The 114,719-nt window shown below is 35.6% G+C and carries 95 protein-coding genes, 2 tRNA genes and 1 riboswitch; of the genes, 66 read left to right on the forward strand and 31 right to left on the reverse strand.

Features of this window, described 5'->3' with window-relative positions:
• Positions 1-38: 38 nt before the first annotated feature.
• The 3 genes from ACFPVY_RS16175 to ACFPVY_RS16185 all read left to right on the forward strand — a co-directional run bounded on the left by ACFPVY_RS16175 (position 39) and on the right by ACFPVY_RS16185 (position 1,729).
• A complete protein-coding gene (locus ACFPVY_RS16175; protein WP_379793289.1) occupies positions 39-143 on the forward strand; it encodes a T9SS type B sorting domain-containing protein in 105 nt (34 codons plus the stop codon).
• Between the two features lie 5 nt (positions 144-148).
• A complete protein-coding gene (locus ACFPVY_RS16180) occupies positions 149-1,141 on the forward strand; it encodes a PorP/SprF family type IX secretion system membrane protein (RefSeq protein WP_379793187.1) in 993 nt (330 codons plus the stop codon).
• Between the two features lie 72 nt (positions 1,142-1,213).
• On the forward strand, positions 1,214-1,729 hold the full coding sequence (locus tag ACFPVY_RS16185; protein ID WP_379793188.1) for a gamma carbonic anhydrase family protein: 516 nt from the start codon (positions 1,214-1,216) through the stop codon (positions 1,727-1,729).
• Here ACFPVY_RS16185 and murI read toward each other — a convergent pair whose 3' ends face one another.
• The 8 genes from murI to ACFPVY_RS16225 all read right to left on the reverse strand — a co-directional run bounded on the left by murI (position 1,730) and on the right by ACFPVY_RS16225 (position 10,002).
• Complete coding sequence (murI, locus tag ACFPVY_RS16190) at positions 1,730-2,506, reverse strand: glutamate racemase (RefSeq protein WP_379793189.1); 777 nt, start codon at positions 2,504-2,506, stop codon at positions 1,730-1,732.
• 68 nt (positions 2,507-2,574) lie between these two features.
• A complete protein-coding gene (locus ACFPVY_RS16195) occupies positions 2,575-3,075 on the reverse strand; it encodes an OmpH/Skp family outer membrane protein (protein ID WP_379793290.1) in 501 nt (166 codons plus the stop codon).
• Positions 3,076-3,113: 38 nt separating this feature from the next.
• Positions 3,114-4,166, reverse strand: a complete 1,053-nt coding sequence (locus tag ACFPVY_RS16200) for an OmpH/Skp family outer membrane protein (protein ID WP_379793190.1) — start codon at positions 4,164-4,166, stop codon at positions 3,114-3,116.
• Positions 4,167-4,210: 44 nt separating this feature from the next.
• On the reverse strand, positions 4,211-6,856 hold the full coding sequence (bamA, locus tag ACFPVY_RS16205) for an outer membrane protein assembly factor BamA (protein ID WP_379793191.1): 2,646 nt from the start codon (positions 6,854-6,856) through the stop codon (positions 4,211-4,213).
• A complete protein-coding gene (locus ACFPVY_RS16210; protein WP_379793192.1) occupies positions 6,789-7,529 on the reverse strand; it encodes an isoprenyl transferase in 741 nt (246 codons plus the stop codon). The genes bamA and ACFPVY_RS16210 overlap by 68 nt, the downstream gene beginning before the upstream one ends.
• An 8-nt stretch (positions 7,530-7,537) precedes the next feature.
• Positions 7,538-8,221: a type IX secretion system protein PorG gene (porG, locus tag ACFPVY_RS16215; RefSeq protein ID WP_379793193.1), complete on the reverse strand. Its 684-nt coding sequence runs from the start codon at positions 8,219-8,221 to the stop codon at positions 7,538-7,540.
• Positions 8,222-8,376: 155 nt separating this feature from the next.
• The gene (locus tag ACFPVY_RS16220; RefSeq protein WP_379793194.1) at positions 8,377-9,261 is read right to left on the reverse strand and encodes an NAD kinase; all 885 of its coding nucleotides are present in this window, start codon (positions 9,259-9,261) and stop codon (positions 8,377-8,379) included.
• An 81-nt stretch (positions 9,262-9,342) separates the two neighbouring features.
• Positions 9,343-10,002, reverse strand: a complete 660-nt coding sequence (locus ACFPVY_RS16225) for a CBS domain-containing protein (protein WP_379793195.1) — start codon at positions 10,000-10,002, stop codon at positions 9,343-9,345.
• 105 nt (positions 10,003-10,107) lie between these two features.
• Here ACFPVY_RS16225 and ACFPVY_RS16230 point away from each other — a divergent pair, with 105 nt between their 5' ends.
• The 8 genes from ACFPVY_RS16230 (at position 10,108) to clpX (ending at position 16,344) form a co-directional block, all read left to right on the forward strand.
• Positions 10,108-10,821 carry a pyridoxine 5'-phosphate synthase gene (locus ACFPVY_RS16230; RefSeq protein ID WP_379793196.1) on the forward strand — a complete coding sequence of 238 codons (714 nt, stop codon included), beginning with the start codon at positions 10,108-10,110 and terminating at the stop codon, positions 10,819-10,821.
• A 34-nt stretch (positions 10,822-10,855) separates the two neighbouring features.
• Positions 10,856-11,617 carry an alpha/beta fold hydrolase gene (locus tag ACFPVY_RS16235; protein ID WP_379793197.1) on the forward strand — a complete coding sequence of 254 codons (762 nt, stop codon included), beginning with the start codon at positions 10,856-10,858 and terminating at the stop codon, positions 11,615-11,617.
• A gap of 29 nt (positions 11,618-11,646) precedes the next feature.
• Complete coding sequence (locus ACFPVY_RS16240; RefSeq protein WP_379793198.1) at positions 11,647-12,015, forward strand: phage holin family protein; 369 nt, start codon at positions 11,647-11,649, stop codon at positions 12,013-12,015.
• A gap of 123 nt (positions 12,016-12,138) precedes the next feature.
• Positions 12,139-13,461 carry a trigger factor gene (tig, locus tag ACFPVY_RS16245; RefSeq protein ID WP_379793200.1) on the forward strand — a complete coding sequence of 441 codons (1,323 nt, stop codon included), beginning with the start codon at positions 12,139-12,141 and terminating at the stop codon, positions 13,459-13,461.
• Positions 13,462-13,547: 86 nt separating this feature from the next.
• Entirely contained in the window at positions 13,548-13,787 is a 240-nt protein-coding gene (locus ACFPVY_RS16250) for a hypothetical protein (protein WP_379793201.1), read from the forward strand.
• Positions 13,757-14,104: a hypothetical protein gene (locus ACFPVY_RS16255; protein WP_379793202.1), complete on the forward strand. Its 348-nt coding sequence runs from the start codon at positions 13,757-13,759 to the stop codon at positions 14,102-14,104. The genes ACFPVY_RS16250 and ACFPVY_RS16255 overlap by 31 nt, the downstream gene beginning before the upstream one ends.
• 197 nt (positions 14,105-14,301) lie before the next feature.
• Entirely contained in the window at positions 14,302-14,961 is a 660-nt protein-coding gene (gene clpP, locus ACFPVY_RS16260; RefSeq protein ID WP_379793203.1) for an ATP-dependent Clp endopeptidase proteolytic subunit ClpP, read from the forward strand.
• Between the two features lie 150 nt (positions 14,962-15,111).
• Positions 15,112-16,344, forward strand: coding sequence for an ATP-dependent Clp protease ATP-binding subunit ClpX (gene clpX / locus ACFPVY_RS16265; RefSeq protein WP_379793205.1), 1,233 nt, complete (start codon positions 15,112-15,114; stop codon positions 16,342-16,344).
• Positions 16,345-16,574: 230 nt separating this feature from the next.
• Here clpX and ACFPVY_RS16270 read toward each other — a convergent pair whose 3' ends face one another.
• Both ACFPVY_RS16270 and ACFPVY_RS16275 read right to left on the reverse strand, forming a co-directional pair.
• The gene (locus ACFPVY_RS16270) at positions 16,575-19,034 is read right to left on the reverse strand and encodes a TonB-dependent receptor domain-containing protein (protein WP_379793207.1); all 2,460 of its coding nucleotides are present in this window, start codon (positions 19,032-19,034) and stop codon (positions 16,575-16,577) included.
• A 381-nt stretch (positions 19,035-19,415) separates the two neighbouring features.
• Positions 19,416-20,945: a GH3 auxin-responsive promoter family protein gene (locus tag ACFPVY_RS16275; protein ID WP_379793208.1), complete on the reverse strand. Its 1,530-nt coding sequence runs from the start codon at positions 20,943-20,945 to the stop codon at positions 19,416-19,418.
• A gap of 139 nt (positions 20,946-21,084) precedes the next feature.
• Between ACFPVY_RS16275 and ACFPVY_RS16280 the strand changes: the two genes are divergently transcribed.
• Positions 21,085-21,882: a DUF2797 domain-containing protein gene (locus ACFPVY_RS16280; protein WP_379793209.1), complete on the forward strand. Its 798-nt coding sequence runs from the start codon at positions 21,085-21,087 to the stop codon at positions 21,880-21,882.
• 63 nt (positions 21,883-21,945) lie between these two features.
• On the opposite strand, the gene ACFPVY_RS16285 is transcribed toward ACFPVY_RS16280, so the two are convergent.
• Both ACFPVY_RS16285 and sppA read right to left on the reverse strand, forming a co-directional pair.
• Entirely contained in the window at positions 21,946-24,531 is a 2,586-nt protein-coding gene (locus tag ACFPVY_RS16285; RefSeq protein WP_379793210.1) for an AsmA-like C-terminal region-containing protein, read from the reverse strand.
• A gap of 183 nt (positions 24,532-24,714) precedes the next feature.
• Positions 24,715-26,481, reverse strand: a complete 1,767-nt coding sequence (gene sppA / locus ACFPVY_RS16290; RefSeq protein ID WP_379793211.1) for a signal peptide peptidase SppA — start codon at positions 26,479-26,481, stop codon at positions 24,715-24,717.
• A 260-nt stretch (positions 26,482-26,741) separates the two neighbouring features.
• Here sppA and folK point away from each other — a divergent pair, with 260 nt between their 5' ends.
• The gene (folK, locus tag ACFPVY_RS16295; RefSeq protein WP_379793212.1) at positions 26,742-27,881 is read left to right on the forward strand and encodes a 2-amino-4-hydroxy-6-hydroxymethyldihydropteridine diphosphokinase; all 1,140 of its coding nucleotides are present in this window, start codon (positions 26,742-26,744) and stop codon (positions 27,879-27,881) included.
• Here the strand turns inward: folK and ACFPVY_RS16300 are convergent.
• Positions 27,870-30,008: an Ig-like domain-containing protein gene (locus tag ACFPVY_RS16300; protein WP_379793213.1), complete on the reverse strand. Its 2,139-nt coding sequence runs from the start codon at positions 30,006-30,008 to the stop codon at positions 27,870-27,872. The two genes, folK and ACFPVY_RS16300, sit on opposite strands and share 12 nt — an antisense overlap.
• A 45-nt stretch (positions 30,009-30,053) precedes the next feature.
• Positions 30,054-30,584, reverse strand: a complete 531-nt coding sequence (locus tag ACFPVY_RS16305; RefSeq protein WP_379793214.1) for an RNA methyltransferase — start codon at positions 30,582-30,584, stop codon at positions 30,054-30,056.
• Between the two features lie 65 nt (positions 30,585-30,649).
• On the opposite strand from ACFPVY_RS16305, the gene mutS reads away from it, so the two are divergent.
• From mutS to ACFPVY_RS16325, 4 genes are all read left to right on the forward strand, one after another.
• Positions 30,650-33,256, forward strand: a complete 2,607-nt coding sequence (gene mutS / locus ACFPVY_RS16310) for a DNA mismatch repair protein MutS (protein ID WP_379793215.1) — start codon at positions 30,650-30,652, stop codon at positions 33,254-33,256.
• Between the two features lie 141 nt (positions 33,257-33,397).
• A tRNA-Gly gene (locus ACFPVY_RS16315) sits at positions 33,398-33,470 on the forward strand.
• Between the two features lie 31 nt (positions 33,471-33,501).
• Positions 33,502-33,587, forward strand: a tRNA-Leu gene (locus ACFPVY_RS16320).
• Between the two features lie 160 nt (positions 33,588-33,747).
• Positions 33,748-34,095, forward strand: coding sequence for a DUF1508 domain-containing protein (locus tag ACFPVY_RS16325; RefSeq protein WP_379793216.1), 348 nt, complete (start codon positions 33,748-33,750; stop codon positions 34,093-34,095).
• A 69-nt stretch (positions 34,096-34,164) separates the two neighbouring features.
• Here the strand turns inward: ACFPVY_RS16325 and ACFPVY_RS16330 are convergent, their stop codons facing one another.
• Complete coding sequence (locus ACFPVY_RS16330) at positions 34,165-34,398, reverse strand: hypothetical protein (RefSeq protein ID WP_379793217.1); 234 nt, start codon at positions 34,396-34,398, stop codon at positions 34,165-34,167.
• A gap of 253 nt (positions 34,399-34,651) precedes the next feature.
• On the reverse strand, positions 34,652-36,793 hold the full coding sequence (locus tag ACFPVY_RS16335; protein ID WP_379793218.1) for a S46 family peptidase: 2,142 nt from the start codon (positions 36,791-36,793) through the stop codon (positions 34,652-34,654).
• Between the two features lie 459 nt (positions 36,794-37,252).
• On the opposite strand from ACFPVY_RS16335, the gene ACFPVY_RS16340 reads away from it, so the two are divergent.
• The 5 genes from ACFPVY_RS16340 to ACFPVY_RS16360 all read left to right on the forward strand — a co-directional run bounded on the left by ACFPVY_RS16340 (position 37,253) and on the right by ACFPVY_RS16360 (position 41,714).
• Complete coding sequence (locus ACFPVY_RS16340; protein WP_379793219.1) at positions 37,253-37,936, forward strand: response regulator transcription factor; 684 nt, start codon at positions 37,253-37,255, stop codon at positions 37,934-37,936.
• Positions 37,933-39,306 (forward strand): HAMP domain-containing sensor histidine kinase, encoded by a 1,374-nt coding sequence (locus ACFPVY_RS16345; RefSeq protein ID WP_379793220.1) that lies wholly within the window; start codon positions 37,933-37,935, stop codon positions 39,304-39,306. Before ACFPVY_RS16340 ends, ACFPVY_RS16345 begins: the two co-directional genes overlap by 4 nt.
• Before the next feature lie 140 nt (positions 39,307-39,446).
• Positions 39,447-40,772 (forward strand): hypothetical protein, encoded by a 1,326-nt coding sequence (locus tag ACFPVY_RS16350; protein ID WP_379793221.1) that lies wholly within the window; start codon positions 39,447-39,449, stop codon positions 40,770-40,772.
• 10 nt (positions 40,773-40,782) lie between these two features.
• Positions 40,783-41,193 carry a Dabb family protein gene (locus ACFPVY_RS16355; protein WP_379793223.1) on the forward strand — a complete coding sequence of 137 codons (411 nt, stop codon included), beginning with the start codon at positions 40,783-40,785 and terminating at the stop codon, positions 41,191-41,193.
• Positions 41,194-41,222: 29 nt separating this feature from the next.
• The gene (locus ACFPVY_RS16360) at positions 41,223-41,714 is read left to right on the forward strand and encodes a cupin domain-containing protein (RefSeq protein ID WP_379793224.1); all 492 of its coding nucleotides are present in this window, start codon (positions 41,223-41,225) and stop codon (positions 41,712-41,714) included.
• A gap of 85 nt (positions 41,715-41,799) precedes the next feature.
• Here the strand turns inward: ACFPVY_RS16360 and ACFPVY_RS16365 are convergent, their stop codons facing one another.
• On the reverse strand, positions 41,800-42,582 hold the full coding sequence (locus ACFPVY_RS16365) for a hypothetical protein (protein ID WP_379793225.1): 783 nt from the start codon (positions 42,580-42,582) through the stop codon (positions 41,800-41,802).
• 209 nt (positions 42,583-42,791) lie between these two features.
• Here ACFPVY_RS16365 and ACFPVY_RS16370 point away from each other — a divergent pair, with 209 nt between their 5' ends.
• The 4 genes from ACFPVY_RS16370 (at position 42,792) to ACFPVY_RS16385 (ending at position 49,606) form a co-directional block, all read left to right on the forward strand.
• Complete coding sequence (locus tag ACFPVY_RS16370; RefSeq protein ID WP_379793226.1) at positions 42,792-43,775, forward strand: pyruvate dehydrogenase complex E1 component subunit beta; 984 nt, start codon at positions 42,792-42,794, stop codon at positions 43,773-43,775.
• Between the two features lie 151 nt (positions 43,776-43,926).
• Positions 43,927-46,413: a DUF5686 and carboxypeptidase-like regulatory domain-containing protein gene (locus tag ACFPVY_RS16375; protein ID WP_379793227.1), complete on the forward strand. Its 2,487-nt coding sequence runs from the start codon at positions 43,927-43,929 to the stop codon at positions 46,411-46,413.
• A 104-nt stretch (positions 46,414-46,517) separates the two neighbouring features.
• The gene (locus tag ACFPVY_RS16380) at positions 46,518-47,048 is read left to right on the forward strand and encodes an inorganic diphosphatase (RefSeq protein WP_379793228.1); all 531 of its coding nucleotides are present in this window, start codon (positions 46,518-46,520) and stop codon (positions 47,046-47,048) included.
• A gap of 113 nt (positions 47,049-47,161) precedes the next feature.
• Positions 47,162-49,606: a sodium-translocating pyrophosphatase gene (locus tag ACFPVY_RS16385; RefSeq protein ID WP_379793229.1), complete on the forward strand. Its 2,445-nt coding sequence runs from the start codon at positions 47,162-47,164 to the stop codon at positions 49,604-49,606.
• Positions 49,607-49,699: 93 nt separating this feature from the next.
• On the opposite strand, the gene ACFPVY_RS16390 is transcribed toward ACFPVY_RS16385, so the two are convergent.
• The gene (locus ACFPVY_RS16390) at positions 49,700-50,314 is read right to left on the reverse strand and encodes a deoxynucleoside kinase (RefSeq protein ID WP_379793230.1); all 615 of its coding nucleotides are present in this window, start codon (positions 50,312-50,314) and stop codon (positions 49,700-49,702) included.
• Entirely contained in the window at positions 50,314-51,105 is a 792-nt protein-coding gene (locus tag ACFPVY_RS16395; protein WP_379793231.1) for a hypothetical protein, read from the reverse strand. The genes ACFPVY_RS16390 and ACFPVY_RS16395 overlap by 1 nt, the downstream gene beginning before the upstream one ends.
• A 118-nt stretch (positions 51,106-51,223) precedes the next feature.
• On the opposite strand from ACFPVY_RS16395, the gene ACFPVY_RS16400 reads away from it, so the two are divergent.
• Positions 51,224-52,096, forward strand: coding sequence for a GLPGLI family protein (locus ACFPVY_RS16400; protein ID WP_379793232.1), 873 nt, complete (start codon positions 51,224-51,226; stop codon positions 52,094-52,096).
• Between the two features lie 3 nt (positions 52,097-52,099).
• On the opposite strand, the gene ACFPVY_RS16405 is transcribed toward ACFPVY_RS16400, so the two are convergent.
• The gene (locus ACFPVY_RS16405; protein ID WP_379793233.1) at positions 52,100-52,780 is read right to left on the reverse strand and encodes a response regulator transcription factor; all 681 of its coding nucleotides are present in this window, start codon (positions 52,778-52,780) and stop codon (positions 52,100-52,102) included.
• Entirely contained in the window at positions 52,773-54,212 is a 1,440-nt protein-coding gene (locus ACFPVY_RS16410; protein ID WP_379793234.1) for a sensor histidine kinase, read from the reverse strand. Before ACFPVY_RS16410 ends, ACFPVY_RS16405 begins: the two co-directional genes overlap by 8 nt.
• Before the next feature lie 232 nt (positions 54,213-54,444).
• Here ACFPVY_RS16410 and ACFPVY_RS16415 point away from each other — a divergent pair, with 232 nt between their 5' ends.
• The 4 genes from ACFPVY_RS16415 to ACFPVY_RS16430 all read left to right on the forward strand — a co-directional run bounded on the left by ACFPVY_RS16415 (position 54,445) and on the right by ACFPVY_RS16430 (position 61,467).
• Entirely contained in the window at positions 54,445-55,287 is an 843-nt protein-coding gene (locus ACFPVY_RS16415; RefSeq protein WP_379793236.1) for a GLPGLI family protein, read from the forward strand.
• 131 nt (positions 55,288-55,418) lie between these two features.
• Positions 55,419-56,258, forward strand: coding sequence for a GLPGLI family protein (locus tag ACFPVY_RS16420; RefSeq protein ID WP_379793237.1), 840 nt, complete (start codon positions 55,419-55,421; stop codon positions 56,256-56,258).
• Between the two features lie 44 nt (positions 56,259-56,302).
• Positions 56,303-59,023, forward strand: a complete 2,721-nt coding sequence (locus tag ACFPVY_RS16425) for a carboxypeptidase regulatory-like domain-containing protein (protein ID WP_379793238.1) — start codon at positions 56,303-56,305, stop codon at positions 59,021-59,023.
• A 137-nt stretch (positions 59,024-59,160) separates the two neighbouring features.
• Positions 59,161-61,467 (forward strand): tetratricopeptide repeat protein, encoded by a 2,307-nt coding sequence (locus ACFPVY_RS16430; protein ID WP_379793239.1) that lies wholly within the window; start codon positions 59,161-59,163, stop codon positions 61,465-61,467.
• 70 nt (positions 61,468-61,537) lie between these two features.
• Here the strand turns inward: ACFPVY_RS16430 and metK are convergent, their stop codons facing one another.
• Positions 61,538-62,788 carry a methionine adenosyltransferase gene (gene metK / locus ACFPVY_RS16435; protein WP_379793240.1) on the reverse strand — a complete coding sequence of 417 codons (1,251 nt, stop codon included), beginning with the start codon at positions 62,786-62,788 and terminating at the stop codon, positions 61,538-61,540.
• Between the two features lie 299 nt (positions 62,789-63,087).
• Between metK and ACFPVY_RS16440 the strand changes: the two genes are divergently transcribed.
• The 9 genes from ACFPVY_RS16440 to ACFPVY_RS16480 all read left to right on the forward strand — a co-directional run bounded on the left by ACFPVY_RS16440 (position 63,088) and on the right by ACFPVY_RS16480 (position 74,074).
• Positions 63,088-63,990, forward strand: a complete 903-nt coding sequence (locus ACFPVY_RS16440) for a T9SS type A sorting domain-containing protein (protein ID WP_379793241.1) — start codon at positions 63,088-63,090, stop codon at positions 63,988-63,990.
• Positions 63,991-64,575: 585 nt separating this feature from the next.
• Positions 64,576-64,998, forward strand: a complete 423-nt coding sequence (locus tag ACFPVY_RS16445) for an OsmC family protein (RefSeq protein WP_379793242.1) — start codon at positions 64,576-64,578, stop codon at positions 64,996-64,998.
• A 241-nt stretch (positions 64,999-65,239) separates the two neighbouring features.
• A complete protein-coding gene (locus tag ACFPVY_RS16450; RefSeq protein WP_379793243.1) occupies positions 65,240-65,767 on the forward strand; it encodes a hypothetical protein in 528 nt (175 codons plus the stop codon).
• Between the two features lie 77 nt (positions 65,768-65,844).
• Positions 65,845-65,947: riboswitch (SAM riboswitch) on the forward strand.
• Between the two features lie 209 nt (positions 65,948-66,156).
• Complete coding sequence (locus tag ACFPVY_RS16455; RefSeq protein WP_379793244.1) at positions 66,157-67,155, forward strand: homocysteine S-methyltransferase family protein; 999 nt, start codon at positions 66,157-66,159, stop codon at positions 67,153-67,155.
• A 26-nt stretch (positions 67,156-67,181) separates the two neighbouring features.
• Complete coding sequence (gene metH / locus ACFPVY_RS16460; RefSeq protein ID WP_379793245.1) at positions 67,182-69,866, forward strand: methionine synthase; 2,685 nt, start codon at positions 67,182-67,184, stop codon at positions 69,864-69,866.
• Positions 69,867-69,945: 79 nt separating this feature from the next.
• The gene (metF, locus tag ACFPVY_RS16465) at positions 69,946-70,902 is read left to right on the forward strand and encodes a methylenetetrahydrofolate reductase [NAD(P)H] (protein WP_379793246.1); all 957 of its coding nucleotides are present in this window, start codon (positions 69,946-69,948) and stop codon (positions 70,900-70,902) included.
• An 81-nt stretch (positions 70,903-70,983) separates the two neighbouring features.
• Positions 70,984-72,063: an acyloxyacyl hydrolase gene (locus ACFPVY_RS16470; RefSeq protein ID WP_379793247.1), complete on the forward strand. Its 1,080-nt coding sequence runs from the start codon at positions 70,984-70,986 to the stop codon at positions 72,061-72,063.
• 19 nt (positions 72,064-72,082) lie between these two features.
• Positions 72,083-73,168, forward strand: coding sequence for an acyloxyacyl hydrolase (locus ACFPVY_RS16475; protein WP_379793248.1), 1,086 nt, complete (start codon positions 72,083-72,085; stop codon positions 73,166-73,168).
• Positions 73,169-73,327: 159 nt separating this feature from the next.
• Positions 73,328-74,074, forward strand: a complete 747-nt coding sequence (locus tag ACFPVY_RS16480) for a head GIN domain-containing protein (protein ID WP_379793249.1) — start codon at positions 73,328-73,330, stop codon at positions 74,072-74,074.
• Positions 74,075-74,127: 53 nt separating this feature from the next.
• On the opposite strand, the gene gldA is transcribed toward ACFPVY_RS16480, so the two are convergent.
• A complete protein-coding gene (gene gldA, locus ACFPVY_RS16485) occupies positions 74,128-75,024 on the reverse strand; it encodes a gliding motility-associated ABC transporter ATP-binding subunit GldA (RefSeq protein WP_379793250.1) in 897 nt (298 codons plus the stop codon).
• Between the two features lie 314 nt (positions 75,025-75,338).
• On the opposite strand from gldA, the gene ACFPVY_RS16490 reads away from it, so the two are divergent.
• From ACFPVY_RS16490 to ACFPVY_RS16550, 13 genes are all read left to right on the forward strand, one after another.
• A complete protein-coding gene (locus ACFPVY_RS16490; protein ID WP_379793251.1) occupies positions 75,339-76,169 on the forward strand; it encodes a prephenate dehydratase in 831 nt (276 codons plus the stop codon).
• A 4-nt stretch (positions 76,170-76,173) separates the two neighbouring features.
• Positions 76,174-77,355 carry a pyridoxal phosphate-dependent aminotransferase gene (locus tag ACFPVY_RS16495; RefSeq protein ID WP_379793252.1) on the forward strand — a complete coding sequence of 394 codons (1,182 nt, stop codon included), beginning with the start codon at positions 76,174-76,176 and terminating at the stop codon, positions 77,353-77,355.
• A 147-nt stretch (positions 77,356-77,502) separates the two neighbouring features.
• Positions 77,503-78,585, forward strand: a complete 1,083-nt coding sequence (locus ACFPVY_RS16500) for a chorismate mutase (RefSeq protein WP_379793253.1) — start codon at positions 77,503-77,505, stop codon at positions 78,583-78,585.
• Between the two features lie 214 nt (positions 78,586-78,799).
• Positions 78,800-82,300 (forward strand): VIT domain-containing protein, encoded by a 3,501-nt coding sequence (locus ACFPVY_RS16505; protein WP_379793254.1) that lies wholly within the window; start codon positions 78,800-78,802, stop codon positions 82,298-82,300.
• A 127-nt stretch (positions 82,301-82,427) separates the two neighbouring features.
• Positions 82,428-83,411 carry a ribosome small subunit-dependent GTPase A gene (gene rsgA / locus ACFPVY_RS16510; RefSeq protein WP_379793256.1) on the forward strand — a complete coding sequence of 328 codons (984 nt, stop codon included), beginning with the start codon at positions 82,428-82,430 and terminating at the stop codon, positions 83,409-83,411.
• A gap of 74 nt (positions 83,412-83,485) precedes the next feature.
• Positions 83,486-83,938, forward strand: a complete 453-nt coding sequence (gene dtd / locus ACFPVY_RS16515; RefSeq protein ID WP_379793258.1) for a D-aminoacyl-tRNA deacylase — start codon at positions 83,486-83,488, stop codon at positions 83,936-83,938.
• A gap of 50 nt (positions 83,939-83,988) precedes the next feature.
• Positions 83,989-85,890 carry a DUF3857 domain-containing protein gene (locus ACFPVY_RS16520; RefSeq protein WP_379793259.1) on the forward strand — a complete coding sequence of 634 codons (1,902 nt, stop codon included), beginning with the start codon at positions 83,989-83,991 and terminating at the stop codon, positions 85,888-85,890.
• A gap of 3 nt (positions 85,891-85,893) precedes the next feature.
• On the forward strand, positions 85,894-87,834 hold the full coding sequence (locus tag ACFPVY_RS16525) for a DUF3857 domain-containing protein (protein WP_379793260.1): 1,941 nt from the start codon (positions 85,894-85,896) through the stop codon (positions 87,832-87,834).
• Between the two features lie 3 nt (positions 87,835-87,837).
• Positions 87,838-88,164: a nucleotide pyrophosphohydrolase gene (locus tag ACFPVY_RS16530; protein WP_296148595.1), complete on the forward strand. Its 327-nt coding sequence runs from the start codon at positions 87,838-87,840 to the stop codon at positions 88,162-88,164.
• Positions 88,165-88,214: 50 nt separating this feature from the next.
• Entirely contained in the window at positions 88,215-89,447 is a 1,233-nt protein-coding gene (aroA, locus tag ACFPVY_RS16535; RefSeq protein WP_379793261.1) for a 3-phosphoshikimate 1-carboxyvinyltransferase, read from the forward strand.
• 164 nt (positions 89,448-89,611) lie between these two features.
• A complete protein-coding gene (gene queA / locus ACFPVY_RS16540; RefSeq protein WP_379793262.1) occupies positions 89,612-90,661 on the forward strand; it encodes a tRNA preQ1(34) S-adenosylmethionine ribosyltransferase-isomerase QueA in 1,050 nt (349 codons plus the stop codon).
• A gap of 539 nt (positions 90,662-91,200) precedes the next feature.
• Positions 91,201-92,481 carry a kynureninase gene (gene kynU, locus ACFPVY_RS16545; RefSeq protein WP_379793263.1) on the forward strand — a complete coding sequence of 427 codons (1,281 nt, stop codon included), beginning with the start codon at positions 91,201-91,203 and terminating at the stop codon, positions 92,479-92,481.
• Positions 92,482-92,581: 100 nt separating this feature from the next.
• On the forward strand, positions 92,582-93,673 hold the full coding sequence (locus tag ACFPVY_RS16550) for an agmatinase family protein (protein ID WP_379793265.1): 1,092 nt from the start codon (positions 92,582-92,584) through the stop codon (positions 93,671-93,673).
• A 75-nt stretch (positions 93,674-93,748) separates the two neighbouring features.
• Here the strand turns inward: ACFPVY_RS16550 and ACFPVY_RS16555 are convergent, their stop codons facing one another.
• Positions 93,749-94,885: an aldo/keto reductase gene (locus ACFPVY_RS16555; RefSeq protein WP_379793266.1), complete on the reverse strand. Its 1,137-nt coding sequence runs from the start codon at positions 94,883-94,885 to the stop codon at positions 93,749-93,751.
• A 156-nt stretch (positions 94,886-95,041) separates the two neighbouring features.
• The gene (locus ACFPVY_RS16560; RefSeq protein ID WP_379793267.1) at positions 95,042-95,923 is read right to left on the reverse strand and encodes a T9SS type A sorting domain-containing protein; all 882 of its coding nucleotides are present in this window, start codon (positions 95,921-95,923) and stop codon (positions 95,042-95,044) included.
• Between the two features lie 281 nt (positions 95,924-96,204).
• Here ACFPVY_RS16560 and ACFPVY_RS16565 point away from each other — a divergent pair, with 281 nt between their 5' ends.
• Complete coding sequence (locus ACFPVY_RS16565) at positions 96,205-97,554, forward strand: FAD-dependent oxidoreductase (protein WP_379793268.1); 1,350 nt, start codon at positions 96,205-96,207, stop codon at positions 97,552-97,554.
• Between the two features lie 102 nt (positions 97,555-97,656).
• On the opposite strand, the gene ACFPVY_RS16570 is transcribed toward ACFPVY_RS16565, so the two are convergent.
• The 3 genes from ACFPVY_RS16570 to ACFPVY_RS16580 all read right to left on the reverse strand — a co-directional run bounded on the left by ACFPVY_RS16570 (position 97,657) and on the right by ACFPVY_RS16580 (position 100,995).
• Positions 97,657-98,919: an NAD(P)/FAD-dependent oxidoreductase gene (locus tag ACFPVY_RS16570; RefSeq protein WP_379793269.1), complete on the reverse strand. Its 1,263-nt coding sequence runs from the start codon at positions 98,917-98,919 to the stop codon at positions 97,657-97,659.
• Between the two features lie 105 nt (positions 98,920-99,024).
• Entirely contained in the window at positions 99,025-99,465 is a 441-nt protein-coding gene (locus ACFPVY_RS16575) for a hypothetical protein (RefSeq protein WP_379793270.1), read from the reverse strand.
• A 6-nt stretch (positions 99,466-99,471) separates the two neighbouring features.
• On the reverse strand, positions 99,472-100,995 hold the full coding sequence (locus ACFPVY_RS16580; protein WP_379793271.1) for a helicase HerA-like domain-containing protein: 1,524 nt from the start codon (positions 100,993-100,995) through the stop codon (positions 99,472-99,474).
• A gap of 436 nt (positions 100,996-101,431) precedes the next feature.
• Between ACFPVY_RS16580 and ACFPVY_RS16585 the strand changes: the two genes are divergently transcribed.
• The 9 genes from ACFPVY_RS16585 to ACFPVY_RS16625 all read left to right on the forward strand — a co-directional run bounded on the left by ACFPVY_RS16585 (position 101,432) and on the right by ACFPVY_RS16625 (position 110,110).
• On the forward strand, positions 101,432-102,262 hold the full coding sequence (locus ACFPVY_RS16585; RefSeq protein WP_379793272.1) for a MotA/TolQ/ExbB proton channel family protein: 831 nt from the start codon (positions 101,432-101,434) through the stop codon (positions 102,260-102,262).
• A gap of 80 nt (positions 102,263-102,342) precedes the next feature.
• Complete coding sequence (locus tag ACFPVY_RS16590; protein ID WP_379793273.1) at positions 102,343-102,957, forward strand: ExbD/TolR family protein; 615 nt, start codon at positions 102,343-102,345, stop codon at positions 102,955-102,957.
• Between the two features lie 21 nt (positions 102,958-102,978).
• Positions 102,979-103,554 carry an ExbD/TolR family protein gene (locus ACFPVY_RS16595; protein WP_379793274.1) on the forward strand — a complete coding sequence of 192 codons (576 nt, stop codon included), beginning with the start codon at positions 102,979-102,981 and terminating at the stop codon, positions 103,552-103,554.
• 30 nt (positions 103,555-103,584) lie between these two features.
• Positions 103,585-104,409, forward strand: coding sequence for an energy transducer TonB (locus ACFPVY_RS16600; protein ID WP_379793275.1), 825 nt, complete (start codon positions 103,585-103,587; stop codon positions 104,407-104,409).
• A 275-nt stretch (positions 104,410-104,684) separates the two neighbouring features.
• The gene (locus ACFPVY_RS16605; RefSeq protein ID WP_379793276.1) at positions 104,685-105,608 is read left to right on the forward strand and encodes a PstS family phosphate ABC transporter substrate-binding protein; all 924 of its coding nucleotides are present in this window, start codon (positions 104,685-104,687) and stop codon (positions 105,606-105,608) included.
• 25 nt (positions 105,609-105,633) lie between these two features.
• A complete protein-coding gene (locus tag ACFPVY_RS16610) occupies positions 105,634-107,343 on the forward strand; it encodes a tetratricopeptide repeat protein (RefSeq protein WP_379793278.1) in 1,710 nt (569 codons plus the stop codon).
• Positions 107,344-107,830: 487 nt separating this feature from the next.
• Complete coding sequence (locus tag ACFPVY_RS16615) at positions 107,831-108,463, forward strand: 7-carboxy-7-deazaguanine synthase QueE (protein ID WP_379793279.1); 633 nt, start codon at positions 107,831-107,833, stop codon at positions 108,461-108,463.
• A gap of 18 nt (positions 108,464-108,481) precedes the next feature.
• On the forward strand, positions 108,482-108,886 hold the full coding sequence (locus tag ACFPVY_RS16620) for a DUF2059 domain-containing protein (protein WP_379793280.1): 405 nt from the start codon (positions 108,482-108,484) through the stop codon (positions 108,884-108,886).
• A 66-nt stretch (positions 108,887-108,952) separates the two neighbouring features.
• Positions 108,953-110,110, forward strand: a complete 1,158-nt coding sequence (locus ACFPVY_RS16625; RefSeq protein WP_379793281.1) for an aminotransferase class V-fold PLP-dependent enzyme — start codon at positions 108,953-108,955, stop codon at positions 110,108-110,110.
• 1 nt (position 110,111) lies between these two features.
• On the opposite strand, the gene ACFPVY_RS16630 is transcribed toward ACFPVY_RS16625, so the two are convergent.
• A complete protein-coding gene (locus ACFPVY_RS16630; RefSeq protein ID WP_379793282.1) occupies positions 110,112-110,834 on the reverse strand; it encodes a class I SAM-dependent methyltransferase in 723 nt (240 codons plus the stop codon).
• A gap of 85 nt (positions 110,835-110,919) precedes the next feature.
• On the opposite strand from ACFPVY_RS16630, the gene ACFPVY_RS16635 reads away from it, so the two are divergent.
• Both ACFPVY_RS16635 and ACFPVY_RS16640 read left to right on the forward strand, forming a co-directional pair.
• The gene (locus ACFPVY_RS16635; protein WP_379793283.1) at positions 110,920-111,414 is read left to right on the forward strand and encodes a YkgJ family cysteine cluster protein; all 495 of its coding nucleotides are present in this window, start codon (positions 110,920-110,922) and stop codon (positions 111,412-111,414) included.
• A 28-nt stretch (positions 111,415-111,442) separates the two neighbouring features.
• Positions 111,443-111,682 (forward strand): hypothetical protein, encoded by a 240-nt coding sequence (locus ACFPVY_RS16640; protein ID WP_379793284.1) that lies wholly within the window; start codon positions 111,443-111,445, stop codon positions 111,680-111,682.
• A gap of 12 nt (positions 111,683-111,694) precedes the next feature.
• Here ACFPVY_RS16640 and ACFPVY_RS16645 read toward each other — a convergent pair whose 3' ends face one another.
• Together ACFPVY_RS16645 and ACFPVY_RS16650 are read right to left on the reverse strand one after the other, a co-directional pair.
• Positions 111,695-111,919 carry a hypothetical protein gene (locus ACFPVY_RS16645; RefSeq protein WP_379793286.1) on the reverse strand — a complete coding sequence of 75 codons (225 nt, stop codon included), beginning with the start codon at positions 111,917-111,919 and terminating at the stop codon, positions 111,695-111,697.
• 78 nt (positions 111,920-111,997) lie between these two features.
• A complete protein-coding gene (locus ACFPVY_RS16650; protein ID WP_379793287.1) occupies positions 111,998-113,224 on the reverse strand; it encodes an exo-beta-N-acetylmuramidase NamZ family protein in 1,227 nt (408 codons plus the stop codon).
• Positions 113,225-113,314: 90 nt separating this feature from the next.
• Here ACFPVY_RS16650 and ACFPVY_RS16655 point away from each other — a divergent pair, with 90 nt between their 5' ends.
• Positions 113,315-114,568 carry an ABC transporter permease gene (locus tag ACFPVY_RS16655; protein ID WP_379793288.1) on the forward strand — a complete coding sequence of 418 codons (1,254 nt, stop codon included), beginning with the start codon at positions 113,315-113,317 and terminating at the stop codon, positions 114,566-114,568.
• Positions 114,569-114,719: the final 151 nt, after the last annotated feature.

A 114,719-nucleotide genomic window follows, 5' to 3' on the forward strand; every position in this document is an offset into this window, starting at 1 on the left:
TGAGCCCTTCGATCGACAGCCAGGGCTGGGACGGAACGATGAACGGAAGCCCGCTTCCTTCGACCGACTACTGGTTCAGGGTGGAATTCAGTGAGCAGGGAGTGGCCAAAGAATTTAAAGCGCATTTTTCATTAAAAAGATAGACCCCATGAATTTTAAAAAGAGGTATTTAGCATTATTATTGTTTTTATCACAAGTTTCATTTTCACAAGAAGGAATAGCAGTATATTCAGATTATTTATCAGATAATTATTATTTAATTCATCCATCAATGGCCGGTGCAGCAAATTGCGCCAAATTAAGACTGACCGCTCGTCAACAATGGTTCGGTCAAGATGACGCTCCTGCATTGCAGACTTTGAGTTTCAACGGAAGAATTGGTGAGCAATCTGGTATGGGTGTTATTTTGTTTAATGATAAAAATGGTTATCATTCTCAGACTGGAGCAAAAATTACGTATGCTCACCATATTTTATTTTCTAGAGGAGAATATGATTTAAATCAATTGTCATTTGGTATGAGTGCAGGTCTAGTTCAAAGTAATTTGGATGAAAGAGCTTTTACAGAATTTGATCCAGTTGTCGTTGGAGGAATAACGCAAAAAGATTCTTATTTCAATGTTGACTTTGGAGCTTCTTACAATTATTTAGATTTTTATGCGCATTTTACTGTAAAGAACGCTGTATCTAATATCAGGAGAGAACTTTATACAGATTTTGAATCTGATAACTTAAGAAAATATTTATTCAGTGCTGGGTATGTATTTGGAGATGCTGATAGACTTCAAATTGAGCCTTCATTTTTGTTTCAATATGTTGACGAAACAAAAGAGAAAACAATAGACATCAACGCAAAGGTTTATAAAGAATTAGAGTTTGGTCGTTTATGGGGAGGTTTGTCTTATAGAAGAAGTTTTGATGGAGCGCAATACAATGGTAGTGGCGGTTTAGAAGATCAAAAATTGCAGTACATTACACCAATTGTTGGTTTGAACTATAAAAACTTTATGATTGCATACACCTATTCTCATTTAACAGGAGATGTAAAATTTGATACTGGCGGTTTCCACCAAATCACTTTGGGTCTAAATCTTTTCTGCAAGAGAGAAAAATGGGATTGTAATTGCCCTGCTGTTAATTAAATTTAAGTTGATATTAATTCATGTCCCGATAATTTTTATAAATTTATCGGGACTTTTTTTATAAAAAATAATATGCTAATAAAATCTGTAAACGGTAAAAGTCCGGTGATTCCTGAAGATTGTTATGTTGCTGAAAATGCAACAATTATTGGAGATGTAAGCCTTGGAAATTCATGCAGCGTTTGGTTTAATGCGGTTATTCGTGGCGATGTGCACTACATAAAAATTGGAGATAAAGTAAATATTCAAGACGGTGCCGTGATTCATTGTACTTATCAAAAGCATCCTACAATTATTGGAAATAATGTTTCAATTGGGCACAATGCAATTGTCCATGGATGTACTGTGCACGATAATGTTTTAATTGGAATGGGCGCTATCGTGATGGATAATTGTGTGATCGAAAGCAATTCAATTGTTGCTGCGGGCGCTGTAATTACTCAAAACACCGTTGTGGAGTCTGGAGCTATTTACGCAGGTGTTCCCGCAAAAAAAGTAAAAGACATAAATAAATCTGATTTTGCAGGAGAAATTGAGCGCATTTCAAATAATTATGTAATGTATTCCAGCTGGCTGAAGGAGGAGTAATCAAAAATCTTGCTCTATTACAGGATAGTTATAATCCAAAATATTTTCTAAAACTTTCGGATTTGAATTGGTATAAAAAAGATTTGTCTTTTTAGAGCCTGTATTGAATCCGATTTTTTCTTTTAGTATCTTTTGTGTTTGTTTTGCGACGGCTTCGCCAGAATCGATTATTTTGACGTTTTCGGGTAAGATTTTTTTTATCTGAGGAATTAAAAAAGGATAGTGGCTACAACCTAAAACCAAATAATCAATATTTGCGTCAATCATTGGTTGCAAATATTGCTTCAATAAAAGCGTCATCTCTTCAGAATACATTTCGCCATTTTCTATAAGTTTTACCAAATTAAAACCGACTTGCTCGATGATGGTTGTTTCTTGAAACCTTTCTACATTTTTATTAAAAAGTTCACTGTTTAAAGTGCCTTTTGTGGCTAAGATTCCAATGGTCTGCGTCTTTGAGTTGTTTGCCGCAGGCTTAATTGCCGGCTCAATTCCAATGAATGGCACATCAAATTTTTCTCTTAATTCTTTGATTGCATTAGTGGTTGCGGTATTGCATGCCACTACAATCATTTTTGCATTTTTATTTAAAAGAAATTCGGTGTTTTTTATGCTTAAAGCAATGATTTCTTCTTTTGATTTTTGACCGTAAGGCGCGTTTTTACTGTCGGCAAGGTAAATTGTATTTTCGTTTGGAAGTAAATTGTGGATTTCTTTCCAGATGGAAGTTCCACCGATTCCGGAGTCAAAAAGGCCGATTGGATTCAAATTTGTCATAGAAACAAATATAAAAAAAAACTGCTCAAAAAGATTGAGCAGTTTTTAAAAATTATTATTGAAATGGATTAAAATCCTAAATCTTTTTTAATGTCAGCAGTCAAGTTTGGACCGTCAGCAAGAAGTAATCCAGCAGAGTTTAATACATATTGGTATCCTTTTGCTTTTCCAACTTTAGCAATTGAAGCTTTTACTTTTTCTTCAATTGGTTTCAATAAATCAGATTCTTTTTGCTGCAATTCTTTTTGAGCATTTTCAGAATAATCTCTCATTCTTTTTTGCATGTCTTGAACTTCAACCGCTCTGTCTTGATTTACTTTATCACCTGCAGTAGCTTCTTCTTCGCCATATTTTTTCAATTTTGCAGCATACTCATTTGTTAATGTTTTGTATTCTGCAGCATACGTTTCTTGAAGTTTTGTTAATTGTTTGTTAGCTTCAATTACCGCTGGCATTTTTGTCATGATTTCAGCAACATCAACGTGAGCTGTTTTTGCTTGAGCATTCATTGTTTGGTTTGCACCGATAAATAACAATGCGGCGATTAATAAAGATTTCAATTGTTTCATCATTTTAAAGTATTAAATAATTAATTTAGTTTTTGTTTTTAATTTTCGCCTGCCGGAGGTGTTGTTGTAGCAGGATTATTTTTCTTTTCTTCTTTTTCCTTTTTTGCTGCTTCTCTTTCTTCAAGAATTCTTTTTCTTTTTTCTTCTAAAGCAGCTTTTCTCTCGTCCAATTTTTTCTGTCTTTCAATTGCGGCATTTTCTCTTGCTTGTTCAGCTGCAGCTTTCTTTTCCTCAATATTTGCCGCAGCATTTGAAGTTTTCTCCTCTGTTGAAGTTTTTATATCTTCTCCTTTTGCACCTTCTTTCGGTTCTGCCGTTTTTCCGTCTTTTGCAGCATTTCTTTTTGCTTCTCTTTCCTCTAACAGTTTGGCTCTTCTTTCTGCATATTCCTGTTTCTTAGCGTCGGCCGCCAATTTTCTTTCTTCGATTAATTTTTCTCTAGCCGTTTTCTTTTCTTCGTTCAGTTTTTGTCTTTCAGAAAGTTCTGGATTAGAGTCTATCAAATCTTGTTTTCTTTCTTGTTCAGCTTCTTCTTTTAACTGTTTGCTTGAAAGTTGTTCTCTTTTTTCAGCTCTCACGAGTTGTCTAACAACTTGATCACTAATGTTATGTTGTTGAGCGCTGAAAAGCATTGTCAAATCTGATGATTTATCAAATATAAAATCATACTTTTTTGCTGTTGCAATATCTTGAACGATTGTAAAAACTTGGTCTTGGATTGGTTTTACTAACACTGCTTTTTGTGTCATTAAATCTCCAGTTGAACCAAATCTTTTCTGTTGAAAATCTAAAAGATCTGTTTCTAAAAACGAAATTTCTTCTTCTCTTTCTTCGATTAATTCTTTGGTTAAAAGAACTCTCTCTGTTTTAAGATTTTCTTTTAACTTATTTATTTCATTTCTTTTTACTTCGGCATCTTGTTTCCATTTTTGTGCTTTTAGCTCAAGTTGATTATTTGCTTCAGCATAGTTTGGAACTTTCTCTAATATATATTCCATATCTATGTAGCCAATTCGAACGCCACGTGATTGCGCATTTAAAGCACCAGGAATTGTGGCTAATAAAAAAAGTATTAAAAAATGTTTTTTCATATCTTAAAAATGTATTAGAAAATATCGTGCCAAAATTATATTTTTTAAAACTGCTGTCCGATGATAAAGTGTGTTTGCCATCCAGATTTTTGAGTTTCTCCAGGAACAGGGTCAAATCCGTGACCAAAATCAATTCCTAATAAACCAAATGCAGGCATGAAAACTCTTAGACCAACACCGGCTGAACGTTGTAACTGAAACGGATTATAGTCTTTAAAATTGTCATAAGATGCACCACCTTCCACAAAAGTTAACGCATAAATTGACGCGGCACCTTTTAATGTAATTGGATATCTTAATTCTAAAGAGAATTTGTTATATACAGTTCCTCCATCGGCAGATGAAAGTGATTGATTTGGATAACCTCTTAACTGAATTACTTCTCTTCCGTCAAGTGAATAATTTGCTAAACCGTCTCCTCCAAGGAAAAATCTTTCGAATGGAACAAGTCCTCTTTCGTTATTATAAGCTCCTAAGAAACCAAATTCTCCCAATGAACGCAATACGAATTTACCATAAATTTTTGTATACCAGTCAGCTTTCAATTTAATTTTGTAATATTCAAGCCAATCAAATTTCTTTTGGTCAATTTTTGCTTGGTCAGGAACAGTTGCTCCATTGACGATTACCAGGTTTCCGTCAGCATCATATGTTTGGTAATCTGCTCTATTTTGAAGATTTCCATAGTCAGTTCCGTTGAAAAGTGAGTAAGGTAAAGTGAATTTTCCAGTAATACTAAATTCTGATCCAAATGTTGGGAAAATAGGGTTGATACCTTTACTGTTTCTGCTAAGTCCAACAGTATATGCCAAGTTTCGAGAGCTTCCATCTCCAAAGGTAAATAGACCTGTGTTATAATTGTTCAAGTCATAATATTGAAAACTTACTCCTTGTGACAACGTGAAATAATCATCTGGAACATTTAAACGTTTTGCAATACCAAAAGATAGCGAAGTAATATTAAAACTTCTGTCTCTGTCAACATTGTTTGATCCAGAATATAAGAATTGCTTACTGTGTGAAACAGATCCGGTGAACTGTACTGGTTTTCTTCCTCCAAGCCAAGGCTCAGAAAAAGATAAACTGTAAGTCTGAAAATAAGTACTTCCTTGTAATCTTAAAGATAATTTTTGACCATCACCCATTGGAAGTGGCGTATAAGCTTCTTTATTAAAGATGTTTTTGATCGAAAAGTTATTGAAAGATAGACCTAAAGTTCCGATGAAACCACCACCGCCATAACCTCCTTGAAGTTCAATTTGGCTTGATCCTTTTTCAACTACGCTGTAGGTAATGTCAACAGTTCCTGCTGATGGATCTGGATCTAATTTTGGTTCTAAAGCTTCTGGATCAAAGAATCCAAGTTGTCCTAATTCACGGATTGTTCTTACCAATTCTTCTTTGCTGTATTTTTGACCCGGACGCGTTCTTAATTCGCGATAAATAACTTTGTCATTTGTTTTGTCATTTCCAACAACATTAATTTTATTGAAATAAACCAACGGACCTTCTTGAACTCTGATCTCAAAGTCAATAGTGTCATTTACAGTTCTTACTTCAACAGCGTTGATGCTTGAAAACAAGTAACCATTATTTTGGTATTGGTTTGTGATATCGTCTCCGTCAGGTTTTGTTTTGTCGGCAATTCTTTTTTGCAATAAAACCCCATTATAAACATCTCCTCTTTTGATGCCTAAAATACTTTGAAGCCCTTGATCGCTATAAATTGAGTTTCCTAAAAACTTAATATTCCCAAAATAATATTTATTTCCTTCATCGATTTTTAAGTCAATTGCAACAGTATTTTTCTTTTTGTCAAAAGTCACAGAATCAGAAGTTACACGAGCATCGCGATATCCTTTTTCTTTATATTTTGAAACAATTGATGCTAAATCTTCTTTATATTTTTCATTGATAAATTTAGAACCTTTCCAAAAACGGCCAGGAACTTTTTTCTTCGTATTTTTCATAGCAGCACGAAGCTTTCCGTCAGAAAATTTCTCGTTGCCGCTAAATGTAATTCTGCTGACTTTAACTTTGTCTCCCTTATCAATATTAACAACCATTTTCACTTCGTTTCCGGCTGTAGTATCTGGAATGGTGTTTATCGAAACTTTTGTGTTGTAAAAACCGTCTTTTTTATATTTATTTTCAATATAATTTTTGGTAGTTGTGAGTAGGTTTTCATTGACAATTTTACCTTTTGTAAGGCTGTTATCTTTGATTAATCCTTCAATCTTTGACTTTTTTACACCTTGAATTTTTACCTCGCTTAACTTTGGTAATTCACTAATTTGCATATCAATATAGATACTGTCACCTTCAATTCGATTAACGTAAGTGTCAATTTCATTGAAAAGACCAAGTTTCCAAAGTTTTTTGATAGCTGTACTTAATTGTTCACCGGGAACAACGATTTTTTGTCCTTTTTCAAGACCTGCAAACGTAACGACGGTTTGCTCATTGTAGCTGATTTTTCCGATGACTTTTACATCGGCTAAAATGTATTCTCTTCCTTGATCAAATGGTAATCTGTCTTCTTCCTGAGCCTTTGCTTGAAAAATATTTCCTAAAACTAATACAGTTAAGAATAGCTTAATGCTTTTATCTAACATTAAAAATTTATTTAATTTGTTCACTTGTTTTTCCAAATCTACGTTCTCGTTTTTGATAGCTGATGATGGCCTCATATAAATCTTTTTCTCTAAAGTCAGGCCACAATACATCTGTGAAGTACAATTCTGCGTAAGCTATCTGCCAAAGTAAGAAATTGCTGATTCTGTGTTCGCCACTGGTTCTTATTAATAAATCTACGTCTGGTAAATTTTGCGTGTAAAGATGCTGATTAATAATTGATTCGTCAATAGCGCTTTCTGAAATTATATTATTTTTAACTTTAAGGCTGATTTGCTTGATAGCAGACACGATTTCTTCCCTTGAACCATAGCTTAATGCAAGAGTTAAGGTCATTCTGTCGTTGTCTTTTGTTTGAGAAATAACTTGGGATAATTCTTTTTGTGCTGAACTCGGAAGCTTTTCAAAATTGCCAATCGTGCTCAGTTTTATATTGTTATTCATTAATGTTTTCAACTCATTTTTTAAAGATTTGATGAGTAATTTCATTAATGTATCTACTTCCAGTTTCGGGCGATTCCAGTTTTCAGTAGAAAAAGTGTATAATGTAAGATTTTCAATACCCAATTTTGCACAGGTTTCCACAGTTTCGCGAACTGCTTTTGTACCACTTTCGTGGCCAAGAGCTCTCAACAAACCTTTTTGTTTTGCCCAACGGCCGTTTCCGTCCATAATAATGGCCAGATGTTTTGGGAGGTTATCTTTGTTTATAGTTTCTAGTAAGTTCATTTAATATTTTATTCGGCACAATAACAAGGCTTGTTTCCAAAGGTGTACGTGAGCGTCAACCCTGTAAAAACATACCAATCGTTGCTATTTAAATTTCCAAACCTAAGTTCTTCAAAGTTATTATTCTTCGGATTGCTTCCGTCAAAATTATCTGTAAAAGTATATCTTGCTCCAGATTCAAGTCCCAAAATCCAATGGTCAGCAATCCTGGCTTTTACGCCCACAACCATCGGAATTGCAAATCCCATTTCCTTATAATCTTCCTGATAATGATTTCCTGTGTGAAATAATTCAGTATATTGAAAAACGCTCAATCCAGAATATACATAAGGAGTGACCAAAAATCCAGATTCGTGCAAATTAAAGTCAAAAAAATTGAATTCAAGGCCTAAAGATAATTCTTTTAAGTCATTTTCAAAGTTTAAGCCTCTTTGGTTTCTGCCAGAAACATCAGAATCTTTGTCGTCAGACGTTATTTTTCCTTGCGTGTATGAAACTCTCCAAGAATGTCTTGGGCTTTTATTCCATTTATATAAAATTCCGAAAGCGCCTTCATTTGGATTCACATAATTTGTAGGCCCAACGTCGCCGATGTAATTATTTCCTCCGGCAAAAATACCAATTTCGTGAATTTGGGCGTTTGAAAACGCAAAACTAAAAAGGCAGAAAAAGGTGATTACGATTCGATTCATTCTTACAAAAAATAAAGGGTGCAAATATAACAATTATGAACACTTATCAACTGTCTTATAATTAAATATGTGTAATTATAAACAATTGACGCGTTAATTCGATTTAAAGTAAACGAAACTATAGTGTTGATAGTATATTAAGGAAGGCGATTTCTTTAATTTCTCTTGTCTTCGCCCCAAAGAAGTTTGGTTCTTAAAGTCTTTAAAAAGCTTTTTCCGGGAAGTTCGACCATATTAATTTTGAAAGGTGTTTTTTTTAAAGTCAAAACCGTGTCATTATCAATCGAAGCAATTCTGGAATCAAGCGAAACCAAATATTGTTCTTCTCGTCCCGAAACTTTTAATTTGATTTCCACATTGTCAGGAATCACCAAAGGCCTGGCATTCAAATTATGCGGAGCGATTGGCGTAATGACAAAACTTTCTACGTCTGGAGTTAAAATCGGGCCACCGCAACTTAAAGAATATCCGGTGGAACCTGTTGGCGTGGAAATTATCAATCCGTCTGCCCAATACGAATTTAAATATTCGTCATTTAAATAGGTTTCAATGGTAATCATCGAAGTGGTATCTTTTCGGCTCACTGAAATTTCGTTCATCGCAAAATTCAAGCTTTCAATTTCTGGAATATTCGGAGAACTTTCCAAACTAATCAAAGCTCTTGGTGAAACGATATAATTTTTATCAATGACAAATTGCATTAATTCATCAATATTTTCTTTTTGAACCGTAGCTAAAAATCCTAATCTTCCGGCATTGATTCCTAAAATTGGAATTCCAGAATTTCTGACCAATGTCGCCGCGCGCAAAATTGTTCCGTCGCCACCAATGCTGACCAAAATATCGACGTCATTTGGCAAATCATTAAAATCGTGAAAAGTAACATATTCCTTTGTGATGATTTTCTTTTCATAAAGCATCGCCAAAAAATCATCCTGAATCACCAGTTCTACATTGTTCTTATTGAAGAAAACAAAAATATCTCTGATAATTGGCTCGGTGCTGTTTTGATAATATTGACCGTAAATGGCTACCTTCATTTGGGTTTAATCGTTAATTTGTTTAAATGTTTAATCGAAAGTGATTGACGGTTAAACGAATTAACGATTAACCAAACAACATTATATATTAAGGTATTTGTCTAAATAATCAGAACGTTCCTTCAGTGCATTCAAGTAATTGTCTTCCTGATGTTCTGAAATAATCTCATAATTATATCTTCTGAAAGTCTGGATGATTTCGTTCATCGCGCCAAGCGTAATTTTCACAGTTACTTGAACGTTTTCGTTTTCTACATTTGAGATAAACAAGCCAAGCAATTTTCCATTATTGCTTTCCACAATCTGCGCAATTTGGCTCATTGAATAATCGTTGATATTTTTTTCTACGATGATGATGCCTCCCATTTCTTTCAAAAAAGGCGTTTCGTGGAAAAACTTCACGATATCAGTGATGTCATAATAACCAACATATATATTATTATCGTCTAAAACCGGAACAACGCTCGTGTGATTTCTGGCAAAAACCTCTAAAACGTCAAGCCAAATCATATTGGTTCTGGCATAAAAACCTTCTAAAGTATAACGATAATCAGATACATTTTTGTCAGTGTCAAAAGTTTCCACGTCATCTAAAGCAATGCTTCCAAGGTAAGTCCCGTTTTCCAAAACCGGAAAATGCGAAAAAGAAAGCTCAGCAAAAAAATCCTGAACCGTTTCGATGGACTCGTCAATGGCAATCGCCTTGATATCGTTGTTGATATAATCTGTAATTTCTGTCATAGCCTAAAGTCAATAATCGTTTGCAAAATAATCAAAAAATAGCACAAAACACCGTGTTTAACTTTGTATTTTTGTAGTAATTAATTATTCTCAAAAAGCATTCCAATGACAAAATTAAGCGTAAACATTAATAAAATTGCCACTTTAAGAAACGCCAGAGGAGGAAATGTTCCTGATTTATTGCAAGTTGCCAAAGACATCGAGCGTTTTGGCGGACAAGGAATCACGATTCACCCAAGACCTGACGAACGCCATATTCGCTACCAAGACGCCCGCGATTTGAAATCGATTGTCACCACAGAATATAATATTGAAGGAAATCCAGAACGAAAATTTATCGATTTGGTTTTAGAAGTAAAGCCAACGCAAGTGACTTTGGTTCCGGATGCAGATGACGCAATCACTTCCAATGCCGGTTGGAATACAATCAAAAACCAAGATTATTTAAAAGAAATTATTCAGGAATTTCAAAGAAACGGAATTCGTACCTCGATTTTTGTGGACCCAGTTTTAGAAATGATTGAAGGTGCCAAAAAAACCGGAACCGAAAGAATTGAATTATATACCGAAGCTTTTGCGCACGAATATTCTTTAGGAAATAAATCTGGAATTAATCCGTATATTGAATCGGCCAAATTGGCAAACGAATTGAATTTAGGTATCAACGCCGGACATGATTTGAGTTTGGACAACATTCAATTCTTCCAGCAAAATATTCCAGGTTTGTTAGAAGTTTCCATCGGGCACGCGTTAATTTCTGAATCCTTATATTTAGGTTTGGAAAATGTAGTCAATATGTATTTGCAACGATTGAAATAGCTCATAACTTATAATTCATAACTCATAATTAATTATGCTTTATTCAAAAATAGAAGGCGAAGGAAAACCGCTTTTAATCATCCACGGATATTTAGGAATGTCAGACAATTGGAAAACCTTGGCCACGCAATTTGTTTCCGAAGGATTTCAGACGCACGCTTTAGATTTAAGAAACCACGGACGTAGTTTTCATTCGGATGAGTTTACTTATGAAGCGATGGTTCAAGATATTTTGGAATATTGCCAAGGAAATAATTTAGACAAAGTTTCCATTATCGGACATTCAATGGGAGGGAAGCTCGCGATGTTTTTTGCTTCAAAATATCCCGAAATGATTGACAAATTAATCATCGCAGACATTGGTCCGAAATACTATCGTCCGCATCACCAAGATATTATGGCAGGTTTGAACGCTGTCGATTTCTCAAAAAAACCAGAACGTTCAGAAGTTGAAGAACTTTTAAAACCGCATATTCCAGATTTTGGAACAAGACAATTTTTGATGAAAAGTTTATATTGGGTCGAACCAGGGCAATTGGGCTTCCGATTTAATATTTCGGTTTTTAATGAAAAAATTGATGCCATCGGAGAAGCGCTTCCAGAAAATGCAACTTTTCAAAAACCGACTTTATTTTTAAGAGGAGAAAAATCAAATTATATTAAAGACGAAGATTTTGAAATGGTAAAAAAGCATTTTCCAAATTCAGAAATTAAAACCATTGCAAACGCCGGACATTGGCTTCACGCCGAAAACCCGAAGGATTTTTTTAAAGAGTCGATTGCTTATTTGAAATAAAATTTTTAACAAACTAAAAACCAAAAACTATGAATCTCATCATCAGAATATTAATAACCGCTTTATTGGTTATGATAATTTCGCATTTTATGCCAGGTATCGCGCTTCAAGGAACACACGGACTTTCGTCAGGAAACTTTATGACGGCCATTTGGGTAGCAATCGTCTTGGGATTATTGAATTTATTAGTAAAACCGCTTTTGGTTTTGCTCACGCTTCCGGTTACATTTTTTACCTTCGGATTATTTCTTTTGGTGATTAACGCCTTGATAATTTTGCTTTGCGCTAAATTAGTCACAGGCTTTGCCGTAGAAAACTTTTTGACAGCGCTTTTATTCAGCTTGATTTTGTCAATTTCACAGTCAATTGTATTCTCATTGACGGGCGGAAATAAATAAATCCACAAATTTGATAGCAATAAGATAACGTTTTTGTTAATCCTATATTAATACATAACCTCAAAACTTGGTTGGGTTGCAAAAAAGTTATAATTTTGCAACCCAATTTTAGTATGTAAAAAAATGAATATTACAAGAAATAATGTTGACGCTTTAAATGCGGTTGTAACAGTGGAAATCTCTAAAGCGGATTATGCGCCTCAAGTTGATAAAGTTCTAAAAAATCACTTGAAAAACGCTAGTATTCCTGGGTTTAGAAAAGGTGCGGTTCCAATGAGTCTTATCCAAAAACAATACGGAAAAGCGGTTTTACTAGAAGAAGTAAACAAAGTATTGCAAGACAATTTAGGAAAATATATTGCTTCACAAAAATTAGATTTATTAGGAAATCCGGTTCCTGTGCAAAAAGAAATTGATTGGGACAAAGAAGACTTCTCTTTTGATTTCGAACTAGGAATTGCTCCAGAATTTGAAGTAAATTTAGATGCTAAAAACGACGTAGTTCTTTATAAAATCACGGCTGACGATAAAATGTTGAACGACCAAGTGGAACGTATCCAAAAACAATACGGAAAACTGATTTCGCAAGACACAGTTGAAGAAAGCTTTGACGTAACTGGAACTTTCAGAAACGAAGAAAAAGGAATTGAAAGCCCAGCAACTTTTGCTTTGGATATTTTCAAAGACAAAAAAACAGCAAAGAAATTCATCGGTAAAAAAGTTGGCGATGTTGTGACTTTGAACACAAAAGGGCTTTTTGACGACGACCACAAATTGATGGATTACTTAAAAGTTGACCACGATGACGTTCACGGTTTAGACGTTGATGTTGACTTTACAATCGAAGAAATCAACGCTACAGAATTGGCAGAATTGAACCAAGAATTGTTCGACAAATTGTTCGGTGAAGGAAACGTAACTTCTGTAGAGCAATTAAAAGAAAAAATCAAAGAAGATGCAGAGACGCAATTCGCTTCTCAAGCAGACCAAAAATTCTTGAATGACGTTACGGCTTCCTTATTAGAAACTACAAAATTCGACCTTCCATCTTCATTCTTGAAAAAATGGATTCAAACTGTGGGCGAAACTCCATTGACTTCAGAACAAGCGGAAGAAGAATACGCACGTTCTGAAAATGGGCTTCGTTACCAATTAATCGAGGGAAAAGTGTTGGCTCAAAATAATCTTCAAATCACTTTTGAAGACTTAAAAGCATACACTTCTGAGGTAATCAAAAAACAAATGGCGCAGTTCGGTCAAATGAACCCAACAGAAGCTGACGTAGAAGGAATCGTTGCAAGAGTACTTTCAAACCAAGAAGAAGTAAAAAGACTTTCTCAGCAAGTAATGAGCGAAAAAATGCTAAACTTGTTCAAAGAGAAATTGAACGCAAAAACAAAAGAGGTTTCTTACGAAGAGTTCATTAAAGAAATGTACGGAGAATAATTTCGTATCGAAAATTAATTATATTTAAGGCGTCAAAATTATTAGTTTTGGCGCTCTTTTATTTGAAGCTTTTCCAAAAATGTATTATGAAAAAAATATTAATATTAATCTGTCTTGTTTTTTTTCTGAGTTGTAAATCTGATGATAAGTCTGTGAAGATTCCTGTTTCAGAAGCAAGTGAGCCATTTCCAAAATTTAATAATTTAAAAGAAATGTTTGATTATTCTTCAGATTTTAATGAAGAAGATGGCTCTTTAAAGTTTATTTCTGATGACACTCAAATTTACATATTCAAGTGTCTAAGCCTATTTCAATTAAAGATTTAGAGGATGTAAAAAATGACATCGTAAAGAGAGATATTGTATATGTTGCATTCCAAACCTTTGCTCTGACAGATGTAAATGAATTGACCGTCACGGCAGTTCCTTCAGAATTGGAAAACCAAAAAAAATATTTCGATACATACAGAAAGTCATTAAAAATAGATAGGGAAAAGGCTAGGTTTGTACTTAAGAAATATATTGGAACTGAAAATTTTCAAAGCCTTTATAAAATGGAAGGCACAATTTGGATTCCTAGCGATAATTTCAGCGTGCTTAAATTTGAAAAGCTTAAAGATGTCTTCGAAGATTTGCAAAAATGAATTTGATTTCTGTTGCTCGATTTATTTATACTGACGAATTGACAGATTTAAGAATAATAAAAATTCGTTTCACAATTAGCACGAACTTTGTTATCTTTAAAAATAGAATTTAAAATCAAAAGGCTAAAGTTCAGTTTAGATTTTAGACAAAGTCTGAAAACTGCCAACTGAAAACTGCCAACTAAAAACTCATAAAAATGGACTACGGTAAAGAATTTAAAAAATTTGCTACAAAGCACCACGGTGTAAACAGTATGTATTACGATAAAATCGTAAGCAGTATGACACCATATATCATCGAAGAAAGACAATTAAATGTTTCGCAATTAGACGTTTTTTCACGTTTGATGATGGACAGAATTATCTTCCTTGGAACAGGAGTTGACGACCACATCGCCAATATTATCCAAGCGCAATTGTTATTTTTAGAAAGCGTTGACTCTGCAAAAGATGTTCAGATTTACATCAATTCTCCAGGCGGAAGCGTTTACGCAGGATTGGGAATTTATGACACAATGCAATACATCAAACCAGACGTAGCCACAATCTGCACAGGAATGGCCGCATCAATGGGAGCTGTTTTGCTTTGCGCTGGTGCGGAAGGAAAACGTTCGGCTTTGCCACATTCAAGAGTAATGATTCACCAACCATCGGGCGGCGCTCAAGGTGTGGCTACAGATATGGAAATCAACTTACGCGAAATGTTGAAGCTGAAAGAAGAACTATACGAAATCATCTCAAAACATTCAGGTCAATCTTTTGAAAAAGTTCACAAAGATTCAGAAAGAGATTACTGGATGAAAGCCGATGAAGCGAAAGAATACGGAATGATTGATGAAGTGTTGAGAAGAAGTTAAAAATCAGATGGAAGAAATCAGATTTCAGTGTTCAGTTGGAATCTGATTTCTAAAATCTTAGATAACTTTGTATAAAATTAAAATCAGATTAAGAATTAGAAAATGCATCGGCTGAAATCTAAAATCTAAAATCTGAAATCTAAAATGATTATGGCTAAAGAAGTATTAGAGTGTTCTTTTTGTGGAAGGAAAAAGCCAGAAACAAATCTATTGATTGCAGGAATTGACGCGCATATTTGCGACAAATGCATTGAACAGGCACACGGAATTGTTATTGAAGAACTAAAACAAAATAAAAAAGGCAATCTGTCATCTGATTTGGTTTTGCAAAAGCCAAAAGAAATCAGGGCCTTTCTTGATAAATATGTAATCGGGCAAGACCAAACTAAAAAGGTAATGTCAGTTGCGGTTTACAATCACTACAAACGTTTGATGCAACAGCAATTAGACGATGAGGTGGAAATCGAGAAAAGCAACATCATCATGGTGGGACAAACCGGAACCGGAAAAACATTGGTGGCAAAAACCATCGCAAAAATGTTAGACGTTCCTTTGGCAATCGTTGATGCGACTGTTTTGACCGAAGCAGGTTACGTTGGAGAAGATGTGGAAAGTATTCTAACAAGATTGCTTCAAGCAGCAGATTATGACGTGGCAAAAGCCGAAAGAGGAATCGTTTTCATCGATGAGATTGATAAAATTGCCAGAAAAAGCGATAATCCATCGATCACAAGAGACGTTTCTGGAGAAGGTGTGCAACAAGCTTTATTAAAATTATTGGAAGGAACGGTTGTAAACGTACCGCCAAAAGGTGGAAGAAAACATCCAGACCAGAAATTCGTGGAAGTAAACACGCAGAACATTTTGTTCATCGCCGGTGGCGCTTTTGACGGAGTGGAAAGAATTATTTCAAAACGTTTGAACCGTCAAGCTGTTGGATATTCCTCTTCAAAGAATGTGGACAATATCGACAAAGACAATTTGTTGCAATATATTATTCCAAAAGATATTAAAGATTTCGGATTGATTCCGGAAATTATCGGCCGTCTTCCGGTATTGACGCACATGGATCCTTTGGATAGAGAAACATTGAGAGCCATTTTGACAGAACCTAAAAATGCTTTGATCAAACAATACCAAAAGCTTTTTGCAATGGACGATGTAGAATTTTCTATTTCTGGCGAAGCTTTGGATTATATTGTCGATAAAGCTTTAGAATACAAATTGGGCGCTCGCGGACTTCGTTCGTTATGCGAAGCTATCTTAACTGATGCGATGTATGACTTGCCAAGTTCAGACCACAAAGAATTGACAATTGATGAAGATTACGCTAAAAATGCTTTAGACAAAAATCTATTGCAACGTTTAAAAGCAGCGTCATAATTGAAATTTATAAAAAGAAAATCCCGATGTAAGTCGGGATTTTTTTTGGTTTTTTTTGCAACGAATTATTCAAATTTATACAGACCAATTCGTGTATTTGTGGCTAAATTTTAGCCACAGATTTAAAGAATTAAACAGATTAAAAATCTTTGAAAATCATTTTAATCTGTGGCAAATTATTTTTTGACAAAACTCAATTCGTGAAAATTCGAGTAATTCGTGGCTAAAACCTAAAGTCCTTTACTTCCTTCATTTGCTTTTTCAACATCGATATTTGTGTTTTCAGTCTGTAATTTCAAGTTTCCAAAATTGTACGTCAGCGAAATTCTAAAAACTCTCGAATCTTGTTTTTCATAGAAATTGGTTCGCAAATTCCTTCCTTCAATCGTTGCATTTACTTGGTTTGAGTTGAAAACATCAAAACAGTGAAGTCCCAATTTTAACTTCTTGTCCATGAAATTTTTGTTGAACGAAATGTCAAACTGCTGAATCGGTTTTTCAATTCTATAAATTTCCCAGTTTCCTTTTGGCAAGAAAAAGAAATTCGTATTATTGGTAATTCCCCACGGAAGATTGACTTGAGATTGGAAACTAAAATTCACCATTCCTCTATTTTCAAAAGTGAAATCATAACCTTCAATGTCGGTTTTTACATAACCAACGTTCGCATAAATGTAATTCATCTTGTCAATTTCATTCATTCGTTTTCCAAATTCTTCCTTGCTTTTAAAGAAATAATCCAACGGAATCGGGAATGACAAATAAGCGCTAAACGTTTTGATTTTATCAAAAGAAGCAAACGTTCTGTTGCTTACCAATTCGCCGTCTTCCGCACTGAAAAGAAACTGCGTATCGTCTTTTGCAATCGTGTAATTTGCGCCAACATTTACATATTGAAACGCTGAAATTTTGAAGCCATAATTATCGTAATAAATCGGTTGCAAAGCAATATTTCCTACCGAAGTATTGTATCGGTTGAAGTTCGAATTGTTGTTCGGGTCGATGGTGTAATAACCTGGTTGCGATACTTTTTTAGAATAGGAACTTGAAATATTTATCTGTTCGGTCGCTTGGTATAAAATACTTGCATTCGGGAAAAATTTAGAAGTATTAAATTCAATTTTGTCAGCAATTGTGCTGGCTTCACGAGTCACGTCAAAATTTTCGAAACGCAAACCTGCCGTAAAATTGAACTTTTTATACTTTTTTCTAGCTTCAACATAAAACGCCAAATTATGTTCTGAGTAGTCAAAATCAATTTCTGATTCATAATTATTTGAATTGAAAATCGATTCGTTTTCAGCTTCAAAATTATATTTCCCTAAGTTTTTTACGTCGGTAGTATTGTATTTTCCTCCAGTATTAATCGTAAAACCATATTTTTCAAACGGAAATGAAAAGTCATATTTTAAGTAATAATTGGTCAAGCCAAAATCTATATTTCCGTTGTTATAAGTGTAATTATCATTTTCGAAAGAAGTCGATTGATTCAAAGGATTTCTCTTGAAAATGTTAGTGTAAGCCGTAACATCAAGCGTTCTTCCTAATGTGTCCAATTTTGTTTTGTACTGGAAACTGAATTCGTGATTGTCTGCTTTTGATTTAGAAATTCCCTTATTTTCAAAGTCGATTGTGTTGCTTGTCGTAGAACCGTTGGTGTCATTTCGGTCATTAGAAAGACTCATATTATAATTAAAAAGCAAGTTTGATTTCTCCGATAATTTGTAATTCAAACCTGTTCTCCAATACAGATTTCGGTTGGTTCCGTGGTCAAAACTTCGCTGTTCCAACACAACCGGCGGATTAAAAAACGTAAATTCTTGGCCGTTTCTGTTCCTGTTTTCAAATTCAACATAATTCACGCCAAGCATCGTCTGCCAGCTTAACTTGTTTTCTTTTCCATTCAAAAGAATCTGCGGACTCGGTTTTTGGTATTTATTGAAGTTATAATTCATATTAAAACTCGCATTGACACCTTTCATTCTTTTGCCATTCGTCACAATATTGATGATAGAACCGCTGGCATTGGCGTCATAAGAAGCGCCCGGGTCATAAATTAATTCGACTTTTTCAATAGCATTCGCCGGAAGGCTGTTCAAGTAATTTTGTAAATCGGTTCCAGCTAAATTACTCGGAGCGCCGTCGATATAAACCACAACTCCTTTACCGTTTAAAGTCAAACCGCCCGCAGGCGAAGTCACAACGCCCGGAAGTTTTTTGATGGCGTCAAGCGTCGTACCACTATTCAATAAACCGTTTTCTTTAATGCTGATTGTGGTTTTATCTGATTCCACTTTCATAAATTGGCGCTGATTTCCAAAAACCGTAACTTCGTTTAAGTCGTTTGTTTTTTCGGTCAATTCTAAATTTTGGATGATTTTCGCCTGATTTTCAGGCGTAATTTCAAATTCAACCGACGTTTTTTGAATCGTAAGTCCTGAAACGGTAAACGAATATTTTCCTAAATCGAGTTTTTTGTTTGTTGAGAATTTACAGCCTTTTCCTTGGTACGAACCAATTTTAATTTTGGTTTCGCCTTCGATTTTTTCCAAAAGAATTTCTCTTTCTTCAGTATCTGCTTCGCAAGAAACACCTGATTTTGGGCTATTTAATTCGAGGTAAGTTGGAGTTTGCTGTGCAAAAGCTAAATTTCCCAAGCAAAGTGCCAGAGTTGCAATTAATGATTTCATTTTGATTGATTTGATTGATGATAGCTATCAGACTATCGAAATCAATTTTTGTTACAACGAATTTATAAAAAAATTAAAAAGAAAAATCCTGCTCAGCAAGCAGGATTTTGTTTATTTCTTGGTTCTATTTTTTGAATCGGTTTTTCTGTTTTGCAATATCCTCTCGGTCCGCAACCCAATCTTTTAGGTCCACAAGATGTCATCGAAAATATTCCCAAAACAAGAATCATAAAGCATAGTCTTCTCATTTTCAAAAATTTACGCCTATAACGTAAATGTGGTTTTGAATATTGTGTTGAAGTTTATAATTCTTGCAAAGGCGTAGAGACGCAAAGCATTAAAAGATTCGATTGGAAAAACTTAGCGCCTTAGCGAGATTTGTTAAAACTCCGAAATCTCCAAATTCATTTCCAATAATTCTTCCAAATAATTCCTTTGATTGGAAAGCCTAGGAATTTTATGCTGACCGCCTAATTTGTCTTGTTCTTTCAACCAATCATAAAATAAATTGGTGCGTGCAACATTTAAAACCAACAGATTCAAAGTCATATTGTTCAGACGTTTTGCTTCATAATCTGAGTTTAAAGATTGCAACGTATCGTCTAAAATCTGTCTAAAATCAGCAACATTATCCGGCGGATTTTTAAATTCAATCATCCATTCGTGTGCGCCTTTTTCTTTTCCTTCCATAAAAACAGGCGCAACGGTATAGTCAATGACTTCTGAATTGGTCATTTTGCACGCTTTGGCAATCGCCTTGTCGGTATTTTCCACAATTAATTCTTCGCCAAAAACATTGATATGGTGTTTCGTTCGTCCGCTAACACGAATTCTGTACGGATTTAAAGACGTAAATCGCACGGTGTCACCAATCATATAACGCCACAGACCGGCATTTGTAGTGATGACAATTGCGTAATTTTTGTTCAATTCCACTTCAGACAAACGAACCACTTTCTGATTTGGAGTTCCAAAAGTATCCATCGGAATAAATTCATAGAAAATTCCGTAGTCCAACATCAGCAATAAATCGCTGGAATTGTTGAGGTCCTGAATGGCGAAAAATCCTTCAGAAGCATTGTAAATTTCATAATATTGAAACCCAGAACCCGGAAGTATCTTTTTATATTGGTCGCGATACGGTTCAAAACTCACGCCTCCGTGGAAATAAACTTCTAAATTTGGCCAAATTTCCAGCAGATTTCCTTTTCCTGTGGCTTCTAAAGTTTTGTTCATCAAAACCAACATCCATGACGGAACTCCTGCGAAACTCGTCACATTTTCGTGAATCGTTTCGTTAATAATCGCTGGAATTTTCGTTTCCCATTCGCTCATCAACGACACTTTATTGCTTGGCGTACTGCTGAATTCGGCCCAAATCGGCATATTGTCAATCAAAATCGCTGACAAATCGCCAAAAAAAGTATTATTATCTTCATACAATTGTTTGCTTCCGCCAAGGCGAAGGCTTTTTCCGGTAAACAATTGCGATTCTTCGTTATTATTTAGGTACAAACTCAGCAAATCCTTGCTCGCGTTATAATGGCAATTCTGCAAAGATTCATTACTCACCGGAATAAATTTGCTTTTGGAATTCGTCGTTCCGCTGGATTTTGCAAACCATTTTATCGGTGTGTTCCAAAAAACATTTTGTTCGCCGGTTCGCGTTCTTTCAATCAAAGGTTCTAAATCTTCATACGTGGAAATCGGAACTCTTTCAATAAATTCTCGGTAGGATTTTATTGAAGAAAAGCCATATTGCTTACCAATTACGGTATTTTCAGCCGTTCGAATCAAGTTTAAAAGCAATTCTTCCTGCACCTCATTTGGATATTTGAGGAACAATTCAATCTGGTGGATTCTTTTTTTTAAGAACCACGTTGCCACCGAATTGATTATTGGTAACGCCATTTTTTAGGTTTGAGTTATATTTTTTGAGTTATGAATTTCTAACTTTACCAAAAATAGACAAAATAGTCGAAAGTCGAAAGTCAAAAGTCATAAAGGACTTGTCATAAATCTTAAATCGAAAATCATAAATTAATTCACAATGCAATACGAAGGTGTTCTTTCAAAAATGGAAACAGAATTCGGGTCTCCGATTCAATATTATCTGACTTTTGAAAATAGTTTTTTGAACGTAAATCAGGCTTTGAACAAATATATCGAAATCAGCTTTCAAGGCTATCAATGCTTAAATTGTTCGAAAAAGAAAAAGATTTTCCGTCAAGGATTTTGCTACGATTGTTTTTACAGCAGTCCTGCCGTTGGCGATTGGATTATGCGTCCAGAATTGAGCACGGCACATTTGGGAATTGCCGACCGCGATTTGGATTATGAAATGCGCGTTCAGTTGAAGCCACATGTGGTTTATTTGGCGTTGTCAAGCGATGTAAAAGTAGGAGTGACGCGCAAAACGCAAGTTCCCACGCGCTGGATTGACCAAGGCGCGTGCGAAGCAGTTTCGGTCGTGGAAGTCCCAAATCGTTACTTGGCAGGAATTACCGAAGTTGCTTTAAAGAATCATTTCGTAGATAAAACCAATTGGCGAAAAATGCTTCAGAACGAAGTTTTAGATATGGATATGCTGAATGAAAAGGCACGTGTTTTCGACTTTCTACCCGAAGAAGTGAAGCCATATTTTAATGCTGAATTGGACGAACATTTTGTGATGAACTATCCGGTTTTACAACATCCAAAGAAAGTGACTGGATTAAATTTAGATAAAACGCCAAACTTCGCTGGGAAATTAGTCGGGATAAAAGGGCAATATTTAATTTTTGAAGATGGAACTGTTTTTAATGTGAGAAGCTTTGAAGGTTATGTCGTCGGGATGAATATTATTTAGAGAAAAAAAACGCCAAGTAAATTGAAATCTACTTGGCGTTTTTATTATTTAGAAAGGAAAAAATTATTCTTTTTTCTTCTTATTAAACAAACCTTTAATTCCTTCAGTCACTTTGTTTTTTACATCGTCCTTTGGAGTTGTGGTGGTTGTTTTCGTAGTGTCTTTTGGTTTATTTCCTCCCAGAAGAGTTCCTAAAGCGCTCGTTCCTTGATTAATCAATTTGTCTTTTTGAGATTTAACCAATTCTGTGGCTAATTTTGTAACGGCTTGCTGAATATCCGTAGAAACTTTTGGACTTTTAAAATTACCAGAAAGAATCGCCGTTACCGGAATATTTTCTAATTTATTCGCTTCCGCTGGAGTCAATTTTGCAATCAATTTATTGGCATCGCTTCCCAAATATTTCGCCGGAACATCAAACTTAATATTGTAGCTCATTGTCTGGTCAAAACCATGCTGACCGCCAACATTCACTTTAATATCTTGGTATTTAATATCAAAAGGTTTTACGTTCACTTTTCCATCTTTAAACGTAAGATTCGCTTTTAAATCATTCAAATTCAATTTTGAAAGGTCAATGAATTTTACATTTTCATCTAATTTATTTAAAACTGCAGAATTTTTAGAATTGATAGTAGTTGAAAGAAATTGACCAAATAAATCTCCTGACAAAGTATTCAAATCTGGCGTCATTTCTTTAGCATTCAGAGTACCAGAAAGGTTGATTTTCGAATTCAATTTTCCATTAATCGCATCAGCAATCGGAGCAATTTTTTTCAACATGTCCAATTGCGTAAATGTCTGATTAATGTCAACAGAAGCCAATCCCAAATCCATATTGAAAGTAGGTTTTGCAGTCTTCGTAGAAACATTTCCGTTTGCCGTAATCAATCCATTGAAAATCGAAGTTTTGATGTTTTGCAAAGTCACCGCTTCATCTTTCACGATGATTTTTCCAGAAACATCTTTCAAGTTCAAATTGTCATAAACCACGGTATTTGCCGAAGCATTTAAAGTCACATTTATCAACTTTGGAATTTTTACAGCTTCCGTTGTAGTCGTTTTATTATTTACTGTAGTTTCGGTTTTTGTCATAAAATCAGATACCAAAAATTGGTTCGATTTCATCGTAAAGTTTCCTCGCAACTCTTGGTCTTTAAAAGCATAGCCCAAGAAATTTTCTAACGTTCCGTTGATTTTTACATCGGTTTTTCCTGTCGTAACATCCAATTGTCTCAAGTCGATTTTTTGATTCGAAAATTGGGCATCGGCGGTATTTATCGCATACGTTTTTTTATCGGCGTCCACATATTTAAAACCTGTAATTGTTGCATTTCCAGAAGCTTGAATATTTTGATAATTATTAGTTTCCACAGATTTCATGTCAAATTTTGTAGCAACATCGGCTTTTAAAATTCCTGAAAGTGGCGTGTCTAATTTCACCGGATACGCTTTTGAAACATTTGATAAATTAATGGTTCCGTTCAGTTTTGCATCAACCAACGGATTTTCCATAATGTTTCTCACGTTCGCTTTTGCGTTGAAAACATCTTGGTCAATTCTGAACGACAACTTGTCTAAGTTGACATAAGTATCGTTCATGTTTCCGGTTTCGTTGATGATTTTAGTGTCAATCACAATATTTTCAACCGATTTTGGCAAGTCAGGATATTTAAAAGATGCATTGTTTGAAGCGATTTCCAGACTAAATTTCGGAATTGTAGTTTCGGTCAAAGTTCCTTTTGCAAAACCAGAAACTTTAAAATCTCCTGTAGTTTTTACATTCGCCAAATTTCCTGCATAAGCTTCTGGAATCACGCCCAAAAAGTTCTTGAACGAAGAGGTCGGCGTCTTAAAAGTCAAGTCATATTCTTGTCCTTCTTCCTTTATTTGGATAAATCCGTTGAATTCTAAAGGCAACTGATTAATCAACGCTTTGTTATCTTTAAAGGTATATTTGCTGTTTTCCAAATCAATTCCGAGAACGGCATCTAAATCCAATTTAATATTTTTCATATAATTGGTTTTGTCCATGTCAAGCGAAACTTTGGCTGTGGTTTTTGTGGTCAAATCTAATTTTGATTGCGCAAAATTTCCAGTTCCTGTATGATTTAAACTATCGATGACCATTTTCACTTTTGAGCGTTCGTCAAAATAGGTAAAGCGAAGATTTTGGATTTCGTAATTCTGAACATTCATTGCAAAAGGCTTGCTTTCAGAATCACTTTTTTTATCTTTTTCATCTTTGATGGCAATGTCAAAATTCCCCAAACCATTTTTGTCAAAAAGAATATTCACCACCGCATTTTCCGAAGAAAAAGATTCGATATTCATTGCTTCGCCATCGCCTTTGAACAATTCTTTGATAGACATTTTCAAGTTTACTTCACCAGAATAAAGCAACGTATCGCCTTCAAAAGGCGCTTTGTTGATGATGCTCAACTTGTCAATCGTCACATTTGCTTGCGGAAAACTTTTGAAAAGACTCAAATCCACATCTTCAAAAGCAACTTTTGCATCCACACTTTCGTTGATGGATTTCAAGACCAACTGCTTGATTTTGTCTTTAAATAAAAATGGCGCTGCAAAAAGTGCGATGATTGCAACCAATAAAAAAATACCTACGGCTTTTAAAATCTTTTTTAACATAATGAAATTATTTGTTTGGCGAAATTATAACAAAAACCAAACCTTTTTACTTAACAAAACTATAAATTAAGATATTTTCTTTATTTAAAAGGATTAATTCCTTTCTGAAATTCAAATTTTTAATAGCAAGCAAAAAAATATCGGAGTGAAATGCTCCGATATTTTTATAATTTAGAAAAAAAATTACTTGATATTAATCTCAAACGGCATCATTGCCTGCATTCCTTTTTGCGCGCTCATTCGTCTGATTTGCTCAATCATCATATAGTTTTCTTCGCCAACTTCTTCCTTGATAAAGCTTTCTTTCGATTGCATAAACGGCAATCCGCCAAAAAGACCTTTTAAATCTTTTTCATATTCTGGATAATTTTCAGTTCTGTAATCTTTGATTTTCGCCAATTTCGCAGCAGCTTTCAAAGCGTCATCCATTCCTCCGATTTTGTCAACCAAACCAATTTTTAAAGCATCAGAACCGGTCCAAACTCTTCCCTGTGCAATTGCGTCAACGTCTTCAAATTTCATATTTCTTCCTTTGGCAACGCGCTCCACGAAAACTTTGTAGATGTTTTCCACGCTTTCTTGAATTGTGTTTTTCGTGTTGTCATCCAAAGGTGTAAAAATGCTGTAACCCGAAGCATTTTGGTGTGTTTTAACTTGTTCTGTATGAATTCCGATGTTGTTTGTAAGCTTCGTAATATTTGGCAAAGTTCCAAAAACGCCGATAGAACCGGTGATTGTATTCTCTTCTGCAAAAATTTCATTCGCATTACAAGCAATGTAATAACCGCCCGAAGCTGCCAAATTTCCCATAGAAACTACAACTGGTTTGACTTTTTTAGTCAATTCAATTTCTCTCCAAATCAAGTCAGAAGTCAACGCGCTTCCGCCCGGACTGTCGATTCTCAAGACAATTGCTTTCACTTTTTTATCTTTTCTAGCTTCTTGCAAAGAACGTCTCATCGAACCTTCGCCAATAATATTTACGTCACCTTCACCGCCTAAAATAGTTCCTTGCGCATAAATTATGGCAATTTTGTTATCGCTTGAAGGTTTTTTTCCAGTCGTAGAATTTTTGTGTGCATAATCAACGATGCTCACAATATTATAATCTTCGTCTTTTTTTAATTTCAACGCCTTTCTAATGCCGTTGTGATATTCATCTTCATAAGCAATTTTGTCAATCAGTTTTTCAGCCTTCGCCATTTGTGGAGTTCTTGCCGATAAATTATTTGCAATTTCGTTCAATTTTTCAACCGAAATTTTTCTGCTTTTTGAAATATCGCTTGCCACAGAATTCCAAACTGAGTTTAATAATGCTGAAATTTGCTCGCGATTGGCTTCGCTCATTTCGTTTGCCAAGTAAGGTTCCACGGCACTTTTATACTTTCCGTGACGGATAACTTCCATCTTAACGCCGGTTTTTTCCTGGAAATCTTTGTAGAACATAACTTCCGAAGAAAGTCCTTTGAAATCCATGTCACCAACAGGATTCAAATAAATAGTATCAGCCACAGAATTCAGATAATATTCTTTTTGCGTAAACGAATTGGCATAAGCCACAACAAATTTTCCTGACTTTTTGAAATCTTCTAATTTGTCACGAAGCTCTTTGCTTTGCGCCATTCCCAGCAATGAAATGTTATTCAAAATTGAAATTCCTTTAATTTTATCATCTTCTTTCGCCGCGTCAATTGCATTCAAAACATCTGAAAGTCCGTTTGTTTTTTCTTCGTTCAAAAAACTGAAATCTTCGTATAAAAATTTACCGGCATAATCATTCGTAATTTCTTCAAGGTTCAATTCAATAACCGAATTGCTTTTTACAGTAACCGTTTTTTTGTCATCACCGCTTCCAAAAATCGCCGCAATAAATATAAATCCGATGACGATAATAAATAGGAAAACAAAAAGTCCGATGACGGTGGACAAAATATTCTTTAAAAAATTCATAGTGTGGTTTTTCTTTATAAGTGTGCAAAAGTACGGAAACGTTACAGGTTTGGCTATGGCTTTTCACCGCAGATTCGCAGATTTTTATCTTTTGCCACAGATTAAATAATTCTCATAGACTTTGAAAATCATTTTTAATCATTTTAATCCTTTAAATCTGTGGCAAAAAAAACGAAATCAATTGAAATGATTTGCTATAAAAAAAATAAATCTGCGAATCTGCGGTAAAATACGAAGCAAGTCTTATAAATTTGCAAACTATGAAAATCCAAAATCAAATCATCCTTTCCATCGGAACAAATCAAGGCGAAAAGCTTGCAAACATTGAACAAGCCATCCTTTCGATTCATGCTGAAATTGCGACTGTCGTAAAAGTTTCCAAGCTTTATGAAAGTCCGTCGTGGGGATTTGAAAGCGATGTTTTTTACAATTGCGCGATTTTGGTTCATAGTTGTAAAACTTCGGAAGAAATTTTGGAAGAAATTTTACAAGCCGAAAAAAAACTCGGAAGAATAAGAACTGAAGCGGAAGGTTATCACGCCAGAATCATCGACATTGATATAATTTCTTTCAACGAAGACATTCTTGAAACGGAATATCTGAAAATTCCACATCCGCAAATGCAAAATAGAAAATTTGTTTTGCTTCCTATGAATGATTTGAAAACCGATTTTGTGCATCCGATTTTGAACAAAAATGCTTCAGAATTGCTTAAAGATTGTGAAGATAATTCAGACTGCAAAGTAGTTTCCAGCCTAAAATCTCCGACAGAAAAATATTCTTTCGATCATTTCAATTATATCGCTATCGAAGGAAATATTGGCGCGGGAAAAACAACTTTAACGCACAAAATTGCTGAAGATTTTAATGCAAAAACAGTTTTAGAAGGTTTTGCCGATAATCCGTTTTTGCCAAAATTTTACAAAGACCAAGCGCGTTATGCGTTTCCGTTGGAAATGTCTTTTCTGGCTGATAGATACCAGCAATTATCACAAGATTTGGCTCAATTTGATTTGTTCAAAGATTTTATCGTAGCCGATTATCATATTTTCAAATCGCTGATTTTTGCTAAAGTAACGCTCGGCGAAGATGAATATCGTTTGTACAAAACGCTTTTTGATATCATTTACAAAGAAATGAAAAAGCCTGACCTTTATGTTTATTTGTACCAAAATACAGAGCGACTTTTAGAAAATATCAAGAAAAGAGGCCGTTCATACGAACAGGAAATTCCGGCAGAATATTTAGATAAAATCAACCGAGGTTATCTGGATTATATAAAATCCCAAACCGATTTGAATGTTTTGATTATTGATGTTTCTGATAAAGATTTTGTACAGAATCAATTTGATTATATAGAGATTTTGGAGGAAATTCAGAGCAAAATATTAGCGAATTAAAGCAAAATGACCTTTGATTTCTGGTAAAAAAGCGTTGATTTTTAAAACATACCAGTAATCTGTTGCAGGTAATCGTTTTCCATTTAACATTCCATCCCAAACTGGATTTGATTGGCTTAATTGCGTGATCAATTTTCCGTATCTATCGAAAATTGCCAGTTTCGCCTCTGGGTAAAACGACATTCCTTCTACTTTCCAGAAATCATTAAATGAATCTTGATTTGGCGAGAAAAACTTTGGAACAATCACAACAACAAAGGTTTGAGAATCACTATCGCAACTGTTTATTACAGTAGCGGTATGCAAACCGCTGGTAACATTTGTAAAGATATTTGAATTTTGAAAATTATTTCCGTCGATTGAATATTGGTAGCTTCCTGATGCTAAAGTTATGATTGTTACAGTTGTTCCATTGACATTGACTGCACTAATTTCTGGAGCCAATAATTGATCGATTGTAAAGTTTTTCGTGAATGGGCAACCGTCTGTAGTTGTCATCGTTACTGAATAATTTCCTGCGTTTTGAACCGTGATATTTTCAGTTGTTTCGCCTGTTGACCAGAAATAAGCCACATTTGAAACACCAGCATTTAATTGAACAGAATCATTTTGGCACAAAGAAATTACAACATCGTCTGTATTTGGAACAGGAAAAATGGTTGCAATAACCGCCGTTCTTGCGCCATTAGAACATCCGTTGTTAAAAGCTTCGGCATAAAAAGTTGTCGTTGAAGAAAGACTTGGAGTAGTAAAATAATTGCCTGAACCTAAAGCCGTTCCGCCAGTTTGATTGGCAAACCATTGAATTGTTCCGGCAGATGAAACGGCTTGCAATGTTACCGATCCAGCTCCGCAATTTTCTCCATCAGTTGTAGAAGTTATCGTGGGTATTTCATATATCGTAGCAATTATTTCTGTTCGAATTACTGACGAACATTGGTTGTCAAATGCATCAACATAATAAGATGTTGTTTCGTTAAGAATTGGCGTTGTAAATGTATTTCCTGACGCCAACGGTGTTCCGGCAGATGGTGAGTCATACCAATTTACTGTTCCGCCAGAAGCATTTGCAGTTAATGTTAGTGTGCCAGAACCGCATCTTGAAGAAGCAACCGTGGTAGTGATTTTAGGAATAAAAATTGTTGTGCTTGTTGAGATTTGTAACATCGGGTCACCTGGAGTGCCACCATATTCTACAATATAACCTTTTGGTTGATAGTTTCCATTCGATTCTCCATTGATCGTTAAATCGTTCCATGATCCAGGAATTCCGCTTCCTGGAGCTGTAATATGTGCAAAATCTTCGTTGTTTCCGCTGTTGTTTGGCTCGCCTGTATTCCAATAAGCAAAAGTTGGTGAAGAACCGTTTGCACCTCCATTCCAAAATATTTGGCCGATTTCTGGTCCGGAAGCCCATTTCCAAATACCTTCTGTTTCTTGGTCGGTTCCCGAAATCCATCCAGTTCCCGAAGCCTGTTCGCCTATTAAAATTGCTTCATCCATTGCTGTTATTGTTGCGAGATAACCTTGCAATCCATAATATGTACTAGTTTCTGCAGCGGTTTTTGCATTAGTCCAAGAAATTCCGAGCGAAGGAATATATTGGTAATAATGGCCGTTTGACGGAAGATAATTCGCTTGGCCAACGGTAATCGAAAATGTTCTTGTTCCTGAAGGATTTGTAGTATCGTTAGAATAAACGACATCTTCAATCGCGTTTACAAAATCGTTGTAAGGAACAATTCCGCCAGTCGGATTTTGCAAAGTAAGTTTTCCGTTACTTTGATTCCAAGAGCCAGTAATATTTGGGTGTGTCCCCGTCAATGTAAGTAAATCTTGACCATTTACATAGCCAGAAGAAATTTGGATATAAATTGCATTTGTTCCAATTTCAGTGGGATCGTGTGTAATTGACATCGAAGTTACAATGTTTGTTGAACCTCCAGGGCAATATATTTGGTTTCCTGTTGCTAAAAGAATTGGTGCTGTCGCCAAAAAAGAATTAAAATTTTTATTTGCTAAAAAAGGTGGCGGATTTCCGTGTACTGGATTTGATTTCAGTACAATAGCAGAAAATAAGGTTGAAATAAAAAGTGTTATTTTTAATAGAAATTGCAAATTATTCATTCGTTAAAAGTATTTAATTAAATGAATAATTCCAATGCGAATTCTTTAAAAACGAAGCTTTTGAAACAAATCCCAAACCACAATTCCCGCGCTTACCGAAATATTCAGCGAGTGTTTTGTTCCTAATTGCGGAATTTCAATCACGCCGTCACAAATCGCAACGGCTTCCTGAGAGACACCTTTGACTTCGTTTCCAAAAACCAATGCATATTTTTGATTTTCTTCCGGAGAAAAATTTTGGAGAAAAATTGAATTTTCCACTTGCTCAATGGCCAAAACCGAAATATTTTCTTGTTTTAAATTCTGAATAACTTCCAAAACATCTTTGGAATATTCCCAAGAAACGGTTTCTGTTGCACCCAAAGCCGTTTTGTGAATCTCCTTATTTGGCGGAACCGCGGTGATTCCACACAAATAAATCTTCTCGATTAAAAACGCATCTGCCGTTCTGAAAACCGAACCAATGTTGTGCAAACTTCTAATATCGTCCAAGATAATAATGATTGGCGTTTTGTCGGCTTGCTTAAAATCTTCGACGGTTTTTCTTTCAAGTTCACTGTTGGCAAGTTTTCTCATAAATGCGGATGCAATAATTTTAGTTTTTTTACTTTAGCAAAAATAATTTAAAATTCCGAAATCCATTGGCCTCGAAAGATAAAACTCCCAAAGAAACGCCTTTAATGAAGCAATACAACGAAATCAAAAGGAAATATCCTGATGCTTGCCTGTTGTTTAGAGTTGGGGATTTTTACGAAACTTTTGGGGAAGATGCTGTTCGTGCGTCGAAAATCTTGGGAATTACGTTGACAAAAAGAGGCGCGGGTTCTGAAACCGAGACCGCTTTGGCTGGTTTTCCGCATCATTCTATCAATACGTATTTGCCAAAATTGGTAAAAGCCGGACTTCGTGTTGCGATTTGCGACCAATTAGAAGACCCAAAAATGACCAAAACCATTGTGAAACGAGGTGTTACCGAATTGGTGACTCCTGGAGTTTCGATGAATGATGAGGTTTTGCAATCCAAATCAAATAATTTCTTGGCGTCGATTTACTTCGGAAAAAGAATCATCGGAATTTCGTTCTTGGATGTTTCTACCGGAGAATTTTTGACCGCGCAAGGAAATGAAGAATATATTGACAAATTGCTCCAGAATTTTAGTCCGAGTGAAGTTTTGGTTCCAAAGCAAAACAAGGGCGATTTCAAGGAAGCTTTTGGGGAAGATTATCACAGTTTTTACTTGGAAGACTGGATTTATAAGGAAGATTATGCTTTTGAAACGCTGACAAATCACTTTCAAACCAACTCTTTAAAAGGTTTTGGAATCGAAGAATTGCCAGAAGGAATTATTGCTTCGGGAGCGATTTTGTATTATTTGGGCGAAACACAACATAATAAAGTACAACATATTACTGCGATTCAGCGAATTGCGGAAGATGCGTATGTTTGGATGGACCGATTTACGATTCGGAATTTAGAATTGTACCACAGTTATAATCCGAATGCCGTGACGCTTTTGGACGTGATTGACAGAACGCTTTCGCCAATGGGAGGAAGGCTCTTGAAACGCTGGTTGGCCTTGCCGTTGAAAGATATTCATAAAATTCAAGGCCGTCACAACGTAGTTTCGTATTTGAAAGAAAATCCAGAGGTTTTGAAAAGCATTCAATACCAAATCAAGCAAATTTCTGATTTGGAGCGTTTGATTTCTAAGATTGCCACCGGAAAAGTTTCGCCAAGGGAAGTCGTTTATTTGAAAGATTCTTTGGATGCCATAATTCCGATAAAATCTTTGGCTTTAGAAAGTAAAAATGAAGCCGTGAAAATCATCGGGGACAGTTTGCATAGCTGTGATTTATTGAGAGAAAAAATCAAGACGACTTTAAATCCAGATTCGCCGGTTTCCATCAACAAAGGAAATGCGATTGCGCGTGGCGTTCATCCAGAATTGGACGAATTGCGCGATATTTCAAATACAGGAAAGGAATATTTGGAAGGAATTGAAAAGCGTGAATCAGAGAAAACCGGCATTTCTTCGTTGAAAATTTCGTTTAATAATGTCTTTGGATATTACATCGAAGTTCGGAATACGCACAAAGATAAAGTTCCTGCCGAATGGATTCGCAAGCAGACTTTGGTCAACGCGGAACGTTATATTACGGAGGAATTAAAAGAATATGAATCCAAAATTTTAGGAGCTGAAGAGAAAATCCATCAGTTGGAAAGCCAGCTTTTTGAGCAATTGGTGGTTTGGATTTCGACGTATATCAAGCCGGTTCAGCTGAATGCAAATTTGGTTGCACAGTTGGATTGCTTGACTTCGTTCACACAATTGGCAAATGAAAATAATTATGTCTGCCCAATTTTAGACGATACTTTTGAATTGGAAATCAAAAACGGTCGCCATCCGGTGATTGAAAAACAGTTGCCCGTTGGCATTCCCTATATTGCGAATGATGTTTATTTAGACAGAGATTCACAACAATTGATTATGATTACGGGTCCGAATATGTCGGGTAAATCGGCGATTTTGCGTCAAACAGCTTTAATTGTTTTATTGGCGCAGATGGGAAGTTTTGTTCCTGCAGAAAGCGTGCGAATGGGAATCATCGACAAGATTTTTACCAGAGTTGGTGCTTCGGATAATATTTCGATGGGCGAATCTACTTTTATGGTGGAAATGAACGAAACGGCTTCCATTTTGAATAATTTGTCCGATAGAAGTTTGGTTTTATTGGATGAAATCGGTCGTGGTACAAGCACGTATGACGGAATTTCAATCGCTTGGGCCATTGCCGAATATTTGCACGAACATCCAGGACGACCAAAAACTTTGTTTGCAACGCACTATCATGAATTGAACGAAATGAGTGATATTTTGGAACGAATCCAAAATTATAATGTTTCGGTAAAAGAATTAAAGGACAACGTGTTGTTTATACGAAAATTGGTCAAAGGCGGAAGCGCACATAGTTTCGGAATTCATGTGGCAAAAATGGCGGGAATGCCTCAAACGGTTATTCAGAAAGCACAAAAACTTCTGAAGAAATTAGAAAAAGACCATAGTGGCGAAGCTTTAAACGGAATCAAATCTGAAAAAGACGATATGCAGATGAGTTTTTTCAATTTAGATGACCCGCTTTTGGAAGAAATAAAAGACGAAATTTTAAGTTTAGACATCAATACTTTAACTCCAGTGGAAGCTCTGATGAAGCTGAATGAAATCAAACGAATGCTGACGAAGAAATAATTTAGTTTTAAAGTTTACGTTATCAGAAAGTTATAATTTTTATTCGATTTTTTTCTAAAAAGTGCTTGTGTAATTGAATTAATGTATTAAATTTGCATCCGCAATACGGTTGAAGTATTGCAGTTCTTACAAATACAGAATGCGAAAATAGCTCAGTTGGTAGAGCGCGACCTTGCCAAGGTCGAGGTCGCGGGTTCGAGCCCCGTTTTTCGCTCAACATCTTATACTACTTTTAAAGTAGAATTGCTCGGATGGTGAAATTGGTAGACACGCTGGACTTAAAATCCAGTGAACAGCAATGTTCGTGCGGGTTCAAGTCCCGCTCTGAGTACAAAAGCTCGTAATGAAAATTACGAGCTTTTTTTATTTTAGCTTATTCTAGAAATCGTATAAATAAAATTATCATTTGTAATTAAAATGAATCTGCGAATCTGTGGTTGTTTTTATTTACTTCTGTATATTTATCTCGGAACAAAAATTCAAAAAATTCTATGGGTGCATTCGTAATCACAAAAAAAGATGAAGATCATTATAAGTTTGCTTACACTTCAAGAAAGGGTAAGGTTGTGTTTACAAGTGCTTCTTATGAATTGAAAATGGATATCGAGACAGATATTGAATTAATCAAGGAAAACGCAGAAAATGCCTTTTGCATGAAGTTTAAAACGTCAAGCGGAAAGTTTTTCTATCGTTTGATTATAAATGATAAAGTTTACGCAACCAGCAGAAAATTTAACACGGCACTTCGTTTGGAAAAAGGGGTGGCGGAAGTTCGTCTTTATGTTCCAAAAGCGGAGACTCTTGATTTTACCGGTGCTGACATTTTTGCTGATTTGTAATCAGCATTTTTTTTTGGACATAAAAAAACCTCGCTAAAAGCGAGGTTGATTTTTAACTGTAAGTGCTAATTATTTTTTAGCAGCTTCTTCAACAGCTTTAGCTTCTTCAACTTTAGCATCAGCAGCAGCTTTTGCAGTGTCAACAGCAGTTTCAGCTTGAGCTTCAACTGTTTCAACTTGAGCTTCAGTAGTAGCTTCTACAGCTTCTGTGTTAGCTTCTGCAGCTTCTTCTTTTGCAGTTTCTTTACAAGAAACAAATGCCATAGTAGCAACTAATGCTAGGCTTAATACAACTTTTTTCATCTTACTAAATTATAAAGGTTAATTATTAATTCGGAGCAAAGATATAAATTTTTTAATATCTTAAAATATTTATGGCAATTTTTTTTAAAAGTTTTTTTCTTCCAAATAATTGTATGATATCCAGTGTTTTAGCAGGTTTTAAGAGAGGCCTTTTGCACTTTAAAATGTTAAGGCCTCTTTTGTTTTGCCAATTTGATAAAATAGGACGCCAGCTTTTAATTAATTCTTAGAATAGAAATACAAAAAATGACAATTATTTTTTTCCGCCAACGATTTTCATTTCCTCAATTAAGCGTTTTGCACCAGCATATTTGTCGATAATAAACAAAACGTAACGCATATCAACCATAATATTTCTGCAAATCGCTGGATCATAGAAAATATCGCTCATCGTTCCTTCCCAAACACGGTCAAAATTCAAACCAATTAAGTTTCCTTTGGCGTCAATAGCTGGACTTCCAGAGTTTCCTCCAGTTGTGTGATTTGTCCCAATGAAATTTACAGGCAATTTACCGTCTCTTCCATATTGGCCATAATCCTTATTATTGTACAATTCAATCAACTTTGCAGGAACATCAAATTCATAATCACCTGGAATGTATTTTTCCATTACTCCTTCCAAATACGTCGTATGGTCATAACTCACGGCATCATTTGGGTTGTAGCCTTTTACTTTTCCATAAGTTACTCTCAAAGTGCTATTTGCATCTGGAAAAATTCGAGCTTCTTTCGGACTCAATTCTAAAATTCCTTTCATGTAATTTCTTTGCAACGCCGCAATTCTCAAATTGATTTCCTCATATTTCGGATTTACTTCTTTTAAATAAACGTCAGCCATTGATTTTACCAATTGAAAACCTTTGTCAGCATTGATTTTGGCCAAAACCGTTTTAGTATCTCCAGAAAGCAATTCTTTGAATTTTTCATAGCTCGTCAATTTTGATTGGCCATAAATTTCAGCAGTCAATTTCTTGAAATCAGCATTTTTTAAATTCGAAGGCAAAAATTGCTGAGGCGATTTTGTTGCATACAATTCAATTAATTGCTCAAAAACTTTTTCATCTACCGAAGCATTAAAATCTTTATAGAATTCGCCCATTCCAGAAGATAAATTGTTCTTCCTATCGGTGAAAGATTGCTCGCCTCTTAAATTATAAATCTGCTCTAATTGGTATAATTTATAGCCCGTTGCCAGTAATTCTGTATTTCTCAAAACCACTTCCATAAAATAATCTCTGCTCAAAGCATACGGAGCGATTTCGTCATAATTCTTCTGAAAATCAACAAAAAGATTTCCGTATTCAGCTTGTTTTCCAGCTTTTGAAACTTTTGCCAAAAAATCTTTTTCAAAGTTTTTCTTGATTTCAACGGCATTCGATTTCTTCAAACCTTTCGTTTCGCCAATCCATTTCTTCCAATAATTTGCAATTCCGGCATATTTCGAAGCATATTGAATTTTGATCGCATTGTCTTTTCGCATAAATCCGTCGGTCACTTTCAAAGCTCTATCACGAATTTCAATTTTCGCAGGATTTAAGCTGTTCACAATTTGTTCCACAGCCACAGAAGGCAAATATTCTGTCGTTCTTCCTGGATAGCCAACAACCATCGTGAAGTCATTTTCTTCCACACCTTTAATAGATACCGGCAAAAAGTGCTTCGGTTTATAAGGAACGTTATCTTTTGAATACGCTGCCGGACGGTTGTTTTTATCCGCATAAATTCTGAATAAAGAAAAATCTCCAGTGTGGCGAGGCCAAACCCAGTTGTCAGTATCTGAACCAAATTTTCCGATAGAAGAAGGTGGCGCACCAACCAAACGAACGTCCTTATAACTTTCAATTACGAACAAAATATATTGATTTCCTTCATAAAAAGTACGAATTCTATTCTCTTGCCAAGTTTCCTTCGGCAATGATTTTGTCAACGAAGAAATATTCTCCTGAATTTTTTTCTGCTTGTCAGCTTCCGAAGAAATTCCGGCAACTCCGTTCAAAACTTGCGTCGTTACGTCTTCGATTTTTACGATAAAAGTCACTTCCAAGTCTTCATTTGGCAATTCTTCTTCTAAAGATTTTGCCCAAAATCCATCGGTCAAATAATCGTGTTCTACAGAAGAATGGCTCTGAATTTGCCCAAAACCGCAGTGGTGATTCGTCAATAAAAGGCCTTGGTCAGAAATCACTTCTGACGTGCAACCCCCGTTAAATTGCGGTACCGCGTCTTTCAAACTCGATTTATTCACGTCATAAATGTCAGACGCTTTCATTTTCATCCCCAGATTTTTCATCTCAGTCTCGTTCATCCCTTTTAAAAGCGAAGGAATCCACATCCCGCCTTGCTGAGCATACGCAGGAACAACCAATAAAAGGACCAGAAGTCTCAAAAATTTCATATAATAGTATTGAAGTTTATAGTGCCCGCAAGTTACAATTTTTGGTTAAAAACCTCAATTATTTAACGAATCTCTAATTTTAAAGTTTTTTTGAAGCGAAACTTAAAGATTCATCAACAATCGTATTTCCTGCTTGAGCGACTCGCTTTTCACGTCTTGAGCAGCCGTGAAAGAGCTCAAACAATCGCACCATCAGGGCTATTTGAGAAACCATTTGAATTTTTGGAAACGCCAGTCCCAATCGTTGTCGATAAACATTGTCGATATCCTAACAGGTTTGAAAAACGCCAAAGAAAACATAAAGAAAAAACGCCACTTAGGAAATCCGCGCCAATCCGTTTCATCCGCAAAAAATCCGCGTTCAAAAATCTGCCAAACCAAGATTATAACATTTCATAAATACACAAATAAATTTAGAACCCTTAATTTTGCAAACAAATCCCCCAAAAATCTCACCCCATGCAAATTCTGATAATTGAAGACGATCAGCGCGTAGCCGAATTAATAAACCGCGGTTTAACCGAAGAAGGTTTCGAAACCACAGTCGCTTTCGACGGTTTATCAGGATTAAAGCTAATTCTTCACAACGATTATGACTTAATCATCACCGACATTATCCTCCCAAAAATGGACGGACTCGATTTAAGCCGAGAAATCAGAAGCATAAAACCACAAATTCCAATAATTATGCTCACCGCTCTTGGAACAACCGACGATAAAATTGAAGGTTTTGATGCCGGAGTCGATGATTATATGGTAAAACCTTTCGAAATCAGAGAACTTTTAGCCAGAATCAGAGTATTGCTAAAACGCTACAATGGAATCACGGCCAATTCCAGTTTTATTTTGAAATTCCACGATTTAGAAATGAACTTGAACTTGAAAATCGTCAAACGAAACAACATCGAAATAAACCTGACGCCAAAAGAATTCAAGCTTCTAGAATACATGATGCAAAATTCAGAACGTGTACTTTCTCGAAACGAAATCTCAGAAAAAGTTTGGGACACGCATTTTGACACCGGAACCAATTTTATTGACGTTTACATCAATTACCTCCGAAAAAAAATTGACAAAGATTTTGATAAAAAACTCATCCACACAAAATCAGGAATGGGTTTCATCTTAAAAGTTGAAGAATGAAAATCACCTTAAAACTCACCATACTTTTCACGATCATCACGGCCGGAATTTTATTTTTGTTCGCCTTCATTATATATGGTTATGCCAAAAATGACCGTGAAGAAGAATTTTATGATCGAATAAAAATCAAAGCTTTTGTAAAAGGCGAATTGTTTTTTGATGCGAAAGCGCCAGCAGAAACGCTTCAAGATATTCACATGAATAATCTGAAAGTGATGAACGAAGCCGAAATTGCTATTTATGATGAAAATTTCAACTTGCTTTTTCACGACAATCAAAAAAATGACATGGTGAAAGAAACACCAGAAATGTTTCGAAAAATCTTGAAAAATGGAGAGCTTCGGGCATTTATTGGTGAATGGCAAATGGTCGGCGAAAGATATAATTTTGATGGAAGAACCTATTTTATTACAGCAATCGCTTACGATCATTATGGATACAATAAAATTGATGATATGTACAAACACATGGTTTATGCCTACATATTTTCGATTGTAGTAATCTGCCTTTCCGGATTATTTTTTGCAAAAAAAGCGTTCGAGCCGGTCAAAGAAATGACGCGAAAAGTCAATAAAATCACAGCAAGCAAATTCGACTTGAGATTAAATGTCAACGGAAACAAAGATGAACTTTCTGCCTTGGCAAATACGTTTAACGAAATGCTCGACCGATTAGAAAATTCCTTTGAAACCCAGAAAAGTTTTGTCTCAAATATTTCCCATGAATTGCGAACGCCACTCGCTGCAATAATTGCTGAATTGGAAATTTCATTGTCTAAAAATCGGGGAGAAGAAGCCTATCGTGAAGCAATTCAGAATACGTTGCTTGACGCGCAACGCCTTGTTAGATTGTCATCGAGCCTTTTAGATTTGGCCAAAGCAAGTTATGATCCGTCTGAAATTTCGTTTAAAGAAATCAGAATCGATGAGATTTTATTGGATGCAAGACAAATGGAGCAAACCGCAAATCCGTCACATAAAATTGACATCCACTTTGACGGCGATTTTGAAAACGACCAAGAAATGTCAGTTTCAGGCAATGAATATTTATTAAAGGTTGCGTTTGCGAATCTCTTCAATAATGGTTGCAAATATTCTTTTGATAAAAAATGCACGGTCAACGTTTCTTTTCAAGATTCTAAAATAATTTTGGCATTCACCAATAAAGGTGTCGGAATTAATCCAACAGAAATTGACTCGATTTTTAAGCCTTTCTTTCGAGGAGAAAATCAGCAAGTTGCTCACGGTAACGGAATTGGACTTTCCTTGACTCAAAAAATCATCTCGCTTCACCACGGAATTATTTCGGTAAAATCAGAAGTAAACCAAGAAACTACTTTTAAAATTATTCTGACCTCAAGCATTTTCTAATGAAATTCTAATTTTTTTCTATAACGTCTCTAATGCCTGCCAGCGGGCTTTTGGCGGAAATTTGTACTGTCTTTAAAGCTTAATTATAAATCAAGTTTTAAAAACTTCAAGGACTTACAAATTAGAAAAATTTAGTTAAAATGACACTCAAAAAGTTTAAACTTGTGTTGCTGGTTGCTGTTTTTTGCGCGTTCAAAAGTTTTGCGCAAACCACAGACTTCAAAAATCCCTCCTTAAAATATTACTTAAATCCAGAGAAAACGCGCTTCATTCAATTTAGCGGTTACATGGAATTTTGGGCTCGTTATTCTGAATTAAATCCAGGAAGTTTGGTCAACGATCAACCTGAAACTGGCGTTTATGATTTCTCCATCCGAAGAATTCGTGCAAAAATGACGATGCGTCCAACAGAAAATTTGACCGTGGTTTTGCAAATGGGACCTTCAAATGTCAACGTAAATTCAAAATCAAATACCTATATGGATTTGCTTGACGCTTACGCAGAATATAAATTCTCAGATTATATTTCTGTCGGTGGTGGACGTTCTACTTGGACAGGTTTGTCGCGTTTTTCAACAGGTCCGCAAGCTACATTATTATATGATATGCCCGCTTTTGCAACTGGAAATGCTGGAAATACAGATATAACTTTAAGAAAATTAGGAGTTTATGTGAAAGGTCAAATCGGGAAATTAGATTACCGAATGACGCTTGCCGATCCTTACACTGACGGTTCTGCGGCAGCGAAATTGAATACTGCGGTTTTTAATACTGATGGCGCGCACCAATTGGTCAGCGGTTATTTCAAGTACCAATTTTTAGATAAAGAAAGCAACGAAACGCCTTTTAGCGCCGGAACTTACTTAGGGAAAAAGAAAGTTTTTAATATCGGTATTGGTGCAGAATATATGAACGACGCGCTTTGGCACACGACAAATTCTGGCGAAGTGGTTCACGATGCGATGAAAAATTTAGCAGTCGATGTGTTTTATGACACGCCAATTAATCGCGAAAGAGGAACTTCATTCAGTGCTTATGCAATCGCTTTAAAAAACGATTACGGTCCAAATTACACGAGAAATATTGGAACAAATAATCCGGCAACTGGTGTAAATGCAGATATTTCTTCATTCAGCGGATCGGGAAATTCATATCCAGTTGTGGGAACGGGAAACACATATTATGCGCAAATCGGAGGAACTCTTCCTTATTTTGACCAAGAAAAAAAAGGAATGCAATTGATGCCGGCAGCTTCGGTTCAATATTCTGAATTTGATAGACTTGCAGATCCAGTTGTGGTTTATGATGCTGGCGTGAGCTTGCTTTTTAACGGGCATTCTTCAAAATTGACTTTCGATGCACAACGCCGTCCGATTTTTGGAGCTGTGGAAAGTTTGGCGCAAGCACCAGAAGTTACAGCGCACAGAATGACTTATTTGCTGAAATATAGAATCGACTTTAACTAAAAATAATATCATGGAAAGAAGAAAATTTATCGTCAATACGGCAGTTGCCGCAATTGCAACCGGAACTTTAAGCAATGTTTTAGCCAACGAAATTACTACAAAAAAAGAACAGAAATTTTTCAATCACTACTTGCTTTTTTGGCTGAAAGATGAACTTACGCAAAAACAGGTAGCAGATTTTGTGAATTTTTTCAAAGAACTGAGCAAGCTTCCTTATTTGAAATCCATTCATTATGGAACGCCTGCAAATTCTTCGCCGAGAGCGGTTTTGGACAATAGTTTCAGCTATAATGTGGTGATGACTTTTGATTCTTTGGAAGATTTAGAAGCGTATGGGAAACTTCCGGAACACTTGGCAATCGTGAAAAAATACAGTGTCTTTTGGAAGAAAATGCAAGTTCACGATTCTGTTTTACTTTAAAAATTTAATAACTATAATAATTTACTACAATGAAAAAAGCATCTTTAATCCTGGCTTTGACTTTATTAACAGGATTCGGTTCAATTTATGCAAAATCTGTTAATTCTGACGGAAAAAAAGAAAAACCTAAAAAGGAAAAAGCAGAAAAAACAGAGGAACAGCACTACATCAAAGCAATTAGAATGTTCAACACTGAAGACGGAAAATGTACGTTTGAAGTAGGGAAAATTCCAAACAAAACAAATATTGAATCAAAAGCATTTTTTGCGCAAACTCACGTTGACGCTTACGAAAAAGTAGCTCACGCAGCGCCAAGAAAACAATACGTAGTCACTTTAAAAGGAAAATTAAAATTTAAGGTTAGCAACGGCGATACATTCATTATTGAGCCGGGAACAATTTTAATCGCAGAAGACACAAAAGGACCAGGACACACTTGGGATTTGGTTAAAGGCGACAAATGGGAACGTTTGTACATTCCGTTAACTGACGAAGGATCAGACCAGTTCATCAAAGATTAAGTTAGAGTTTTTTTATACATTTGTTTGCGAAAAAGGCCAGATATCTATTAAGAATCTGGCCTTTTCTATTTAAATTGATTTATTTTTAATAATACTCAATTGCAGTTTTTGTCAGCAAGTTATTTGAGTTGTCATATCTTTTAATTTCTGTAGGGAAATTTTCAGAATTATAAATTGTTTGAAAAGTAAATTGCGAAGAAGGAGTCGTTGCTTCCAAATTATTAAAGTAATTTGATGACGTAGCAATATTTGTATTTAACGGATGAATACCTTCAAATTCAAGTGTTAATCTTAGGTAAAAATTCAAATCTTTAAAAGGATTTTTTCCAGAACCATAAACATAAGTTGATTTTGAAGTAGAATTCATTCCTCCATTCGAATTTTGGTCGATGACTTGAGAGATATTTCCGTTGTTGAAAGTGTACGTTTCTTTTCCCAGCAATGACCAGCTGTCGTTGTATCCAGAATAATACGAAATGCTTGCTAAGTTTCCATTAACATAAGTTAATTCAGCTTTTTCGCTACTTTCCATTTGTATTTTTACCAAATTATCGCCTTCATAAATGTAAGAAGAAGTTGAATTTAGTTGATTATTTACGTAGCCTTTTGAAAAAAGAACTTTGTTGCCGTCATAAGTTATTCTTAAGTCATAATCGCTTCCGTTATCAATTTTCACAAGTTTGTTATTTTCGTAAGTGAAATTAGAAGCAAGAACTTCTTCTTGATTGTCATAATATACAGTTTCGGTAATTTTTTTAACTAAAACTAATTCCGTTTCATTGTTTTCAGGACTATCAACATTAGAATCGTCGCTACTACATCCAAGGGCAAGCGAAATTAAGAACAAGAAAGTAAGATTTTTTATCATTTTTTTATTTTTTTTCCGGCGCAAATATAAGGAATCAAAACTGTTTTAAGGTTAATATTTAGTTTCTAAAACGTTTTCGTAAAATAGTATTTTTAAAAACTTAAAAAATCATTTTCTATAATTCACAACTAAACCACAAAATATTCTATTTAGTTATTTAAAATAATTATTTTTGCGTTTCAAATTTTAGAAGACAATAAAAACATAATATGAGAACAATCCAATTTAGAGAAGCAATCGCTGAGGCAATGAGCGAAGAAATGCGTCGTGATGAATCAGTATATTTGATGGGTGAGGAAGTTGCCGAATATAACGGAGCTTACAAAGCATCAAAAGGAATGTTAGACGAATTTGGCCCAAAAAGAGTTATCGATACTCCAATTGCTGAGCTTGGTTTTGCTGGTATTGCAGTTGGTTCAGCAATGAACGGTTGCCGTCCGATTGTGGAATATATGACATTTAACTTTTCATTAGTTGGTATTGACCAAATCATCAATAACGCTGCAAAAATGCGCCAGATGTCTGCAGGTCAGTTTCCAATGCCAATGGTTTTCAGAGGCCCAACAGCTTCTGCAGGTCAATTAGGTGCGACTCACTCTCAAGCTTTTGAAAACTGGTTTGCAAACACGCCAGGTCTGAAAGTTGTTGTTCCTTCAAACGTGTATGATGCAAAAGGCTTGTTGAAAGCAGCGATTCGTGATAACGATCCAGTTATTTTCATGGAATCTGAGCAAATGTATGGCGATAAAGGTGAAGTGCCAGAAGGAGAATACACAATTCCTCTTGGTGTTGCTGATATTAAAAGAGAAGGAACTGACGTAACAATCGTTTCTTTTGGAAAAATCATCAAAGAAGCTTATGCTGCAGCAGATGAATTGCAAAAAGAAGGAATTTCTTGTGAAATCATAGATTTGAGAACAGTTCGTCCAATGGATTATGAAACAATCTTAAAATCTGTAAAGAAAACAAACCGTTTGGTAGTTCTTGAAGAAGCTTGGCCTTTTGCAAGTGTTGCTTCTGAAATAACTTACATCGTTCAAGAAAGAGCTTTTGATTATTTAGACGCTCCAATCCAAAGAATTACAACTGCTGATACGCCAGCGCCGTATTCTCCAGTTTTGTTAAAAGAGTGGTTGCCAAATGCGCAAGACGTTATTAAAGCAGTAAAAAAAGTAGCTTACAAAAAGAATTAAATAATAAAAGATTAGAAATTTAGTGAATTAACGAATTACTCAATTCGCTGATTGTACATTAACAAATTATCTAATTTTCGAATTATCTAATTCCCTATATTTGAAACTTCATCAGAATACCTTTGATGAAGTTTTTTTTTGCAATTAATCTATGAATAAGAAAATATATCTAAGCCTTAGCTTTTTCTTTTTGTTTATGAATTTTGTCGTGGCTCAAACAAAAGTCAGCGGAATTGTTTATGACGAGTTTAAGCAACCACTTCCATATGCAAATGTAGTTTTCAAAGGAACAACCGATGGAATTATTACAAATGAAGAAGGGAAATTCTATCTTGAATCTAAAACTACTCAAAGCACGCTTTTGGTTTCCTACGTAGGAATGGAACCAAAGGAAATCGCTATTGAGAAACCCGTAACTTATAATATCGAAGTGCAACTTGGTGGCGGAAAATCGCTTGGAGAAGTTGTGATTTATACCGGTAAAACTTCCAAAAAAGATAATCCTGCATTGGATATTTTGAGAAAAATTTGGGCAAGGAAAAAGAAAAACGGCCTTCGTCAGTTCAAACAATACGAATATAATAAATACGAAAAAGTTGAATTTGACTTAAATACAATCGACAGCACCTTAATGAAAAGCAAACTTTTCAAGGGAATGGAATTTGTTTTTGAACAAGTTGATACGTCTGACGTGACCGGAAAATCATATTTGCCAATATTTATAAACGAAGCGTTGAGCAAAGTTTATGGTGACAACACAACCGGCAAAATCAAGGAAATTCTTGCGGCAAACAAAAACTCAGGTTTTCAGAATAATCAGCAGATTATTGCATTTGTAAAAGATTTGTATGCTGAATATGATATCTACAATAATTACTTAAAGTTTTTTGACAAAGACTTCGTGAGCCCGCTTTCCACAACGGGAATCAACGTTTATAATTACGTTTTACACGACAGTACTTACATCGACAATAAGTGGTGCTACAATATTGTTTTTTATCCAAGAAGGAAAAACGAGCTGACTTTTAAAGGAGATTTTTGGGTAAACGATACAACTTTTGCCATCAAAAAAATTAACTTAACAGCAAGCCGAAGCGCCAATATTAACTGGGTAAAAGAAATTTATATTGAGCAAGAATTTGAGGTTTTGAATGATTCTGTGTTTCTCTTGACGCGCGATCACATGATGTCTGATTTTGCATTTAATAAAAAAGATAAGTCCCGAGGCGTTTACGGAAAAAGAACAACTTTATTCAAAGACCACAAATTTGATATCAAAAAAGAAGACGGATTTTATAAACAGGAAGTCAATTATTTTGATCCCACAGTTTATGAAAAACCCGATGAATTTTGGGAAGAAAACCGTTTTGAGACATTAAATAAAGATGAAAAAGGCGTTTATAAAATGCTTGACACCTTGAAAACCGTCAAGAAATTTAAGCGATTGTATAGTTTGGCGTCCATTCTTGGAAGCGGTTATGTTGAAATGAACAATTTCGATTTTGGTCCGATTTTCTCAACTTTTGGATACAATGATGTCGAAGGAATTCGACTTCGCGCAGGCGGAAGAACTTATTTTGGTCAAAACGATCCGTGGAGAATTCAGGGTTACGGCGCTTATGGTTTTAAAGACAACCAATTTAAATACGGACTTTCCGGAAAAATCTTGCTGAACAAAAAAAACCGCTTCATTATTTCGGGAGGAAATCGACGCGATATTGAGCAAATCGGTGTGAGTTTAACAACTTCCAATGATTTATTAGGAAGGAGTTTTGCGTCGTCGTCCTTCTTTGCCAGCGGTGATAATAGTAAATTGACGTCGGTAAATCTAACAAATTTTTCTGCTGAGGTTGAGCCGTTAAAAAACTTTGTATTGCAAGCCGGATTCTCGTTTAGAACTTTAAAATCAGCTTCGCCAGCAACATTCAGTCTTGATTATTTCGACGAAAACGGAAATATCAAAAGCGATGTAAGACAGTATGAATTTAATGCTTCGGTAGATTATATGCCGGGCAGAAGATCGATTGGTTACGGCGTTGAAAGAACCGATGTTGACACAAATTATGCCCGATTATATCTGAGTTTCAGTCAAGGAATTCAAGGAATTTTTGGAAGCGATTTTGATTACCAAAAAGTACAATTTTATTACAAACAGCCAGTTCTTGTTGGTGGTTTCGGTAGATTATTCACGACTTTTGAAGCAGGAAAAATCTTTGGAGCGGTTCCGCTTGGTTTGATGGGAGTTGTTCCAGGAAACCAGTCGTATTTTGTAATCGACAACACATATAACTTGATGAATTATTATGAATTTATGGCCGATGAATATGTTTCGTTGCATTTTGAGCACAATTTCAATGGACGATTATTTGCCAGAGTTCCTTTTCTTCGTAAATTAAATTGGAGAGAAATCATAGGAATTAAAGGTGTTTACGGAACTATTTCTGATGAAAACAGAGCTATAAATGCACAAACCGCAATTCCTTACACAGCGCCAGATGACGTTTATTGGGAATATCACGCAGGTATTGGTAACATTTTCAAGGTTTTACGAATTGATTTTGCGTGGAGAGGAAGTTATTTAGATCTTCCAGATGCCAATAAATTTGCGGTTAAAGCATCTTTTGGTTTCCATTTTTAAGAAATCTTTATTTCTCTAACAAATCTTATTCTTTTTATTGTTTGGAAGTATCTTAATCGTTACTTTTGCACCCGCTAAAACAGTATATAGAAACAAATTACAATATGAGTGCAGCTAAGCAAAAATCTTTTGACGTATTAATTGAAATACCAAAAGGAAGCAGAAATAAATACGAATACGATTTTGAATTAAAAAAAATCCGTTTTGACAGAATGTTGTTTTCATCAATGATGTATCCGGCAGATTACGGATTTATTCCAGAAACATTAGCATTAGACGGAGATCCTTTGGATGTTTTGGTATTGGCAACAGAACCAACTTTTCCAGGGTGTGTAATGGAAATCAAGCCGATTGGAGTTTTCCACATGGCAGACGAAAAAGGTCCAGACGAAAAAATCATCTGTGTGCCAGTTTCTGATCCAATATGGAACAAATTGAATGACTTGTCTGACATGAATCCACATTTGTTGAAAGAAATCGAACATTTTTTCCAAGTTTACAAAGATTTAGAGCAAAAGAAAGTTGATGTTGGTGGATGGGGAGACGTAGCCGAAGCTAAAGAAATCATCGAACAATGTGTTGATCGTTTCGAAGCAATTGAAAATCGTGCAGCTGATTTATTTAGCATTCGATAATCAAAATCCTAATAAATTATTAAAAAAGCAATATTCTTAGCCGAATATTGCTTTTTTATTTATGTTGGTTTCGTTACATTTACATATTATTAACCAAAACCAACAAATTTTTTATGGAATCAATTATGATTTATGTCCCAATGGTACTCGCCGTTGTCGGACTACTTTTTATGGCAGTTAAAAGATCTTGGGTTTTAAAACAAGATGCAGGAGATGGAAAAATGAAAGAAATTTCAGAGTACATCTACGAGGGAGCTTTAGCCTTTCTTAAAGCAGAATACAAATTATTGACTTTCTTCGTGATTGGCGCCAGCATTGCTCTTGCCGCAATCACATTTCTTCCAGGAGCAACCACGCATTTATCAATTGTCATCGCCTTCATTTTTGGGGCGTTTTTTTCTGCCTTGGCGGGAAATATGGGAATGAAAATCGCAACCAAAACCAATGTTAGAACAACGCAAGCGGCAAGAACAAGTTTGCCACAAGCTTTGAAAGTTTCTTTTGGTGGCGGAACTGTGATGGGACTTGGCGTTGCTGGTTTGGCCGTTTTAGGTCTGACCGCATTCTTTATTTTCTTTTTCCACTTTTTTATGAATGGTCAATGGGCTGAAGGTCTTTACAATGGAGAGACAAAAACGGCCAGCGAATTAATGACGATTCTTTTGGAAACTTTAGCCGGATTTTCTCTTGGAGCAGAATCCATTGCATTGTTCGCCAGGGTCGGAGGTGGAATTTACACAAAAGCAGCCGATGTTGGAGCTGATTTAGTTGGTAAAGTCGAAGCTGGAATTCCCGAAGATGATCCAAGAAATCCTGCTACAATTGCAGATAATGTGGGTGATAACGTGGGTGACGTCGCCGGAATGGGTGCCGATTTGTTTGGTTCGTATGTGGCAACAGTTTTGGCAGCAATGGTTTTAGGAAACTACGTAATTAAAGATATGGGTGGAAGCATTTCAGATGCTTTCGGAGGAATCGGACCAATTTTATTACCGATGTCAATCGCCGGAGTCGGAATTATCATTTCGATCATCGGAACTTTATTGGTGAAAATCAGCAGTAATGATGCAAAGGAAGCACAAGTTCAAGGTGCGCTAAACGTAGGGAATTGGGTTTCTATTGCTTTGACCGCTGTTGCGTGTTATTTCTTAGTCACTTGGATGTTGCCTCAAACTATGAAAATGGAATTCTTCGGAGAAGGACTTCGAGATATTTCTTCAATGCGAGTTTTCTACGCTACTTTAGTTGGATTATTTGTGGGAGCCGTAATTTCTTCGGTAACGGAATATTACACTGGTTTGGGTAAAAAACCAATCTTAGCAATCGTACAAAAATCAAGCACCGGTGCGGGAACAAATATTATCGCAGGTTTAGCAACGGGAATGATTTCAACTTTTCCAACGGTTTTATTATTTGCGGCAGCAATTTGGTCTTCGTATGCTTTCGCAGGATTTTATGGAGTGGCTTTGGCGGCTTCAGCGATGATGGCAACAACAGCAATGCAATTGGCAATCGATGCTTTCGGGCCAATTTCTGACAATGCTGGAGGAATCGCAGAAATGAGCGAATTGCCAAAAGAAGTGCGCCAAAGAACTGATATTTTAGATTCTGTAGGAAACACGACTGCAGCAACTGGAAAAGGTTTTGCAATTGCATCTGCTGCTTTGACTTCATTAGCTTTATTTGCAGCTTATGTAACTTTCACAGGCATTGACGGGATCAATATTTTCAAAGCTCCAGTTTTAGCGATGTTGTTTGTGGGCGGAATGATTCCGGTGGTTTTTTCAGCTTTGGCTATGAATTCCGTAGGAAAAGCAGCGATGGATATGGTTTACGAAGTGCGACGACAATTCCGAGAAATTCCAGGAATTATGGAAGGAACAGGAAAACCTGAATATGCAAAATGTGTTGATATTTCCACGAAAGCAGCTTTGAGAGAAATGATGCTTCCAGGAATTTTGACTATCGGATTTCCTATTGCAATTGTACTTTTAGGAAAATTGGTTTATCCAGAAAATAATCAATTAATTGCAGAAATGCTTGGTGGTTATATGGCCGGAGTTACTGTTTCGGGAGTACTTTGGGCAGTTTTCCAAAACAATGCCGGTGGAGCTTGGGACAATGCAAAAAAATCTTTTGAAGCTGGTGTAATGATCAACGGAGAAATGACTTACAAAGGTTCTGACGCGCACAAAGCGGCCGTTACCGGAGATACTGTCGGTGATCCATTTAAAGATACTTCTGGGCCTTCGATGAACATCTTGATAAAATTGACGTGTTTGATTGGTTTGGTAATTGCGCCAATTTTAGGAGGACACGATAATAATGTAAAAGTGGAAGAAGTAACAGAAACTGAATTTGTTCAAGCAATTCAAGCAGAAGCCAATCAACCGGCAGTTCAAACTTCAAAAGAAGTGCGAATTGAATCAATGAAAGATGCGGACGGAAAAGTGAAAACAACGGTAACCACAACAACAAATGACAAAGTAGATACCCAAGTTTTTGAAGGAACAGAAGCTGAAGTTAATGCGAAATTAGATGCTTATAGAAAGCAATAATTAAAGTTCTATTAATTCAAAATGCCTTTCGAAAGAAAGGCATTTTTTTAATCTTTTTTATCTCAATACTCAATTCTGAAATCTCAGTTCTATTTAAAATAGTCCGTTGATTTCAGCATTAATTCTATTAATAATATCTCCCAAATCTTCAGGATTATCTACAAAATTCAAATTGTCAACATCAATAATCAATAGCTTTCCAGAAGTATAACTTTCAATCCAGGCTTCATATCTTTCGTTCAGTCGGCTCAAATAATCGATGGAAATCGAGTTCTCATATTCGCGTCCTCTTTTGTGAATTTGGTTCACTAAATTTGGGATAGAACTTCTTAAATAAATCAACAAATCCGGACCTTCCACTAAAGTTTGCATCAAATCAAAAAGCGATTTATAGTTGGTAAAATCACGATTTGTCATCAATCCCATTGCGTGAAGATTCGGGGCAAAAATATGCGCATCTTCATAAATCGTTCGGTCTTGAATGATATTTTTTCCGCTTTCGCGAATTTGCAAAACTTGCCTGAAACGGCTGTTCAAGAAATAAATCTGCAGGTTGAATGACCAACGCTCCATTTGGTGGTAAAAATCATCCAAGTAAGGATTGTCAACAACGTCTTCAAAGTGCGGTTCCCACTTAAAATGTTTGGCTAATAAACGCGTTAGCGTTGTTTTTCCGGCTCCGATATTTCCTGCTACTGCTATGTGCATTATGGTAAAATAATTTTATATTGATATATTTCTTGCGATGTAAAAATAGATAAAATTTGCTCTTTATAGGAAAAACTTACGAAGCTTTTTTCATTTAAAGCGATTGGCGTTTTCTGGCTTTTTTCTAAATTATAGAAAAACAAATCATTATCTTTTTTTACCAAAATTTGGTTGGGAGAAACCACTTGAATTTGGTCGAAATCAGGAGCAATTCCAAGGAAATTGACTTTTCCGAAGAGATTTGAGACATACAAATTTTGCTTGGTGTCAATCCAATAAAAGTAATTATAATCTGATTGGTAAAATTTTAAATTTTGGTCAAAAGACTGTGTTATCGGCTGAAACGTATTTTTCAAAATATCAAATAAGCCCAACTTTTGCGATAGCATATCATAAATCCAAAGTCGATTTTGTGACGCCAAACTCACTGCTTCGGGATTCAACGGAATATTTAATTCTGAAAAATTAATCTTCGTGGTTTCGTTCAATTGGTTGTCTAATAAAACCGCCGTTGTGAACTGCTTGTAAAACAAAACTAGTTGTAACGGGTTCTGTAAATCGACTTGATGAATTTTTCCTAATGATACATTTTTATAGAAAGAAACTCGGTTGTTGCTGATTTTTCGGAACTCATTTTCATAGATGGAATACGCATTTCCGAAATTATCTTGGCCTAAAAATTGTCCGACTTCCCATTTTTCAGATTTAAAAAATAGCGGAGACATCGCTGGATGCTGAGCAAAACCTGCGTAAAAAGCCAAGAATAAAAGGGCAGAAAATACTTTTTTCATAAGGTCCCAATTTACGAATTACTTTAAGATTCGATGACTTTGATGCCTAAAATATTTAACAAAAGCTTGTAACAAATAATGTGCAAAATAGTCATATTTGTATCTTAAAACAGAATCTATGAAAAAGTTATTTTCAATCGCAATTGTTTTGTTGTCAGTGGTTTCAACGAGCGCTCAGGAATTTCAAGGCTTGGCGGTTTATGAATCAAAAACAAGCACGAGCGATTTTAAAGCAAATTTTGGCGGAAACCGAGAAATCACGCCAGAAATGCAAAAGAATATTGAGGAAAGAATGCGAAAAATGATGGAAAAAACCTTTGTTTTGAACTTCGATAAAACGGCTTCGATTTATAAAGAAGAAGAAAAATTAGACGCGCCAGGCCAGAATGGTGGCGGAATGCGAATGATGTCATCGATGATGGGTGGCGGTGGAACGACGTATAAAAACGTCAAAGAAAAAATCTATTCTGTTGATAAAGAATTTATGGGAAAAGAGTTTTTGGTTCAAGATTCGCTTCCAAAATTAGACTGGAAAATGGAATCAGAAACCAAGCAAATTGGCGGTTACACGTGTTACAAAGCGACGGCTGTAAAACCGGTAAGCCAATCAGATTTCAGAAATTTTAGACCTAAAAAAGAAGAAGCGAAAAAAGAAGAAAAAGAGAAAACGACCAACTTGATGGATAGTTTTGAAATGCCAAAAGAAGTGACCATCACGGCTTGGTATGCACCAGAAATTCCAATCAATCAAGGGCCAGAAAATTATTGGGGATTGCCAGGATTAATTTTGGAAGTCAGCGATGGAAAAACAGTAATTCTTTGTTCAAAAATAGTCTTGAATGCCAAAGAAAAAGTGGCGATAAAAGCGCCAACCAAAGGAAAGGTGATTTCCCAAAAAGAATATGACGAAACCGTGACCAAAAAAATGGAAGAAATGCGCGAGCAGTTCAAAAATGGTGGCGGAAGACCGAATTTTAGAATGGGGAATTAATTCTCAATCAATCAATTTATAGCCTTGATTTCGAATATTTATAATCTGGATATTTGTGTCGAGGCTTAATTTTTTACGAAGCTTTGTAATAAAAACATCCATGCTTCGGCCGTTGAAAAAGTCGTCGTCGCCCCAGATTTTCTTCAAGACAATCGAACGGTCTAAGATTTCGTTTCTATTTTCAATCAAAAGATAAAGCAAGGAAGCTTCTCGATGCGTGAGAGAAATTACGGTTTCTGAATGGCTCAAAATTTGTTTTGTGAGGTTGAAAGTATAACTTCCAATGGAAAGATTTTCTTCTTTGTTATCATTTGAAATCCTTCCTAAAAGCGCATGAATCCTGACAATCAGTTCCTCCATACTGAAAGGTTTCTTGAGATAATCATTTCCACCGAAGTTAAATCCGTCAACCACGTCTTGCGTTTGCGATTTTGCGGTCAAAAAAATAATCGGAATCTTTTTATCAATTTTTCTGATTTCTTTGGCTAATGTAAAACCGTCTTTTTTGGGCATCATCACGTCAAGCACCAAAATAGCCGGCTTGTTTTTTAAAAATTCCACAGAAGCTTCTTCGCCGTCTTTGCAATGCATGACTTGAAAATTTCGGGTTTCCAAACTTTCCTTGATGATTTGTGCTAACGCCAATTCGTCTTCGGCCAAAATTATTTTTATTTTATCACTCATTCGGAAGCGTAATTTTAAAAACGGTTTTCGAATTTACAATCAATTCAATGGTTCCGTTGTGTTTTTCGATGATTTTTTTGGAATAATATAATCCAATCCCAAAACCTTTTATGTCGTGAATATTTCCTTTTTGGATTCGATAAAATTTCTCAAAAATCTTTTCACGCTCCTTTTTTTCGATTCCTTTTCCGTTGTCTTCAATTGAAATTAGAACTTTATTTTTTTCGGTTTTCAGAAAAATTCCCACCGAAGTTCCGCCATATTTTACAGCGTTATCTAAGATGTTTGAAATTGCATTTTCTAAATGAAATGCATCGACTTTTAGATTAAATTCCTCAAAATCAGAATTAAAACTAAAATTTTTTCCAATGGAATTCATTTGATGTTTTTCGATATTGCTTTGAAGTAATTCGACTAAATCAACAGTTTCTTTGTTCAAAATTATTTTATCGGTTTCCAATGACGCGGTTTCTAAAAGTTTTTCGACCATAACTTCCAGCTTCTTCAATTGTTGGTTCGAAATATCAATATAACGTGTGGTTTTTTCTTTATCGTCATTTTCGTTAAAACTTTTTATTCCTTCTAAAGCTGTTGAAACCGTGGTAATTGGCGTTTTAAATTCGTGCGTGATATTGCTAATCAAATCGTTTTTCATTTCATCGATTTTCTTCTGACGATTAATAGTTTTGAGCAAATATAAAAGACAAAAAATTATAGAAAGCGATAACAATAGAGAAAGCACAATTTCGGTCATGCTTCGTTTTAAAATATCAAATGTTGGATCTGAAAACAGCAGTTTTAGCTTTTGATTTGGCGGTAAAAAGGTTGAATTTGAAAATGTATTTAGCGACAAGTTTTTAGAAATATGATAATTTTGAAAAATAGTATCAGCTTTAAAATGTTGTAATCCAAATAGAATTGAAATATCTTTTCTCGTCAATTCTTTATTTAAAGTTTTTTCGATTTTATCAAATTCTATCGAATCCTTTCGCATCGAAATGATGATTTTATTTGTAAAATTGGTCAACTTTGAAATGCTGTCATATACAGGTTTTCCTTTAATAACATTCATTGACGAAATTTTTTCGGGATCGATCGACGAGATTTTTATCGGATTTTTTTTGGTTTTTGCATTTTTCTGAGTGTTGACATTCAATTTGATGTAATTGGAAGTGTCAAGTGCATTTTCAATCGTGGCAATCCTTTTATTTTTGTATCCAGAGTTGTCAATTTTTAAGGCAGTAACTTTTTTAATGCTTCCTTTTTTACTTTGGTTTATAGAATTTTCAAACGCGGTGTCAAGAATTGCATTGTCAATGAAATTTGAATTATTGGTAGAATCTGTTCCAATAAAAGAAATAAAATCTTCTTTTATATCTTCGGCATAATAATGTTCGATGCTGTTATCAAAGGCAATTTGAACGTCAATCATTAACCGGCGTTTATTTTCTTCAAAGTTTTTTAAATTCCAATATATCTGTAAACTTATAGTTGCCAGTATCGTAATGGTTATAAAAAGCAAAATATATTTATAATTCTTTGATTTCATCTTCCAAAAGTATAAACTAAAAGTATTGAATCTGCGCTGTTAACAATCGTTAACTTACATTAACCAAATTTAAATTTTCATCTGGTTTAATTTGCAATAATCAAACAACAAGATCATGACAAAAATTATTTTAAAAGTAAGCTTCGTTTTTTTATTTCTTTCGGCAAATGCGGTCACCGCCCAAAATTTTAATGGAACCGCTGTTTATGAATCAAAAACAAAAACTGACGGTATTGACGTTACCAGCAACGACATGACTGATGATATGAAAAAAGAAATGAACGAAAAAGTGGCGAAAGCTTTTGAAAAAACTTATATTTTAAATTTCAATAAATTCGAATCATTTTATTTTCAAGAGGAAAAATTGGAAGCTCCATCACCTGGCACAAACAAAGGCGTCACTTTTAAGGTGAGCGGAAGTGACAAAAAAATATATAAAAACAGTAAAGAAAAAATAGAACTTTCAGAAGAGGAGTTTTTTGGAAAAGAGTTTTTGGTACAAGATTCATTGCCAAATTGGAATTGGAAATTAGAATCTGAAACTAAAAAAATTGGAAATTATACTTGCCATAAAGCCACTTTTATAATTCCAGTTTCTGAAGAAGACAAAAAGGAATTCGAAAACCTAAAAAAAGATAAAAATGATGAAAAGACAAATCTTCTTGAACTAAGCGAACCAAAAGAAAAACTAGTTACCGCATGGTACGCGCCAGAAATTCCAGTTTCATTCGGTCCAGATAAATACGGAGGTTTGCCAGGTTTGATTTTAGAATTAAATGACGGACAAACAATTATTCTTTGTTCTAAAATTAGCTTGAATCCTAAATCAAAGACTGAAATCAAAAGGCTTTCAAAAGGAAAAAAAGTGACCCAAAAGCAATATGAAGAAATTGTAGTAAAACAACTAGGAAGCATGAAAAATTCTAAAGGACAACTTGAAATGCACGTTGGAAATTGAAATCATTATAATCTCAAGCGTTCATTTTTCAAAAGCAAAAACTATATTCGTTAAAATTTGCGAGTTAACAATCATTAACTAAAACGAACCGCAATAAATATTTATTTGCCTTCAAATTAAATCAAAAAACAATGACAAAAATTATTTTCCAAATTTCGACAATCACCCTTTTGTTTCTTAGTAATTTGGGTCAAGCCCAAGATTTTTATGGTCAGGCAGTTTACGAGACAAAAGTTCAGATGAACGATTTTAAATTCACTAAACAAGAAATGCCGGAAGCAGTGCAAGCACAATTGCAGGAAAAAATGCGAAAAGCTTTTGAAAAAACATTTGTGTTGAATTTCAATAAATTTGAGTCGATTTATTTCCAAGAGGAAAAATTAGAAGCTCCAAGTCTGGGTTCTGGCGGGTTTAAAATGATGAGTGCGGCCGAAGGAAAACAATACAAAAATGTAAAGGAAAAGATTGCTATTTCAGAAGAAGATTTGTTTGGCAAGGAATTTTTGGTTCAAGATTCCTTGCCAAAGTGGGACTGGAAATTAGAAAACGAAACCAAGAAAATAGGAAATTATACGTGTCACAAAGCCACAATCTTAATTCCGGTTTCAGAAGAGGATTTGAAAGATTTTGAGGAAAGTAAAAAGATTCAAGCTAATAGCAAAACTACTTTCATCCAAATTCAAGAACCAAAAGAGAAAATAATTACGGCTTGGTACACGCCAGAAATTCCGGTTTCGCAAGGTCCAGACGAATATTGGGGATTGCCAGGTTTGATTTTGGAAGTAAATGACGGAAAGAAAATGGCTCTTTGTTCTAAAATTATTTTAAATCCGAAGGAAAAATCTGAAATAAAAAGACCAAAAAAAGGCAAAAAAGTGAACCAAAAAGAGTTTGAGGAAATTACCAAAAAACAATTGGAAAGCATGAAAGACGCCAACGGAATGATTCACATAAACGCTAGCGGACGTTAGTCTAAACCAAAAATTATATATCTTCACGCTCTTATATTTTTACAATGAAAAAGTCGATTTTCCTTTTCTTTTTTACCCTTTTTTCAATTCTTGCCAGTGCACAAAACATCAGATTTGAAGGTTTTATAACCGATTCAAAAGCAACTGGACTTGAAATGGCGAACGTCATGGCTATTAATCAGTCGAATAACGCGATGGATTCGTATGCAATTACAAACGACAAAGGAAAATTCCAACTTTCGCTGAAAGCCAATACTTCGTATAAAGTTAAAGTAAGTTATATCGGGTTTCAAGCCAAGGAAATCGACGTGCAAACCGGAACTGAAAACATGAACCAAGCCATAATTTTGGAAGAAGGAATTGGTTTGGACGAAGTTGAAATTGTCAGTGAAATGCCGGTTTCCATCAAAGGAGACACGATTGTGTACAACTCAGATTCTTTCACGAATGGAACCGAAAGAAAGCTTGGCGACATCTTGAAAAAACTTCCCGGTGTTGAGGTAAACAAAGACGGACAGATTCAAGTGGAAGGAAAAACCGTGCAGAAATTGATGGTGGATGGCAAAGATTTTTTTGACGGCGATACCAAATTAGGCGTGCAAAATATTCCAGCAGATGCTGTAGATAAAGTGCAGGTTTTACGAAATTACAACGAAGTTTCGCAATTGAAAGGCCTTGAAAATAATGAAGAAAATATTGCCATGAATATCAAACTGAAAGAAGGGAAAAAGAACTTTTGGTTTGGAGATATCACAGGCGGAGTGGGAGTTGGCCACGAAGAAGAGCGTTATATTGCCAATCCAAAATTATTTTATTACAGTCCAAAATACAGTTTAAATCTTTTGGCAAATTTCAATAATATTGGCGAATTGCCTTTTACGTCGCAAGATTATTTCAAGTTTACCGGCGGTTTCAGAGGAATCATGCGAAAAGGAGGAACCAATTTTAATGTGGCTTCCAACGATTTAGGGATTTCTATGGCTAGAAATAATCGGGCAAAGGAAATCGAGACGCAATTTGGTGCTGCTAATTTCAGTTACAATCCCGCAAAATCGTGGACGTTGAGCGGTTTTGGAATTATCACTTCCAGCGATACGGAGATGGAAACGATTACCAGAAATACTTACTTGAATACAGAAACTGGCGAAGTGGAAACCGAGCAACTTTCTGATGAAAAATCAATGCAGAAATCTCGTCTCGGACTTTTTAAATTGAGTTCAAGTTACATTCCGAGCGAGAAAGTTCATTTTGATTATGATGTACTTTTGAAAACTTCAAAACAAGACGAAAATCTGGGACTTTTGACCACGCAATCGGGTCAAGGAATCAGTAATACTCAGGATATTTATACTGATAAAAATCAAAACCCGTTTTCGATAAATCAGAATTTGAATTATTATTATACGATTGATGAAAAGAATGTTTTGGCGTTTGAAGCGCAACATTTATACCAAGAAGAAGATCCTTTTTACAATGCAAATTTATTGATTCAGCCGTTTAATTTGACGGGTTACGACAGTTCGCAACAGCGAAATAATTTGAACCAAGAACGTTTTGTAAAAACAAATAAAATTGATGCAAAATTGGATTATTATTATATGTTGACGCCAAAAAGCAACATAAATTTTACGCTTGGAGATACGTATTCATATCAGAATTTCAACTCGCATATTTTCCAGATTTTAGACAATCAGTTCCGGAATGATTTGAGCGCTCCAGAAAATAATAACGATGTAAATTATAGTTTCAACGACGTATTTATGGGAGTTCACTTCAAATTTATCACCGGAAAATTTACATTTAATCCGGGAGTTAGCGTTCATAATTACTTCATGAAAAACGAGCAATTGGGTTCTGATTTCGACCGAAGTTTCTTCCGAGTTTTGCCTGACGTTTATGCTTTGTACCAAATTAAGAAATCAGAAACGCTGACGTATAATTTTTCACTTCAGAATGATTTTACAGACATTTCGCAATTGGCCGAAGGCAATATTTTTTCAAGTTACAACAGCCTTTTCCGCGGTCAGCGAAATTTAGAAAATGCCTTAAGCCAGACACATTCGCTTCGATATTTTAAGTTTAATATGTTTAATCAAACCAATGTTTCGGGATTTGTAAACTATAACAAACGAGTGGACGCGGTGAAAAGAATCGCTGAATTTGAAGGAATCAATCAAACTTCAATACCTTATAATTCAAATTTTGCTGATGAAACCTTGACTGGATTTTTCCGTTACGGAAGATCTTTTGCTAGATTTTACAAAGCTTCGGTTAGCGCGAATTTAAGTTGGTCGAAGCAAAATAACATTCAAGTGGATCGCGTGACGCAAGCCCAAGTTTTTACCGCGCCAGAAACATTTACGCAAGGTTATAATTTTACTTTTTCTACGAATTTTAAAAATCTTCCGAGTTTGGAATTGGGTTATGGCGTAACGATTAATGAATATCAAAACGATGTTTTTTACAACCATTCGCCGTTTGCCAATTTGGAGTATTATTTCTTGGATGCATTTTCGTTCAAAGCAGAATATGAGTTCAATAAATATTCAAATAAAGCGAAAACCGTTGATAATCAATATGATTTCTTGTCTGTAAATTTATCGTATCAAAAGAAAGACAGCAAATTTGAATATAAAATCGGAGCTACAAATCTCTTGAATACGAGAACTTTAAACGATGATAGTTTCAATCAGTTTTTTACTAGAACTTCGCAATATCGTGTACAGCCAAGGTATTTGATTTTCTCGGTGCGATATAATTTGTAAAATTTACTCGCTTAAAATAGTAGAAACAAAAGTAAGATTTTGCTTCAAAAAATTTCTTCGTAATTCTTTTAATTGGTTTGATTTTGTCTTTAAAAAAAAATTACATTTGTTAGATACAAGACAAAAAAATAGAATTTATGAAGAAATTTTTCTTTCCGTCAATGCTGTTGTTGGCAAGTGTTTCTTACGCTCAAAAAGCCATTACGCCAGGAACTTACCTTTCGACTTCTGAAGGGCAAAGTATTAAATTAAGGCTGACAACCGACAAAAAATTTGAAATTGTACTTTTTCACGGAGACTATGAAATTAAAAATGACACGCTGAAACTTGGCGGGACGGTCAGCGAATCTGCTTCAGATTTTGCGGTTAATTTTACTTCGGATGGAAATCCAAGTCCGGGGAAAGTGAAGGTGCAATTGTTCGGAAAAAATGCATCTTTATATAGTTCGAGCATTTATATCGGAACTCAAAACGGAAAAGCAACTCCGGTTTTCAAAAATCTTTCTGAATTTTCTTCGGAGACAAATTACAATGAAGATGAACTAAATTTTGAGGTTGATCGTGCAGAATTTATTTATTTGGTAAAGGAGGATTTTTATTCAGAATCGACAATTGAAAAGTATGTTCTTCCGAAAAATAAAAATGAAATCAAGTTTGAATATAATCCGAATTACTTCGGAAAAATGAGGCTTGAAGGTTATTACAATGAAAAAGACGAATTGGTAATTGCTGAAAAAAATAAGAAAAGTCCATTGATGTTTTTGGAAGAAAGCAAGATTAATAGCACTCCAAAAACTTCTGAAAAACCAGTTGAAACCAAAAAAGAAAAAAACTGGACGTATGCCGGGAAAACGGAAGGTTTAGACGCTTATACTGCGGTAGATTCAACTTATGCGCCATCAAATTTTAAGTTGGTCGTACAAGATAATTTTCAAAAAGCGCTGGAATCTACGAAGAAAACACCTCAAAAATTCCTTGTAATTTCATACGATCCAGATAACAAAATGAGCAAAAGTGAATTTGATGAGTTCATTAAAAACCAACAATATTCATTGGGAAGTTATATGTCGTATTCAGATGAATCTAAGGATTTTGACCGCTATAATTTTTATAACGCCTCTGCGAAAGACAAGTCTTGGGCCACAAAAAATAAAATAACAGATGTTCCCTCAACGATTGTTTTAGACGCCGACGGAAATATCTTAAGTCAAACAAAAGGAAGCGTTTCTTCAAATCAATATATTTTTGACGTTTATGGTTCTGCTTCTGAAAGTTTAAAGCAAGTAAGATCCCTTAAAGAACTTGAGAAAACGCTTAACGGAAAGACGAAAGAAGATGTAATTCTGAAAAAATTAGCGGAACTTTCTGATGATAATCCTGGAGGCTGGTCAATTTATCCGCCGTCGCCATCAGTTACTGAAGTTGTTGAAGTTCCCGCGCCTAGTTATCCTGTAAATCAAGAAGGAGATGAAGTTGTTGAAGAAATTGTGCAAGTTGAGGGCGTTAAATCTGAAAATTATTACCAACAAAACGAGCCAGTTTATGCTAAGACAAACATTGATAAAAAGAAATTGTTGGCGACTTGGGATAAGATTGTAAACAGTCGTTCGAAAGATTCAAAACCAAATATGGATTTTGTGAAAGTTGCCTTGGCTGAAGCCCAAAATACTGGCTTTTACAAGAAGATTTTCAATGAAGAAAGACTGTATGACGAAACAAATTTTAAAGCAATTGATTATTTGATAAAACATTATGACGCAATTTTAGCGGAGCAATCGGCAAAATCTGCAGACAGTGTTGCGGTGGCGTACGGCGATTACTATGGATCAACGATTGAAACGCTGTTGCCAAATGCAATTTCGAGTAATAGAAATTTTACCGACGGAGATGTTTCTGCAGATTATCAACGCCGCGTTTTAGGTATTTATAAAAAGTTGATGGAAAAACAATCTGGGAATTGGTATCTGAATAATTCTTATTTCGATACCTTAGAAAACTTTGCCAGAACAGCAAATGGCGAGCAAGAATATGTAAGCGAATATGATTTGTTTTTCAATAAATTATTTGCCAGCGGTAATGAAATTGAAGTTCTAAACGATTTGTTTTCCGACGAGAAAAATTCCCAATACGGTTACGGCGATTGGACTTCTTATAAAGCAAATTATGCCCAAATGTCAAACCAAGGAGCGTGGTTTGTGGTTGAAAAAAGTAACAATCCAGAATCAATTAAAAAAGCGATAAAATGGTCGGAATCAAGCTTGAGAATTGATAAAAACAGTCCGTATTATTTAGATACTTTGGCGCAATTGTATTACAAAAACGGAGAGAAACAGAAGGCGATTTCCACGCAAGAAAAAGCAGTTAAAAACGCAAACGAAATTGATGAAACCACAAGGCAAGAAATGGAAATTGTCTTAGAAAAAATGAAAAATGGAACCTATTAATTCCTGATAAAAAACAAAAAACCTTCAGCGAAAACTGAAGGTTTTTTTATATTTAAATTTTTTGGAAGAATTAAATTCCAAAAGCACTTTTCACTTGATCAACAAAGTCTAATTTTTCCCAAGTAAACAATTCAACAGTAACCGTTTTTTCTTCACCATTTGGCGTTCTAAACGTTTTTGTTACCGTTTCAGGAGTTCTTCCCATGTGTCCGTAAGCAGCAGTTTCGCTATAAATTGGGTTTCTAAGTTTTAATCTTTGCTCGATAAAATAAGGACGCATATCAAAAATAGCTTCTACTTTTTTGCTGATTTCTCCGTCAGTCAAATTTACTTTCGAAGTTCCATAAGTTACCACGTTAATTGAAGTAGGTTTTGCAACTCCAATAGCATAAGAAACCTGAACTAAAACTTCGTCAGCCAAACCTGCAGCAACTAAATTTTTAGCAATATGACGTGTTGCATAAGCCGCACTTCTGTCTACTTTACTTGGATCTTTTCCAGAAAAAGCACCACCACCGTGAGCACCTTTTCCGCCATAAGTGTCAACGATAATTTTTCTTCCTGTCAAACCAGTATCTCCGTGAGGTCCACCAATTACAAATTTACCCGTTGGGTTGATGTGATACGTGATATCGTCGTTAAATAAATGTGCGTATTGAGGATATTTTGCCTTAATTCTAGGAATCAAAATGGCTACTAAATCGCTTTTAATTTTGGCCAACATCTCTGCTTCTGGAGCAAAATCATCATGTTGTGTCGAAATTACGATGGCGTCAATTCGCTGTGGTTTGTTATCGTCAGAATATTCTAAAGTAACCTGAGATTTTGCATCGGGACGCAAGTAATTAATTTCAGAATTTTCTCTTCTCAAAACAGCCAACTCTCTCAATAATGCGTGAGACAAATCTAACGCCAACGGCATATAATTTTCAGTTTCATTTGTTGCATAACCAAACATCATTCCTTGATCTCCAGCACCTTGCTCTTCTTTGCTTGCTCTGTCAACACCTTGATTAATGTCTTGAGACTGCTCATGAATTGCAGATAAAACACCACAAGAATTAGCCTCAAACATATATTCGCTTTTTGTATAACCAATTTTTTTGATCACATCACGAGCAATTTGTTGAACGTCTAAATATGTTTTTGATTTTACTTCTCCTGCCAAAATTACTTGTCCGGTTGTTACCAAAGTTTCACAAGCCACCTTTGATTCAGCGTCAAAAGCCAAGAAATTATCAATTAATGCATCAGAAATTTGGTCAGCAATTTTATCTGGATGTCCTTCACTCACAGACTCTGACGTAAATAAATAAGCCATATATTTTTATTTTAATTTTTTTCGGAAAAAATTGCAGGAAAAAGCTAAAGGAGGGTTTCTGCTTTAGCATTTTTTACGATATTGAAATAGTTCAATATCAGAGGTTGCAATCAGTTCAAATTTTTCCTCTTATGTTTAGTCTGCAAAGTAACGAAGACTTTTGAAAATAACAAAGCACAAAGCAAACAGATATAAAAATGATTTTCTTATTGAAATTTAAAGAAGTTATTTTTGTTAAAATTTTCTCACATATTAAAAAATTTATTAACTTTAGTTCTTTAACTTGAAAATTTTATATTATGAAAAAAACTTTACTTTCTTTGTTATTTTTATCTGTTGGAACGCTGGCTCAGGCTCAAAACTTATTGCAAGAGAATTTTGACTCGTTCACAGCTTTAGCAACAGCGGGATGGACAAACACCAATCAAAGTTCTCCGTTAGGTGCATCGACTTGGGCACAAGGGGGAGGAACTGCATTTTCAACAGGTGGGTTTAATGGAGGTGCAACTTCTTTTACATTGTGTAATTTTAATAGCACAACTGGTGCTGGAACAATTAGTAACTGGTTGATTACTCCGGTGGTTAGCCTACAAAATGGTGATATTGTCACATTTTACAGCAGATCTGGTGGAACAGGAGCGGCTCCTGTTTATCCTGACCGTTTAGAATTAAGATTAAGTACTAATGGCGCTACTACTGTCAATCCAACTGGCGGGTCTGCAGGAGTTGGGGATTTTACAACTGTTGCACTTTCAATCAATCCTAATTTGACTAGTACAGGTTATCCATTTACTTGGACACAATATACTTATACAGTTACTGGTTTAACAGGTGTTGTACCTTGTAAATTGGCGTTCAGATATTTTGTAACAAGTGGAGGTCCAGATGGTGCAAACTCAAATATCGTCGGAGTTGATGCTTTATCTATAGATAGACCAACTGCTGGAACTTCAGATTTCTTCGCTAAAAATTTCGCAGTTTATCCAAATCCATCAAACGGAATTATTAACGTAGCATCTAAAAATAACAATGCAATTGACGCAATTCAATTAACAGATTTGAACGGAAGAGTTGTTAAAAATATTAATGCAAATGGTGTGTCTGATACACAAATTAATATCTCTGATTTAACTTCTGGAGTTTATTTCTTGAATATTAAAACAGAAGTTGGTTTAGGTACTACTAAAATTGTAAAGAACTAAATTACAGCATTTTAAAAACAAAAACCTGCTTAATTTTAAGCAGGTTTTTTTGTGTCTAAAAAATAAAATAAATGTTAAAGTTTAAAATTGTGTGTTGCAAATCCAAAAATAGTTCTGAAGTTTGCATCATCAAAAAGTAACAAAAATGAAAAATATTATTTGTCATATGTATTGCAAAATGTGGAGAAATTCTGCAGAGCGTACTATTGCCAAATTTTAAATTTTTTAAAATATATAGCAAAAAGCCTCTGCCGAAAAGCAGAGGTTTTTTTTTGAAAATGAATCAAGAATTAAAAATACCAGAATTGAAATTCTCTATTAACTAACTCAACCATTTCAATTCTCCTCCTCAAATTTTTTTTTGAGGAGGTTAAAAAAGATAAAAGATGAATACGATAATTATTATTTGCTGTAAAAAAATGATGTGGATTTATTGCCACCTCAAGCCCTATTGCCAAAAGATACCGACTTAATCTCTGTTTATATTCAAGTGTAAAGTCCTTTTGGTAAGCCAGCCAAAAGGACTTTTTTTTATCTCAATACTCAATACTAAAATCTCAATATTAATACCTCAATACGAAAATTATGAAAGCGATAAATGTTTTAGGATACTCAAGAAACAACGAACAATTCGTTGTAAAAACTCAAAATGCCGATGTCAGAATTAGCAATAATAATAGATTTCCAGAATTAGATGGTCCAAATCCGTTCGAATATATCCTTGCCGGATTTGCTGGATGCATAAACGCAGTCGGGCAAAACGTAGCCAAAGAATTAGGCTTGAACCTAAAATCACTCCAAGTAGAAATCACAGGAACCATCAACCAAGAAGAAAGAATCGGATTCAATAAAATTGAAATCGTCTTGAAACCAACAACAGATGCTTCCCTGAAAATCCTTCAAGCGTGGCTGAAATTAGTCCAGCAAAAAAGTCCAGTTTATGATAATTTAATCAATCCCACGCCAGTCGAGTTGATTTTATTTAAAGAATATAATTATGCTGCATAACGCATAAACTAAGAATTGTTTTGTTTGTTTTATTGTTTGTTTGTTGAAAAGACTGCTTTTGATCGCCAGTCAAAAGCAGTTCTTTTTTATTTAGGCAAAAGAAATTAGCCAAAGCTTTAATCGAATCCTTTTAAATAAAAATTAGTGAATTCGGGGCAAAACAAGAACATAAAAATCATTAAATCGGCGGCAAAAAAAATCTGAGTAAATCAGTGAAATCTGTGTTTAAAACTAAAAAATCATGTTAACAAAAAAAATAAATATCATCCTTTTCGGAATTGAAACCGTCGGAAGTTCTTTGATAAACCAAATACTTTCCAACCAAAATTCCTTCCTTTCAACTAAAAATATCGAAGTCAGACTTCCAATAATTACTAATTCCACAGTCGCTTTTTTCGAAAAGCCAACAGTTAAAAATTCGTGGGAAGCCAATTTCATCCAATTCTCAATTCCTTTCAAAGTCGAAGACATCATCAATTTTGTCCAAGAAAACGAACTTGAAAATTTGATTGCAATCGACACCACAGAAACCAACGATTTGCTTCTAGAATATTTCGAATTGCTTCAAAATGATTTCGATATCATCAGCATAAATCCAGCAATAGAAACACTTCCAGCAGACTTCAACGCGTCGGTAAACGCCAACGTAAAAAAATTCGGAAAAGATTTCTTCTTCATCAATCCAACAAAAAACCAAGCCATTTCTCAAACCATTTTAAACAAAATCATCGAAATCGCGGAAAAACCAGATTTGAAAATCGCCGTTTAATTGCCATAGAATTTCCAAAAAACAGTTGCAAAACCCAAACAAATTCCCTTACTTTGCAACGTTCATACACTTATTGACAGTTATCACGAAAGGCCGAGGGATTAGACCCGTTGAAGCCTTAGCAACCCTTTATCACTAAAGAAGGTGCTACATTCTACCAAATTTTTGGATAGATAACAACACGAAATACACTCTATTTCCTCACTTTCCTGACTACATATCGATATTTATAATTTTTTTTTAGAAGCAAATGGTCGTTGCTTTTTCAGCAATCTGTCATTGCGAGTTTACGAAGCAATCTTAAAACTCTGCATCAAGCTATCTAAGAAAAGGTATTGAACTTTTGGTTTCAACAGAACCATTGCGTAACAATTAGTACCGAAAAAAAAATGTCAGACATACACAAAGCCATCTCAGAAAGAATTCTCGTCCTCGACGGCGCGATGGGAACAATGCTCCAGCGATATAATTTCTCTGAAGAAGATTTCCGTGGCGAAAGATTCAAAGATTTTCCGCATCCGTTAAAAGGGAACAACGATTTATTGTCGTTGACTCAACCGCAAGCTATAAAAGACGTACACCGCCAATATTTTGAAGCCGGCGCAGACATCGTGGAAACCAACACCTTTTCAGGAACCACAATCGGAATGGCTGATTACCATCTCGAAGATTTGGTTTACGAATTAAATTACGAATCTGCAAAATTAGCCAAAGAAGTCGCTGACGAATTCACCGCAAAAAATCCAGACAAGCCAAGATTTGTAGCAGGTTCAATCGGACCAACAAACAGAACTGCAAGTATGTCTCCAGATGTAAACGATCCGGGTTACCGAGCCGTGACTTTTGATGATTTGCGAATTGCTTACAAACAGCAAGTTGAAGCTTTGATTGACGGCGGTTCTGATATTTTATTGGTAGAAACAATTTTCGATACATTAAATGCAAAAGCCGCACTTTTTGCTATCGAAGAAGTCAAAGAAGAAAGAAATTTAAATATCCCAATTATGGTTTCCGGAACAATTACCGATGCTTCCGGTAGAACGCTTTCGGGTCAAACCGTCGAAGCTTTTTTGATTTCCATTTCCCACATTCCGTTATTAAGCGTCGGATTTAATTGCGCTTTGGGAGCAGATCAGTTGAAACCTTATTTGCAACGACTTTCTCATAATACCTCATTTAATATTTCGGCGCATCCAAATGCAGGTTTGCCAAATGCCTTTGGGCAATACGACCAAACTCCAGAAGAAATGCAGGTTTTGATCAGAGAATATCTCGAAGATAATTTGATTAATATAATAGGAGGATGTTGTGGTACGAATCCAGAACACATTCGTCTGATTGCCGAAGTCGCAAAAGAATATTCACCAAGAATCGTAGAACCAGTTTAAAAACTGTAGCAAAAGAAGAACACAAAATGGCAGATGTCGATTGTAAAAAACATTTAAAATTATCAGGCCTTGAGCCTTTAATCATAACACCCGAAAGTATTTTCGTGAACGTCGGCGAGCGTACAAACGTGACCGGTTCTCGAAAATTCTTGCGTTTAATAAAAGAAGAAAATTACGAAGAAGCTTTAGATATCGCCAGAGCGCAAGTGGAAGGTGGCGCGCAAATCATCGACATTAATATGGACGAAGGAATGCTTGACGGCGTTCATGCAATGACCACTTTCTTGAATTTAATTGCTTCGGAACCAGATATTTCTCGAGTTCCTGTGATGATCGATAGTTCAAAATGGGAAATTATCGAAGCAGGTTTGAAAGTCGCCCAAGGTAAAAGCGTTGTCAATTCGATCAGTTTAAAAGAAGGCGAGGAAAACTTTATCCGTCAGGCAAAATTGATTAAAAAATATGGCGCCGCGGTAATAGTGATGGCGTTTGATGAAGTTGGTCAAGCAGATAATTATGACAGAAGAATTGAAATCTGCAAAAGATCGTATGACGTTTTGGTTGATCAAGTCGGATTTCCAGCGGAAGACATAATTTTTGACCCAAATATTTTTCCAGTAGCAACCGGAATGGAAGAACATCGCCAGAATGCAATAGATTTTTTCCGTGCCACAAAATGGATAAAAGAAAATCTTCCGTACGCAAGTATCAGCGGTGGCGTGAGCAATGTTTCGTTTTCTTTCCGTGGAAACGACAGGGTTCGTGAAGCGATGCACTCGGTTTTCTTATATCACGCTATCAATAACGGAATGACAATGGGAATCGTAAATCCAGAAATGCTGGAGATTTACGACCAAATTCCGAAAGATTTGTTAGAACACGTTGAAGATGTTTTGCTCGACAGAAGAGATGACGCAACCGAAAGATTGCTGACTTTTGCCGAAAATATCAAAGGCGATACCAAAGAAGTTACTGAAAAACAAGCTCAAGAATGGCGCTCATTTCCAATTCAAGAAAGATTGACGCACGCTTTAGTCAGAGGAATCGACGAATTTATCGAAATCGATATTGAAGAAGCGCGACAATTAGCCACAAAACCAATCGAAGTTATCGAAATCAATTTGATGACAGGAATGAACGTAGTCGGAGATTTATTTGGAAGTGGAAAAATGTTCTTGCCACAAGTGGTAAAATCGGCAAGGGTGATGAAAAAAGCGGTGGCTTATCTTCTACCATTTATTGAAAAAGAAAAAGATGGAAAGTCAAGTTCGGCTGGAAAAGTCCTAATGGCAACAGTAAAAGGCGACGTTCACGACATCGGAAAAAACATTGTTTCTGTAGTTTTAGGTTGTAATAATTACGAAATTATAGATTTAGGCGTAATGGTTCCACCGGAAAAAATCATCCAAACGGCGATTGAAGAAAAAGTTGATATCATCGGTTTAAGCGGTTTGATTACGCCATCTTTAGACGAAATGGTTTATTTGGCGAAACAAATGGACAAGATGAATGTCAGTATTCCCATTATGATTGGCGGTGCGACAACTTCGCGAGCACACACGGCTGTAAAAATTGCACCAGAATATCGAGAAACTGTTGTTCACGTCAACGATGCTTCGCGAGCCGTGACTGTCGCTGGAAATTTGATTAATAAAAATACAAATCAAGCTTATTTTAAAAGCCTTCGTTCTGAATATGATGAACTTCGGGAAGGCTATCTGAACCGAAGTCGCGACAAGAATTTCCATACGATTGAAGAAGCTAGAAAAAATAAATTAAAATTAGATTGGGATAATTTCAATCCTATAAAACCGAATTTCATCGGAGCAAAAACCATAGAAGTAAAATTAGACGAATTAGTTGATTTTATTGACTGGACACCATTTTTTAGGACTTGGGATTTACACGGAAAATATCCAAATATTTTGACCGATGAAGTTGTTGGCGAACAAGCCGTGATTTTATTCAACGATGCCCAAAAAATGCTGAAGCAATTGCTCGAAGAAAATTGGCTCGAAGCAAAAGGAATCTACGGAATTTTTCCAGCAAACCAAATAAACGATGACGACATCGAATTATTTGATGAGAACGGAAAACACCTGCAGACTTTCTTGACGTTAAGGCAACAATCAGCAAAAACAAAAGGCGCGCCAAACATCGCATTGTCTGATTTTATAGCTCCAAAAGATTCTGGAATTACCGATTATATGGGCGCTTTTTGTGTAACGACAGGCTTTGGTGTGGATGAACAAGCATCTGAATTTGAGAAAAATTTAGACGATTATAACTCAATTATGGTGAAAGCTTTGGGTGACCGTTTTGCAGAAGCTTTTGCTGAATATTTGCACAAAAAAATCCGTAAAGAAATCTGGGGTTATGCTTCTGATGAGGTTTTGAATAACGAAGCTTTGATTAAAGAAGAATACAAAGGAATCCGTCCCGCGCCTGGGTATCCGGCGTGTCCAGACCATTTGGAAAAGCCAACAATTTGGAAATTATTAAATGTGGATAAAGAAATAGGAGTGACTTTGACCGAAAGTATGGCGATGTGGCCAGCTTCTTCGGTGTCAGGATATTATTTCGGAAACCCAGAAAGCAAGTATTTTGGCTTAGGAAAAATAAAAAAAGACCAAGTCGAAGATTATGCAAAACGCCGAAATGTTTCTTATGATTATGCCGAAAAATGGCTAAATCCAAATATTGCAGATTAAACAAGTCAAAAAGTCAAATGTCAAAAAGTCGTAAAGGACTTTTGACTTTCGACTTTCAAACTTTAAGACATAAAAACAAATGAAAGTAACCGAACATATAGAAAAAGCAAACGGAAAACCATTATTTTCCTTCGAAATATTACCGCCGTTGAAAGGCCAAAATATCCAGTCGATTTTTGACAGCATTGACCCTTTGATGGAGTTCAATCCGCCATTTATTGACGTAACTTACCACCGTGAAGAATACGAATACAAAGAATTGCCAAGCGGTCTATTGGAAAAAAGAGTTGTAAAAAAACGCCCTGGAACAGTAGGAATTTGTTCTGCAATCCAAAATAAATACCAAGTCGATGCGATTCCGCACATTCTTTGTGGTGGATTTACAAAGGAAGATACCGAAAATTTCTTGATTGATTTGGACTTTCTCGGAATCCAAAACGTGGTCGCTTTACGTGGCGATGCTGTGAAGAATGAGACGTATTTCAAGCCAGAAAAAGAAGGGAATCATTATGCAACAGAATTGGTGACGCAGATTTCAAACCTAAATAAAGGAATGTATTTGGATGATGAATTGCAAAATTCTTCTGCCACAAATTTCTGTGTTGGCGTGGCCGGATATCCTGAAAAGCATATGGAAGCACCAAGTTTGGACAGCGATATTTATTTCTTGAAACAAAAAATAAAAAATGGAGCGTCCTATATTATTACCCAAATGTTTTTTGACAATAAAAAGTTCTTCGAATTTGTGGCAAAATGCAGAAAAGAAGGAATAACCGTTCCAATTATTCCGGGTTTGAAGCCAATTGCCACAAAAAAACAATTGAATTTGGTGCCTCACCGTTTCAAAGTTGACATTCCAGATGAGCTGATTATGTCAGTCATTCGCGCCGAAACTCCCGAAGCCGTGAAGCAAATCGGAATCGAATGGTGCATCAATCAAAGCAAGGAATTGATTAAAGAAGGAATTCCGGTTTTGCATTATTATTCAATGGGCAAAGCCGAAAATATCAAGGCGATTGCCAAAGAAGTATTTTAGCAAATCCTTGCAGGCTTATTTTAAATGGCTATTTTTGGCAATGCTAATCCAAAACAAGTGTTGCCAAAAACTATCCGTTTATTGATTCTTCTCATTTCCGCAATGGCTTTTTCGCAAGAGCAAAACGGAAAATTTACCGTAGATGCCAATTATTTCTACGGAAATATTTTGCCACACAACAACACAATTCGCCATTTAATTACCGAACATCCCGAAGGAATTCTCATCAGTTTCAACAAAAAAACGTTCGGTGAAAAAGAGTGGCAGTCCGCTTACAATTTCCCAGATTATGGCGCTTCATTTCATTATGAAAATACAAAAAATGAAACTTTAGGCGATTTATACGGACTTTACGGTCATTATAATTTCTACTTTTTAAACAGAAATCTGATGTTTCGTGTCGGTCAAGGAGTTTCTTATAATACAAATCCGTATGATAAAAACACAAATTTCAGGAATTTAGCTTACGGCTCGAGTTGGATGCCGTCCACTTATTTGATGCTGAATTATAAAAAAGAAAACGTTTTTAAAAACATTGGAGTTCAAGCCGGAATCAGTTTTTTTCACCATTCAAATGCCAATTTTCAGTCGCCAAATACCAGTACAAATACGTTGGCTTTTAATCTTGGTGTCAATTATTCCTTCGAAAAAAGCGAAGAAAATCAACGAACTACAAGAGTTTTTGATACTATAAATTACAAAAAACAGCCCATAAAATTCAATATTTCTTTCCGAACTGGAATCAATGAAAGCGACATTATCGGAAGCGGACAATTTCCGTTTTATGTGCTTTCTGCTAATATTGACAAACGACTTTCCAGAAAAAGTGCGCTTCAATTTGGGACAGATTTTTTTATGATGAAATACCTCGACGAATATATAAAATACAAGGCAGTTGCTTATCCCGAAGAAGTTCACGATGCCGATACCGATTACAGAAGAATTGGCGTTTTTGTGGGCCACGAGCTTTTTGTGAACCGATTTTCTATTGAAACACAAGTCGGTTATTATGTATATTCGCCGTTCGATTTTCTCGGTCCGTTATACCAAAGAATCGGTTTGAAATATTATGCGACAAACAAAATTTTTGCCTCAATGGCATTAAAAACGCACGGAGCAAAAGCCGAAGCCTTAGAATTTGGCGTCGGAGTTCGACTGTAAAAACCAAGCAGATTATTATATGAACAAATTTTTTTACCTTTTGCTTTTGCTTCCAAGCCTGATTTTTTCGCAAGAAGAAAACTCGGGATACAATATTGACGTTAATAATTTCTACGGAAAAATTTTAAAACACAGCGACCACATTTCGCATCTTATAAACCAGAGTCCAGAAGGCGTTGTGATTAGTTTTAACAAAAAAACGTTTGGGAAAAAATCTTGGGAGTCACTTTTCAACTATCCAGATTACGGACTCTCATTTCAATATCAAGACAATAAAAACAAGACTTTAGGCGATTTATACGGACTTTATGCGCATTACAATTTTTACTTTTTCAAGCGGAATTTGATGTTGCGAATCGCTCAAGGCGTCGCGTACAACACAAATCCGTATGACGCGCAAACCAATCCATTGAACGTTGCTTACGGCACGCATTATATGCCGGCGACGTATTTTATGCTGAACTATAAAAAGGAAAACATCTGGAACAACCTTGGCCTTCAAGCCGGATTATCCTTTTTTCACCATTCAAATGCCAATTTAAGGGCGCCAAATACCAGCACAAACACGCTTGCCATAAACGTTGGCGCAGTTTATAGTTTTCAAAAAAGCGAAGAAAATAATTACAGAAAAAATACAGATTCGATCAAGTTTAAAGAACCGTTGCGCTACAATTTTTCGTTCAGAACCGGTTTCACAGAAAGCGACGCCATCGGAAGCGGTCAGTTTCCGTTCTACGTTTTTTCTGGATATGTTGACAAACGATTGACCCGAAAAAGCGCCGTGCAATTTGGAGTAGATTTCTTTATGATGAAATATTTAGAACAAAGTGTCCGATTTATTTCTGCGGTAAAACCAGAAGTCAGCCCAAATACAGATTACAGAAAAGGTGGCGTTTTCATTGGCCACGAGCTGTTTATCAATAAATTTACAGTCGAAACACAATTCGGCTTTTACGCCTATCGACCGTTAGATTATCTCGACCCAGTTTATCAAAGATTGGGATTAAAATACTATTTTGCAAAGCAAATTTCACTAGGCGTAGGCCTAAAAACACACATGGCAAAAGCCGAAGCCATGGAATTTTCACTCGGTTTGCGATTGTAATTTGAAGCGAATCGTCAGTGAGAGAATAAATCATTTTCCCGCTTTCTGCAGTAGTTTTTTTGAAGAAAAATCAAAAAAAGCTACTGCCGCCAATCGGGGCTATCCCGAAGCTTCGGGAGAAAACTTTAGGCATTTTTTAAACTTTTGGACAAAAACGTAATGAGCAAAATATTTAAAACAATAACATTCTTCTTTCTGATAACGCTTTTTTCCTGCGATTCAGAAAACGCACCCGATTGTTTTCAAACTTCTGGCACAAAAATTTCGAAAGAAATTGCAGTCGAAAACTTCGATAAAATAAACATCTCACAAGGAATTGCACTAATCATAAAAGAAGGTCCTGAAACAAAAGTAATGATAGAATCTGGTGAAAACTTACTAAACGGAATCACCGCCGAAGTCGTGGACAACCAACTTTTCTTAAGAAATTCAAACGGTTGCAACTGGGTTCGCGATTACAATGATACAAAGGTTTATGTTACAACGCCAACGCTTGTAAATGTATATTCTTCCTCACAATTTGGCGTAAAATCAGACGGAATTCTAAGCTTTTCAGTCTTAAGTTTGCAATCCGGAATGTTCTCCGATACGGCTTCGGGAACTTTTGAGCTTCATGTAAATTGTGGCGTTTTAACTATTGAAGACAACAAATCCAGTTACTTCAAATTATCAGGAAACACGATAGACTTAGGCGTAAATTTCTATGATGGAAACGCCCGATTCGACGGCTCTGATTTGGTCGCACAAAACGTGCATTGCTTCCAGCGAAGTTCCAACGATATAATCGTAAAACCGGTCAACAAAATCACAGGAACCCTGTACAGCACCGGAAATATTGTTTTGAAAAATGTACCTCCAATCATTGAAGTTACGCAATTATACCAAGGACATTTGGTTTATCCGTGAAATAAATTAGTCGAAAAGAATCTGTGAAAATCTGAGAAATCTGTGTTCAAAAACTATTTCCGAGTAGCATCTCTAAAAATCGCCTCCAAATTTTTATTCTTCAAATTCAATTGCAACGTTTTTAAACCGTTATCGTGGGCGAAATCAAAAATCGCTGGACGCATATCTTTTGAAGTGGAAAAAGTCAATTCCCAAATCATATCGTGCGTATTCACAAGCGAAGTCAAATTCGGAATGGATTTCAGCAGTTGTTCTTCCACTTTATAATCAAATTCCACTTCAATAATCTGCTCATTTTCGTTCTTCAAGTTGCCTAATTTCTTATCCGTAACCAATTTTCCTTGGTTGATGATAATCACGCGGTCGCAAATCGCTTCCACTTCCTGCATGATGTGTGTGGAAAGAAAAACCGTTTTGTCTTTCCCGATATTTTTAATCAATTCCCGAATTTCAACCAATTGATTTGGGTCCAAACCAGTTGTCGGCTCATCTAAAATCAAAACATCTGGATTGTGAAGTAAAGCCGTTGCTAATCCAACTCTCTGGCGATAACCTTTCGATAATTGCCCAATTTTCTTATGACTTTCAGGTGTCAAACCCGTCATTGTAATCACTTCCTCAATTCGAGATTTTGCCACCTTATAAACATCAGCATTGAACGCCAAATACTCACGAACATATAAATCCAAGTACAAAGGATTGTGTTCTGGCAAATAACCAACCGATTTCTGCACGTCTTTTTGAGAAGTCGAAACATCAAAACCATTCACAGAAGCTTTTCCAGAATCGGCCGTAATAAAAGTCGTAAGGATTTTCATCAGCGTCGATTTTCCAGCACCATTCGGACCTAAAAAACCAACGATTTCCCCCTTTTGAATCGAAAAAGAAATGTTATCCAAGGCTTTCTGGCTTCCGTAATTTTTTGAAATTGATGTAACTTCGATTGACATAAGTTGTGATTTTGAACAAAAGTAATAAAAAGGAGTTATGAATTGTATATGATGAAAAATTAAAACGGTTTCTTAAACGTTGTAGTCTAAAAAAAACTTAAAAATTTTAAAGCTTTTGTAAAACCTAAAACAAAATTTTCTACTTTAGCCAAATAACAAAACAAAAAATGCAAAGCAACCGTTTTTATTTTAGCAATTCTTTTTATTTCTGGAAACAGAAACGGGATTGTCGTGTTGTTATCTAAATAGAAATTATTTATAAAATCAATATAAAAATCCCGATGTGAGTCGGGATTTTTTTTTGCCCAAAATGTATGGAAACAAAAATTGCAATTCAAGGAATAAAAGGTTCGTTTCATCATCAAGTTGCCAACGAATATTTCAGCGAAAGCTTGGAATTAGACGAATGTATGTCGTTTGATGCGTTGGTAAACAGCCTTGTCGGAAACAAAACGCAGAAAGCCGTGATGGCTTTGGAGAATTCTATCGCGGGTTCGATTATTCCAAATTATGCGTTGATTGACAGAAACAATTTGCACATCATCGGCGAATATTATTTGGATATTCACATGAATTTGATGGTTTTGCCTGGGCAGAAAATTGAAGATATTACAGAAGTTCATTCGCATCCAATCGCACTTTTGCAATGTGGCGAATTCTTTAAAAAATATCCGCATATCAAATTGGTGGAAAGTGGCGACACGGCAGAAACAGCGCAAAGAATTCAAGAAAACCAATTGAAAAATATCGCGGCAGTTGCTAGTCCGATTGCAGCAGAAATGTTTGGTTTGGATATTTTGGCATCCGGAATTCATACGATAAAAAGCAACAAAACGCGCTTCGTGATTTTAAAAACGCAGAATAAAGTTTTACCAAAAGAAGAAATTAACAAAGCGTCGATTAAATTTGAATTGGACGACACGCCGGGAAGTTTGGCTACTATTTTAAACGTAATGAACAACTGCAAATTGAACCTGACGAAAATCCAGTCGATGCCGATAATTGAGAGTCCGTTTCAGTATTCTTTTTTTGTGGATGTGGTTTTTGAAAAGTACAAACATTATGAAAAAGCAAAATCGATTTTGGAATTAATGACCACGCATTTTAAGGTTTTGGGCGAATATAAAAATGGAAGAAAAAGCTAAGATTATGAGCAATACAATTTTAAATACCAATGTAATTTCAGGGAAAGGATTCGCTAATCGTTTGAATACTGTGGAAGAATATTACTTTTCAAGAAAACTCCGTGAAGTGCGCCAGATGATTTCCGAAGGAAAGCCGGTTATTAATATGGGAATTGGAAGTCCAGATTTGGCTCCGCCGAAAACCGCAATCGAGGCGATGAAAAATGCGATGGACGATGATAAAGCGCACGAATATCAAAGTTATCAAGGGTTGCCGGAATTGAGAAAAGGGATTGCCGATTTCTATAAAACTCAATTTGATGTTTCGCTAGATATCAATTCAGAAATTTTGCCCTTGATGGGTTCGAAGGAAGGAATTATGCACATTTCTTTGGCATTTTTAAACGAAGGCGATGAAGTTTTAATTCCGAATCCTGGTTATCCTACGTATTCTTCGGTGACGAATTTAGTTGGAGCAAAATCAATTTTTTATGATTTATCCGAAGAAAATAACTGGCAACCGAATTTGGAATTGCTCGAAAAACAAGATTTGTCAAAAGTAAAATTAATGTGGATTAATTATCCAAATATGCCAACGGGAGCGAATGGAAATTTGGAATTATTTCAAAAATTAATTGCTTTCGCAAAGAAACACCAAATCGTTTTGGTCAATGACAATCCATATAGTTTTGTGTTGAATGACAATCCGATGTCGATTTTTCAAGTAGAAGGCGCAAGAGATATTGCCTTGGAATTAAATTCTTTAAGCAAAACATTCAATATGTCTGGCTGGAGAATCGGGATGGTTTCTGGTAAATTTGAGTTCATCGATGCAATCTTAAAAGTAAAAAGCAATATGGACAGCGGTATGTTTTACGGAATCCAAAAAGGTGCAATTGAAGCTTTAAAATGCGGGAAAGAATGGTTTGATGCGCAAAGCGAAATTTATGCAAAGCGAAGAAATCTGATTTTTGAATTGGCCGAAAAACTGAATTGCACGTTTGATAAAAACTCCGTAGGAATGTTCGTGTGGGCAAAATTACCAGCGGGAATCAAATCTTCTGAAGAATTTATAGATAATATTTTGATAGAAAAAAACATCTTCATCACGCCAGGAACAATTTTCGGAAGCAACGGCGAAGGTTACATCAGATTTTCATTATGTATTAAAGAGGAAAAAATCAGAGAAGCAATTTTAAGGATTTAAGCGATAAGCTTTAGGCTTTAAGCTTTCAAATCTTTGCGAAAAAACTTTGCTGACTTTGCGTTAAAATACACCGCAGATTCGCAGATTAAAAACTAAAAACGAAATAATAACTAACTTTGGAAATCCAAAGAAATACCAAAAATAAAAATGGAAAATTCAAAACAATTAAGAACGTGGTTAGATGATTTCAATTTATCACATCCGCTAGTAATCGCGGGACCTTGCAGTGCAGAAACCGAAGAACAAGTGCTGAAAATTGCACACGAATTAAAAGATTCTGACGTCAGCATTTACCGTGCTGGAATTTGGAAACCAAGAACGCGTCCGGGTGGTTTTGAAGGCGTTGGCGCCATCGGACTGAAATGGTTGCAAAAAGCAAAAGCCGAAACAGGTTTGCTAATGGCAACAGAAGTGGCGAACGCAAATCACGTGCAATTGGCTTTGGAACACGACATCGACGTGTTGTGGATTGGCGCAAGAACGACCGTAAATCCGTTTGCGGTTCAGGAAATTGCGGATGCTTTGAAAAATACAGATAAAATAGTCTTGGTAAAAAATCCTGTAAATCCTGATTTAGCTTTATGGCTTGGCGGCGTGGAACGTTTGTACAATGCCGGAATCAAGAAATTGGGCGTGATTCACAGAGGATTTTCAACATACGAAAAAACAAAATACAGAAACATTCCAGAATGGCAATTGGCGATTGAATTGCAGAATCGTTTTCCAGATTTGCCTTTGATTTGTGACCCTTCGCACATCACCGGAAAGCGCGATATGATTCAGGGAGTTTCACAACAAGCACTTGATTTGAACTATGACGGATTGATTATTGAAACACATACAGATCCAGATAATGCGTGGAGTGACGCGCCTCAGCAAGTAACTCCGACAAAATTAAAGCAGATTTTTGAGGACTTAAAAGTCAGAAAAGAAACTGAAGAAGGTTCTGATTACAACCAAAGCTTGAGTCGTCTTCGCGTGGATATTGACGAATATGATGCAAAATTGTTGGAGGTTTTAGGCAAAAGAATGTTGGTTGCTGACAAAATCGGAGCGTTGAAAAAAGAGAAAAACGTAGCAGTTTTGCAAAATAAAAGATGGAATGAAATCTTGGGAAAAATGATTCTCGAAGGCGAAGAAAAAGGCCTGAGCGAAGAATTTATTTTGAGAATTTTCAAAGCAATTCACCAAGAAAGTATCAGTCATCAAGAGAAAGTTTTAAATCAATAGTTACTGTCATTGCGAACAACGAAGCAATCACATAATCTAGTTTACCGCTAAGTTGGTACACGAGATAAGATTGCTTCGTTCCTCGCAATGAAGAACCGAATAAATCAGCCTGCAATTCAACTTGCAGGCTTTTTTTTATAAAAAAAATTAAGTCGTCCCAACCTTTTTTACCTTTTTCTGCTCTATATCAATATACAACCTTAACTTTCGCGTTATGAAATCAAGAATCAATCCATTAGAAGCCAGGAAATTTCAATTAAATTTGGGATTTTTATTTTATGTTTTATTGTTTTTAGGAGCTAAAACTTTTGCTCAAAGTCCAGAATTTACGGTCAAGGGCGAAGGTGCTGAAAAAGTTCGAATGAGCCAATTGCTGGTCAATGTGAAAGTCGTGGGAAACATTGCTTACACAACCGCAGAAATGCACTTTTTCAATTCGGGCAACCGTCAGATGGAAGCGGAATTGATTTTTCCGTTGCCTGAAAATGTTTCGGTTTCACGATATGCGATTGATATTAATGGCAAAATGCGTGAAGCGGTTCCGGTAAATAAAAACAAAGGGAAACAGGTTTTTGAGGCGATTGAACACCGAAGAGTTGACCCAGGATTGTTGGAAAAAGTGGACGGAAATAACTTTAGAACACGAATTTATCCGTTGATGCCAAATGGCGAACGAATCGTGATTATTGGTTATGAGGAAGAACTTTCAGCCTTTGATAAAAATAATTTGGCATATCAATTGGTGAGCCGTTATCCGAAGAAATTGGACAAATTTGAAATAAATGTCTCGGTTTTAGGAACAAATTCGCCTCCAATTATTGAAAATGCTGTGGATGAAATTACGTTTTCAAAATGGAACCAATCGTTTCAGGCTGCGGTAAAAAAGGAAAACTATCAACCTTCAGAAAAACTGCTTTTCAAAATTCCGATTCAGGAAAATGTGCCGAGCGTTTTGATGCAGAATGTTGGCGGACAGCATTATTTTTATGGAAATACTTTTATCGAGGGAAATAAAATTGCAAAGAAAATTCCGAATTCTATCGGATTAATTTGGGACAATTCCTTGAGTGCCAAAACGCGCGATTTAAGAAAAGAATTGGATTTGTTGGAAGCTTATTTCCAAAAAATAAAAAACACAAAAGTAACTTTATACCTTTTAAATTACACTTTTGAAAAGCAAAAAGAATTTGTGATTTCTAACGGAAATTGGGCCGAATTAAAAACCTTTTTGCAAAATACAAAGTATGACGGAGGAACACGCTTTTCACAAATAAAGCTTCCGAACCACGATGACTACTTGCTTTTTTCTGATGGATTGTCATCGTTAAGCGAAAATACTTTGCCTAAAACTAAAAAGCCAATTTACACAATCACGTCTTCGGTTTCTGCAGATTTTGCTTTTTTGAACTTTTCATCGATGCAAACTGGCGGAAATTTCATCAATCTGAATCAATTGAATTTGGAAAATGCTTTGGATAAATTGACCAATAACAACCTGAAATTTCTTGGAATAAAAGAAAATTATACGGTTACAGATTTGTATCCAATGACAGGAAGTTCGGTTTCTGGAAGCTTTTCTTTTTCGGGAATTTCTTTGAATCCGAAGAATGAAATTACGCTGTTGTTTGGTTATGAAAACGGAGCGGTTTTAGAAAGAAAAATTACATTGGATGCTTCCGTTCAAAAAACCGAAGATGTGAATATTGAAAAGCTTTGGGCACAGAAAAAAATTGCTAATCTTGATTTGCAGTATGCTAAAAATTCCGAAGAAATTGAACTTTTAGGCAACAAATACGGAATTATTACCAAAAATACTTCGCTGATAGTTTTGGAAAATATTCGGGATTACATCGCTTATGACATTGTTCCTCCAACAGAATTGCGTGCTGAATTTGACCGAATCAAAAAACAAGAACAAGAAAGCCGATTGGCGGAGCAAAAAAGCAATTGGCAAAATGTGGAAAGTTATTTTACCGAATTAAATTCTTGGTGGAAAAAAGATATAAAATATGTGAAGCCAAAACCAGCGCCGAAACCAAAAGTTAAAAAAGAAAATAGACGGAATGTCTCAACGACAACGACTTCTGGTGTAATTTCCAGAAGAAATTCGGACACTCAGCAAGGATTTATTTCGGGTGTTGTCAATGAGAATGGCGAGCCATTGCCTGGAGTTCAAGTGGTTTCAGGAAGTGAAGGCGCACAAACTGATATTGATGGAAAATATACAATTAAGGCATCAGAAAATAGTACAATTAGATTTGATTATGTTGGCTTTAAGTCAAAATCGGTAAATGTTGGAAGAAATAATGAAGTAAATGTGGAATTGGAAGATGACTCATCAAATTTGCAAGAAGTTGTGGCTACGACTGCTTACGGCGTAAAAAGAAATGAAACTCAAGTTGAAGAAAGCTCTGATGGAAATGTTTCGTTGAAAGATCGTGAATATCCAGTTCAAAATGCGGTTACCTACTCATCAAAGGTGATTTCATCGGAAGAATTAGTGCAAAAGAGCAACAGTGATGTAATTTCGTCGCTTGATGGAAAAGTTTCAGGAATTGAAGTGCAAGAAACGCCGAATAATGATGTGATTGCAATTAGAAATATTGCAAGTGTGACTGAATCCAACAAACCTTTGATGATTGTTGATGGCGCTATTTTTGACGGAAATCTTGATGAAATCGAATCAGACGAAATTGCTTCGATGGATGTTTTAAAAGGTGCTTCGGCGACAGCAATTTATGGAAATCAAGGCGCAAACGGAGTGATTGTGGTGAAAACAAAATCAGGGACTTACAACGAAATTATAGGCCAAAATCAAGAAAAATCTTGGAATCCGGATAGATTGTATTTGAAATCTTTGGCTTCGGTTCCAAAGGAAAAACAGTATGATTTGTATTTGGAATTGAGAAAATCGCAGGAAAGAAATCCGAGTTATTATTTTGATGTGGCGCACTTTTTTTACAATCAAGGTGAGGTGAAAAAAGCGTTACAAGTGTTGAGTAACATCGCAGATTTGGGATTAGAAAACCACCAATTGTACAAAACTTTAACTTACACTTTACGCCAATGGAGTGCTTTTGAAGACGCATTATTTACGGCAAAACAAGTCGCAAAATGGCGCGCTCACGAACCGCAAAGCTTAAGAGATTATGCTTTGGCGCTAGAAGATTCGGGGAAAAAGCAAGAAGCTTTTGACCAATTAATTAAGGCATTGGAAGTAAATTATTATGGCGAAATGAGCGGTCAATATGAAGGCGTGGAAGATATTATTTTGATGGATATCAACCGATTGATGGCAGAAAACAAAAGGTTGGATTTGGGTAAATTGGATAAAAAATATCTCGAAAAAATGCCGGTTGACATCAGAATTATTATGAATTGGAACCTGATGGATGTCGATTTAGATTTGCATATCATTGAACCAACAAATGAAGAATGTTATTATGGCCATCGCGATACGGAAGCCGGCGCGAGATTTTCAAAAGATTTCACGCAAGGTTATGGACCAGAACAATATTTAATTCGAAATGCGGTGAAAGGAAAGTACCAAATCAAGACGAATTATTTTGGCGAAAGCGAATTGACAGAAAACGGTCCGGCGACTGTGATGGTTGAAATTTATACGACCAAAGCTGGGAAAACCACTAAAATTTTAAAAACAATTCAATTAGGGAAAGTCAAGGAGAATGATATTTTGGCAGAAATCAACTGGTAAAATCTTCAAATTCAGCTTAGATTTTTAATTTTAGAGGGCAAAATTACGCTGTTCACAAGTAAATAGCGTAATTTTGCCTTCTTAATTTTTTTAGTTTCCAATCTAAAATCTAAAATCATAAATCTGAATGACAGGAACCGTTTATAAATCTACAGGGAGTTGGTACACCGTGAAATCGGAAGCCGGTGATTTCATCGAATGCCGAATCAAGGGGAAATTCCGTATGAAAGGAATCAAGAGCACAAACCCAATTGCTGTTGGCGACATCGTAGATTTTGAATTGGAAGAATCATCAGATAAAACCACCGGAACGATTCATAATATTCACGAAAGAAAGAATTACATCGTTCGAAAATCAGTGAATTTGTCACACCAAATGCACATTATTGCGTCGAATTTAGACTATGTTTTTTTGCTGATTACGGTCAATAATCCGCCAACGACTTTCAATTTTATCGACAGATTTTTGGTTACGGCAGAGGCTTATGGCATTGAAACGATTTTGGTTTTCAATAAAATCGATACTTTAAAAGACGATACGCTTGACGAACAACTTTATATGCAATATGTTTATCAGCAAATTGGCTACAAATGTTTGCGCGTTTCTGCAGCCGAAGGAAAAGGCATCGACGAATTGAAGGAAATAATGATTGGAAAAATCACAATGTTTTCTGGACATTCGGGCGTTGGAAAATCAACTTTGGTCAATGCAATGGAACCGAGTTTACACTTAAAAACCAAAACTATTTCGGAGCAAAGTATGCAAGGCCAGCACACCACAACTTTTGCAGAAATGTATGATTTATCTTTTGGAGCAAAAATCATCGACACGCCGGGAATCAAAGGTTTCGGAATCGTGGATATGGAAAAATCTGAAATCAGCGGTTATTTTCCAGAGTTTTTTAAATTGCAAGACCAATGTAAATTCAACAATTGTCTGCACAAAGACGAACCAAAATGTGCCGTGAAAGAAGCATTGGAAAAAGACGAAATTTCTTGGACACGATACAACAGTTATTTGAAAATCCTTGAAGGCGATGATGAACATTATCGCACCGACGATTATGCCAATGAAAGAGCAGAAAGCGACGAAAATAGAAATAAGCAGTAAGTTACTGAGTTTTTAACTTCAAAGTCGCAAAGTTTCTCTCCTGAACCTTAAACCCAAAACCCTTTACCCAGAAAATGAAAGCCGTCATCCAAAGAGTTTCTCAAGCTTCAGTAACAATTAATTCTAAAAAAGTAAGCGAAATCTCAAAAGGTTTGCTGGTTTTAGTAGGAATTGAAGATGCAGATTCTCAAGAAGACATCACTTGGCTTTCTTCAAAAATCGTCAATCTTAGAATTTTTGGAGATGAAAACGATGTGATGAATTTGTCGGTAAAGGATGTCGATGGAGACATTATCGTGGTAAGCCAATTTACACTTCAGGCTTCTACAAAAAAAGGAAATCGTCCTTCGTATATAAAAGCTTCAAAACCCGATATTGCAATTCCACTTTATGAAAATTTTGTAAGACGAATTGAAAATGATTTAGGAAAGAAAATTCAAACCGGAGAATTTGGCGCAGATATGAAAGTCGCGTTACTAAACGACGGACCGGTTACTATAACTATTGACACAAAAAATAGGGAATAAATTTTTTAGAATAAAATAAAAAATCTACATTTGGAAATTAACTTTTTTTTATGAAGAATTTCCTTCTGTTATTTGTTTTGTTTTTTGGTTTAAAATCTTCGGCTCAAAGCGTAGTTTTAAAGAGTGATGATATACCTGAAAATTTAAAAGAAAATGCTGATGCAGTAATCAGATTTGCTCAAAAAGATATTTTGATTTCATCAAAAGAGTCTATGACGATTGTGAAAAAAAAGACTATTACCATTTTAAACGAAAGCGGTTTGAAGTCACTTGACGCTTCAGAATATTTTGATAAATCTACCAAGGTGAAATCAATAGAAGCAATAGTTTACAACGCTTTTGGGCAAGAAATCAAGAAGTTTAAACGGAAAGATTTTGTGGAAAGCGCAGTTTCTGACGGATCGATGATTACTGATGGAAAGGTGCTTTTTCTTGATTATACTCCAACAAATTATCCTTTTACTGTTGTTTATCTCAGTGAACTGCAAACTTCAAATACTGCATTTGTCCCTTCTTGGTATCCCATTTCAGATTCATTTTTATCGGTAGAAAAATCGATAATTAATATATCTTATCCTTCAGATTTAGGCTTTAAATACAAAGAATTTAGGTTGTTAAATAACGAGAATATTAAAAAAGTCCAAACAGATAATTCGATATCATTCACTGCTGAAAATTTATCGGCGATCAAAACTGAGGAGTATTCTCCGTCGTTTAAAAATTTGGCACCTTATGTGATGTTTGGTCTTTCTTCCTTTAATCTTGAAGGTGTTTTTGGCAAGGCTACAGATTGGAATAGCTTTGGATTGTGGATGTATGAAAACCTTTTGAAAGGAACCGACGAAATTTCTCCAGAAACACAATTGAAAATAAAAGCGTTAGTAGGCAACGAAAAAGATAAAGTGAAGATTGCGAAAATTATATATAATTATGTTCAAAATAAAACGAGATACATAAGCATTCAGTTAGGCATCGGTGGGTGGAAGCCAATGCTTGCTAAAGATGTTGACCGTTTGGGTTATGGCGACTGCAAGGCATTGTCAAATTACACAAGAGCTTTACTGAATATTGTGGGTGTTACTTCTTATTATACTGTAATTTATTCTGGGTCAAGTCGTCAAGATTTACAACAAGATTTTGTTTCTATGCAAGGAGATCACGTCATTCTTGCAGTTCCGGTTGATGAAAAGATATATTGGTTAGAATGCACTAGCCAAAAAACACCATTCAATTATCAAGGAAATTTCACTAACGATAGAATGGCTTTATTGGTTAAACCAGAAGGTGGGCAAATTGTAAGAACTTCAGAAAACACAAACAAAATAAATACTCAGATTTCTAAAGGAAAATATTTGATTAGTGAAGAAGGTGCGCTTTCAGGGAGCGTTTCAATTAAGTCAAAAGGTACTCAATATGAAAATAAATACATTTATGAAACAAGTTCTTCAGATGATTTAAAATCATTCTACAAGCGATATTTCAGTAACATAAATAATTTGAACTTAAAGAAAATTGATCTTTCAAATAATAAAGAAGACATCGAGTTTTCTGAAAATATAATTTTAGAAGCACCTAAGTATGCAAGCTTGTCTGGAACAAAAATTATGTTTCCCTTAAATGCTTTTAATCAATCGTCAGCGATTCCAAAACGATATAGAGTTCGAAATAATCCGTTAGAAATTTCTTCAGGATTTTATGACTATGATGAAATTACAATTGATTTGCCAGCCGGATACAAAATTGAAGCCAAGCCGGATGATTTTGAATTTAAAGGTGTTTTTGGATATTACAAAACAGAATACATTGTAGTTAGTGAAAATCAACTTTTATACAAGCGACATTTTGAGACGACATCTGGTTTTTATGATAAAAACGAATACGATAACTTTCGAAAGTTTAAAGAACAAATTGCTAAGAACGACAATGCAAAAATTGTAATTGTAAAAAATTAAAATATGAAAACACCTTACATTATTTTATTACTGATTTTTTCTATTAACGGATTCAGTCAAAAAAATAAACTCGGAAAAGTCTCAATCGATGAATTAAAAGTAAAATCACATTCGATAGATACTTCTGCTGTCGCTGCATTTCTTTTTAAGAATGGAAAAACATACTTTGAATATGATCGTGAGGGAAAACCGTTAATCGTTACCGAAGTTGAAGCTAAGATAAAGATTTATAAAAAAGAAGGATATGATTGGGCAAATCACGAGGTGTCTTATTATGTTGGCGGTAATAATTCTGAAGCTGTTAAGTTTTCAGATGCTTTGGTTTACAATTTAGAAAACGGAATAATTGTAAAAAGTAAGCTTAAAAGTGACGGTGAATTTACCGTTGATGTTAACGAGAGCTGGAAAAAGAAAAAAATCGCTTTGCCAAATGTGAAAGAAGGCTCGATCGTTGAATTTAGCTACGTAATAAGATCTCCTTATATTGTTGCATTTCCAACATGGGAATTCCAATATAAAATTCCGGTAGATCAAATTAGTTATACAATCAACATGCCAGAATATTATGATTATAATAGTATGACAAGAGGATTTTTAGTACCAAAAATTTCTAAAGTTGTCGCTGCAAATTTAAGATATGGTTTTGGAGAGTCAAAAACAACTTATTCTATGGAAAATGTTCCTGGATTAAAAGACGAACGTTTTGTGAATAATATTAAAAATTATACTTCTTCGATCGAACATGAATTATCATCTGTAAAACAGTCAGACGGTTTTCAAAAAAATTATGCGCAAAGCTGGAATGACGTGGTAAAAAATATTTATGACAATGATGACTTTGGCAAAGAATTAAAAGCTAAATCATATTTTGAAGAAGATATAAATAAACTAATCGCAGGTGCGAAGACAGATAGCGAGAAAATGAATTTAATTTTTACATATGTAAAAAATTCTATGAATTGGAACGAGAGATTTTCTTATGCATGCAAAAATGGTGTTCGAAAAGCTTATAAGGAAAAAGTGGGTGACGTTGCAGAGATTAATCTTATGTTAACAGCAATGTTGCGTCACGCGGGATTAAATGCGAATCCGATAATTTTAAGTACAAGGCAAAACGGAATAGCTTATTTCCCGAGTAGAACAGCCTTTAATTATGTGATTTGTGGGGTAGAAATAAAGGATGATATAATTCTTTTAGACGCTACCAGCAAAAACGCCGTCCCAAATATATTGCCAACGAGAGCACTCAATTGGTTTGGACGAATAATTAGACAAAATGAAACTTCTGCAGAAGTGAGTCTTTTGCCGAAAGCAAGTTCAAAGCAAAGCGTGAGTATAATCGCTGAAATAAAACCAGACGGAAAAATTACTGGAGTATCTCGTGAACAGTTTACAGAACACAACGCTTTTATTTTTAGAGAAATTTATTTGAAGAAAGCAAAAGAAAGTTATATCGAAAGCATGGAAAAAAGGTATAACGGGATTGAAATCAATGATTATGCTACTTCAAATGACAAAGATCTTTTGAGTCCAATGATAGAAAATTACACTTTCATTCACGAAAATGCTACTGAACAAATTGGAGGTAAAATCTATTTTTCGCCAATGCTTTTTCATGCGTCAACAGAAAATCCGTTTACGCAAGAGGAACGAAAATATCCGGTTGATTTTTCATTTCCATATCAAGACAATTATATGTTTAATATCACAATACCAGAAGGTTATGAGATCGAGGCAATTCCACAACCAATTACTTTGGTCATGGAAGATAACTTAGGAACATTTAAATATAACATTTCTAATGTGGGAAATAAAATTCAGTTGAAAGCGGTTTTGGACATTACTGAGCCAAATATTTCGGCAGAAAAATATGCAACACTAAAAGATTTTTACAAAGCAATGATCGAAAAACAAAACGAAAAAGTAGTTTTGCGAAAAGTTTAAGTTATGGATATCAAAAACGCACAACAAGAAGTCGATAATTGGATTAAAGAGCACGGCGTTCGTTATTTTAATGAATTGACAAATATGGCACAGCTTACAGAAGAAGTGGGCGAAGTGGCAAGAATTATCGCCAGACGTTATGGCGAGCAGTCAGAAAAAGAATCTGATAAAAATAAAGACCTCGGAGAAGAATTAGCCGATGTAGTTTTCGTAGTTTTGTGTCTGGCCAACCAAACCGGAATAAATCTTCAGGAAGCCTTTGACAAAAAACTCGATTTAAAGTCAAATCGTGACAAAGACCGACACAAGAATAATGAAAAATTAAAATAATAAAAGAAGCGTTGGTCAAAAGTCAACGCTTCTTTTTTGAATAAAATACTATGAATATCAAGCTCCAACAATCTCAAACCAACCAAAAATCAGAAATAAAAGTCACCGGAAGCAAGTCAGAAACCAACAGACTTTTATTGCTTCAAGCTCTTTTTTCAGATATTTCTCTAGAAAACACCTCTAATTCAGATGATTCTGAAGTAATGATAAAAGCATTGATTCAAAACCCTGAACCCGAAATAATCGACATTCACCACGCCGGAACTGCAATGCGTTTTCTAACTGCCTATTTCGCAACGCAAGAAAATCGTGAAGTAATCATCACCGGTTCGCCAAGAATGAAAGAACGTCCGATAAAAATTTTGGTCGAAGCTTTGCAGCAACTTGGCGCTACAATTTCATACGAAGAAAATCAAGGATTTCCTCCGATAAAAATCAAAGGAAAAAAATTGTCAAAAAATAAAGTTTCGCTTCCGGCAGATGTCAGCAGTCAATATATTTCAGCACTTTTGTTAATCGCTCCAAAATTAGAAAACGGATTAGAATTAAATTTGGAAGGAAAAATTACGTCAATTCCTTACATCAAAATGACTTTGGCTTTGCTTAATGAAATTGGTGTTGAAACTTCTTTCGATGGAAACGAGATAAACGTGAAACAACTCATAACTCATAATTCAAAACTCATAACTGTTGAGAGCGATTGGTCTTCCGCTTCATATTTCTATTCCATCGTCGCTTTATCAGAAATCGGAACCGAAATAAAATTGTCATCTTACAAAGAAAATAGCTTGCAAGGTGATTCGGTTTTAGCAGAAATTTATACCGATTTGGGCGTAGAAACAAGATTTGAAAACAATCAAATTACTCTTTCAAAATCAGGAAATACCAATCTTCAATCGGTGATTTTAGATTTAAATCAAGCACCAGATATCGCACAAACCATTGCCGTCACTTGCTTCGGATTAGGAATCGGTTGCCATTTGACAGGATTGCATACGTTGAAAATTAAAGAAACAGATCGATTAGAAGCTTTGAGAATTGAGTTACAAAAACTAGGCGCAGATATCACGGTTACTAATGACAGCCTTACCTTAAAAATTTCTTCAGTGACCGAAAGAAATGTCGCAATAAATACTTACAACGATCACAGAATGGCGATGGCTTTTGCGCCTTTGGCTTTAATTACAGACATAGTTATCAACGATGCCGAAGTCGTATCAAAGTCATTTCCGGATTTTTGGAACGATTTAAAGCAAATAGGTTTTAAGGTCGAAAAACTTTAAAAGTCTAACGTTTACAGTCTTTGCGCCTCAGTATCTTAGCGCCTTTAGAAAATAAAAGCCAAAACACTTGACAACGCCTATCTCACAATCGTATATTTGCAAACGATTTAAAATTATGAACGTCAAACTCATAATTGATAACTCATAACTCATAACTTTTTTAAATGAAATTATCACATTTTCAGTTTAATTTACCAAAAGAACTCCTTGCAGAATATCCAGCAGAAAACAGAGACGAATCTCGTTTGATGGTTATCGATAGAAAAAAACAGACAATTGAGCATAAAATGTTCAAAGACGTTATCGACTATTTTGACGAAGGCGACGTAATGGTCTTGAATAATACTAAGGTTTTTCCTGCACGTTTATATGGAAACAAAGAAAAAACCGGAGCTAGAATCGAGGTTTTCTTGTTGAGAGAATTGAACGCAGAACAAAGATTGTGGGATGTTTTAGTTGATCCAGCAAGAAAAATCAGAATCGGAAACAAATTGTATTTCGGTGACGACGATTCATTAGTTGCTGAGGTAATTGACAACACGACTTCTCGTGGCAGAACGTTGCGTTTCCTTTACGACGGTTCGTACGAAGAATTCAGAAATAAATTGACAGAACTTGGAGAAACTCCAATCCCAAAATACATCAACCGTGAAGTAACGCCAGAAGACGCTGACCGTTACCAAACAATTTATGCAAAAGAAGAAGGAGCTGTTGCCGCGCCAACTGCAGGTTTGCACTTCTCAAAACACCTTTTGAAAAGGTTGGAAATTAAAGGAATTGACTTTGCTGAAGTTACACTTCACGTAGGTTTAGGAACTTTTAATCCAGTTGAGGTAGAAGATTTGTCAAAACACAAAATGGATTCTGAAGAGTTGAAAATCACTCAAGAAGCCTGCGATATTGTGAATAACGCAAAAGAAAAAAAGAAAAGAATCTGTGCCGTTGGAACCACTTCAATGCGTGCCATCGAAAGTTCAGTTTCATCAGGAAGAACATTAAATCCATACGAAGGTTGGACGAACAAATTCATCTTTCCACCGCACGATTTCAGCATCGCAGACTGTATGATCACGAATTTCCACACGCCAAAATCAACACTTTTGATGATGATTTCAGCATTCACAGGACACGATTTAATGAAAAAAGCATACGAAGAAGCCATCAAAGAAGGATACAAATTCTATTCTTACGGTGACGCAATGTTGATCATATAATCAGCAGTTCAAACACAAAGTACTAAATCTCGTCAGCAATGGCGAGATTTTTTTATTTGCAAGAAAACAAAAACACGCACCGTCATTGCGAAGAACTAAGCAATCACATAATCAAAATCACATAATCAAAATCACATAAAACAATAAAACACAAAAACCTTAAATGCCTTATATGGTAAAATTAAGAAGCGAAAAACCAGTAAAAACCACAATCCATTTTCCTGCTGCAGGAACTCGCTTTCCACGTCTTGATCAGCCGTGAAAGAGCTCAAACAATTCCAGCATCAGGGCTATTTGAGAAACCATCCGCATTTTTGGAAACGCCAGTCCCAATCGTTGTCGACAAACGTTGTCAAAATTATCTGTGTAAATTTTTATAATCCGTTTCATCTGTGTTCCCTTACCCAAACTTAAATGCATTATATGGTAAAAAGCTCAGATGAGAAGATTGCTTCCTCCGTCGCAATGACGATACTTGCAATGACTTTCCACAATCAATCTTTTTTCTTAATTTTACAACCAAGCAAATCAAACAACCAATGACCTTTCAAAACAACCGCGCGTTCGCACAAGAACTCGATGCACAAGATAAATTACACCACTACAGAAACGAATTTCTCTTTCCGCAAGTCAACGGAAGAAAAGTAATCTACTTCACAGGAAACTCCCTTGGATTACAGCCAAAAAGAACCCGCGCCTTCGTTGACGAAGTAATGGACGACTGGGCAAAACTGGCCGTTGAAGGACATTTTTATTCAGACAAACCGTGGTGGGATTACCACGAAAGATTCGCAGAACCGTTGAGCAAAATCGTTGGAGCTTTGCCAAGCGAAGTAACCGTGATGAACACGCTGACAGTAAACCTGCATTTGCTGATGGTATCATTTTACCGTCCAACAGAAAAGAAATTCAAAATACTTTGCGAAGCAAAAGCGTTTCCGAGTGACCAATACATGTTCCAAAGTCAAGTCAAATTCCACGGATACAATCCAGATGATGCAATTGTGGAAATCCAGAGAAGAGAAGGCGAACACAACATCAGGTTAGAAGACGTTTTGACAAAAATCGAAGAAATCGGTGATGAATTAGCTTTGGTTTTAATCGGAGGCGTAAATTATTACACAGGCCAAGTTTTCGACATCAAAACCATTACAGAAGCCGGACACAAAGTCGGAGCTTATGTAGGTTGGGATTTAGCGCATGCCGCAGGAAATATAAAATTAGAATTGCATGATTGGGACGTAGATTTCGCCGCCTGGTGCAGTTACAAATACATGAACTCCGGACCAGGAAATGCGTCAGGATGTTTTATCCACGAAGACCACCACGATAATTATGAGTTGAACAGATTTTCAGGCTGGTGGGGACAAAACAAAGCAAAACGTTTTCTGATGGAACCAAAATTTACTCCAGAACCAGGGGCAAACGGCTGGCAAATCAGCAATCTTCCTGTATTGACATTAGCACCTTATTTGGCTTCGGTAGAAATGTTCGCAGAAATCGGGATGGATGCTTTGATTGAAAAAAGAGACAGAATTACGTCATATTTAGAGTTCATTTTGCACGAAATTGACAAAGAAGTAAACAGCACATTCGAAGTAATTACGCCAAGCAATCAAGAAGAGCGAGCGAGCCAATTATCTGTTTTCTTGCACGGAGAAGGAAGAAGTTTGTTTGAATATTTAATGACAAACGGCGTAATCACAGATTGGAGAGAACCAAACGTAATCCGTTTAGCACCGGTTCCATTGTATTGTTCATTTGAAGATATGTATGAATTTGGGCAGATTTTGAAAGCAGGAATTCAAGCGCACGGCTAAGAAAAATAGAATAAAGAAGAAAGAAATTAGAGAATTGTAGAAGTAGATTATGTGATTGCTTCCTTCGTCGCAATGACAATTTCTAAAAAAAATATAAGTTATGACCAAACAAGAAAAAATAAATTCCTTCGATCCATCACAACCCGGATTGGCGGATCAAAGTATTTTCGGATTACCATTCACAGCCGAAGAAAGTGAAATAATAATAATCCCTGTGCCGTGGGAAGTAACCGTAAGTTATGGTGCAGGAGCTTCTGAAGGGCCTGAAGCTATTTTAGACGCTTCTTTTCAAGTAGATTTGCATCATCAAGAATTTCCAGAATTATGGAAACTCGGAATGTATTTAGACTTAAACGAACAAACAGCAAAGTGGAGCGACGACAGCGCCAAATATAAAGGTTGGGCACAGCCAATTATTGAAGCTTTGGAAGCTGGCGAAGACATTCAAGCCGACAAAGATTTAAAAGCAGATTTGGATGAGATCAACCAAGTTTGTGCGCAATTAAAAGCAGAGGTAAAAGAACGCGTTTTATATTGGACCAAAAAAGGAAAAAAAGTGGTGCTTTTAGGAGGCGACCATTCCACACCGCTTGGTTATTATGAAGCTTTGGCTGAACAGCACAGCGAATTCGGGTTGTTACATCTTGACGCCCACATGGATTTGAGAATTGCTTACGAAGGATTCACGTATTCTCACGCATCGATTATGTATAACGCGTTGCAGATTCCGCAATTGAAAAAGATTGTTCAAGTTGGAATTCGTGATTTTTGTCAGCAAGAAGTAGAAACCGCTTTTGAACAAGGCGATCGCGTTTTAGTTCACACCGATATGGACTTAAAGGCAGAAACTTTTGCAGGAAAAACTTGGGAACAGCAATGCGACCACATTATTTCGGCTTTGCCACAAAAAGTAGCTATCAGTTTTGATATTGACGGAATGTATCCTTGGTATTGCCCGAACACAGGAACGCCGGTTCCAGGAGGATTTTCGTTTGAACAAGCGGCGTATCTTTTGAGTAAATTAGGCGAAAGCGGGAAAGAAATAATCGGTTTTGATTTAGTAGAAGTAGCGCCAGGCGAAGATGATGATTGGGACGGAAACGTGGGTGCCAGGATGCTTTTCCACATGTGCGGTGTTTTAGCAAAAAACAACGGACTGAATGTTGGCGAGAAGATTAAGTTTAATCGATAATATTCAAATTAAAATAAAAAAAACCTGCAACGTAATGTCGCAGGTTTTTTGCTTTCAGTTTAAATCCTAACCAATCTAAACCGGCGCATTTTCTTCAATCAATTTCTCTTTTTTTAACTCTTTCCAGAAATCAGCGGGAATTTTTACTTTCATCGATTCGGCATTTTCTTTTACTTGTTGCGCAGTTCTTGCTCCGGGAATTGTGGCAGCAACCACTTTTGGCGCAGCTGTAAATTGCAAAGCCGCAGTTCTCAAATCTACATTGTGCGCTTTGGCTACTTTTTTAATCTTTTCTCTTTTGTCAAGATGTTCTTTTGGAAGTGTTCCGCTGTAATCATAACGTTCAACGCCGGCCAAGAATCCAGCATTTAAAGGTGCTCCAACAACAATTGAAACGCCTCTTTTTTCGCACGCAGGAAACAATGTGTTCAAATCGTCTTTGTGTTTGATCATGGAATATTGCGTAGCCGAAAGAAAAATGTCTGGATCGGCAACTTCTAATGTTTTTAATGCAGGTTCAATGGTATTTACACCAAGTCCCCAAGCTTTTATTAATCCTTCTTCGCGCATTTTTGTCAATTCTTTCATGGCTCCGTTTTGCGCAATTTTAAAATAATCAAGCCATTTTGCTCCCAAATCTTTATTGTCTGGCGAAAGATCGTGGATGAAAACAATATCCAGCGACGGAATTCCCAATCGCAACAAACTGTCTTCAATTGAACGTCGCGCTCCTTCGGCGGTATAATCATATTTGTAATTGAAATTCAATCTTCCTTTCCACATATCGTGTTTGAAGTTGGCATCTGCGTGCATCAATCGTCCAACTTTGGTAGAAATCACATAATCGTCAGGATTTTTTCCGTGGAGGAAATTACCCATTCTTCGCTCGCTCATTCCTAAACCATACCACGGCGAAGTGTCAAAATATCTAATTCCTTCATCCCAAGCGCCTTGCATCGTTTGAAGCGCTTGCTCGTCAGAAGTTTCTTTGAAACCATTTCCAAGTGCCACGCCACCCATGCCGATTTTAAATGGCGGTCGATAACGTTCTTTGTTATTGGAAGGATCAGTAATAATTGTATTTATGATCGAAGGATTTTCAGATTTATCAGAATTTAAAGGCATTCCGAAGGCATCTGAAATAAATGGAGATAGTGATGCAGCAGCGATTCCCATGCCAGCTTTGTTTAAAAAGTCACGTCTAGTACTCATAATCGTGGTTTTTAGTTGTGTTTACTCAAATTTAAGGATAATAGGAGATTTGCACAAAGTGACCATCTTAAAATAATTGTAAAATTTTTTATTACAGGTAAAAAAAAAGCCGCAACATATAAATATTACGGCCTTTTACAAAAAAAAAGAAGCAGTTTAATTTTTAGCTATCTTGATAGCATTTAATCGTTTTCCGTCAATTTCTGGAATAAGCAGATAAATTCCTTTTTGCCATGAAGAAGTTTCAATTGAGATATTTTGACTTGGGTCACCATTTGAATAATCTTTTGTAAACACTTCTTTTCCGTCAATCGAATAAATTCTTAAAATAGTTGAATTGCTAGCTTCGTTCATTTTTAAAGTCAACTGTTCGTTAAAAGGATTTCCTAAAACCGAGATTTTCTTCATGAAAATAAAATCTTGCGTGTTCAAGTCAAATCCAGTAGTAAATATTAATTGCCAAGCATTTACTGTTCCTGTATCGCCGTTTCCGTGATCATAAAAAGTCATTGTCCAGTTTCCGTTAACTGCAACTCCGTTTAAAAAAGTGGAAAGATTACACAAAGGAATTGTGCTTGGAAATGTGGAAGTTCCGCCTGTTGGAGCATAACTTCCTGCAGGAATACTAGCTGCAGAACCCGGTGTCGCAACATTCATTGTATTTGTATTTGCGGCATTAAAACTTAAAATGTTTCCTGCGCCAAAATCTGAACTATCACCACAAGCATCATCTAATGCAGCGCCAGCTCTTTTAATTAGCGCACAATTTGCACCGCTGGGCGTACTAAGTTTCGCCACGACATCACCAAGCCAAACGTGAGTTAAATCTAAATTGATTGTCACTTTGGTTGGGTCAGTAATTGTAGCCATTAATGGAACATTGATTGTTGTAACAACACTTCCTGGAGTCGTGCCACTTCCGCAACCAGAAGCTGCAGTCACGCCATCCGGAATTGGAGTGGAAGTTGTAAATGAATACGTCTGGGCATTAATAACGCCACAAACAAATAAAAATGCGGAGAGTAGTTTTGTTTTCATAAATAAATATTTAAATTAATAATAAAGTTCAAAATCATGATTTTTCCTTCGGGGCAATATTATTGGTAACAAAACAAAAGGTAATAAATGAAAAGATAAATTCAAAATATTATGATAAAGGTAGTTTTTTTAATTTAATTTTAACTATTTAAGTAAATATTTTTTATCGTATGTGTTTAATATTCAGTAATATAGTTTTTAGTTCTAAATAAATGTGTAATTTACAAGCTGTGTTATCATAATTACTTAAATTTGATTCTCTATAATTTAGATTACTTTTAATGCAAAATCCTTTAAATATTGCCATTGTTGGTTCCGGATTAGTCGGTTCTTTGTTGGCAATATACCTCAAAAAAGCAGGTCATTCGGTTCACGTTTATGACAGAAGTCCTGATATTAGAAAAATCCAATTTTCAGGACGTTCGATAAATCTTGCTATGTCTGACAGAGGTTGGAAAGCGCTGGATGCCGTTGGCGTAGGAAATTCAGTTCGAGAAATTGCAATTCCAATGGACAAACGAGCGATTCATATTAATAAGGATTTGAAATTTCAGCCGTATGGCTTAAATGGAGAAAGCATTTATTCGATTTCTCGAGGAACTTTGAACCGTAAAATGATTGATTTGGCAGAAGAAGCCGGAGCTGAATTTTTCTTTGAAAAGAAAATCTGGGACGTTAATTTGGCGGAAGCCACACTTCAAATTGGGGAAACCGAAAGAGGCGAGTGGGAAGCTGTAAAATATGACATGGTTTTTGGTTCTGACGGAGCGTTTTCAAGAGTTCGCCACAGAATGCAACGTCAAAGTATGTTTGATTATTCGCAAGAATTTTTGCCAACTGGCTACAAAGAATTAAATATTCCTGCAAATCCTGACGGAACGCATCGATTAGACAAAAATTCTTTTCATATTTGGCCAAAAGGCGATTACATGTTGATTGCGTTGCCAAATCTTGACGGAAGTTTTACCTGCACACTTTTTATGCCTTTTGAAGGAGAAAATTCATTTGCCTCGTTAAAAGATAGAAAACAGGTGGAAGATTTCTTTGAAAAAAACCTTCCGGATACCGTCGATGTCATCCCAAATTTAGCCGAAGATTTCTTCAAGAATCCAACAAGTACTTTGGTTACAATGAAATGTTTTCCGTGGACTTTTGAAGATAAAGTAGCTTTGATTGGTGATGCATGTCATGCAATAGTTCCGTTTTATGGACAAGGAATGAATGCTGGATTTGAAGACATTACGATTTTGCACGAATTTATGGAAGAATTTGGCAATGACTGGGACAAGATTTTTAAAGCTTACGAAAGAAGCAGAAAACCAAATACTGATGCAATTGCCGAACTTTCTTATCGAAATTTTATGGAAATGAGTTCTAAAACGGCTGACGAAAGTTTCTTGCTTAGAAAAAAAATAGAAAAAAGATTTTCAGAAAAACATCCAGATAAATGGTTACCGCTTTATAGCCGAGTAACCTTCAGCCACCGACCTTATTCAGAAGCTTTGGCTATCGGCGACCACCAAAAAGCGATTATGGACGAAGTAATGCTTTTGCCAAATATTGAAGAAAAATGGGACAGCAATGAAGTAGAAGGGAAGATTATTTCGCTTTTGGCTTCGGGCAAAAAATAAATTTACTGTAAATTCAAAATAAAAAAGCTTGGAACTAAATCAATTCCAAGCTTTTTTATTTTAATATATCCGGACTACAAACTAAAAACTGCTAACTGCCAACTAATTTTTCACTTTCTTCGCTGGCTTAATCAAAACCCTCAAAGTTGAATCATTGCTGAAATAACTGTACGCCCAAGTGATGAAAATCGAAAGCTTGTTTCGCACACTCAAAATCAGCATCAAATGAACGAACATCCATGTGAACCAGGCAAATCTTCCTTGAAAGCTGAAGCTTGGCAAATCGACAACGGCTTTCCTTTTTCCGATTGTTGCCATTGAACCTTTATCATGGTATTCAAATTCTTTTCTGGGTTTATTTTTAAGTTGTAATTTGAAGTTCTTCGCTAAATTTTTTGCGTGTTCGTTAGCAACGCTTGCCACTTGCGGATGACCGTTTAAGTATTTTGGCGTAGTCATGTAAGCAATATCTCCAATTGCAAAAATTCCTTCGACACCTTGAACTTCGTTGAATCTGTTTGTGATAAAACGACTGCCGCGTGTGATTGATTCTTCAGGCATTCCTTCAATTGTGTTTCCAACGACTCCGGCGGCCCAAATTACGTTTTTCGCGTCAATTGCTTCGCCACCTTTCAAATGTACTGTGTGGCCGTCATAATTTTCAACGATTGTACTGGTTTTTACGACAACTCCCAGATCTTCCAAATATTTTCTAGACATTTTTCTAGAGTCTTCGCTCATCGGATTCAACACATTTGGCGAACCTTCGAGTAAATAAACGGTGAGTTTTGAAAAATCTTTATCCGGATAATCTTTTGGAAGTACGTTTTTCTTCATTTCTGCCAAAGCGCCTGCCAATTCTACTCCGGTTGGGCCTCCGCCTACAATGACAAAGTTCAAAAGGTATTGTAAATCTTCATCTTTGGTAGAAACAGCTTCTTCAAAAGTTTGCAGAATTCTGTTTCGCAATTGAATTGCTTCCGGGACAGATTTCATCGGAAAAGCTAATTTTTCTAAATTTTTATTTCCAAAATAATTCGTCTTGCAACCAAAGGCGAAAACCAGATAGTCGTAAGAGAAATCATCGATTGAAGTCTTTAAAATTTTATTTTGAGTATCAACGCCAAGAACTTCAGCAATTCTGATTTTGACATTTTTTGAGCCTTGAAAAACTTTTCGCAACGGAAAAGAAATGCTGGAAGGTTCTAGTCTTGCTGTTGCCACTTGGTACATCAGTGGCTGAAATTGGTGGTAATTATTTTTGTCTATGAGATAGATTTCATAACCAGTGTTTTCAAGGTCTTCGGCTAAAGTCAAGCCACCAAAACCAGCACCTACGATTATGATTCTTTTCTTGGTTTCCATACGTTTGTGTTTGTACGTAAAGTTACCACATATCTATATTTTGCTAACGTTTATTAACTTTTTTTAAAGAAAAACGATTGCGTTTGTAGTTGTTGAGAATAGAAACTAAATATTGTTTCTAATGGTTTTAACGCCAAGATTATTCAGTTCAGCAATGAGTTTTTCCATTTCTGAGTCAGAAAAATTAATTACAAATGGATTTTCATCGTAAGAATTAATTTTCCGTATTGTCATAAAAGGAGATTTAAAGCCTTTGTTGAAAGTAACCTCCCTGATTTCTGATAATGTAAAAGATTGATTTGAATTAAAAACTTTAAACGGGCGTATAATTTTTAATTCTTTATCAGTAAGATATAAAAAAAATAAGTTTTTCGAAAATTGAAGCAGAGCTAAAAACAATAGCAAAATTCCAAATACGTAAATCCAAACGGATACAGAATTTCCTTTGTAGATTAAAAACGAGCCTGAAATTATTAAAAGTAATAAGTCCAGGCTTGAAATTATAGTTTTAAGAATACTTATCCTCGACTTATATTTTAATGACATTAAATCTTACTTTTTAAACAATTTCGTCAAAACACCAAAGAAACCACGAATAAAAGTAGCACTTGTCAATACTTTTACCACGCTTTTTGTTGTCTGGCTCATCGGTTCGTTTGCCGATTTCTTTTCTGCTTTTTCCTGCTGTTTTTGTTCGGCAACTTCAGACGCTTGGGCTTGCGCTTCGGCAATTTTTTTGTTTAAAATTTCATAAGCGCTTTCTCTGTCGATTACTTCGCTGTATTTTCGAACCAATTTTGATTTTTGGTTAATTTGGCTAATTTCACTCGCTGTCAAGACATCCATTCGGCTCATTGGCGCGCGCATCATTGTGGCGGCTAAAGGCGTTGGAATTCCTTTTTCGTTTAAGGCTGTAACCAAAGCTTCTCCCGTTCCAAGCGACGTCAGCGTGGCATCGGTATCGTAATATTCAGAAATCGGATAATTTTCTGCCGTCATTTTGATCGCTTTTCGGTCATTTGCTGTGAAAGCTCTTAAAGCGTGCTGTACTTTTAAACCTAATTGTCCCAAAACGCCGCTTGGCACGTCCATTGGATTTTGAGTGACAAAGAAGATTCCGACACCTTTTGATCGAATTAATTTTACGATATTTTCAATTTGGTCTAACAAAGCTTTGCTGGCTTCGCTAAAAATCAAATGCGCTTCGTCGATAAAAATCACTAATTCGGGCTGGCCTGAATCGCCTTGTTCAGGCATTTGATTGTAAATTTCTGCCAAAAGGCTAACCATAAATGTGGAGAATAATTTTGGCTTGTCCTGAATGTCTGTCAGACGTATTATATTAATGTAGCCTTTTCCGTTTTCGTCGATGCGCATCAAATCGTTAATTTCAAACGACATTTCTCCGAAGAAAACATCAGCGCCTTGTTGTTCTAACTCAATAATCTTGCGGAGAATTGTTCCGGTTGTCGATGTAGAAATCTTGCCATAATGTTCTTCGATTTCAGCTTTTCCCTCTTCGGTAATATAATTAATGACTTTTTTAATGTCTTTTAAATCGAGCAAAGGCATTTGTTTGTCATCGCAAAATTTAAAAATTACAGCAACAACTCCGGCTTGGGTATCATTCAAATCTAAGATTCTAGAAAATAAAACAGGTCCAAATTCAGAAATCGTGGCGCGGAGACGAACACCATCTTGGTCAGAAAGTGTCATCAGTTCTACCGGAAAACCAGAAGTTTGATAAGGAAGATTGATTTTTGCGTGACGTTCTGTAATAAAAGGTTGTTCGATTCCTGGTTGTGCAATGCCACTCAAATCACCTTTAATGTCCATTAAGAGCACTGGAATTCCAAAATTTGAAAGCTGTTCTGATAAAACCTGAAGCGTTTTTGTTTTTCCAGTTCCGGTGGCTCCAGCAATTAATCCGTGGCGATTTAAAGTTTTTAAAGGCACCTTAATATGTGCATCTGGAAGAGCTTCTCCGTTGAAAATTGCGCCCCCAAGGATGATGCTGTCGCCTTTTGTAGCGTAACCCGTATTAATATGATTGATAAAATCTTCTGTTGATGCCATAGCTTAAAAACGATTTTGGTGTTTATGAATGAACGAATGATACAAATTTAGGATTGTTTTTAATTAATCATATAGGTATCGGCATAAATCTTATGAAATACTCCGTCAAAATTTTAATACAATAAATACATCACGGTTTGAGTTATGAAATTGTAATGACTAAATTATATCTTTTGTGGTAACAATCAGGTAATTGTATTAAAATGAAGCAATAGTATTCTGTTTATCAAACGTTTGCGAGAATATTTTGTGAGGCTGTGTCTGTGTTTCTTATTATTTATTAGTTAATGTTATGATAATATATCGTTAAGAAAGAATAAAAAGCATCATTTTATTTTTTTTTATCCACTAAAAATATAAATTTGTCGTTCTGATAATAAATTTATCTATTACCAAAATTTAAATTCTAAAAATTAAAAAACTAAAAATTAAAAAAATGGCACAGGCATCAAACGCAAAGGTTGAAAACAACGCAGGAAGCAAAAGCTCTAACGTATTTGCAGGATTGACTATCGTAATTTGTATCGTTATCGGTATCTTAGTATGGAAATTTGTAATGGGAGACGGTTCTCACTTTCAAGGTGGAGTGAATACAGGACAACCTTTACAAGGTGATTATTTAGGTATGGTTTACAAAGGAGGAGTAATCGTTCCAGTATTAATGGGATTATTATTAATGACAATCGTGTTCTCATTCGAAAGATTTTTTGTTATTTCTAAAGCGTCAGGAAAAGGAGATGTTGAAAAATTCGTTAAACAAGTTCAGTCACAAATCAGCGCTGGAGACATCAATGGAGCTTTAGAAGCTTGTGATAAACAACAAGGTTCTGTTGCAAACGTTGTGAAAGCAGGTTTGATCAAATACCAAGAAGTAAAAAGAGAAAACTTTGATACTGAAAAAGCATCAGAAGTAATCCAAAAAGAAATTGAGCAAGCAACTTCATTAGAAATGCCAATGCTTGAGAAAAACTTAACTATCCTTTCTACATTGGTATCTTTAGGTACATTATTAGGATTGATGGGAACTGTGTCGGGGATGATTAAAGCCTTCGCTGGATTGGCAACTTCTGGAACTCCAGATCAAGCTGAATTGGCAAACGGTATCTCTGAAGCACTTATCAACACATTGACTGGTATCTCGACTTCAGCTCTTGCAGTTGTTGTTTACAACTACTTTACGTCAAAAATTGACACATTGACTTATTTTATTGATGAAGCTGGCTTCACAATCACTCAAGCTTACAGAAGAGCTACAAACCGTGACTAATTAAAATAAGTTTCAATAATATTTTAAAGTCAAGAGTGGTAATCTCGCTCTTGACTTTAAATAAAAAATAAGATAAAATAATGGCTAAATTAAAAATGTCGAAAAAAAGTACGAAAGTCGATATGACTGCTATGTGTGACATGGCGTTCCTTCTTTTGTCCTTTTTTATCATGACTGCTACAGCTAAAGTTCCTGAAGCTTTGCCAGTAGAAACTCCAGCCTCAACAGTTCAAACAAAATTACCAGAAGAAAATCTTGGTACTTTGTCAATTGCTCAAGGTAAAGTTTTTTACGGAGTTACTGGAAGAGAAGTTAGAGTGGAAACCTTAAAAAGAATGGGTGAAAAGTACGGAGTTACTTTTACTGAAGAAGAACAAAAAAAGTTCTCTTTGATTGACGGTTTTGGTGTTGACATGCGTCAAATGAAACAATTGATTGCGATGAAAAATGAAGACAGAATGAAAGCGGGTACTCAACCAGGTATTCCTTTAGATTCTATTAATCCACAGTTAAAAGACTGGATTCAGATTTCAAGAGAAGTAACAAAAGATTTGGATAATAAAGATTTAGATATCGCTATCAAAGGTGATTCTAAAGAAGAATATCCAACTGTCAAAAAAGTCTTAGACATTTTACAGAAACAAAGCAAGAATAACTTCTTCCTTGTTACTGGTCTAAGAAGTGATGATTTTTAATAAAATAATAATTCGTAAGAAATGGCAGAATTAAATACAGGCGACGGCGGTGGTAAAAAAGGCGGTGGCAAAGTAAGAAGTAAAAAATCAAATCCTGGAGTTGACTTAACGGCAATGGTGGATTTGGCATTCTTATTGATTACTTTCTTTATCCTAACCACAACGTTGTCAAAACCTCAATCGATGAATTTGGCTTTGCCAGATGAACCAAAAGCTGACGATCCGGTTCCACCAGAAACTCCAGCTTGGAGAACTTTGACACTTGTTTTAGGATCAGACGATAAGTTGGTTTGGTATAGCGGTAGAGCTGACGGACCGCCATTAGACGGGCCAGCAGTTTCAACGTATGGAAAAGCTGGGATTAGAGATTTAATCTTAAGCAAGAAAAAAGGGGTTGACGATAGAAATAAAGCGGAAGGTGCAGACCTAGAAAAAAGTGGAATTACTATTATTTTAAAACCAAGTGAAAAGTCAAATTACAAGAACTTTGTAGATATTCTTGATGAAATGGCAATTACAAAGGTGAAGAAATATGCAACAGTTGACATTACGCCAGAAGACATTAAAATGTTAGAAACTAACAATATTTATAATTAGTCTGATTCATTAATTTAAAAAAGAAAAGATATGTCAAGTTCAAAATTAGACTTATTCGAACAAAGTTGGATCGACAATGTTTTTGAAGGTAGAAACAAAAGCTACGGAGCGTATGAATTACGTACAAATAGCGGAAAAAGAACGTTAAGAGCGCTGTTAATTGGTGGTGTTATTTTCGTACTTATGGTTTTGACTCCGGTTATCTCGAAATTGATTTCAGATAATATGGGTTCTGAAGAAGAGGTTTTAGACGAGCAAGTAGTAATGGCAAACCTTACTGCTCCAGTCGAGCCACCAAAAGAGGAGATTATTGTTGAGCCAGTAGTTCAAAAACAAACGCAATCAAACGTAGATATTCAAAAATACGTTCCGCCGGTTATTGTTGACAAACAGGTTGTTAAAGAAGAAGTAGCTGTTGTTACCGAATTGAAAAAAACAGGTTCTGAAACAGTGAAAGCAAAAGAAGGCGGGGAAGTTGTTTTAGATAACACAGCAAGCGAGGTTAAAGTTGATGCTGAAGTTATCGAAGATGATCCAAGTAAAATTTATACTTCTGTTCAAGTATTACCTGAATTTCCAGGTGGTTTGGCAGGATTTGGTAAATACGTTCAAAAAAACTACAGAGTTCCAGAAGTTGACAATGACATCAGCGGAAACGTTTTGGTAAGCTTCGTAGTTGAAAGAGACGGTTCATTAACTGATATTAAAGTTGTTCGTGACCTTGGTTATGGAACAGGAAAAGAAGCTATTCGTATGTTGAAATCTGCTCCAAAATGGAAACCAGGTATCCAAAACGGTAAAGCGGTTCGTGTTGCATACAACTTGCCAATCAGATTAGTTATTAAATCACAATAATGGCTTACCAAAGAAATACTCATAATAGAGATCAGAAATCGCTCCTAGAGCGATTTCTTCTTATTATAGGAATTCTGTTTTTTCTTTTATACTTCGTTTTAGGTACCGGAATTATCTTTTGGGAATATATTTTTCCAGAAAAAGATTTTCCGTTAGTCATGGAAATGAAATTCCGAATTGCGTTCGGCGTTCTGTTAATTGTGTACGCTTTTTACAGAGCAACACGTTTCTACCATAAAAACAATAACTCGTAAATTTTACTTATGCCAAAATTCTTGAAAATAATATTCGCGTCATTCGTTTTAGTTTTTGCTTTTTTCATGATTCATTCTTGCAAAGACAAAAAAGAGCAGGAAGCTTTAGAAGCAAGAGAAACAAAAGCAACGTTTTATATCGATGAAACTGTAATGCCAGTTATGGAAGATCAGGTTTCTGTTTTCGAGAGTGAACGTGAAGCAAAAGTAACATTAGTTCCAAAAGCGGAAACAGAGATTTTAGCAATGGTTCAAAATCAAGAATCAGGATTACTGGTAATGTCAAGAGTTTTGACAGAAGGAGAGCAAAGAGCTTTTACAAATAAAAAAATTGTTCCAAAGATTACTCAAATCGCAATCGACGGAATTGCTTTGATCGTGAACACAAAATCAAATGATACAGTAATTGATTTGCAAAATATTGTTGATTTTATGCAAGGAAAATCTGTACCTTTAATTAAGGGTTTAGTATTTGATAATCCAAATTCAAGTACAATCAATCACATGAAAACCCTTGCTTCGGTAAAAGATATTGACGGGAAAAATGTTTTTGCTTTAAAAACAAGCAATGAAGTCATTAAATATATTAGTGAAAACGATGGGTATATTGGGGTTGTAGGTGTGAATTGGATGACACAACCTATGCCAGATATGCAAAAATATACAGACGCTGTCAGAGTTTTAGGAGTGAAAAATGTTAAAACTATGCCGAACTCAGCCGAGTACTATAAACCAAGCCAAGTCAATCTGGCAGAAGGATTTTATCCTTTAGTGAGAAAAATTTATATGTTAAATTATGAAGGCGCTCGCGGTTTAGGTACAGGATTTGCAACGTTCGTTGCAGGAGAAGTGGGACAAAAGATAATTTTAAAGTCAGGACTTGCTCCCGTAAGACTCGAGCTTCGAGAAGTGAAAGTCAGAAAAGAAATAGACAACCAAAAATAACTACATTAAATTAAAGACCAAAAAAATGAAAAATTTAAAATTTATCAGTTTATCATTATTATTTTTTGGAACAGGGGTTTTTGCACAAGACTTAGACGCTGCCAAAAAAGCAATCGATGCTGAACAGTACCAAAAAGCCAAAACAATCTTAAAGTCGTTAATCGCATCAAGCCCAGATAAAGGAAAAAATTATTTTCATTTAGGGGAAATTTATTTAGCGCTAGAAAACATAGATTCAGCAAAAATTTATTTTGACAAAGGTATTGCAGCAAAAGACAACGGGAAATTCAATTACATCGGTCTTGGAGAAATCAGCCTTGACAAAGGAAATGCTGCAGAAGCAGAAGCAAATTTCAACAAAGCATTAGCTGATATCAAAAAGAAAGACACAGAAGAATTTCTTTATATCGCAAAAGCTTACGTAAATTCTGAAAATCCAGATTATAAAAAAGCAATTGTATCAGCAAAAAAAGCTACAGCTGTAGACCCAAAATTGGCGACTGCATTCTTAACTTTAGGAGATGCACAAGTTGGTGATAAAGATGTTAACAGCGCTTACAGCTCTTACAGAACAGCTTATGATTTAGATAATTCGCTATTGCGTGCAAAAATGCAATTAGGAGTAATCACTAAAAATGCAAAAGCGTTCCCAGAAGCAATTGCAGCTTTCGACGAAGTAATTAAATTAAACGCAAACTACGGTCCAGTTTATCGTGAGTTAGCAGAGACTTATTATTTCTGGAGCACAAGCGCAGGTGATAAAACCAAACGTGAAGAATATATCAAAAAAGCCGTTGAATTTTCTGCAAAATACAAAAGCTTAACCGATAATTCAATCGAGTCAAGAATGCGTCACGCCGATTTCTTGATCTTGGCAAAAGATTACCAAGCTTTGCAAGTGGAAGCGCAAGCGATGCAGCAATTAGACAAAGTAAATCCAAGAATCTTGAGATACTTGGGTTATGCAGCTTACGAGAACAAAAACTATGATGAAAGTATCAAAGCTTTAAATGATTTCGTTGCAAAAGCAGATCCAAAAAGAGTAACAGGAAGAGATTATCTTTTCCTTGCAAAAGCAAAATTAGCAAAAGCAATCGCTGCTGACGGAACAATTGCAGACAAAACGCTTTTCACAAACGCAATGGCAGATTTGAAAAAAGCTTCTGAAATTGATCCAGCAATTGGCGCAGAATTCAGCGACTTGGGAGTTTCGTTATACAAACAAAAGTTGTATGTTGAAGCAGTTCCTGTATTTGAAGCTGCAACAAAAGCACCAAATTCACCAAATGCTTTGCTTGACAATTTTTACTTAGGTAACGCAGTATTGTTTTACGTTGCAAACGACTTAAAAACAGACGCTGACAGAGCAAAACCAGAAGTTCAAGAATTGCTTAAAAAAGCAGACACAGCTTACGCAAACGTAGTTGCAGGTTCGCCAACAACACAAGATGCGCACTTGAACAGAGCAAAAATCAACAGATTTATTGTTGGTGACGAAGCAAAAACAAACGCAGTTGCAGCTTACGAAAAATACATCGAAGTGGTAACCACAAAAGGTGAAGCAGAATTATCAAAAGACAGCGTAAAAGCAGGTTTAATCAGCGCTTACTCTTACATGGGATCACATTACGCGATTTCTGACAAAGTAAAAGCAAGAGGATATTTCGAAAAAGCATTAGCTTTAGACCCAACAAGCCAATACATCAAAGAATCTTTAGACGTATTGAAAAAATAAGACTAAGTTTTTAAAACCAAACCGACAACCCAAAAAGATGTCGGTTTTTTTATACCACAAAACCAACGCAAACCAAGACCCAAACTAACACCCAGAACCCAAAACCCAAAACCCTGAACCGTTCTAAAACCCCTGAACCTTTTTAGAAACCAAACAAAAGGCATTCTTTAAATGAAGTTCCCGCTGCAGGAACTCGCTTAAAACCTGCTTCGCTGGCAGGTTTTAGAGCTCAAACAATTCCAGCATCGGGGTTAGTTAAAAACTTTAGGCCTTCTTTAAACTCCCGAACCACCGCGGTCAGAAAACTAAAATTACAAATTACAGATTACAGATTTCAAATCTCCAAACCCAATCTAAAATCTGCATTCTCCAAACTGATTACTGAACACTGACCACTGGCCATCGCAAACTGAAATCTGCAATCTAAAATCTAAAATCTAAAATCTAAAATTCGAAATCACTATCTTTGCAAACTATTTTAAAGAAAATGTTGAAGAAAGAAATGCAGTCAGCCGTTGAAAAAGGAACAATGCTTCCGTTAATGGAAGAATTTTATACCATTCAAGGCGAAGGATACCACACCGGAACAGCCGCTTATTTTATCAGAGTTGGAGGTTGCGATGTCGGCTGTCACTGGTGCGACGTGAAAGAAAGCTGGAACGCCGAATTACATCCGCCAACAGAAATTGAAAAAATTGTTGAAAACGCCAAAAGAGAATCAAATGTAATTGTGGTAACTGGTGGCGAACCATTAACTTGGGATATGGGACCGCTTACTCAAAAACTAAAAGAGCAAAATTTAAAAGTCCACATGGAAACCTCCGGAGCTTATCCGCTTTCCGGAACTTGGGATTGGATTACACTTTCTCCAAAGAAAACAAAATTGCCAACCCAGACTGTTTATGATAACGCGCATGAATTAAAAGTGATTATCTTTAACAAGCATGATTTTATCTTCGCTGAAGAACAAGCAGCCTTGGTAAATAAAGATGCGATTCTTTTCTTGCAACCAGAATGGAGTAAAAAAGAAGAAATGACGCCTTTGATTGTTGATTATGTAATGCAAAATCCAAAATGGCGCGTTTCATTGCAAACGCATAAATATTTGAATATTCCTTAACCAATAAACCAAAATAAAATGAAAAAATTATTACTTACCATCGCATTAATTCTTGTTGCACAACTAAGTTTTGCACAAGACGCTTTTAAAGCTGATGCTCTAAAGTTAATCCAAAATTCTGGCGCAGCCGGACCAATGAAATCTGCGAAAGAACAAGTTATGGCTTCAATTCCGCAAGACAAACAAGCAGTATTTTCAAAAGAATTTGATGCAACTCTTCCTTCTTTGTATGATAAAATGGCCAAAGTGTACATGGAAATCTACACGCACCAAGACATTAAAGACATGCTTAAATTTTATGATTCACCAGTTGGAAAAAAGATGGCTGAAAGAAGTGGAGACCTTATGACCAAATCTATGGCCGCTGGTCAAGAGTGGGGAATGGAACTTCAAGGCATCATGATGAAATACATGCAAGAATAATTTGCTGTTATAAATAAAAATCTAACCCAAACTAAATTCTAGTTTGGGTTTTTTATTCAAAAAAATATGAAGAATAATTTTCTTTTGGACCAATCGATTACTTATTTAAATCACGGTTCATTTGGCGCTTGTCCAAAACCAATTTTTGAAGAATTTCAAAGACTGCAATTAGAATTGGAAAATGAGCCGGTTCAATTTATCGTAAAAAAATCGCTGACATATTTAAAAGAAGCAAAACAAAGATTGTCAAAATACATCGGTTGTGCACCCGAAGATTTCTTTTTTACACCAAATCCAACAGTTGCCGTAAACACAATTCTCAGAAGTTTGAATCTTCAGGAAGGTGATGAAATTCTTTCAACCAATCAAGAATATGGCGCAATGGACAAAACTTGGAATTTCTTCTGCAGAAAAACCGGAGCAAAATACATCCGTCAGGAAATCTCGTTACCAATCGTTTCTAAAGAAAAATTGCTAGAAGAATTTTGGAGAGGTTACACCTCAAAAACAAAAGTTATTTTTATCAATGAAATCTCAAGTGCAACTGCATTAATTTTTCCGGTTAAGGAAATTTGCGAGAAAGCGCAGGAATTAGGATTAATTACGATCATTGATGGAGCGCACGTTCCGGGTCACACTTATTTGAATATTTCAGAATTAAATCCAGATTTTTACACGGGAACTTTGCACAAATGGATGCTTTCGCCGAAAGGAAGCTCATTTTTATATGTAAAAAAGGAATTTCAAAACGATATTGATCCGCTGGTTGTAAGTTGGGGTTATGATAATGCTGTAATTTCAGAAAGTCAATTTTTAGATTACCACGAATATCAAGGAACTCGAGATATTTCAGCTTTTTTATGTACGCCTAAAGTAATCGACTTTTTAGAAGAAAACAATTGGAAAGAAGTTTCAGCTAATAGCAAAGTTATTGTTCAAGAAAATTACCAACGTTTTTGCGATTTATTAAATTCAAAACCGCTTTGCCCAATCTCTGAAGAATTTTTAGGACAAATGGCAAGTATCCAAATCAATACTGAAGAACCAATTACACTAAAAGAATTACTATTCGAAAAATATAAAATTGAAATTCCCGTGATGCCTTTAAACGGAAAAATTTATTTGAGATATTCGATAAACGGATATAATTCTCAAGAAGATTTAGATATTTTGTACAAAGCTTTGCAGGAAATCCTTGAAACTACAAATCTGATTTCAATTTAAATTACACAAAAAGGCGAGCTAAATAATCAAAATGTTCGCCTTCTTGAATCATTTTGCATTGCAGTCCGTTATCGTTTGCAGCATTTTGTAAGGTGTTGAAATCTAAATAAAGCCAATCAAATGGTTTTTCAGTTTCATTTTTATAAGAAACCGTGAATTCCACTTCGCCATAATAATCGACATCGCCCGGAATCCAATATCCAACTTCTGAATCATCAGAATCGTCTTCGTCATACATATAAATAATATCCGAAGAATCAATCAAAATTTGTCCGCCTTCCGCTAAAAGCGATTTGAGCTTCTGAAGAAATTTCGGTATATTTTTCAATTTCCCAAAAATCCCGGTTCCGTTCATCAACAAAAGAATGGTGTCAAATTTATTTTCTTCGGATAAAGTCAAAATATCTTGAACCAAAACATTTTTAATACCACGAAGTTTACAAGCTTCCACCGCATTTTTTGAAATATCGATGGCGGTCACTTCCAGATTTTTTTCCTCCTGAAGATACAAAGTATGACTTCCTGCACCGCAACCCACGTCTAAAATTTTTCCTTTTGAAATTTCAAGCGCCGTTTTTTCAATCTTTGGCATTGCCGAAAAATTTCGGAACAAGTAATCCACGCTCATTTCATCTTCCTCAGAAATAGTGGTTTCTGTAATCAAATTTTCTGGAGAATTATTCGTTTGATAATCCAGGATTGCTTTTCCAAAAAGGTCTTTCATAGTTTATATTTCAAAATTCAACATTCCAAGTTCAACATTCAAAATTAAATGTACTAATTTTGCGACTCAACTTTAAACTTTAAACTTGAAACCTCAATTAAACGAACTTGTAAAGCTTGCCAAAGATAAGCATATCGAGAATAAAAAGTATTTCGATAAGCTGAAAAAGAAGACGCCCAAAAATATCGATTATGTGATGCAAGAATTACACGATCGTGAATTTAAGAAAACAGATTGTTTGAAATGTGCGAATTGCTGTAAAACTACTGGTCCGTTATTTACAATCGCTGATGTAGAGCGGATTTCGAAGCATTTTCGTCAAAAGCCACAGCAGTTTATTGACCAATATTTGAGAATTGACGAAGACAATGATTATGTTTTGCAAAGCGTTCCGTGTACTTTTTTAGACGCTGAAAATTATTGCATGATTTATGATGTTCGCCCAAAAGCGTGTCGCGAATTCCCGCATACAGATCGAAAAAAGTTTCAGCAAATTTCATATCTTACGTTGCAAAATGTAGCAATTTGTCCGGCTGCTTATAATATTGTAGAAGAAATGAAAAAGAGAATGCCACTTTAAATATATTTGCATCATAAATCTGAACTCTATGAAACGCAGTAAAATCATATTCCTTTTATTCTTGATTGCCTTTTCAATGTCGCTTTTGGGAATATTTTCTGATCAAGACGTCATTGTTTCCAGCACATTTACAAAAGTGATGGAAGTTTCGATAATGACACTGATCATTTTTATAATACTTTTAGTGTTGTATTATATTTTAAGAAAGACCTTTTCGCAAGTGAAGAAGTTGAAACCGAACCAAAATAAAAAAGACCTTACTCAGTAAGGTCTTTTCTTTTTATACAAAAATATAATCTTCAGGAAGTTCGATTTCTTCACCAAATCTTCCGCCGAAATAATCAACGACATAATCGATTCCTTGTTTGAGATATTCTATAATTTTTTCTACAAAATGTTTCGCTTTGTGAAACATTTCGATGGCCATATCCACATAAGAATTTATCATTTCGAAAAATTCCTGGATTTTGTCCATATAGTCTAAAAGCATTTGAGATTTTTCCATTGGTGGTCAGTTTATTGGTTTAGTAAGAATTAATTAAAATCCTGTATCTAAAAATACGCAAATTTGCGAATATGACAATTAATAAATTTGATAATTTTTTCTTATTTTTTTGAAATTCTCCAAACCAACTTGCCACGTTTTTTTGATTTCGGGTTCAGTCAATCCGGCTTCAATTTGCTCTTGGAGTTTTTTAGTTCCGGCTAATTTTGTAAAAAACGGAATAAAGAATTTACTTTTATCGGAAGTTGAATTGTATGCTTTCAACAACCACTTTAATTGCAATCCAGAAATTTTCGAAATTCCGGATAAATCTTCACCATAACAAAGTTTTCCGTTGTGCAATGGATCTTTTGCTCCAAAATTTGGCTTCGGAGTAAAACTAAAACCACTTTTTGGTAAAAAAGGCGAGCCATAAATCTGGAATTGCTTTTCCGTTCCTCTTCCCAAACTCACATTTGTACCTTCAAAAAAGCACAAACTCGCGTATAAATTGATCGATTGGTCGTTTGGTAAATTCGGCGAAGGCTTTACAGGAAGCGAATAATTCATTTCCTTATTATAATTCAAACACGGAATCACGGTCAATTGACATTGGATTCCGTTTTTGAGCCATTTTTCGCCATTAATCATTTGGCCATATTCGCCAATTGTCATTCCGTGCAACACAGGAATTGGATGCATTCCGATGAAACTTGTATTTTCTTTTTCTAAAATTGGTCCGTCCACAACACCACCATTCGGGTTCGGTCTGTCTAAAATCACAAGCGGAATATTATTTTCGGCACAAGCTTCCATCACATAATGCAACGAAGAAATGTAAGTGTAAAAACGCGCGCCCACATCTTGCAAGTCAAAAACCAAGACGTCGACTTCTTTTAATTGCTCCGGTTTTGGTTTTTTATTGTCGCCATATAAAGAAATGATTGGCAATCCGGTTTGCGTATCTTTTCCGTCCTTAATCAATTCTCCTGCGTCAGCTGTTCCTCGAAATCCGTGTTCTGGCGCATAAATTTTTTGGATATTAACTTTCTTTTCTAGTAAAAAATCAACCAGATGTGTTTTGTCAGATAAAATTCCGGTTTGATTTGTCACAATTCCTACTTTCTTTCCTTTTAAAATAGAAAGATATTTTTCAGAATTGTCAGCGCCCGTTTTTATTGGAGCAATAGTTTCGTCTTTAGCCGTTTTGTTTTCTATTGGATTCTGGCTAATTTCTTTTCCTTTCAAAGGTTTCGAACTTCCGCAAGATAAAGCGATCGCCAAACTGCCGATTAATGCAAAAGATGATTTTAAAATGATATTCATATATAAGGTAAGGATTAATTTGTAAAGATTTGTGTAATTCAGCCAAGAGAACTTTCAGTATATTTGTGATTCAAATCAAATAATCAAAACTTGAATTTAGAATATTTTATTGCCAAAAGACTCATTGTTGCTAAAAATCATAAAAGTAGTATTTCTGCACCAATTATAAAAATTGCTATCGCAGCGATTGCCATCGGAATGATTATGATGATTGTTTCGGTAGCGACGGGAATTGGTCTTCAGCAAAAAATCCGCGAAAAAGTGTCGGCCTTTAACGGACATATTATTATCACCAATTATGATGACAATCAATCGGAGGTTAGTATTAACCCAATTTCGACAAATCAAGATTTTTATCCAAAGTTTAAAAATGTCGAAGGAATAAGCCACATTCAGGCCGTTGCGACAAAAGCCGGGATTATAAGAACCGAGACTTCTTTCGAAGGAATTATATTTAAAGGAGTCGGAAAAGACTATAATTGGAGCAATCTCCAGGAATATCTTATCGAAGGAAAACTGCCCGATGTTTCAAAAAATCTTAATCCTCAAGTTATCATCTCAAAATATTTGGCAGATCGTCTTCATTTAAAAGTAGGCGATAAGTTCAATACATATTTTATGAAAGCTGATAATAACCAGTTGCCAAACCTTCGTGTTTTTGAGATCACCGGAATTTACAACTCAGGTTTCCAAGAATTTGACGCTACATATATAATAGGAGACATTCGTCACATCCAAAGAATCAATAAATGGAAACCAGACCAAGTCGGTGCTTTCGAAGTTTTTATTGACGACTTTAAGAAAATTGAAGAGAAAGGAAACGAAATCTATCAAAACACCCAGAATAAAGAAGACGCTTCAAAAACGCTCGACACTGTCACAATCTCCGAAAAGTATTTCAACATCTTTGAATGGCTCCAGCTCTTCGACTTTAATATTATCGTCATCCTTATTATTATGATCGTCGTCGCCACCATCAATATGGTTGTCGCGCTTTTAGTGCTTATATTAGAGCGAACCCAAATGATAGGGATTCTCAAAGCACTCGGCGCAAACAATTGGTCGGTTAGAAAAATATTTCTTTACAACGCATTTTATCTTATCATCCGAGGGCTCCTTTGGGGAAACATCATCGGAATCGGGCTCATCATCATCCAGCAGCAATTCGGTATAGTCAAATTAAACCCCGAAAGTTATTACGTAAACGTAGCGCCAGCCCACCTAGACTGGCTTTACATTCTCCTGCTGAATCTGGGAACAGTCGCCATCTGTCTTTTCGTGCTGCTGATCCCGTCCTATATAATAACCAAGATTTCGCCCGTGAAGGCAATCCGTTTCGAATAACAATACCGTAGAGACAGCCCAGTGGGCTGTCTTTTTATTTGCGCGGCAACCCCAGGCCAATTCCCCAAAACAGAAAACAAAACCCCTTCCTTATATATATGTAATTTTTCCCGGCAGCGAAAGGCCTTTCTTTTGCCAGCACACGCAATTC

Origin of the sequence: Flavobacterium qiangtangense, assembly GCF_042658345.1 — a bacterium.
Classification (GTDB): domain Bacteria; phylum Bacteroidota; class Bacteroidia; order Flavobacteriales; family Flavobacteriaceae; genus Flavobacterium; species Flavobacterium qiangtangense.

Coding starts and splice junctions, on each gene's coding strand:
- ACFPVY_RS16175 (WP_379793289.1), top strand. CDS start 39: ATGAACGGAAGCCCGCTTCCTTCGACCGACTACTGGTTCAGGGTGGAA.
- ACFPVY_RS16180 (WP_379793187.1), top strand. CDS start 149: ATGAATTTTAAAAAGAGGTATTTAGCATTATTATTGTTTTTATCACAA.
- ACFPVY_RS16185 (WP_379793188.1), top strand. CDS start 1,214: ATGCTAATAAAATCTGTAAACGGTAAAAGTCCGGTGATTCCTGAAGAT.
- murI (WP_379793189.1), bottom strand. CDS start 2,506: ATGACAAATTTGAATCCAATCGGCCTTTTTGACTCCGGAATCGGTGGA.
- ACFPVY_RS16195 (WP_379793290.1), bottom strand. CDS start 3,075: ATGAAACAATTGAAATCTTTATTAATCGCCGCATTGTTATTTATCGGT.
- ACFPVY_RS16200 (WP_379793190.1), bottom strand. CDS start 4,166: ATGAAAAAACATTTTTTAATACTTTTTTTATTAGCCACAATTCCTGGT.
- bamA (WP_379793191.1), bottom strand. CDS start 6,856: ATGAGGCCATCATCAGCTATCAAAAACGAGAACGTAGATTTGGAAAAA.
- ACFPVY_RS16210 (WP_379793192.1), bottom strand. CDS start 7,529: ATGAACTTACTAGAAACTATAAACAAAGATAACCTCCCAAAACATCTG.
- porG (WP_379793193.1), bottom strand. CDS start 8,221: ATGAATCGAATCGTAATCACCTTTTTCTGCCTTTTTAGTTTTGCGTTT.
- ACFPVY_RS16220 (WP_379793194.1), bottom strand. CDS start 9,261: ATGAAGGTAGCCATTTACGGTCAATATTATCAAAACAGCACCGAGCCA.
- ACFPVY_RS16225 (WP_379793195.1), bottom strand. CDS start 10,002: ATGACAGAAATTACAGATTATATCAACAACGATATCAAGGCGATTGCC.
- ACFPVY_RS16230 (WP_379793196.1), top strand. CDS start 10,108: ATGACAAAATTAAGCGTAAACATTAATAAAATTGCCACTTTAAGAAAC.
- ACFPVY_RS16235 (WP_379793197.1), top strand. CDS start 10,856: ATGCTTTATTCAAAAATAGAAGGCGAAGGAAAACCGCTTTTAATCATC.
- ACFPVY_RS16240 (WP_379793198.1), top strand. CDS start 11,647: ATGAATCTCATCATCAGAATATTAATAACCGCTTTATTGGTTATGATA.
- tig (WP_379793200.1), top strand. CDS start 12,139: ATGAATATTACAAGAAATAATGTTGACGCTTTAAATGCGGTTGTAACA.
- ACFPVY_RS16250 (WP_379793201.1), top strand. CDS start 13,548: ATGAAAAAAATATTAATATTAATCTGTCTTGTTTTTTTTCTGAGTTGT.
- clpP (WP_379793203.1), top strand. CDS start 14,302: ATGGACTACGGTAAAGAATTTAAAAAATTTGCTACAAAGCACCACGGT.
- clpX (WP_379793205.1), top strand. CDS start 15,112: ATGGCTAAAGAAGTATTAGAGTGTTCTTTTTGTGGAAGGAAAAAGCCA.
- ACFPVY_RS16270 (WP_379793207.1), bottom strand. CDS start 19,034: ATGAAATCATTAATTGCAACTCTGGCACTTTGCTTGGGAAATTTAGCT.
- ACFPVY_RS16275 (WP_379793208.1), bottom strand. CDS start 20,945: ATGGCGTTACCAATAATCAATTCGGTGGCAACGTGGTTCTTAAAAAAA.
- ACFPVY_RS16280 (WP_379793209.1), top strand. CDS start 21,085: ATGCAATACGAAGGTGTTCTTTCAAAAATGGAAACAGAATTCGGGTCT.
- ACFPVY_RS16285 (WP_379793210.1), bottom strand. CDS start 24,531: ATGTTAAAAAAGATTTTAAAAGCCGTAGGTATTTTTTTATTGGTTGCA.
- sppA (WP_379793211.1), bottom strand. CDS start 26,481: ATGAATTTTTTAAAGAATATTTTGTCCACCGTCATCGGACTTTTTGTT.
- folK (WP_379793212.1), top strand. CDS start 26,742: ATGAAAATCCAAAATCAAATCATCCTTTCCATCGGAACAAATCAAGGC.
- ACFPVY_RS16300 (WP_379793213.1), bottom strand. CDS start 30,008: ATGAATAATTTGCAATTTCTATTAAAAATAACACTTTTTATTTCAACC.
- ACFPVY_RS16305 (WP_379793214.1), bottom strand. CDS start 30,584: ATGAGAAAACTTGCCAACAGTGAACTTGAAAGAAAAACCGTCGAAGAT.
- ACFPVY_RS16325 (WP_379793216.1), top strand. CDS start 33,748: ATGGGTGCATTCGTAATCACAAAAAAAGATGAAGATCATTATAAGTTT.
- ACFPVY_RS16330 (WP_379793217.1), bottom strand. CDS start 34,398: ATGAAAAAAGTTGTATTAAGCCTAGCATTAGTTGCTACTATGGCATTT.
- ACFPVY_RS16335 (WP_379793218.1), bottom strand. CDS start 36,793: ATGAAATTTTTGAGACTTCTGGTCCTTTTATTGGTTGTTCCTGCGTAT.
- ACFPVY_RS16340 (WP_379793219.1), top strand. CDS start 37,253: ATGCAAATTCTGATAATTGAAGACGATCAGCGCGTAGCCGAATTAATA.
- ACFPVY_RS16345 (WP_379793220.1), top strand. CDS start 37,933: ATGAAAATCACCTTAAAACTCACCATACTTTTCACGATCATCACGGCC.
- ACFPVY_RS16350 (WP_379793221.1), top strand. CDS start 39,447: ATGACACTCAAAAAGTTTAAACTTGTGTTGCTGGTTGCTGTTTTTTGC.
- ACFPVY_RS16355 (WP_379793223.1), top strand. CDS start 40,783: ATGGAAAGAAGAAAATTTATCGTCAATACGGCAGTTGCCGCAATTGCA.
- ACFPVY_RS16360 (WP_379793224.1), top strand. CDS start 41,223: ATGAAAAAAGCATCTTTAATCCTGGCTTTGACTTTATTAACAGGATTC.
- ACFPVY_RS16365 (WP_379793225.1), bottom strand. CDS start 42,582: ATGATAAAAAATCTTACTTTCTTGTTCTTAATTTCGCTTGCCCTTGGA.
- ACFPVY_RS16370 (WP_379793226.1), top strand. CDS start 42,792: ATGAGAACAATCCAATTTAGAGAAGCAATCGCTGAGGCAATGAGCGAA.
- ACFPVY_RS16375 (WP_379793227.1), top strand. CDS start 43,927: ATGAATAAGAAAATATATCTAAGCCTTAGCTTTTTCTTTTTGTTTATG.
- ACFPVY_RS16380 (WP_379793228.1), top strand. CDS start 46,518: ATGAGTGCAGCTAAGCAAAAATCTTTTGACGTATTAATTGAAATACCA.
- ACFPVY_RS16385 (WP_379793229.1), top strand. CDS start 47,162: ATGGAATCAATTATGATTTATGTCCCAATGGTACTCGCCGTTGTCGGA.
- ACFPVY_RS16390 (WP_379793230.1), bottom strand. CDS start 50,314: ATGCACATAGCAGTAGCAGGAAATATCGGAGCCGGAAAAACAACGCTA.
- ACFPVY_RS16395 (WP_379793231.1), bottom strand. CDS start 51,105: ATGAAAAAAGTATTTTCTGCCCTTTTATTCTTGGCTTTTTACGCAGGT.
- ACFPVY_RS16400 (WP_379793232.1), top strand. CDS start 51,224: ATGAAAAAGTTATTTTCAATCGCAATTGTTTTGTTGTCAGTGGTTTCA.
- ACFPVY_RS16405 (WP_379793233.1), bottom strand. CDS start 52,780: ATGAGTGATAAAATAAAAATAATTTTGGCCGAAGACGAATTGGCGTTA.
- ACFPVY_RS16410 (WP_379793234.1), bottom strand. CDS start 54,212: ATGATTGACGTTCAAATTGCCTTTGATAACAGCATCGAACATTATTAT.
- ACFPVY_RS16415 (WP_379793236.1), top strand. CDS start 54,445: ATGACAAAAATTATTTTAAAAGTAAGCTTCGTTTTTTTATTTCTTTCG.
- ACFPVY_RS16420 (WP_379793237.1), top strand. CDS start 55,419: ATGACAAAAATTATTTTCCAAATTTCGACAATCACCCTTTTGTTTCTT.
- ACFPVY_RS16425 (WP_379793238.1), top strand. CDS start 56,303: ATGAAAAAGTCGATTTTCCTTTTCTTTTTTACCCTTTTTTCAATTCTT.
- ACFPVY_RS16430 (WP_379793239.1), top strand. CDS start 59,161: ATGAAGAAATTTTTCTTTCCGTCAATGCTGTTGTTGGCAAGTGTTTCT.
- metK (WP_379793240.1), bottom strand. CDS start 62,788: ATGGCTTATTTATTTACGTCAGAGTCTGTGAGTGAAGGACATCCAGAT.
- ACFPVY_RS16440 (WP_379793241.1), top strand. CDS start 63,088: ATGAAAAAAACTTTACTTTCTTTGTTATTTTTATCTGTTGGAACGCTG.
- ACFPVY_RS16445 (WP_379793242.1), top strand. CDS start 64,576: ATGAAAGCGATAAATGTTTTAGGATACTCAAGAAACAACGAACAATTC.
- ACFPVY_RS16450 (WP_379793243.1), top strand. CDS start 65,240: ATGTTAACAAAAAAAATAAATATCATCCTTTTCGGAATTGAAACCGTC.
- ACFPVY_RS16455 (WP_379793244.1), top strand. CDS start 66,157: ATGTCAGACATACACAAAGCCATCTCAGAAAGAATTCTCGTCCTCGAC.
- metH (WP_379793245.1), top strand. CDS start 67,182: ATGGCAGATGTCGATTGTAAAAAACATTTAAAATTATCAGGCCTTGAG.
- metF (WP_379793246.1), top strand. CDS start 69,946: ATGAAAGTAACCGAACATATAGAAAAAGCAAACGGAAAACCATTATTT.
- ACFPVY_RS16475 (WP_379793248.1), top strand. CDS start 72,083: ATGAACAAATTTTTTTACCTTTTGCTTTTGCTTCCAAGCCTGATTTTT.
- ACFPVY_RS16480 (WP_379793249.1), top strand. CDS start 73,328: ATGAGCAAAATATTTAAAACAATAACATTCTTCTTTCTGATAACGCTT.
- gldA (WP_379793250.1), bottom strand. CDS start 75,024: ATGTCAATCGAAGTTACATCAATTTCAAAAAATTACGGAAGCCAGAAA.
- ACFPVY_RS16490 (WP_379793251.1), top strand. CDS start 75,339: ATGGAAACAAAAATTGCAATTCAAGGAATAAAAGGTTCGTTTCATCAT.
- ACFPVY_RS16495 (WP_379793252.1), top strand. CDS start 76,174: ATGAGCAATACAATTTTAAATACCAATGTAATTTCAGGGAAAGGATTC.
- ACFPVY_RS16500 (WP_379793253.1), top strand. CDS start 77,503: ATGGAAAATTCAAAACAATTAAGAACGTGGTTAGATGATTTCAATTTA.
- ACFPVY_RS16505 (WP_379793254.1), top strand. CDS start 78,800: ATGAAATCAAGAATCAATCCATTAGAAGCCAGGAAATTTCAATTAAAT.
- rsgA (WP_379793256.1), top strand. CDS start 82,428: ATGACAGGAACCGTTTATAAATCTACAGGGAGTTGGTACACCGTGAAA.
- dtd (WP_379793258.1), top strand. CDS start 83,486: ATGAAAGCCGTCATCCAAAGAGTTTCTCAAGCTTCAGTAACAATTAAT.
- ACFPVY_RS16520 (WP_379793259.1), top strand. CDS start 83,989: ATGAAGAATTTCCTTCTGTTATTTGTTTTGTTTTTTGGTTTAAAATCT.
- ACFPVY_RS16525 (WP_379793260.1), top strand. CDS start 85,894: ATGAAAACACCTTACATTATTTTATTACTGATTTTTTCTATTAACGGA.
- ACFPVY_RS16530 (WP_296148595.1), top strand. CDS start 87,838: ATGGATATCAAAAACGCACAACAAGAAGTCGATAATTGGATTAAAGAG.
- aroA (WP_379793261.1), top strand. CDS start 88,215: ATGAATATCAAGCTCCAACAATCTCAAACCAACCAAAAATCAGAAATA.
- queA (WP_379793262.1), top strand. CDS start 89,612: ATGAAATTATCACATTTTCAGTTTAATTTACCAAAAGAACTCCTTGCA.
- kynU (WP_379793263.1), top strand. CDS start 91,201: ATGACCTTTCAAAACAACCGCGCGTTCGCACAAGAACTCGATGCACAA.
- ACFPVY_RS16550 (WP_379793265.1), top strand. CDS start 92,582: ATGACCAAACAAGAAAAAATAAATTCCTTCGATCCATCACAACCCGGA.
- ACFPVY_RS16555 (WP_379793266.1), bottom strand. CDS start 94,885: ATGAGTACTAGACGTGACTTTTTAAACAAAGCTGGCATGGGAATCGCT.
- ACFPVY_RS16560 (WP_379793267.1), bottom strand. CDS start 95,923: ATGAAAACAAAACTACTCTCCGCATTTTTATTTGTTTGTGGCGTTATT.
- ACFPVY_RS16565 (WP_379793268.1), top strand. CDS start 96,205: ATGCAAAATCCTTTAAATATTGCCATTGTTGGTTCCGGATTAGTCGGT.
- ACFPVY_RS16570 (WP_379793269.1), bottom strand. CDS start 98,919: ATGGAAACCAAGAAAAGAATCATAATCGTAGGTGCTGGTTTTGGTGGC.
- ACFPVY_RS16575 (WP_379793270.1), bottom strand. CDS start 99,465: ATGTCATTAAAATATAAGTCGAGGATAAGTATTCTTAAAACTATAATT.
- ACFPVY_RS16580 (WP_379793271.1), bottom strand. CDS start 100,995: ATGGCATCAACAGAAGATTTTATCAATCATATTAATACGGGTTACGCT.
- ACFPVY_RS16585 (WP_379793272.1), top strand. CDS start 101,432: ATGGCACAGGCATCAAACGCAAAGGTTGAAAACAACGCAGGAAGCAAA.
- ACFPVY_RS16590 (WP_379793273.1), top strand. CDS start 102,343: ATGGCTAAATTAAAAATGTCGAAAAAAAGTACGAAAGTCGATATGACT.
- ACFPVY_RS16595 (WP_379793274.1), top strand. CDS start 102,979: ATGGCAGAATTAAATACAGGCGACGGCGGTGGTAAAAAAGGCGGTGGC.
- ACFPVY_RS16600 (WP_379793275.1), top strand. CDS start 103,585: ATGTCAAGTTCAAAATTAGACTTATTCGAACAAAGTTGGATCGACAAT.
- ACFPVY_RS16610 (WP_379793278.1), top strand. CDS start 105,634: ATGAAAAATTTAAAATTTATCAGTTTATCATTATTATTTTTTGGAACA.
- ACFPVY_RS16615 (WP_379793279.1), top strand. CDS start 107,831: ATGTTGAAGAAAGAAATGCAGTCAGCCGTTGAAAAAGGAACAATGCTT.
- ACFPVY_RS16620 (WP_379793280.1), top strand. CDS start 108,482: ATGAAAAAATTATTACTTACCATCGCATTAATTCTTGTTGCACAACTA.
- ACFPVY_RS16625 (WP_379793281.1), top strand. CDS start 108,953: ATGAAGAATAATTTTCTTTTGGACCAATCGATTACTTATTTAAATCAC.
- ACFPVY_RS16630 (WP_379793282.1), bottom strand. CDS start 110,834: ATGAAAGACCTTTTTGGAAAAGCAATCCTGGATTATCAAACGAATAAT.
- ACFPVY_RS16640 (WP_379793284.1), top strand. CDS start 111,443: ATGAAACGCAGTAAAATCATATTCCTTTTATTCTTGATTGCCTTTTCA.
- ACFPVY_RS16645 (WP_379793286.1), bottom strand. CDS start 111,919: ATGGAAAAATCTCAAATGCTTTTAGACTATATGGACAAAATCCAGGAA.
- ACFPVY_RS16650 (WP_379793287.1), bottom strand. CDS start 113,224: ATGAATATCATTTTAAAATCATCTTTTGCATTAATCGGCAGTTTGGCG.